We start from the raw sequence: 97,816 nt of genomic DNA, 5'->3' as shown, positions 1-97,816 counted from the left end.
TGCCCGTGAGGCTTGACCATATAACACCCAAGCAATTTGCCTTGCAGATTGTGGTGGTGAAGACGAAACGAACCGAAAGTTCGAAGCGACCCACAAAGATCACATATCCGAATTGGCTGGCGTGTCTGCAAAGACGCACTGGCAACCGAATTTCTTGACGACCATAGAGCATTGGAACCACCTGATCCCATCCCGAACTCAGCAGTGAAACGATGCATCGCCGATGGTAGTGTGGGGTTTCCCCATGTGAGAGTAGGTCATCGTCAAGATTCATTTCGCAAAACCCCTATCTGCGCGAGCAGGTAGGGGTTTTGTCTTTCTGGCGTTCGCCAGGTCGCATCGCTCCTCCCACGCCGACACCGCGCACGCCACGGGACAAGCCTGCCTCTACAGGGTATGGTGCACCTCTATTCCTCCCTGACCCGGCCCGCATGCGCTACGACCTCACCAGCCTGGACCTGTTCATCACTGTCGCCCAGGAACGCAATCTGACGCGCGCTGCCGGTATCAAGCACCTTGCAGTCTCGGCGATCAGCAAGCGCATCAGCGAACTTGAGGCGCAGATCGGATCGCCGCTGCTGATTCGCAACGCGCGCGGTGTCGAGTTGACGCCCGCCGGCCAATCCCTGCTCTATTACGCCCGTCAGCTCAAGCAGACCATGGCACAGCTGGACAACGAACTCAGCGAGTTCGCCGCAGGGGTCAAGGGTCATATCCGCATCCACGCCATCACTTCGGCGCTGTCGCAGTTCCTGCCCCAGGACATGGCTGGCTTCGCCCAGCTTTACCCACAGATCAAGTTCGATATCGAGGAAGGTATTGGCTCGGCGGTCGTCCGGGCTGTGGCCGACGATCACGCCGACCTCGGTATCATCTCCTCGCACACAGCCCCGTTGGGGCTTGAAACCCTGCCTTACCGGCACGATGAATTGGTGTTGGTGGTGCCAACACAGCACGATCTGGCCAAGCGCCGCACCGTGCAGTTCAGCGAGGTGCTGGCGTATGAGTTCGTTGGCCCGCACCTGGACAGTACCCTGTACGGCCTGCTCACCGAACAGGCCAAAACAATGGGGCAACCTCTCAAGCTACACATCCGTATCAGCAGCTTCGACTGCATGTGTCGCATGGTCGCCAATGGCCTAGGTATTACCGTTCTGCCGCGTAGCGCGGTGGAGCCCTACGTGCGCAGCCATCGTCTCAAGCGTGTGACCTTGTCGGAGCCCTGGGCCCATCGTTCATTGCTGCTGGTATTCAAAAAGTACGAGATCGCCTCGCCGACGCTCAAGACCTTCATCGATCACCTGCGCGCACCCTCCCAGCCATAACATCCCTTCGAGCGTTCTCCGATGGAGAACGCTGACGTGGCAATCGGTCAATTTTCACTCCGCGCTCCAGCGCCTAGCATTGGCCGACCTGCAGCGTCGTCGCCTGGACGACGACATGACAACGACAAGAAGCCGAGCGACACGCGCATGATCGACAATGCCCACCTGATGAGCCCCCTGCAGATCGACCAGGATCGCTTCACCTACCTCGATCTCAAGAAACTGCTGGCTCCCACCCAACTGCAACGCCTGCCTTACGCCATCCGCATCCTTCTGGAGAACGTGGCGCGCTGCGCTCCCGAGGCGCTGGATGCCGTGCTTGCCCGCGCCGTTGGCGATGGACCGGACTGCGAGGTGCCATTCCAGCCCAACCGCCTGATGTTCCACGACACCACGTGCCTGCCGGCCCTGGCCGATTTTGCTGGAATGCGTGATGTGGTCGCTGAACTGGGCGGCGACCCGGCGGCGATGAACCCGCTGATTCCTGCGGTGTTGACCATCGACCATTCGGTGATCGTCGAACACTACGCACAAGCCGATGCGGTGGAGCAGAACCTCGAGATCGATTTTCGTCGCAACAGCGAGCGCTATCGCTTCATCAAATGGGCGCAGAAGAGCCTGGACAATTTCGCTGTCATTCCACCGGGTACAGGCATCATCCACCAGATGAACATGGAGGCCCTGGCCAAGGTGGTGTGGGAAACCCGTACCGCCGAGGGTCAGCGTTTGCTGCACCCTGACGACATGGTCGCCACCGACAGCCACACGCCGATGATCAACGCCATCGGCGTGCTAGGCTGGGGTGTCGGCGGCCTGGAAGGGCAGGCGGCGATGGTGGGGGAGCCGGTGCCGATCAACTTCCCCCAGGTTATCGGTATTCGCGTCAGCAACGCCCTGCGCCCCGGGGTGACCGCCACCGACCTGTCGCTGCACGTGGCCGAGATCCTGCGTCAGCGCTCGGTGGTGGGCAAGTTCGTCGAGTTCACAGGCCCGGGTCTATCGAACCTCGGCTGGGCTGCGCGTGGCACGGTATCGAACATGGCGCCCGAGTATGGCGCCACCGTCGTGTTCTTCCCCTTCGATGACCAGACCCTCGATTACCTCAGGCTCAGCGGTCGCTCCGCCGAGCTGTGCCTGCAGGCCGCCACCTACCTGCAGGTTCAGGGGCTCTATCGCCACGACGACCTGCCGGAGCCTGAGTTCGACGAACTGATCGAGCTCGACCTTGCCAGCATCGAGCCCAGCGTCGCAGGCCCCTACCAGCCGCACCAGCGTCAGCCGCTGTCGCGCGCCGGTGAGTCGTTCCGTGAACAGGTGCTGGGCGGAAGCGAGCTGATCGGTAATCGCTACCTCGAGCCCAGCTTCGGCGAGGCCATCGACCATGGCGCCGTAGTGCTCTCGGCCATCACCAGTTGCACCAACACCGCCAACCCCGCGCAGATGATCCAGGCCGGTCTGCTGGCCCGTCGCGCGCGGCACTTGGGGCTCAAGCGCAAGCCTTGGGTGAAGACCTCGCTGTCGCCCGGTTCGCAGGTGGTGGCTGACTACCTGAGCGAAGCCGACTTGCTGCAGGACTTCTCCGCCCTGGGCTTCGACCTGGCCGGGTTCGGTTGCATGACCTGCATCGGCAACTCCGGCAAGCTCGAGACGCATGTCGAGGCCTTTGCCGATCAAGGCCTGAAGGGGGTGGTGGTGCTTTCGGGCAACCGCAACTTCGAAGGTAGGGTAAACCCCAAGGTACCTGCAGGCTACCTGGCGTCGCCTGCACTGTGCGTCGCCTTCGCCATTGCCGGGCGCATCGATATCGACCTGACCCGCGAACCGCTCGGTCAGGATAGCGGCGGTAACCCGATTCACCTGCACGACCTGATGCCCGCGGATGACGAAGTGCAGGCGCTGGTGGCCCAGGTGGTCAAGCCCGAGTTCTTCCAGCAGCGCCTGGCCACGGTGTGGGACGGCACCCATCATTGGCAGGCCCTCTCGGCCGAGGGCAGCGTGCTGTTCCCCTGGGATGCGCGCTCGACCTACCTGCGCCGCCCGCAGTACCTGGCCGATATCCAGGCCGAACCCAAGGCGAGCCTGGCCATCGAGAACGCCCGCACGTTGATGGTGCTGGGGGACAATGTCACCACCGACCATATCTCTCCGGCCGGCGCGATTCCCGCCAGTAGCCTGGCTGGCCAGTGGCTGCTGGCTCGCGGCGAACAACCACAGGACCTCAATCAGTATTCGACCCGGCGCAGCAACCACGAAGTCATGCTGCGCGGTGCCTTCACCAACAAGTCGGTGAAAAACCGTCTGCTCAGTGACACCCACCCAGGCGTCGGCGCCTGGGCCTGGAATGCCGACCACAGTCAGTGCCTGCCGCTTTACGAAGCCGCGCAGAGCTATGCCGGTACCCCCATGGTGGTGTTCGCCGGTACCAACTACGGCGCGGGCTCCAGTCGCGACTGGGCGGCCAAGGCCCAGGCATTGCTCGGCGTGCGAGCCGTGGTGGCGCGCAGCATCGAGCGTATCCACCGCAGCAACTTGATCGGCATGGGCGTGCTGCCGTTGCTGTTCCCGGCAGGGCAGGGTGTCGAAGACTTGCAGCTCGACGGCAGCGAGCAGTTCGACTTCATCGGCCTGGACGAACTGAGGGTCGGAGACAACCGCATCCGCCTGCAGGTGCGCCGCGTCGATGGCGGTGTCGATGAGGCCGAGCTCATCGCACGGCTCGACTCGCAGCAGGAGATCCGCTACCTCAGCAATGGCGGTGTGCTGCCCTATGTCATTCGCAAGGTGGTGCAACGCACCCGCGGCTGATGCCCGGGCACGAACGGTTGAGCAGGGCGCGGACTTGCCTGACACCTCCGCGTCCCTGACCATGCACCTACCCGCAACTGGGAGAACGACCCCCTATGTACGCCTATGTCGGCTCGCGCACGACCCGGGAGCGCAACGCCCGCGGCGATGGCATCACCGTCTACCGCCTCGATCAGGCCAACGGCAGCCTGGAGCAGGTCCAGGTCGTCGGCGACCTGGTCAACCCGTCCTTCCTGGCGCTGAATCGAGCTGGTGATCGTCTCTACACGGTGCATGGCGACCTCGACGAGGTCAGCGCCTTCACCGTCGACAAGGTCACTGGTCGGCTCGCGTTCCTCAACCGACAGCGCTGCGAAGGCAAGAATCCGGTGCACCTGGCACTGGACCCGAGCGAGCGCTTCCTGGTGGTCTCGAACCACATCACGGGCACGCTTGCCGTGCTCGATGTCGAACAGGACGGCCGCCTCGGCACCCTCAACCAGTTACTCGAGCTCGAGGGGCCAATCGGCCCGCACCGCATCGAGCAGACCTTTGCCAAGCCGCACTTCAACCTCTTCGATGCCTCGGGCCAGTTTGTCCTGGTGCCGGACAAGGGGCTGGACCGGATATTCACCTTTCGCTTCGACAACGGCAGACTGCATCCCGCCGAGCAGCCTTTCGTCACTACTCGCGAAGGTGCCGGCCCGCGTCATGTCGCGCTGCACCCGAAGGCGCCGTTCGCCTATGTGATCAATGAATTGGATTCGACCGTCGCCACCTACCGCTTCGACCCCCACAGCGGGGCACTGCAGCCGTTGCAGATACTCCCGTCGCTTCCGTCGAGCTACACCGGCAACAGCCGTGCCTCGGAGATCGAGATCGACCGCAGCGGACGCTTCGTCTACGCCTCCAACCGCGGCTATGACAGCCTTGCCGTGTATGCGGTCGATGTTGCCAGCGGCCTGCTGAGCCTGATCGAAGTGCAGCCCAGTGGCGGCAAGACCCCACGCTTCTTCGCCCTCACTCCCAATCAGCGGTTCCTCTTCGCGCTCAACGAAGACAGTGACAGCGTCGTGGCTTTCGCCGTCGATCCCGAGCAGGGGAGGTTGCGCCAGACCGGTTTCTCGGTGCCCACCGGCAGCCCGGTGTGCATGGTCTTTTCTGCCTGAGCTGATGCTCGGATCGGTGAGGGCCTTTTCGCGGGCAAGCCCGGTCCCACAGCCAGTAGCTGTAATCATCAGTCCCACTCATAGCCCAGCGGAGTTCCAATGACTCTCACTAACCCCAAGGCCGTCCTCGAAGAACTCGCCCCCGATGGCGTCCTGCGTGCTGCCATCAACTACGGCAACCCGGTCCTCGCCCAACGCGGCCCTGATGGCGAGCCCCAGGGCGTCTCGGTCGCCCTGGCCAGGCAGTTGGCCGAAGAACTGGGCGTGCGCCTGCAGATGCGCACTTTCGACGCAGCGGGCAAGGTATTCGCCGCGCTGGAGGAGGGCGCCTGGACCTTGGCCTTCCTCGCCATCGAACCGGTGCGCGAGGCGCAGATCGCCTTCAGCGAGCCCTACGTGCTGATCGAGGGCACCTACCTGGTCAGGAAAGACGCTCCCTTCCAGCACGTCGACGAACTCGACCAAACCGGCTTGCGCCTGGCCGTCGGCAAAGGCGCGGCCTACGACCTCTACCTCAGCCGCACCTTGCAGCATGCCGAACTGTGCCGCGCCGACACCTCCGCCGCAGCCGTCGATCTGTTTGTCGAAGAAAACCTCGACGCCGCCGCAGGTGTGCGCCAGCCTTTGCAGAAGGTCGCCGACACTGATCCACGCTACCGTGTGCTCGACGGTGCGTTCACCGCGATCCGTCAGGCCATGGCTGTTCCGAGGGGCTGCGACAATTCGGCTGCATTCGTACGTGACTTTGTCGAGCGTTGCCTGCGTCAAGGCTTTGTTCGGGGGGCTTTGCTGGCCACCGGACAGACCGATGTCAGCGCACCGCGCTGACCGTCCCTGGACTCCACCCACGTCCAATCAATTGAGGTAACAAGCAAGATGGCCAAGGCCGCCGATGTCGTTGTGCAATGCCTGGAAAACGAAGGTGTCGAGTATGTGTTCGGCATTCCCGGCGAGGAGAACCTCGACCTGCTCGAATCCCTGCGCAAGTCGAAGATCAAGCTGGTACTGACCCGCCACGAGCAATCCGCAGGCTTCATGGCCGCCACCTATGGTCGCCTGACCGGCAAGACCGGCGTCAGCCTGTCGACCCTGGGCCCTGGTGCGACCAACCTGGTGACCGCCAGCGCCTACGCGTATCTGGGCGGCATGCCGATGATGATGATCACCGGCCAGAAGCCGATCAAGAAGTCCAAGCAGGGCCGCTTCCAGATCATCGACGTGTGCGGCATGATGGACCCCATCACCAAGTACACCCACCAGTTCGCCTCGGCCGACAACATCCCGGCGCGCATGCGCGAGGCCTTCCGCCTGGCTGAGGAAGAAAAGCCCGGCGCCGTGCACCTGGAACTGCCTGAAGACATCGCTGCCGAGCAGACCGACGCGCTGCCGATCCCGCGCAGCCTGCACCGCCGCCCGTTGGCCGAGCACGTGGCCATCGAAGCCGCCGTGCAGAAACTGCAGAACGCCCGCAACCCGATCCTGGTGATCGGTGCCGGTGCCAACCGCAAGATGACCGCCAAGGTCCTCAAGCAACTGATCGACAAGACCGGCATCCCGTTCATCACCACGCAGATGGGTAAAGGCGTGGTCGACGAGCGCCACCCGCGCTTCCTGGGCAACGCGGCGCTGTCGTCCGGTGACTTCGTACACCGCGCTGTCGAAGCCGCTGACCTGATCATCAACATCGGCCACGACGTGATCGAGAAGCCGCCATTCTTCATGGTCCGTGGCGGCACCGAGGTCATTCACATCAGCTTCCGCTCCGCCGAAGTCGATGCCGTGTACTTCCCACAGGTCGAAGTGATCGGCGACATCGCCAACGCCGTGTGGCAGATCAGTGAAGCGCTGACCGACACCTCGCACTGGGACTTCACCCGCCTGATGGCGATCCGTGAAGCCAACGAGGCGCAGATCGCCGAAGGTGCCGACGACGACCGCTTCCCGGTGTACCCGCAGCGCCTGGTTGCCGACATCCGTCGCGTGCTGCCATCCGAAGGCATCGTCGCTCTGGACAACGGCATCTACAAGATCTGGTTCGCCCGCAACTACAAGGCGCACAAGCCCAACACCGTGCTGCTGGACAACGCCCTGGCGACCATGGGCGCCGGTTTGCCATCGGCCATGGCCTCGCACCTGGTGTACCCGGACCGTCCGGTGATCTCGGTGTGCGGCGACGGCGGCTTCATGATGAACAGCCAAGAGCTGGAAACTGCCGTGCGTTTGGGCATGCACATCACCGTGGTGATCCTGCGTGACGACGGCTACGGCATGATCCGCTGGAAACAGGCCAACATGGGCTTCACCGATTTCGGCCTGGACTACGGCAACCCGGACTTCGTCAAGTATGCCGAAGCCTACGGCGCCAATGGCCACCGCGTGGAAAGCGCCGAAGGCCTGCTGCCGCTGCTCGAGCACTGCATCAAGACCCCCGGCGTGCACGTGATCGACTGCCCGGTCGACTACAGCGAGAACGACCGCATCCTCAACAGCGAGCTGCGTGAGCGCGCGCTGGCGGTGTAAGGCCTGAGGTGTCTTCGCGGGCAAGTCGGCTTCCCAGCAGGTTGGGGAAGCGGGCTTGCCCGCGATTGCATTGTGGTGGGCAACAAACCCTTCACCTTATTTTTCCCTGTGCTAGGGTGCACGCATCTCCGCTTTTCAGGACACCCGCACCATGCTCCCGCCGCTCAGCGAAAAAGAACTCGACCGCCTCGAAGACCTCCTGATCACCTACGGCAACGATTACTCGGTACTCAATCTCGCCGAGCTCAACGGTTTCTTCACTGCGCTGGCCAGCTCCCCTGTCAGCGTAAATCCCGAGCAATGGCTGCCAGCCGTTGCCGGCGGCAAGGTGCCCAAGTTCAAGAAGCCCGCCCACGAGGAAGCCTACACTGCGCTGATGCTGCGCTACGCCGACCAGGTCGCCGAGCAGTTGGCCGAGAACCTCGACGGCTTCGAGCCGCTGTTCGAGGAAAGCGAGGGCGAGGAAGGGCCAGCGATCATTCTCGAAGAGTGGTGTTTCGGCTACATGCGCGGCACCCAGGTTGCCGAGTGGAGCGAGTTGCCAGCGCAGCAGGACGCCCTGCTCAAGGCTATTTCCCTGCATGGCCTGGAAGACAATTTCGAGCTGCTCGATGCGATGAGCTTCGACGAACATCAGGCCTGCGTGCCAGGCGTGATCGAGGCGGCCCGCGGTCTGTATCGCTATCAGAAGCTGGTACGCAACTGATCACTGGCGCTTCATGGCGAAGTCGAGACTCAGAGCAACCGGTGGCCATCGACCTGCTACCGCTGACATGTATTGCCGCGGCTGCTTCGCGGGCAAGCTCGCTCTCACCAAGTTTTAGGCAGCGCAGAGCTTGTATTATTCCGGTCAGCGAAATTATGGATTGCTGGCCACACGGATTCTGTTGAACGGCGAACAGGTGCAGGATTCACTCCAGCAGCGCCACTCTTGGATACCGGCGCTCAGACCTCAACCCTTTGAACCGGAGTCCAGACCATGTCCAACCCTATCAAGCTCTATCACTTCCCCAAGTCCGGCCACGCTCATCGCGCCCTGCTGATGCTGTCGCTGCTCAAGCTGCAGCCGGAAGTCATCTTCGTCGACCTGGCCAAGGGCGAGCAGAAAAAGCCTGAGTTCCTGGCCCTCAACCCGTTCGGGCAGGTGCCTGTGATCGACGACAACGGCACCGTCATCGGCGACTCCAACGCAATCCTCGTCTACCTGGCCAAGACCTATGGGCAGGGCCGCTGGTTGCCCCAGGACGCTGCCGGTGAAGCCCGTGTACAACGCTGGCTGTCCATCGCCGCCGGCCCCGTCGCCTTCGGACCTGCCGCTGCCCGGCTGATCACCGTGTTCGGTGCAGGCTTCAATGCCGACGAAGTCATCGGTCGTGCCCACAACCTGCTCAAGGTGCTGGACGCTGAGCTCAGCAAGACGCCGTTCCTCACCGGCAGCGAGCCGAGCATCGCCGACGTCGCCAACTACTCCTATATCGCCCATGCGCCGGAAGGCAACGTGTCGCTGGAGGCCTACCCGAATGTGCGAGCGTGGCTGGCGCGGATCGAGGCGCTGGACGGTTTCGTGGCGATGCCGCGCACTGCGGTAGGGCTACAGGCCGAGGCCTGATCCACGCGAGAGGAGATGAGTGATGAACGTCGTCGAACCGCTCGAGCCGTATGCCGCGTGGCCTGGGGACAGCTGCCCTGATATCGACACGCTCGATGTCCCGGCGCTGCCCTGTGCTGCAGAGTGTGAGGCCAGTTACCTGCTGCCGCAGGTCATCACTCATCCCGACCTACTCATTCGCCCCGGCTGCTGAAATAATCGCACATCGTTTCCAGGCAGAAGGGCAGGGCATGGACCACATCCACCTGATGAAGGTATTCGTCGCCGTCGGCGAGCTGGAAAGCTTCGCTGGCGCGGCACGGCGGCTGGACATGTCGCCCGCTGCGGTGACCCGTGCGGTCAGCGCCCTCGAAGAACGCCTGGGGGTCAAGCTGCTGCTGCGCACCACCCGCAGCGTGCGCCTTACCGAGGCCGGTGGCCGTTATCTGGAAGACTGCCGCAGCATCCTCGCCAGCATCGCCGAGGCCAACGAGGCGGCTGCCGGGGTCAATGCCACGCCCAAGGGCGAACTGGCGGTGACCGCGCCGATCCTGTTCGGCAAGAAGTTCGTCATGCCCAGCATCGTGCGTTACCTGCAGCAGTACCCTGAGGTTGACGTGTCGGCCTACTTCCTCGATCGGGTGGTGAACATGGTCGAGGAGGGCATGGATGTGGCAGTGCGCATCGGCCAGTTGCCCGACTCCGGGCTCAAGGCCCTGCGTGTGGGCAAGGTCAGGCGCATGCTCTGCGCCTCGCCCGATTACCTTGCCAGGCACGGCGTACCGACTCACCCCTCCGAACTGCATGAGCATGTGGTGATCGCCACCACCAACCTGTCGCCACGTGCAGGCTGGCGCTTCGGGATGACCGACGAGCCGACCATGGTGCGCATGAAGCCGCGCCTGACCGTGACCAGCAACGACGGTGCCATTGCCGCAGCATGCGCAGGCCTGGGTATCGCCCGGCTGCTTTCTTACCAAGTGGTCGAGGAGATCGCCAGCGGTCGCCTGCAGGTGGTGCTCGCCGATTTCGAGGAGGCGCCCTGGCCCATCCATATCCTGCACCGCGAGAGCAAGTACGGCTCGGCCAAGGTGCGCGCGTTCATCGACATGCTCGCCGCCGACGTGCGCGCCAAGGGCCTGGACTGACTGTCCGTCAGCCTGGCAGATAACGCAGGCGCAAACCCAGGCTGGCCTGCTCGCCCTGTTGCAGCAAGCGCAGCCCCGGTCGCCCGGGCAGGTGATGGGCGTTGATCGGGTGGCTGACCGGTTCGAAGCAGAAGAAGTCGCGATCCTGCGGACAGAACAACAGAAAGTGCTCGGCGCCGGTGGCCTGGCATTCCAGGCGATAACCTGCGTCGGGTTGTTCGATGGTGCACGTGCCTGTCCAGCCTGCGAAGGCGTGATCGATCTGGGTCGGTGGCAGGTGGCTGGGGCTGTCGAAGCGCCAGGCCTGCGGAATGGGCGCCAGCCGTGATGGCAACTCGCCGGTCTCGCCAAGCCACACCTGGCTGGCGGACGCCTGCAGGCGGGTGTCCGGATACCGCGGAAAGTACGGGTGCAGACCCAGCCCGTGCCAGGTCGCCTGAGCGGCAAGGTGAGTGACGTGCAGCTCCAGGTCAAGACGCCCCTCGTGCAAGTGCACATCCAGCATTGCCTGGTAGGCGAAGGGCTGCTGGCTGTCGAGGACCAGCCGTGCTCGCCGCTGGCTGTGGTGCTCCACGCGCCACGGCTGCTGCCAGGCGCTGCCGTGGATCGGGTAGGGATCGTGGTCGGTGTTCGCGGCCAGGGCCTGCCAGCCGTCCGGGCGGGTGAAGCCGCCTGCGGCGATGCGATTGGACCAGGGCACCAGCGGATAGCAGGCCAGGCGCCGGGGTGAGCCGCTGGCGCGTGCTGCGGCGTCGCTGTGGCGCAACAACGCCTGGCCGGTGGCCTTGACCTGCCAGTTGACCAGGCTGGCGCCCAGCGCGGGGGCCAGGGTGAGGCGGGTCAGGCGGTCCTGCAGGTGCAGTTCGGTCATTGCGCTGTTCTCCGGCAGGGCCGTGATCATTTCGCCGCGGGCTGACGGCGGTACGTCAGCAGCACGATGCCACTGACCACCACCGCCCCCCCGAGCAGTTGCAGGCCGCTCAACTGTTGGTCGAGCAGGGCCCATCCCAGCAGCAGGGTGGCGATCGGTTCGATGTTCATCACTGGCGCGTTCTGCGCCATGTTCAGCCGTGGCACGCAAACGAACAGCAGGGTGAATGCCACCCCGTACAGCACCACCAGGCTGGCCAGGGCCATCCATCCACCTGCGCTGCCCGGCAACGACAGGCCCGCCGGCACCCAACCACCAGCGCCTGCCACCAGCATGCTGGTGAACACGATCAGCAAGGTCAGCAGGCTGCGGACCGGGCCATGCACAGCGGCCAGCTTGTTGTCGGTGATCCACAACGCACAGGCGAACACGCAGGCGGCACAGAAGGCCAGGCTGACCCCGAGGGTCCAGTGCGGATTGCTCGCGCCACTGTCGGCCAGGCGCCCCGGCACATCCAGGGCCAGCACCAGGCCGCAGAGGATCAGGGCCATGAACATCACTGTGCGCCCGGTTGGACGTACGCCGTTGAGCGCCCAGTTGAGCAGTGCCAGCAGGATCGGGAAGGTGTTGCCCACCAGCAGTGCCAACGCCACCGGGATGCGCGCCACCGCCGAGTACAGGCACAGGCTCTGAGTGGCGATCAGCAACCCCAGCAGCAATTGCCAGCGCCGGGTGCCGCTGGGCAGCCCGACGGCCTGGCGTTGCCACAGCACCAGGCTGGCCAGGGCCAGGAAGGTGATGCCCGAGCGGCAGAGAATCGCCAGCAGCACGCCGGTGCCGTCATCGAAGGCGATGCGTGCGGCGATGTGGTTGCCGGCGAACGAGCAGGCCAGCAGCGCCAGGAGGGCGATGGCCAGCTTGCGCGGGAAGAGGGACGGTGAGACGGGAACAGCCATGTGCAGGATCCATTTGCAAAAGAGGTCGACAGTGGGGCTTGCAGAGGCGGGGCCTACGCCAAGGACACCGCACTGCATGGCACCCGCTCTGCCGGTGATCGCGGGACAAGTCGAACCGCCGCTCCCACCGGGATAGAGCAGGCTGTCCGCGAACTTACAGAACCACGCTTGGCAGCCACAGCGAGATGGCAGGGATGTAGGTCACCGCCATCAGTACCAGGAACAGCGCCAGGTAGAACGGCAGCAGCGCCTTGACCGTCGACTCGATACTGACCTTGCCGATCGCCGAGCCGACGAACAGTACCGCCCCCACCGGCGGGGTGATAAGGCCGATACCGAGGTTGACCAGCATGATCATGCCGAAGTGCACAGGGTCCACGCCGATGCCGGTGATCACCGGCAGCAGGATCGGGGTGAGGATCAGAATCAGCGGCGCCATGTCCATCACCGTGCCCAGCAGCAGGAGCATGAAGTTGATGCACATCAGGATCACGTAGCGGTTGTCCGACAGGGTCAGGAACGCGGTGGTGATCTTCGACGGGATCTGCATCAGCGTCATCACATAGCCGAAGCTGGCTGCGAAGCCGATCAGGATCATCACGATGGAGATGGTCCGCACCGTGCGATGCATCAGCTTGGGCAGGTCGCGCCACTTGTAGTCGCGGTAGATGAACATGGTCACGAAGAACGACCACACCACCGCCACGGCCGCCGACTCGGTGGCGGTGAACACGCCCGAGAGAATGCCGCCGAGGATGATCACCATGGCCATCAGGCCCCAAAGCGCTTCACCGGCGATCTTCAGCGCCTGGCGCATCGGGATCACTTCGCCCTTGGGGTAGTTGCGCTTCTTGGCGAACAACAGGCACAGGCCCATCATCACCGCACTGAGCAGCAGGCCAGGCATCACCCCGGCCATGAACAGCGAGGCGATCGATACCGTGCCGCCTGCGGCCAGCGAATAGAGCACCGAGTTGTGGCTTGGTGGGGTGAGCAATGCCTGCACCGAGCCGCTGACGGTCACCGCCGTGGAGAATTCACGCGGATAGCCCTTGCGCTCCATCTCCGGGATCAGCACCGAACCGACCGAGGCCGTGTCGGCCACCGAGGAGCCGGAAATCGCGCCGAAGAAGGTCGAGGCCATGATGTTGACCAGCGACAGCCCGCCACGCACGAAGCCCACCAGCACCCCGGCGAAGGCCACCAGGCGCCGCGACATGCCGCCCTCGGCCATGATCGCACCGGCCAGCACGAAGAACGGAATGGCCAGCAGCGAGAACTTGTTAACCCCGCTTGCCACCTGGATCATCATCGCCTGCAGCGGAATGTCGATCCACCAGGCACCGATCAGTGCAGAGAGCCCCAGGGCATAAGCCACCGGCATGCCCAGCAGGATGAGCGCGATGAAACTGCCCAACAGAATGAACGCATCCATTTATGCCGCTCCTTCGCTTTCTTCCACCAGGTCGAAGCGCACCACCTTGCGGTTGCTCTGATCGCCCAGCACGAGTTTTTCCAGCACGAAGATCAAGGTCAGCACGCCGCCCACCGGGATCGGCGCATAGGTCATGCCCACCCGTACACCCGGCAGCGAGGCCAGAAACTGGTTCCACGTCGTGATGCACAGCTTGGTGCCGTACCAGGTCATGAACAGGCACACCACGATCATCAGCACCTGCACCAGCACGCCAACCAGCTGGCGCAGTGGGGCGGGCATGCGATCGGTGAGCATCGCCACCGCCATGTGTGCGCCGGCGCGGTAGCTGGCGGCGGCGCCGACGAAGGTGAACACCACCATCAGCAGGATCGCGACCGGCTCCGGCCAACTGGAGCCGGTGCCGAGTACGTAACGGGCGAAGATGCCCCAGGGAATGATCAGCGACATGGTCAGGATCGACAGGCCAGCGATCCAGATGCAGCTGCTGTAGAGCCTGTCGTTCAGGCGCAGGAAAAACGTTTTCATGGGCATCACCAAGGCGGCGGCACGGCGGGCACCGTGCTGCCGGGTCGTCTGGAAGAAGTGGCTTACTCGACCGCGTCGATACGCTTCATCAGGTCGGCGTACTGCGCACCGTATTTTTCGCGTACCGGGGCAGTGGCGTCATAGAACGGCTTGGTGTCCACGGCGATGAACTCGACACCCGCTGCCTTGAGCTTCTGTTCGCTGGCGGCAGACTTGGCGTCCCACAGCTCGCGCTCTTCCATCTGTGCTTCACGCGCGACCTTCTTCACCAGGGCCTGCTGGTCTGCCGTGAGCTTGTTCCAGGTGGTCTTGGACATCACCACTGGCTCCGGCAGGATCAGGTGGTTGGTCAGGGTGAAGTACTTGGCGCTCTGGTAGTGGTTGTGCTCGAGCAGGGTCGGCGGGTTGTTCTCGGCGCCGTCGATCACCCCGGTCTGCAGGGCGCTGAAGATCTCGCCGGTGTCCATGGCGATGCCGTTGCCGCCCATGGCGTTGATCATGTCGATGAACAGCGGGTTGCCCTGCACGCGGATCTTCATGCCCTTGAGGTCATCGATGCTGCGCACCGGCTTCTTGGTGTAGATGCTGCGCGAGCCGCCATCCATCCAGGCCAGGGCCACCAGGTTGAATTCGGAGTTGGTGATCTTGTCGAGGATCTCCTGGCCGATCTCGCCGTCGATGATCTTGCGCATGTGCGCCTGGTCGCGGAACACGAACGGCATGTTGAACACGTTCACATCCGGCACCACCGGGCCGACGATGCCCAGGCTCACGCGGGTCATCTGCACCGCGCCGATCTGCGCCTGCTCGATGACTTCCTTTTCCGAGCCGAGCACCCCGCCGGCGAACATCTTGAAGGTGATATCGCCATTGCTGGCCTGTTCGAGTTTCTTGCCCATGTTCTGCTCGGCGACCACGGTCGGGTAGCCGGCTGGGTGGATCTCGGCGAACTTGATGTCCAGTGCGCTGGCGGCACTGGACAGACCGAGGGCCAAGGGGAGGGCGGCAAGAAGCAACGTGCGTTTGAAGGTCATGATGAAACTCCGTGGTTTTTATTATCTGGTTTCGGTCGTGCAGGTGTTGGTGAGGTGGGCGCTCAGCCCTGCCAGGGTGTTTCCTCCAGGCCTTTGACGCCGGGGTTCAGGGCGAACACGCCGCCGGCCAGGGGCTGGTCGGCGAGGTCGATGCCGCCGGGGCGGATCGAGGTGACGAACAAGGTATCGAGGTGGGTGCCACCGAAGGCGCACATCGCCGGCTTCTTCACCGGCACGCGCAGCGAGCGGTCCAGGCGGCCATCGGGGGTAAAGCGGTGGATCACCCCCTCGTCGTTGCCGCAGATCCAGTAGCAGCCGTCCTGATCGACAGCCGCACCATCGGGGCGGCCGGGATGCTCGCGCATGTCGACGAACAGCTGCCGGTTATGGGGCGTACCACTGTCGATGTCGTAGTCGAACGACCAGATCGTCTGCACCGTCGGGTGCGAGTCGGACAGGTACATGCGCGTGCCGTCCGGGCTGAAGGCCAGGCCGTTGGGTACGATCATGCCCTCGAGCTGGCGGTGCAGACGCTGGCCGTCGTATCGGTACAGCGCGCCGACCTGGGCGCCCTGCTGCATGTCCATCAGCATGGTGCCGGCCCAGAAACGGCCCTGGCGGTCGCAGCGCCCGTCGTTGAAGCGCATCCCTTCGCGAGCGTGCTCGACGCTGGCCAGGCGGGTGCCGAGCAGGCGCCCATCCTCGGTCAGGTCGAGGGTGAACAGGCCGCTCTCCATCGCCCCGATCCAGCCCTGTGCGCCATGGGCGATGCAGGCCAGCATTTCATCGCCCTGCCAGACGTTTTGATTGCCATCGGCCAGGCGCCAGCGGTGCAGTTGGCGGGCGGGAATATCGACCCAGTACAGGGCCTGCTCGCCGGCATGCCACACCGGGCTTTCCCCGGTGGCGTTGCGCGCGTCGACGATCAGTTCACAGTGCTGCATGGTGCTGCTCCTTGCACGCAGTGGCGGTCAGTCGAAGGGGCCGGCAGCGACAAAGGCGCCGCCCTGGTAGACCATGCTGGGATCGTCGGCGGGAGGCGCGGGCCTTGATTCGACGTCGGCGCGGAACACCTCCGAGCTGTCCTTGGGCTGATAGCCCAGGTGTTCGGCGTGGCGGTTGTCCCACCAGACGGTGCGGTTGTCGGAGGCGCCATAGACCACGGTGTGGCCGACGTCAGGGGTGCGCAGGCTGCGTTCGATGAGTTGCAGCAGGTCGTCGTAGCTCAGCCAGGTGCAGAGCATTCGTGGGTTCTGCGGTTGCGGGAAGGACGAGCCGATACGGATGCTGACGGTCTCGATGCCGTAGCGGTCGAAGTAGAAGCTGGCCAGGTCCTCGCCGTAGCTCTTGGACAAGCCGTAGTAGCCATCGGGGCGGCGAGGGGAGTGGGCATCGAGCCGCTCGTCCTGGCGGTAGAAGCCGATCACATGGTTGGAACTGGCGAAGACGACGCGTTTTACACCGTGCTTGCGCGCCGCTTCGTAGATGTGGAACACCCCGCAGATATTGGGGCCGAGGATATCCTCGAAACTGTGCTCGGTAGACACTCCGCCAAAATGCAGGATGGCATCGACGCCTTCGACCAGCGCGTGTACCGCAGCCTTGTCGGCCAGGTCGCAGGTGATCACTTCTTCATGCGGACCGGCAGCAGGTGCCATTGGGGCGATATCGGAAAGGCGCAGGACTTCGGCGCTGCCTTTGAGGCGTTCGCGAAGCACCTTGCCCAGGCCGCCTGCCGCTCCGGTGAGCAGCAGGCGTTTGAAGGGAGTAGTGGTCATGGCCAGCTCTTGTCGTTGATTGTTGTAGGTTGTCGTACGACATGGGTCGATTATCGACAGCGAATTCGCGGCTTGTCAATGCATGGATGGCATCGGTTTACAGGATCGACAGCGGATAGTTGAAGATCAGCCGGTTCTCGTCGAACTCGTTGTTGCTGAAGCTGCGGCGAATGTTGGAGTTGCGCCACTTCACGCTGAGATCCTTGAACGGCCCGCTCTGGATCACGTAGGCCAGTTCCGATTCACGCACCCACTCCTTGCCATCGCTGACAGCGCCGCTGTGCACGTCGCGGCCACTGATGTAGCGGTTCATCATGCTCAGGCCGGGGATGCCGACAGTGACGAAGTTGAAGTCATGGCGCACCTGCCAGGAGCGTTCGTTGGCGTTGTCGAAGCTGGCGTTGTAGCTGTCGTTGGCCAGGGTGCCGCCGCTGGTGCCGTTGACCCGCATCCAGGTATCGCCGCTGACCTTCTGCAGGCCGACCCAGAACGTATGGCCGGCGTAGCGCGCCGAGAACATGCCCGAGTAGGTCTTGTTGTCCAGCTTGCCGGCGCGTTCGGCGCCGTCGTCCTCGCCCTGGAAGTAGCCGAGGTTGGCGCCCAGGGTCCAGTCGCCCAGCGGCTGGCTGTGGCTCAGTTGCAGGTACTGTTGCTGGTAGACATCCTTGAGTTGGGCATTCCATAGCCCGACCAGGGTGCGCTTGTCGTTGAAGCTGTACTCGCCGCCGACGAAGTTGAAGCGGTCGGACACCCCACCGCCGAAACTCATGTCTTCCATGCTCGCATCGTTGCGTGGGCTGTTGCCGCGGAACTGCCCGCCGTAGAGCGTCAGACCGGCGATCTCGCTGGAGGTTACCTGACCCCCACGGAAGGTCTGCGGCAGCGAGCGGCCATCGTCGGAGCGCAGGATCGGCAGTACCGGCATCCACTCGCCGATCTTCAGCTCGGTCTTGGAGATGCGCGCTTTACCTGCCACGGCCAGGCGTCCGAAATCGTCTGCGGGGCGGCCGTCGTCATGGCGTGGCAGCAGGGCCGTGCCATAAGTGCCGCCACCACCGTCGAGCTTGACCGACCACAACCCCAGCACATCCACGCCGAAGCCGATCGGCCCCTCGGTGAATCCCGAGCGGGCGTCGAGGATGAAGCTTTGGGTCCATTCCTCGGCCTTGCTTTGCGGGTTGCTCGGGTCGACGAAGTTGCGGTTGATGTAGAAGTTACGCAGGTTCAGGGTCGCCTTGGAATCTTCGATGAAGCCGGCGGCCAGTGCAGCGTCGGGCAGTGTCCCCAGGGCGGTGGCGCCGAACAGGGCGAAGGGCAGGGTCTGGCGGATTTTCATTATTGTTGTGCTCCCAGCAGTGAGGCAGCCGCCTGCCAGGCGCGCGCAAGCGACCGATGACAGGGGCGGTGGGGTTGATGGCCCGTCGTGGGCCAAGGTGAAATGCGCGGATCGGGCGCTCAGGTGCCCGTCGCTGCCAGCGATGTGGCGCGGCGGCGAATGTTGGAAAGAGAGGGAGGCGAATAGCGTGGGTAGGATGTCGACATGATGGGCTTCACTGGTTGTTGTTTTTGTTGTGTGTTGTCGTACAACTGTGGCGATTATTAACAACCGATGAAAATGCTGTCAACGCTTTTGCGCAAAGGAATCGATGGGCTATACCGAGTGTTTCAGAGGTTTTTTTTGCCAAATTGCAAAGGAAGGGCTCTAGATCGGTTACGGCAAAGAGATCCTATAACTATGATTTGTCTTCCGAAGTCCCATTGCTTTTTTCGCGGGTAAACATCTGCCCCCGGTACAAGCTGGCCCCATCCCTGTGGGCGGGTTTACCCGCGAAAAGCACAATTGCCCTACTGCTGATCAATCCCTGTCATGGCGCCAACAGGAAGCCTGTCACCTCGGCATTGAGGGCGCCGCTGCATTCCTCCGGCAGCCAGTGCCCGCAGCCTTCCAGCACTTTGCCGGTCACATCGGTGCCGTAGCGGCGCATCTGCTCGGCCTGGAACTCACCCAGGCCACCGTTGCCGCCACCACCGATGGCCAACGCCGGAATGCTGATGCGGGTCATGCTCAGTTGCTTGTTGTCGCGGGCATTCTGGTTGAGCACGCGGTAGTACTCGAACGCTGCGTTGAGGCTATGCGGCTTGGCATATGACTTGGCATAGAGATCGAGCAACTGCGGTGTGAACACCGAAGTATTGGTTGCGTGCTGCTTGATGAAATGCTCGAAGAACACCCGCTCCTTGCCAGCGATCAGCGTCTCGGCCAGGTTGGGCTCGGCGGCGAAGAAGCTGAAATGCCAGACCAGCGACTCACCCTGCGGCGTGAAGGCGGGGAACTGGTAGAGGCTGTCGTCGGGAATCGGCGCTTCCATGTAGATCACCCGACGGATGTTCGCCTGGTTTTGTACCAGCATGGGGAAGGTGTTCCAGATACCGATGTCGTGGGCCACCAGGTCGAACTTCTGGCCATTGCTCATCTGTGCGGCGAGCTTGTACAGCAGCGGCGCCACATCCGTTGCGCGATACGACGGCGGTGTCTGCGACTGGCCAAGACCAGGCAGGTCTGGCGCGACAACGGTGAAATGCCTGGCGAGTTCCGGCATCAGTTGGTGCCATTCGTACCAGGTCTGGCCGAAGCCGTGGACCAGGTACACCAGGGGCCCCGAGCCGCCCTTGACGTAGTGCAGCTTCACGCCATCGACGGTCTGGTAGTGGCTGGTGAAGCCTTTGGGGACTGGGAACTCGTCGGCGGCGTGGGCGCCGACGGCAAGCGTGGTGGCGGCGGTGAAGGCCAGGGAGCGCAGTAATTGGCGAAGCATGGTGATGAACCTCTGGGTGGTTGGAAATCGTGGCTTGATCGTTCAGTGGCCGCTGGCCAGGCTGGCGCCGGCAGCGCGCGCGCCGGTGCGAAATCCGTGTGAGCGGGCAGTCCAGGCAATGGCGAAGGCGATCAGCAGCAAGATGAGTACGGCAGGTGCGAAGGCGCGTGCGCCCCAGCCGTCGAGCAGCGCGCCGCCCAGTAGCCCGGCGCCGGCGATGGCGCCATTCCAGGCGACGACGTTCATCGACAGCGCCACATCCGCGCCGTCGCCTGCGCTATCGGCAAGGGCGGTCTGCAGCAGCGTCGCGGCGCCGCCGAACGACACGCCCCAGACCGCAATGCCGACGAGCACGGCGAAGGGCGCGCTCGACAGCCAGACGAACATCAGTGCGACCAGCGCGAATGCGCCAAGGCTGCCCAGCACGGCGCTGCGCAGATGCCGATCGATCAGGCGCCCGGTGATGGCGATGCCGACAAGCGCCGCAACCCCGAACACCAGCAGCACAAGGTCGACGCGTTCGAGCAAGCCGGCCTGGGCGGCGAATGGCGCGACGTAGGTGTAGAGGATGTTGTGCGCCAGCATCCAGGTGATTACCGTGGCCAGTACCGGTCGTACGCCCGGCGTGCTCAGCACGCGACGCAGCGGCATGGCCTGGCGGTCGGTCTGGCCTGGGTAATCCGGCACTTTCGCCAGCACCCAGACGATCAGCACCAGGGTGAGGGCCGACATGATGGCAAAGGCGCTGCGCCAACCCACTGCACTGCCGAGCCAGGTGCCCAGCGGCACGCCCAGCGAGAGCGCAATCGGCGTGCCGACCATGGCAATCGCCATGGCCTTGCCCTGCTGGTGCGGCAGAACCATTCGCCGGGCATAGCCCGCCAGCAGGCTCCAGGCCAACCCCGCCGAAGCTCCGGCAAAGAATCGGGCGATCAGCGTCAACCAGATGTCGGGTGAAAGGGCGGTGAGCGAATTGAACACCAGGAAGCCGATGATCGTGGACAGCAGCACGCTGCGACGCTTCCAGCTTCGGGTCAGAATGGTCAGCGGGATGGCGGCGACCACCGAGCCCACTGCATAGGCGGTGACGGTCTGCCCGGCCATTGCCGAGGTGATCGACAGGCCGTCGCTGATCTGTGGCAGCAGGCCTGCGGGCAGGGTTTCGGTGACGATGCAGATGAAGCCTGTCATCGCCAGGGCCAGCAAGGCGGAGACCGGCAAGGGCTCGGCCGTGTCGAGTGTGGTGGCGGTAGAAGAGGTCACGAGAGCTCCTGTGATCGCTGGGTAAATATATCGATCGATACATAAGTTAGGCAGCACCAACCCGACGGCATCGAGCCGTCCCGGATTTAAATATCGATCGGTATATAAGTTAGGAGTGCTCGCGTGTCGTTGTCAATGACTTATGTATCGAATAGTATCTATGTCATTTGGAGGAGCAGTTGATGGCGCGGATGGGCAGACCCAGAACCTTCGACCGCGATAACGCGATCGACCAGGCCATGCACCTGTTCTGGGAGCACGGCTACGAATCCACATCGCTGGCGCAATTGAAGGCGGCGATTGGCCCGGGCATTTCCGCGCCCAGCTTCTACGCAGCCTTTGGTTCGAAAGAGGCGCTGTTCCAGGAATGTGCCCAGCGCTACCTGGCGACCTATGCGCAGGTCACCGAGTGCTTGTGGAACCTGGACCTGCCACCGCGTCAGGCGCTGGAGCAGGCATTGCGCCAATCCGCCCGCATGCAGTGCGAGGACGGTCACCCGAAGGGCTGCATGGTCGGCCTGGCAGTGATGAGCGCACCCTCTGCGGAACTGGCGCAGGTCACCGCACCCTTGAACCGCTCCCGGGCACGCACCCGCGCCGGTATCGCCGGCTGCATCAGCCGTGCGCTCGAAACGGGTGAGCTGCGCCAGGACGTTGATGCCCAGGGGCTCAGCGTGATGTTCGACAGCTTTCTGGTCGGGCTTTCGACCCTGGCGCGGGACAACATCGGCATCGAAGCGATGGAGCGTGCGATCACCCAGGTGATGCGGCTGTGGGACCTTTCCACGACGGGTGTGCAAAACACCGCGTCGTGATCATTCGAGCACTTGAACATCCAGTGCCTGGCACAGGGCACGTAACTTTGGGGTCAGGTTGGCTTCCCGGATCGGCTCGAGAGCGTCGTGCTGTTTGTAGTACTTGGCGTAGATGGCTTCAGTCACAGGCCTCTGCTCACCCTCGGCGCTGAGCTCGATATCCGAGAATTTCACCACGCCAACCGGATTGAATCCGGCCCGCTCGACCATCTGCTGCATGCCGCGGGTCTTCGTGGTGACGTAACCCCAGGCCATCGCGGTGTCCAGCTTCGCTGCCAGCGCATCGATGGCGTAGCCTGCGAACAGCGTGGCGCCGGTGCCCCTGTGTTGCGGTGCACACGCACCGAACTTGTTGAACAGGGTGCGGTTGAGCAGATTGATCTCCAGGCACATGACGCAGATCATCTCGCCCTCGTAGACCCCGACGTAGACGATGGTGTCCTTGTCGGCTTCGCCGGCGAGCGACACGTTCTGCAAGTAGTACTGCGGGTCGCTGAAGACCCGACCGATCCCCACGCCCACATCCGGGTGCCAGCGCCTGACCAATTGGCTCAGCCACTCGACATCGCTGCGCGCCAATTGACGGTAGCTGTATTGCGCCGGGGTGACAGTGTTCTCGGGCAGCTCGTGCAGGTCTGGCCAGATCCTTTCTTGCATGTGTTCACCTTGTCTTGGACAGAGAGATTGCGACAGCGCCAAAAAAGCCTACCTTCCAGATGGTAGGCTGGTCAATCCATAGCGAGGCTAACGCACAGGTGCGCTCAGCCTCGCGTCGGGAAAAACAATATGAAGCGGACGGTGCCCGGCTGGGGCTGCTCCACGCTAGCCGTTCCTCCGTGCAACTGCATGATCGCGGTGACGATCGCCAGCCCCAGCCCATTGGAGTCGGAACGCTCATGGCGCGAGGCATCGCCGCGGTAGAAACGGTCGAACAGCTTGCCCAAGGTGGCTTCGCCCAGCGTCGGGCCCTGGTTCTGCACCTCGATGCGCATACCGTTCTCGACGGCACGCACCTGCATCAGGACGGTGCTGCCCTCATCGGCATAGCGGATCGCGTTGGCCACCAGGTTGCTCAACGCCCGGCGCAGCAGCAGAGGGTCGGCCAGCACCGTACCGTTGCCCGAGGTCTGCATCGACAGTTGCCGCTCTTCGGCGAGCCCTTCGAAATACCCCGCCACGCGCTGCAGTTCATCGTGCAGCGACAGCTGTTGGCGCTCCAGCACGGCCTGCGCTTCGTCGGCGCGGGCGAGGAACAGGATGCTCTCGACCATCCGCGAGATACGCTCCAGCTCCTCGAGGTTGGATGCCAGCAGGGCCTGGTATTCATCTTCACTGCGTGATTGGCGCAAGGCCACCTGGCAATGCCCCATCAGCGAGCCCACGGGGGTGCGAATCTCGTGGGCAAGGTCGGCGGAGAACTGGTTCAGGCGCTGGTAGCCGGCGGCGAGGCGGTCGAGCATGGCGTTGTACGCGTGGCTCAGGCGCAGCAGTTCGACCGGCGTGTCGTCGCTGTCCATGCGGCTGTCCAGCCGCTGCGGGGTGATCCTTGCCGCGTGCGCGGCCATCTTGCGCAACGGGCGCAGGCCACGGTACAGCGACAGGTAGCCCAGCACTGCCGTCAACAGGAACGCCAGGCCTGCGGCCAGGTAGATGCGCTGGCGGAAGGCTTCGAGCATGGCCATTTCCTTGGTCATGATGTGCGCCGCCGTAAGCCTTACCTCACGACCGCCGGAGATCGTCATCACGCTGGCTGCACGCAACGGCACGCCAGCGGCGGTGGCGCCGTCGCGCAGGTCGTTCACCTTCAATGGCGTGTCGGGGCCGACCTCGTCCAGTTGCGGCAGCACGGCCTTCAGCGGATTGACCTTGATCAGCGGTACCTGCCCAGGCTCTTCGATGATGAAGATGTCCTCTTCATTGTTGAGCATGTTCTCCAGTATCTGCGGGTTTACCCGCAACCTGTCCAGCTCCAGGTCATAGCGCAGCAGCTTGCGAAAATGATCCAGGCGCCCGAGCACCGAGTAGTCGGTGCTCTTCATCACCGAGACGCGCATCGAGTCGTACAGGTACAGGCCGGCCCCGGCCACTACCAGCATTGCCACCAGCGCAAACGCCAGGGTCGAGCGCAGGGTCAGGGACGGGGCGCGTCGTCGGCGCATGGCCGTACCTCGCAGACATAGCCGATGCCGCGCACGGTATGGATCAGCTTCAGCGGATAGGGCAGGTCGATCTTGTTGCGCAGCCGCTTCACCGCCACGTCGACCACATTGGTGTCGCTGTCGAAATTCATGTCCCAGACCTCCGAGGCGATCTGCGCCCGCGACAGCACATCGCCTTCGCGACGCAGGAACAGGTGCAGCAGGGCGAATTCCTTGTTGGTCAGCGCGATCACCTGCTGCTGGCGCGTGACCCGTCGGCGGATCAGATCCAGTTCCAGGTCGGCGAGGTGGAAATGATCGGCCTCGCGCACCACGCCCCGGCGCAGGATGGTGCGGATGCGCAGCAGCAGTTCGGTGAAGGAGAACGGCTTGACCAGGTAGTCGTCGGCGCCGAGCTCCAGGCCACGGATGCGGTCCTGCAACTGGTCGCGCGCAGTGAGAAACAGCACCGGCACGTCCTGCCTTGCGCGCAGCAGCTCGATGATCTGGAAACCGTCGATGCCCGGCAGCATCACATCCAGCACGATCAGGTCGTAGGGCGTCTCCAGCGCCTGGTGCAGGCCATCGGCGCCGTGCTGGGTCCAGTCGACGTTGAAGCCGGATTCGCCGAGGCCCTTTTTCAGGTACTCGCCGGTCTTGGTGTCGTCTTCGATCAACAGGATATGCATGGGGGCAGGGCTCGGGCCTCGGGTGGCGGGCAGGCGAAGAGGCAGTGTAACCAGCACGGCAAGCTGCTGTCGGTTACATTTCTGTCATTTGGCGGTGCCGAGGACGAATGACAGAAATGTAATCGGCCGGTCATTCTGAGGTCCCGAGGCGACACCAAAGATAGCGGCACTTCAAACCGCTGAGGATGTGTCGCAATGAAGACCAAGACTGCCCTGTCCACCGCGTTCGGCCTGTTGATGGCCGGCGCCACCGTGCTTGCCAGCGCCGCCGACATGCCTGTGATCAAGCCACTGCGTGGCGTGATCGAAGATGTCAGCAGCAACACCCTGACCTTCAAGACCCGCACCGGCGCGCAGCAAACCATCGGCCTGACCGACAAGACCGGCGTAGTCCGTGCCTCCAAGGCCGACCTCGCCTCGATCAAGACCGACAGCTTTGTCGGTTCTGCCGCCATTCCCCAGGCCAACGGCACCCTCAAGGCCCTGGAAGTGACCGTCTTCGACGCCAGGCTCAAGGGCAGCGGCGAAGGCCATTACGGCTGGGAGAACGCCGACGGCAGCACCGGCACCATGACCAACGGCACCGTGGGCAAGCTCTCCAGCGCCAATGGCCGCACGCTGACCGTCAACTACAAGGGCGGCGAGAAACAGCTGGTGGTGCCGGATGACGTGCCGATCGCCTTCGTCGAGCCAGGCAGCGCTGCCGAGCTGGTCAAGGGCGCCAAGGTCGTGGTGTTCCCGGCTGAAGACGGCAAGAACGCACGCGGCATCGCCGTCGGCAAGGACGGCTTCCAGCCGCCGATGTAACCACCTCGGCCGCCCAGAGGCAGCGCCACGACCGCTGTCGCGGGGCGGCTGCCGTGGCCTTCGCGAAGGGGGCAGTATGAAGAACACCCGTATTCATTCCTGGCCGATCCGCCTGATGCACTGGCTCAATGCCCTGTGCATGGTGTGCATGTTCATGAGCGGCTGGGCGATCTACAACGCCTCGCCGCTGTTCGGCTTCAGGTTTCCCGCCGAACTGACCGTCGGCGGCTGGCTCGGCGGCTCGCTCGCCTGGCATTTCGCATTCATGTGGCTGCTGGCGATCAACGGCCTGGCCTATGTGCTCCATGGCCTGCTCAGCCGGCACTTCCAGCGCGACCTGCTACCGGTTTCGCCCCGTGCCGTGGCGCGTGACATGAGTGCTGCGTTGCGCCTGAAGTTGGTACACGAAAAGGGCGTCTACAACGCGGTGCAGCGCCTGATGTACTGGTTGGTGCTGGCGGCCGGTGTGTTGATCGTGTTTTCGGGGCTGGCGATCTGGAAGCCGATTCAGCTCCAGCAACTGACCGCCTTGTTCGGCGGCTACGATGCCGCGCGCTACGTTCACTTCGCCGCGATGGCGGCCATCGGTGCCTTCGTCGTGGTGCATCTGGTGCTGGTGTTGCTGGTGCCCAAGACCCTGTTGCCGATGATCACTGGCGGCACGCGGCCGATTCGAATAGGTGACCGCCAAGCATGAGCGCTTCGAAAAAAGGCCCGCGCATCCAGCTCGAGCCCGCCCAACGCCTGCAACTGGAGAACATCCAGCGGCGCAACTTCCTGCGTGGCGGGCTCACGGTCGGCGCAATGGCGATGCTCAGTGGCTGCAACCTGCAGGATGGCGATCAGGTCGACCGTGTGCTGTGGGCCATGTCGCGCTGGAACGATCGGGTCCAGGCCTGGCTGTTCAGCGGCCAGCGGCTCGCCCCGACGTTCAGCAAGGCGCAGATGACCCAGCCTTTCCCTTTCAACGCCTATTACGGACAGGACGACATTCCCGAAGTGGACCTGTCCGACTACGCCCTGAGCGTTTCGGGCCGCGTGCGCGACAAGTCGCCCTGGACCCTCGACGGCCTGCGCAAGCTGCCCCAACGCACCGACATCACCCGGCTGGTCTGCGTGGAGGGCTGGAGCGCGATCGGGCAGTGGGGCGGCGTGCCGCTGCGCATCTTCCTCGAACATATCGGGGCAGACACCACGGCCAAGTACGTCGGCTTCAAATGTGCCGATCGCTATTACTCCAGCCTGGACATGGAAACGGCGCTGCATCCCCAGACCCTGCTGGCGCTGGATTATGGTGAAGTGGCACTGCCGCCGGAGTATGGCTATCCGCTGCGGCTGCGGGTGCCGACCAAGCTGGGGTTCAAGAACCCCAAGCACATCGTCGAGATCTACGTCAGCAACGATAATCCTGGCGGGTATTGGGAAGATCAGGGGTACAACTGGTTCAGCGGGATCTGATCCAGGCCTCGATGCTGGTCCGCCCGCAGCATCTCGATGTAGCGCTGCACCGCCGGCGCCTTTTCGAAGCGGCGATGCAGCAGGGCCAGGCATGAGCGCGGCTGGCAATCTTCTATCGGGCGGTAGTTGACCTGCGGCAGGCTGACCCGGCGCACCATCGACTCCGGCACCACCGCGATGCCCTGGCCCAGCGACACCAGGGCGACCACCGCCACCAGGCTGCCGGGCTGCGGTCCCAGATGGGGGGTGAAGCCGCCCTGCGCGGCGACCGCCAAGGTGCCGGAGATCTGCTCGGGCAGGATGAAGGTTTCCCCGGCCAGCCGTGCGGCGTTGATCTGCGGCAGTTCGTTGAGGCGGGAACTGGAGGGCAGGGCGAGGACGAAGCCTTCTTCCAGCAGCGTGATGGCGTTCAGTTCTTCTGGCAGATCCATGGGCATTCGTACATAGGCGAGGTCAAGCAGCCCGTCACGAACCAGCTCGGGCGAGGCCATCATGCCGACCTCGCGAATATTGAGCTGGACACCGGGGCAGGATTGACTGAAGTGCGTCACCTGCTGCTGCAAAAGTCCCGAGTACGCCGCAGAAGCCACATAACCCAGCTCGATACGCCCCACATCACCCCGCCCGGCCCGCTGCGCGCCAAGTTGCGCAGCATCGAACTGGCGCACCGCCTGCAACGCCTCGACCCGCAGCGCTTCACCCGCGGCGGTGAGACGCACGGCCCGCTGGCTGCGCTGGAACAGGCGCACACCCAGCTCGTTTTCCATGTCCTGGATCTGCCGGCTCAGCGTTGGCGGAGCGATGCCCAACTGCTCAGCGGCACGGGTGAAGTGACCGTGCTGGGCAACGCTCAGGAAGTAGCGGAAATGGCGGATCTCCATGGGTGCTTGTCGGCTCCGGGACGCGTAAGGGTGCTGCCACGCTACAAGGCCGTTGGTCCGGGTGCCAAGTGCCTAGGTAAAAAAACGGCGTGAAATTCGCTTTTCACGCCGTGGCCGCACAGGGCGCGGCCCAATCACTTCGAACGGCTCAGCCTCGGGTACTCGTTGTGCGCATACTCTGCGTCAACCCCGCGCCTGTGCCGCTTCGAAGCATCCCGATGCACACCAGCGACAGTGCGATCGACAGTCGACGGACAGCCGATACTGCGGTCTTTATCAAAGATCTGGATGGGGTGTTCATGATGTGTCCTGGCCAATGTATTGATGACCGTTCAATGCTACGGCTGGCGATCGTTGTGATTCGTGATTAATTAATGTTTACTGATCATATTTCGTGATGAGTTGAGATCCCCATGTCTTCGCATCCTTCGTCGTCGGCACTTGCCCTGGATATCGTGCTGTTGCGTACCTTCCTTGCGGTGGTCGACCTGCGCGGCTTCGCCGCTGCGGCCGATCGTCTGGCGCTGACGCCGTCAGCGGTCAGCGGCCACATCAAGCGCCTGGAGGAGAGCCTGGGGACGCGCCTGTTGCAGCGCACCACCCGCCAGCTGGACATGACGCCAGCCGGAGAGACGCTCTACACCTACGCCCGCAATATCCTCGACCTGGAGCAGGAGGTGCGGGCGCGCCTGCGAGGTGAGTCGTCCGCCGGGCGTTTGGTGATCGGTGCTTCCGAAGACTTCGCCGGCACCTGGCTTGCGCAGGTGCTGCAGGTGTTTCGCCGGGGGCATCCGGGCATCGCCATCGAGCTGCGGGTGGGCATCACTATCGAACTGCTGCGCCAACAGGCGGAGGGTGAACTGGATGTGGTGTTCGGCAAGCGCTGCGCACGCATCGAAGACGACAGTGAACTGCTATGGGAAGAGCCTCTGGTGTGGGCCTTCGCCGAACACACCGCCTTGCCGTCCGATGAGCCCGTGCCGCTGTCGGTGTTTCCCGAGCCATGCGTGTACCGCGAGTCGGCGATCAATGCCCTGGCGGCGGCGGATATCGACTGGCGCTTGGCGTTCGAGAGCCGCAGCATGGCCGGTTGCCTGGCTGCGGCGCAGGCTGGCTTCGCCGTCAGCCCCGTGGCGCAGAGCCAGTTGCGCCACGGGCTGCGTGCGGTGGACGAAAACGAAGGCTTGCCGCCGCTGGCGATGGCACGTTTCCACGCCTTCACCGGCAAGCCCACGCCGATGACCCGCGCCCTGGTCGATGCCGTGCGCGAGGTGGGGCGCAGGCGCCGTTTTGCCAGCGACTGACGCGTCTCATCGCCGGGCGTCGTGTTGCGTGCAGAGGGAGGTATCAGCACGCCCCGGCGATACCGGGGAGTGGGATGTCTTATTGGAATGGGGGACGTGCGGGTAGGTAGTCAGCGAGTCGATCAGGCGTCTTGCAGGGCATCGCGATAGGCGAACAACCCAGGTGTTCCGCCGGTCATGACGAACAGCAGGTTGTCGCCGCGCACATAGCGGTCGCTCTGCAGGTCGGCGATCAGGCCGGCGAATGCCTTGCCGGAATACACCGGGTCCAGCAGCAGGCCTTGATGGCGGGCCATCAGGCGCAGGGCATTGAGCATCTCGGGAGTCGGTAACCCATAGCCTTTGCCAAGGTAATTGCCATCCACCTCGATGTCGTGCGCTTCGATGTCGGCTGGCAGGCCGAGCAGGGTTTGGACATGGTGTGACAAATCCAAGGTCTGGCGTTGTGCAGTGCTCGCGTCTGCCAGTACCGCGTAGGACTTCACCAGGCTGGCGCCACGTCCGAGAGCGGCGAATCCTGCACTGAGGCCGGCATGGGTGCCGGAGCTTCCGTTGGCCGTGAACACCCGCGTGAACTGCAGGGCCAGGGCCTGCTCCTGCTCGGCGATTTCCTGTGCGGCCCTGACATACCCCAGGCAGCCCAGGGCGGTAGAGCCGCCGGTAGGGATCACCTTGACCTTGTGGCCCGCCTTCTCCAACTGCGCTGCACGTCGTTCGGCCGAATGCAGCGCGCTGATCCCGTCGGGGCTGATATGCACCCTGGCGCCAAAGAGCTCGTCCAGCAGCACATTGCCGCTGTGCTCGTATTCTTCACCCTCCTTGGCGACTGCCCGCGACAACACCAGTTCGCAGGGCAGGCCCAGTGACGCGCAGGCCGCCGCGGTCAACCTCGCGTGGTTGGACTGCAGGCCTCCGACGGTGATGACATGCTCGATGCCGTCATGCAGTGCTGCGCCCAGCAGAAACTCGAGTTTTCTCAGCTTGTTGCCACCGCCACCGAGCGCCATGAAGTCGTCCCGCTTGGCGAACAGACGGATACCACGCACCTCGAGCCCCAAGACCTGTTCTAGCGCGACGAGGCGTTGAATGGGCGTGGCCTGTTCAATCAAGCACGTGCGTGGGAACTGTTCGAGCTGTGAGATGAGCGTCCTCATGATGAAGCACCGTGGTTGTGAGTTGACGACGACACGTTATTGGAAAATTATTTGTTAATAAATAAAGGTTTTATTTAAATAATTTTAACTGAGAGTTAAATATGGATCGTCTGCGCGCAATGGAAGTCTTCGTCACCGTGGTGGAGCAAGGCAGCTTCAGCGCGGCTGCCGAGCACCTGCGGCTGTCGACCGTGATGGTCAGCAAATACATCCGGGGGTTGGAAGAAGCGCTGCAGGTGGAGTTGATTCAGCGCAGTACCCGGCGCATGCGCGTCACCGAGGCGGGAAGGGTGTTCCATGAAGAGTCTCGCCAAGCGCTGGAGCAGGTGCGCCGGGCCTACGAGCAAGTCGAGAGCTTGCAGAAGGCACCCAGCGGCCTGCTGCGAATCAGTGCACCGATGACCTTGGGCTCGGCGCTGGTGGCGCCGATCGTGGCGCAGTTTCTGCGTGAGCATCCGCAGATGCGCGTCGATCTGGTCCTGAGCAACAGTGTAGTCGACCTCATGGCCGAGGGTTTCGACCTGGCGTTTCGTATCGGCGAGCTGGGAGATGTTGATCTGGTCGCCAAGCCGCTGCGCCCCTATCGCATGGTGATCTGTGCGGCCCCGGCCTATCTGGACGAACAGGGTTGGCCCACGGTGCCGGCCGATCTCGGCAAGCACCGCTTGCTTGTCCATTCCAGTTGGACCCATCGCTTTAGCTGGCCGCTGCAGGACGCTGGGCGTGAATACTCCTGGCCGGAACACTGGACGCTCAAGAGCAACGACGGCCAGGCGCTGCGCCTGGCTGCGATCAGTGGCAACGGCATCCTCATGCAGCCGGAATTCCTGGTCGCCGATGACCTGCGCGAGGGGCGGTTGGTGTCGTTGCTCGAACCCTTCCTGCCGGCGACTCGCCCGGTCAATCTGGTCTACCTGCGCCAGCGCAGCGCGTTGTCCAAACTCGACGCCTTTGTGCGTTTCGTGATGCAGCGCGCGGGCTAGCTGTAGTTGGCTTTGAACGTTCCATTGTCGGCGCTGTGGTAGTTGACTGAAGCGTCGCCATAGAAGTAGGGAGTTTCTCGCTTTCCTCAAGGAGGTAGACGCCAACGTACCAGAAGACATGCCTGTTAATCTGGTAATGGACAACTACGCGACACACGAGACCGACAAGGTGAAAGCGTGGTTGGCAGCGTATCCGTGCTGCTCAGAATGACACCGGGTTGGCCGAGGTTCGCGGTACTTCCGAGCCCAGATAAATCCGTTCCTACAGGGGGACCGCGAACTTTCAGGCATCTGCGAAATGCTGCAAGCTCAGCTAAACCCCATGCATTCGCAAAGCCCGCTGGGCGCATTCCATCCAGCTCATCCTTCGCTTCGCTGCCACGCCAGTCTCATCTCCAGCCAGCATCACCGGCATATCCCGCATCCTCAGGCGAGCAGCAGGCGTGGTGAGCGTGCGAACGCTTGTCTCGATAGGCATTTCCTTTATCTCTACGTGATTGCCAGTTTTCTTAGGACTGGGTACGTTGGGATCACATAGATGAACGTCGGGCGGTTCAGGCTCAGCTGTTCGGACAGCGACTCCAGATTCGGGCTCCATCGGGGGCGAAAGCCGTTGTGCACCGAAGAACTGAAAGCTTTGCAATACAGCCGGATAGGTAGAAACGCACGCACTCGCTTGTCCTGAATAGCGACTTTTGCTACCCTGCCGCCAGACATTGCGCCATGAGGCGCTCTGCGTAAGCGTTAACGTCAACCAACGCAATCTTGGGGTTAATCCGCCCCTCGTCTATGCGTGGTAAAAATGACGTCTTCTACAGGGGCCATTCGAGCCCATAATTCAGTAATCACCTCCGCCCTACTGTGTGGGATCTTATTGATCGCAGCTAATCTGCGTGCGCCTATTACTGCCTTGGGACCGGTACTTTCCGAACTCCAGCAGTTCTTTTCACTAACCCCTAGCGCACTTGGGCTATTGAACGCATTGCCATTGTTGATTTTTGCATGTGCTTCTCCGATGGCATCATGGCTGACCAAATACATAAGCTTTGAAAGAGCACTTTTTGGTGGTCTTGTCGCGGTTACCGTTGGCTGCCTGCTGCGCTCAAGTGGTTTTTATTTCGGCCTTTGGGGCGGAACCATATTGATCAGCTGTGGCATCGCAGTAGGGAATGTACTTGTGGTGCCATTGATTAAACGTGACTTCCCATCGCACGTTGCTCTCTGCGTAGGGCTTTATGCTGCTACTATGGCTGTTATTGCAGCATTATCCAGTGGCTTGGCTGCTCCTCTCTCTGCTCTCACCCAATATAAATGGAAGCTATCGCTAGGTATTTGGTTTGTGGTTGCATTTCTGGCAGCGGTTGTTTGGTGGCCGCAGTTAAAGAATGAGCACTACGCCAATAAGCATGCTGACGCTCAAAAAAAACCATCTATTTGGCGAAGCGGTGTCGCTTGGCAGGTATCCATGTTCATGGCGCTGCACACTATGGTTTTTTACACTGTTATCGACTGGTTCCCGGAAATGGTAAAAGGTGTGGGTATTGACTCCACCGAGGCGGGAGCTTACCTCTTTGCGTATCAAGCTATCGCTGTTGCGGCGAACCTTTCAACATCGTTTCTGATCAAGCAGATGAAAGACCAAAAGTTGTTGGGTTTTTCATGTTCCTTGGCAATTGTAATTGGTGTGGCTGGGCTGTTGTTGAAGCCTGCCTTGGCCGTAGTGTGGCTGCTGATAGCTGGGATTGGTGCAGGCATGTCTATGGTTACCTGCCTGACATTGTTCAGCCTGCGTGCGCGTGATCACCATCAGGCAAGTGCGCTTTCTGGTATGGGGCAGTGCGTTGGCTACGGATTGGGGGCAGTTGGTCCTCTCTTGGCAGGATGGATGCATGATATCAGTGGTAGCTGGAAAGCTCCGCTCATCTCACTGGCCATAGCTGGTTGTGTTCAAATGTTCTTCGCTGTGATGGCGGGAAGATCTCGATTTGTAAGCTAATAAACACCAAACCTGGCGCAGGGAGTGTGATTAATCTTTCCCTGCGCCAATCAGTTTTGTAATTGCGCGCACAAAAATACGAGAGAGATTACTTGATGAGCTTGGCACCTGATCGTTTTGCTTTCATCAAAGCCAATTGGCATGCAGATATTGTCAGCCAAGCATTGAGCGGCTTCTGTGAAGTTATTCCTGCAGAAAATGTAGATGTATTTGAAGTGCCTGGCGCTTTCGAGCTGCCTATAGTGGCTAAGGAGCTTGCTCTTAGTGGACTATATAGAGGTATTGCTGCAGCCGCTCTAGTAGTCGACGGCGGGATTTATCGCCATGAATTTGTAGCCCAGGCTGTGGTCGGCGGCTTAATGCATGTCGGGCTTGAGACTGGCGTTCCGGTGTTTTCGATTTCGCTTACGCCCCACCATTATCAGAATTCAGATTATCACCGTTCGATCTTCTCGGCGCATTTTGTTGAAAAGGGGCGGGAAGCGGCGCAGGCCGCGATTCAATTTCTAGCTACGAAGAGCATGCTGCCAAAGAAGATGTGTCGAGAGTAGCTTCTAGGGAGTCGTGTACTGATGAGTGCTTCTTGATGAGGCGTACTTCAGCCGCACTCCTTGGCAAAGTACGCGGCGGCCTTCTTTAAGATGTCTCGCTCTTCCGTCACGCGCTTGAGTTCAGCGCGTAGCTTGCGCAGTTCGGCCTGCTGATCATCGTCTTGCTGACGCTGCTCTTGGGGCTTGCTGTAGACCTTGATCCAGGCGTAAAGGCTGTGCACGGACATGCCCAGGCGCTGGGCGACATCGGCGACAGGATTGCCTTTTTCGATCACTTGCTTGACCGCTTCGATCTTGAATTCTTCGGGGTAACGCTGACGACTCATGGCACCTCCTATTTGGGCCTCATTATGAGGCTTGGAGGTGTCTACGAAACCAGGGGCGATTCAATGTCTGGTCGCTCAGGAAGTATTGCAATCGCTATCGCATGCAGGCTGTCATACTGAACCTAGCGCCTACCCGATGATGATTGACATTCGCGATATGGGAGCGGCAGGTGTTGCTTAGTGAGCTGCGAATGAAAAGCCATCTCAGCTTTCACTGAGATGGCTTTGGTTTTGAAGGCTTGATGGGTTCAACTTATCTGAAAAAAGTTCAGTCGGGCGTGAAAACCTACGCACCAAGCGATCAATCCCAGCTCAACGCCCCACCAGTCTGATACTCGATCACGCGCGTCTCGAAGAAGTTCTTTTCTTTCTTCAAGTCCATGATCTCGCTCATCCAAGGGAACGGGTTGGTAGTCCCTGGATACTCTTCCTTCAGACCAATCTGGGTCAGGCGACGGTTGGCGATGAACTTGAGGTAATCCTCCATCATCGCCGCGTTCATCCCCAGCACGCCGCGAGGCATGGTGTCGCGGGCGTATTCGATCTCCAGCTGGGTCCCTTGCAGGATCATCTGGGTCGCTTCTTCCTTCATCGCCGCATCCCACAGGTGCGGGTTCTCGATCTTGATCTGGTTGATCACGTCGATACCGAAGTTCAGGTGCATCGACTCGTCGCGCAGGATGTACTGGAACTGCTCGGCAACGCCGGTCATCTTGTTGCGGCGGCCCATCGACAGGATCTGGGTGAAGCCGCAGTAGAAGAAGATGCCTTCCAGTACGCAGTAGTAGGCGATCAGGTTGCGCAGCAGCTCTTTGTCGGTTTCGACGGTGCCGGTGTTGAACTCCGGATCCGAGATGGCGCGGGTGTACTTCAGGCCCCAGGCGGCTTTCTTCGCGACCGATGGGATCTCGTGGTACATGTTGAAGATCTCGCCTTCATCCATGCCCAGCGACTCGATGCAATACTGGTAGGCGTGGGTGTGGATCGCCTCTTCGAAGGCCTGGCGCAGGATGTACTGGCGGCACTCGGGGTTGGTGATCAGGCGGTACACGGCCAGGGCCAGGTTGTTGGCAACCAGCGAGTCGGCGGTGGAGAAGAAGCCGAGGTTGCGCATCACGATGCGGCGCTCGTCTTCGGTCAGGCCGTCCATGCTCTTCCACAGGGCGATGTCGGCGGTCATGTTGACCTCTTGCGGCATCCAGTGGTTGGCGCAGCCGTCGAGGTACTTCTGCCAGGCCCAGTCGTACTTGAAAGGCACGAGCTGGTTGAGGTCGGCGCGGCAGTTGATCATGCGCTTCTCGTCGACCGCGACGCGGGCCGAGGAGCCTTCGAGCTCGGCCAGGCCTTCGGCGACGTCGAGGGCGTCGAGGGCAGCCTTGGCGCGCTTGACCGCGTCGGAGTCGGTCGCGGTGGCGGCGCGGGCTTCCAGGGCGGCGGCACCGCCGGCGCTGTCGAGCTTGTCGAGGGTGGCGCTGGCATTGGCCTGCGCAGGGGTGTTGCCTTTGGCGGCGACTTCGCCGTCTTCCTTATCGAATTCGTCCCAGCTCAGCATGGTGAGGTTCTCCTGCTTGAGGGCCATCTATGGAGTATGGCCGGTGGATCTTGGTTGCGGTGCGGTGCACGCAAATCGGAAGCGCCCTTTAAGGGCTGGCCGCTGCACTGGGCGGCGGCTTTTTATGTCTGTCTGCAGGAGAGGTGGTGGCCTCTTCGCGGGCAAGCCCGCTCCTGCAGGGTGCTGTGCCGTGGCACAGAAAGTTGAGGCTTCCCGGGGGAAGCCTCAGCCAAGCCTTACTGGCAGGCTTCGCAATCCGGCTCGTCGATGGCGCAGGCCTTCGGTACCGGGGCTGGGCCTGCGGCCTGGACCGGGGCGCTGTCGCCGCCGCTGGAAACGGCGTTGAGCTTGCCGGTGTTGATGGTCGACTTCTCGGTGCTGGTCGCGGCCAGGGCACGGAGGTAGTAGGTGGTCTTCAGACCACGGTACCAGGCCATGCGGTAGGTGACGTCCAGCTTCTTGCCCGAAGCGCCGGCGATGTACAGGTTCAGCGACTGGGCCTGGTCGATCCACTTCTGGCGACGCGAGGCGGCATCGACGATCCACTTGGTGTCGACTTCGAACGCGGTGGCGTACAGGTCCTTCAGCTCTTGCGGGATACGCTCGATCTGCTGCACCGAACCGTCGTAGTACTTCAGGTCGTTGATCATGACCGAGTCCCACAGGCCACGGGCCTTCAGGTCGCGGACCAGGTACGGGTTGATCACGGTGAACTCGCCCGACAGGTTCGATTTGACGTACAGGTTCTGGTACGTCGGCTCGATCGACTGCGACACGCCGGTGATGTTGGCGATGGTTGCGGTCGGCGCGATGGCCATGATGTTCGAGTTGCGGATGCCTTTCTGTACGCGCTCGCGGACCGGAGCCCAGTCCAGCGACTCTTCCAGGTTGACGTCGATGTACTTGGCGCCACGGGCCTCGATCAGGATCTGTTGCGAGTCCAGCGGCAGGATGCCCTTGGACCACAGCGAACCCTGGAAGGTCTCGTAGGAGCCGCGCTCATCGGCCAGGTCGCACGAGGCCTGGATGGCGTAGTAGCTGACCGCTTCCATCGACTTGTCGGCGAACTCGACGGCAGCGTCCGAGCCGTACGGGATGTGCTGCAGGTACAGCGCGTCCTGGAAGCCCATGATCCCCAGGCCGACCGGGCGGTGCTTGAAGTTCGAGTTCTGTGCCTGCGGCACCGAGTAGTAGTTGATGTCGATCACGTTGTCGAGCATGCGCACGGCGGTCTTGACGGTACGCGCCAGTTTCGCGGTGTCCAGCTTGCCATCGACGATGTGGTTCGGCAGGTTGATCGAACCCAGGTTGCACACGGCGATTTCATCGGCGTTGGTGTTCAGGGTGATCTCGGTGCACAGGTTCGAGCTGTGGACCACGCCCACGTGCTGCTGCGGCGAACGCAGGTTGCACGGGTCCTTGAAGGTCAGCCATGGGTGGCCGGTCTCGAACAGCATCGACAGCATCTTGCGCCACAGGTCTTTGGCCTGGATGGTCTTGAACACCTTGATCTTGTTGTACTCGGTCAGGGCTTCGTAGTACTCGTAGCGCTCTTCGAAGGCCTTGCCGGTCAGGTCATGCAGATCAGGAACTTCGCTTGGCGAGAACAGGGTCCACTTGCCGTCGTCGAAGACGCGCTTCATGAACAGGTCCGGGATCCAGTTGGCGGTGTTCATGTCGTGGGTACGGCGACGGTCGTCACCGGTGTTCTTGCGCAACTCGAGGAATTCCTCGATGTCCAGGTGCCAGGTTTCCAGGTAGGCGCAGACCGCGCCCTTGCGCTTGCCGCCCTGGTTGACCGCAACGGCGGTGTCGTTGACCACTTTCAGGAACGGCACGACGCCTTGCGACTTGCCGTTGGTGCCCTTGATGTACGAGCCCAGGGCGCGTACCGGGGTCCAGTCGTTGCCCAGGCCGCCAGCGAATTTGGACAGCATGGCGTTGTCGTGGATGGCCTTGTAGATGCCCGACAGGTCGTCCGGAACGGTGGTCAGGTAGCAGCTGGACAGCTGCGGACGCAGGGTGCCGGCGTTGAACAGGGTCGGGGTCGAGGCCATGTAGTCGAACGACGACAACAGGTTGTAGAACTCGATCGCACGGGCTTCGCGGTCTTTCTCCTGCAGCGCCAGGCCCATGGCGACGCGCATGAAGAACACCTGCGGCAGCTCGAAGCGCACGCCATCCTTGTGGATGAAGTAGCGGTCATAGAGGGTCTGCAGGCCCAGGTAGGTGAACTGCTGGTCACGCTCGTGATTGATGGCCTTGCCCAGGCGCTCCAGGTCGTAGCCCTTCAGTGCTGGGTCGAGCAGCTCGAACTCGACGCCTTTCTCGACGTAGGCCGGCAGGGCCTTGGCGTACAGCTCGGCCATTTCGTGGTGGGTGGCGCTGTCGGCCACGCCCAGGAAGCCCAGGCCTTCGGCGCGCAGGGTGTCCATCAGCAGGCGGGCGGTGACGAACGAGTAGTTCGGCTCGCGCTCGACCAGGGTACGGGCGGTCATCACCAGGGCGGTGTTGACGTCCTTGATGGCCACGCCGTCGTAGAGGTTCTTCAGGGTGTCGCGCTGGATCAGGTCGCCATCGACTTCGGCCAGGCCTTCGCAGGCTTCGCTGATGATGGTGTTCAGGCGTGCCATGTCCAGCGGCGCCAGGCTGCCGTCGGCCAGGGTGATGCGGATGCTTGGGTGCGGCTCGACCACGGCGTCGGTGTGGGCGCGGGTGGCGCGCTCTTTTGCGCGCTGGTCGCGGTAGATCACGTAGTCACGGGCGACTTTCTGCTCGCCGGCGCGCATCAGGGCCAGTTCGACCTGGTCCTGGATTTCTTCGATGTGGATGGTGCCACCCGATGGCATGCGGCGCTTGAACGTGGCAGTGACCTGCTCGGTCAGGCGCGCGACGGTGTCGTGGATGCGCGACGAGGCGGCGGCGGTGCCACCTTCAACTGCAAGGAACGCCTTGGTGATGGCAACGGTGATCTTGTCGTCGGTGTAGGGGACGACAGTGCCGTTGCGCTTGATCACACGCAGTTGGCCCGGAGCGGTCGCAGCCAGATCCTGGTTCGAATCAGCGGCCTGCGGCGCCTTGGCCTGCGGGTTCTCGCGAGTTGTGTCGGTTTGCATGGGTGTCTCCACAGTTTCTATATTGTTCAGGCGCCTTGTGGGCGCCCACCGTTCCATCCATCAGTTCGACCGGCCCGGGCGGGGGATGCCACGCGCACGTGCATCCGCCCGCTCGGGCTTACCGACTTCGGGACAGACTCAGGAATAAGGGGCAATCACTTGCCGCTCCCTGGCCGAAGTCAAAGATTCTGGGTCACGCCCAAAAACTGTTGCTGTCGGGTGCCAGGCGATGCCTGCAACACCCATACCCGAACAAGGCCCTGGCGGGCTTGCCTCGGTCGCGCCTCCGCAGGAGCGGTTTGGCTGCTGAAATCACCGTAAGTTCCGGCTGAAAAAACGCTTGAGTTTCTGCCTGGACTTGTGTTTGTGATTTGGGGCGAAGCCACAACATGTAGTGGTTCGCTGCAATGGGGATACAAGATAATGCGGTATTGGGGTCTTTGCAAGGCGAGCCGCTGTGGATAACTTGTGAGTACTTTGTGTGTGAAAGGTGGGTATTCGCTGTAGGCCTTGTCGCAAGAGGTTTTTGCCGGTTTCAGGCCTGTGACAGAATTTTTCGCGTGGTTGGCAGTGCCTGGGGCGGGACGTAGTATCCGGGGGCTATGTTGCCCTTTGGTGAAGGGCGGCAGCAGCCCCATCGTGGGGCAAGCCTGCACCCACCGTAGCGCACCGACAACAAAAATCTTGAACAGAGGTGACCGGCGATGGACCAGCCCAACAACCGCATCCTGATCGTCGAGGATGACCAGCGCCTGGCCGAACTCACAGCCGAATACCTGCAGGCCAATGGCTTCGAGGTGGCGGTGGAGGGCGATGGCGGACGGGCGGTGCGGCGCATCATCGACAGCCAGCCTGATCTGGTGATCCTCGACCTGATGCTCCCCGGAGAGGATGGCCTGAGCATCTGCCGGCGGGTGCGCGGGCAGTTCCCCAACCCCATCCTCATGCTCACCGCGCGCAGCGATGAACTCGACCAGATCCAGGGGCTGGACCTGGGGGCTGACGACTATATCTGCAAACCGGTGCGCCCGCGCCTGCTGCTGGCACGCATCAATGCGCTGTTGCGTCGCAGCGATGCGCCGCAGGGCAAGGGGCACGACCTGAGCTTTGGAGGGCTGCGCATCGACAACCGCCTGCGCGAGGCTTGGCTGGGCGAGCAGCCGATCGATCTGACCGGTGCCGAGTTCGACCTGCTCTGGCTGCTGGCCAGCAACGCCGGGCGGGTGCTGTCGCGCGAGCAGATCTCCACCTCGCTGCGCGGGGTGGGCTATGACGGCCAGGATCGCTCCATCGATGTGCGCATCTCCAAGATTCGCCCCAAGATCGGTGACGATCCCATCCACCCGCGCCTGATCAAGACCCTGCGCAGCAAGGGTTACCTGTTCGTCGGCGATGCCACCCCATGAATTCGATCTTCCTGCGCATCTATGGCGGCATGCTCGCGGTGCTGGTGTTGGTCGCGGTGCTGGGCGTGCTGAGCCTGCACCTGGTCAACGAGGTGCGCGCAGGCCAGCACCGCGAGGGTCTGGCGCAAGGCACCTTCAGCCTGATGGCAGACAACCTGGCGATGCAGAACGAAGTGGAGCGCAAGCGGTCGCTGGTGATCTGGGAACGCTTGCTCGGGGTGCCGCTGGACCTGGCGCCGCTGTCGATGCAGACCCTCGATGCCGGGCAGCGCAGCCGCCTGGCGCGTGGCCTGGTGGTGGTGGAGAAGACCGGCCCGCATGCGGCCAAGGTCTTGCGCCAGGTGGCGCACGAGGACGTTGTGCTGGTCGCGCAGGTCAAGCAGGTCAGCGAGCAGTTGGCCCGTGCCACGCTTTATCTGCTGGCTGACGAACTGGTGCGCTACCCGGTGACCGAGCAGCAGCAGCGGTTGGCACAGATCAGGCAGAGCAAGGGGTTCGGCTTCGACATCGCCCTGCAGCGGATCGAGCGGGTAGGGCTGGACGACGATCAGCGGCGCCGTGTAGAGGAAGGCGACACGGTAATGGCGCTGGGGCGCGATGGCGACTCGATCCGCGTATTCGCCGGTTTGTCCGGCTCGCCATGGGTGCTGGAAATCGGCCCGCTGTACCAGCTCAACCCTTATCCACCGCAATTGTTGATCCTGATCGCCTTTCTCGGCCTGTGCCTGATCGGGTTGGTGGTGTACCTGCTGGTGCGCCAGCTCGAGCGCCGTGTCTCGGGGTTGGAGATGGCGGCCTCGCGCATCGCCCAGGGCAGCCTGGAAACCCGCGTGCCGGCGGGCGATGCAGACTCGGTCGGGCGTCTGGCGGCGGCGTTCAATGGCATGGCCGAGCATTTGCAGCGTTCGCTGAGCATGCAGCGTGAGCTGGTGCGGGCGGTGTCCCACGAATTGCGCACGCCGGTGGCGCGCCTGCGCTTCGGCCTGGAGATGATCGAGAGCGCCAGCACCGAGCAGGCGCGGAGCAAACACCTGGCGGGCATGGACAGCGATATCCAGGACCTGGACCGGCTGGTCGACGAGATGCTCACCTACGCGCGCCTGGAGCAGGGCGCGCCGGCCCTGAAGTTCCAGCGCATCGACCTGGACAGCCTGCTGGATCGGGTGATCGATGAACTGGCGCCGCTACGTGCGGATGTGCGGGTGACTCGCGGGGCCTGTCAGCTGGGCGAAGACCAGTTGGCCTGGGTCGAGGCCGAACCGCGCTACCTGCATCGGGCGCTGCAGAACCTGGTGAGCAATGCCATGCGCCACGCCGAGTCCGAGGTGCGCCTGAGCTTTCAGCTCGGCCAGCAACGTTGCCGCATTGAGGTCGAGGACGACGGTCCGGGGATTCCCGAAGGCGTCTGGGACCGCATCTTCACGCCCTTCACGCGCCTGGATGACAGCCGTACCCGTGCCTCGGGAGGGCATGGCCTGGGCCTGTCGATTGTGCGGCGGATCATCTATTGGCACGGTGGACGGGCGCAGGTGGGGCGCAGCGAGGCGCTGGGTGGCGCCTGCTTCAGTCTGAACTGGCCACGACAGCAGGCGCCGGGGTGAGGCTCAGGCGCTGACAAGGCTGAGCAGGTGGCCGTCCTGCAGGCAGAACTGGCCATCCAGTTCGCGGCCGTGGTGCCACTCGCTCGACAGGTCGGTGAGCAGGCGCAGGCGTGCGTGGCCCGCGGCGTCCCACTCCAGCACTTCGGCGTGTTCGAAGTAGAAGCGTTTGAGGGTCAGGGGGTAGAGGGCCTTGAACAGGCTTTCCTTGAGCGAGAAGGTCAGCGTCACACCGAGGCCAATCCTTGAACGGTCCAGGCGCTGCAACTCGTCGGCGGTGAGAATCTCGCCCGCCAGGCGCTCGGCGCGCTCGTCGTCGAGCAGGCTTTCCTGATCCAGGCCGATGCCCTGGCAGGCGCCTTCATGGGCGACCACGGCAGCGGCCCAGCCCTGGCCATGGGTGATCGAACCTCGGATGCCGGCGGGCCAGACCGGTGAGCGGTCTTCGTGGCTGTCCGGAACATAGTCGCGGCCATCCAGGCGTTGCAGTGCCGCGCGGGCACAGACTCGGCCGGCCAGGTACTCGGCCTGACGCTTGGCCACCGAGCGCTGCAGGCTGGGGCTCTGCGCGATGCCGGCGCGCTGGAAGTCGTCGGCGGCCAGGCGCTTGGGGTCGAAGGCGCAACTGACCAGCACCGCGCCGGGGAGGGGCTGGGGTAGAGGCCAGTGGTGCTGGAGTGGGGTGCAGCAGGTGGGGAGTCTGTCCATGGGCGGTATTGTGCCAGTTCCGGCCCTTTCGCGGGCAAGCCCGCTCCTGCAGGTGCGCAAAGAATTCGTAGGGGCTTGGGCCCCTACTTGAACGCCTGCTTGAAGAACGCCTGCATGTCCTTCCAGGAGCTTTCATCTGCCGCCTTGTCATAGCCGATGTCCGGCCCGCCATGCGCGCCATGGCTCAAGCGGTCCGCATCCGGGTTGGTAAAGCCATGCTTGGCCCCGGGAATGCCAACGAACTGCATGTCTGCTCCGGCATCCTTCATTTCTTTCTTGAAGGCTTCGACCTGTTCGGCCGTGACCATGCTGTCGGCCTCGCCATGCTCGACCAGGATCTTCGCCCTGACCACGTCCGGTTTGGCCGGTGTCTGGGTGACCAGCGCGCCGTGGAAACTCACCACGCCATCGAGCTTCTCGCCCCGGCGTGCAGCGTCGAGCACTACCTTGCCGCCGAAGCAGTAGCCGATGGCGCCCAGCTGGTGCTTGTTGGTGTTGGGTTGCAGCTTGAGCAGTTCGAGCCCGGCGTCGAAGCGTCGCGCCGCTGCTGCTGGATCCTTGAGCGCTGCCGCCATGAACGCCTGGGCGTCCTGCGGGTGCTCGGTGTGCTTGCCGTCGCCATACATGTCGATGGCCAGCGCGTTGTAGCCCAGCGCCGCGAGGTCGCGGGCGCGGCGCTTGGCGTAGTCGTTCAGCCCCCACCATTCATGCACCACGACCACACCGGGGCGCTTGCCCTCGATGGCGTCGTCGTAGGCGTAGTAGCCGATCAGCGCAGTGCCGTCGGCGTCCTGGTAGCGGATCTCGCGGGTCTGTACCGCCGCCTGGGCGAAGGCGGCGCTGCACATCAGGGCCAGGGCAAGCAGTGAACGCATGAGGGGGTCTCCAGGAAAGATGCAGCCGTATCGGGTTCGTTCAGCCAAGGTTCAGCCGGGGTTCAGGAGCGGTTCAGGGCGCCCTGCTTACTCTAGCCCCCAGACCGAAACAGCGCACCTACTGGAGTAACAAAGCATGAAAGCACTCAACACCCTGATGGTTGCCATGGCTGTTTGCGCAGCTGGCGTTACCGCCACCGCCCAGGCCGACGACACCTTCGCCAGCCTGACCTACGGCCAGACCAGCGACAAGGTCCGCAAGTCCGGCCTGCTGCAACGCAACACCGACAACTTCAACGCCGACGGCATCATCGGCAAGGACAGCACCTGGGGCCTGCGTGTCGGCCAGATCAACGATCAAGGCCGCTACTACCTGACCTACGACAACGTTTCCGGCGATCACAGCGGCGTCAAGCTGCGTCAGGAAAATCTGCTTGGCAGCTACGATGTGTTCCTGCCGATCACCGACACCACCAAGCTGTTTGGCGGTGGCAGCGTGGGCGTCACCAAGCTGACCCAGACTTCCTCCGGTTATAGCCGCGACACCGACTATGGCTACGCACTCGGCCTGCAGGCCGGTGTTCTGCAACAGGTCACCGACAATACCTCGGTGGAACTGGGCTACCGTTACCTGACCAGCAATGCCGCCACCGAACTGTCTTCGCACGGTGGCCCGAAGGATGGCACCCTGCGCCTGAAGAGCAGCGCCCAGACCTACCTCGCCGCCAGCTACAAGTTCTAAGGTCGAGGCTCATCGAACCGGCAGGGGCTTCCCGTGCCGGTTCGCTGTTATGCTGTGCCGGCCCTGATCGCTCGGCGATTCGGGAGATTTAGACAGAGGAGATGCGGCATGAAATTGCTGGTGGTCGAGGACGAGGCGCTACTGCGCCATCACCTGTATACGCGTCTTGGCGAGACCGGGCATGTGGTGCAGGCGGTGGGCGATGCCGAAGAGGCGCTCTACCAGGCCGAGCAGTACAACCATGACCTCGCCGTGATCGACCTGGGCTTGCCAGGCATGAGCGGGCTGGACCTGATCCGCCAGTTGCGCAGCCAGGACAAGACCTTTCCCATCCTGATTCTCACCGCCCGCGGCAACTGGCAGGACAAGGTCGAAGGCCTGGCCGCCGGTGCCGACGACTATGTGGTCAAGCCTTTCCAGTTCGAAGAGCTGGAGGCGCGCCTGAACGCGTTGCTGCGTCGTTCCAGCGGCTTTACCCAGTCCACTATCGCTGCAGGCCCGCTGGTGCTTGACCTCAATCGCAAGCAGGCAACGCTGGACGAGCAGCCGCTGGCGCTCACCGCCTATGAATACCGGATTCTCGAATACCTCATGCGTCATCACCAGCAGGTGGTGGCCAAGGACCGTCTGATGGAGCAGCTCTACCCGGACGACGAGGAGCGCGATCCCAACGTCATCGAAGTATTGGTCGGCCGCCTGCGCCGCAAGCTCGAGGGCGACAACGGCTTCAAACCCATCGACACCGTGCGCGGCCTGGGCTACCTGTTCACCGAGCGCTGCCGATGATCCGCTCGCTGCGCCTGCGCCTGATGCTGGCCGCAGCGCTGCTGGCCCTGCTGTTCATGCTGGCGCTGTTGCCGGCGCTGCAGAAGGCCTTCAGCCTGGCCCTGCAGGAGTCGATCGAGCAGCGCCTGGCCTCGGATGTCACCACCATGATCTCGGCGGCGCGCATCGAGCATGGGCATCTGCAGATGCCCGAGCTGCTGCCCGACGAGCGCTACAACCTGCCCAGCATGGGGTTGCTCGGCTACATCTTCGACCGTGACGGCCGGTTGGTCTGGCGTTCACGCGCCACCGCCGACAAGCACATCAACTATCAACCCCGCTATGACGGGCGCGGCAACGAATTCGCGCGAATCCGCCAGGACGACGGCGACGAGTTCTTCGTCTATGACGTCGAGGTCAAGCTGCTCGGCGGCAAGAGTGCGGCGTTCAGCATCGTCGCGCTGCAACCTGTGCGCGAGTACCAGCACACCCTCGATGGCCTGCGCGAGAAGCTCTACTTGGGCTTTGGTGCGGCCTTGCTGGCATTGATGGTGCTGCTCTGGGCCGGCCTGACCTGGGGGCTGCGGTCGTTGCGTCGCCTGAGTCGAGAGCTGGACGAGGTGGAAAGCGGCGCCCGTGAAGGGCTGAGCCGTGAGCACCCACGCGAGCTGCTGCGTTTGACCGGCTCGTTGAACCGCCTGCTGCACAGCGAGCGCGAGCAACGTCAGCGTTATCGCGACTCGCTGGATGACCTGGCGCACAGCCTCAAGACTCCGCTGGCAGTACTGCAGGGGGTTGGCGAAAGCATGGGCCAGCGCAGCGACGAGCGCGAACAGGCGCGGGTACTGCAAAGCCAGATCGAGCGCATGAGCCAGCAGATCGACTACCAGCTGCAACGTGCCAGCCTGCGCAAGAGTGGCCTGGTGCGGCACAAGGTGCGCCTTGCGCCGGTGCTCGACAGCCTGTGCAACACGCTGGACAAGGTCTATCGCGACAAGCGTGTGACCGTGACCTTGAGCATTCCCGAACAGGCGTGGGTACCGATCGAGGAGGGCGCCCTGCTCGAATTGCTCGGCAACTTGCTGGAGAACGCCTACCGCCTATGCCTGGGGCAGGTGCGGATAAGCCTGGAGCAGTTGCCTGGGCAGCAGGTCTTGTGTGTTGAAGATGACGGCCCCGGTGTGCCGCCCGGCCAGCGCATGCGCATTCTGCAGCGCGGCGAGCGCCTGGACAGGCAGCATCCGGGGCAGGGAATCGGGCTTGCGGTGGTCAAGGACATCATCGACAGCTTCGATGCCCGGCTTACGCTGGATGATTCGCCCCTGGGCGGGGCGGCATTCAGGATCGTGTTCAACCTGGAGTGATCTTGCGGCGGGGGGCTCTTTGCGGGCAAGCCCGCTCCTGGATAGCTGATGAATCCAACCCCTGGGGGCTTGCCCGCGAAGCCCCAAGCGTATGCCCGCATCGGGCGGATTCCCGCCATCGTCCTTGTACGAATCTCGCCACCGGGCGGAAATCCGCCAATCCATCCCTGTCGATTCGCCCTGTCCTTGGGCAGAAATTTCCCGAAAACACGGGCCTTGCACCTGATTCGGGCATTTTGGCATCACCCTTGCTACAGATCTGGCAGAGGCCTGCTCAGGCAGCTCGAACACAACGACAAATCCCTCCAGGTGCAGGAGGGTTCGCGCTTTAGGTGCCTCGCCCTGGGAAGGGTGAAACGGCACACTTGAGGATAATTAAGCCATGACGAAACGTCAGCCGCTGTACAAGTCCCTGTATGTCCAGGTGATCGTTGCAATCACCATCGGCATTCTGCTCGGCCACTACTACCCCGAAACCGGTGTCGCCCTCAAACCCCTGGGTGACGGCTTCGTCAAACTGATCAAGATGGTCATCGCCCCGATCATCTTCTGTACCGTGGTCAGCGGCATCGCCGGCATGCAGAGCATGAAGTCGGTCGGCAAGACCGGCGGCTATGCACTCCTGTACTTCGAGATCGTCTCCACCATCGCCCTGATCATCGGTCTGGTCGTCGTCAACGTGGTTCAGCCTGGCGCTGGCATGCACGTCGACGTCAGCACCCTGAACGCCAGCAGCGTCGCAGCCTACGCCGCCGCAGGTGCACAGCAGACCACCGTCGGCTTCCTGCTCAACGTCATCCCTAACACCGTGGTCGGTGCCTTCGCCAACGGCGACATCCTCCAGGTCCTGATGTTCTCGGTGCTGTTCGGCTTCGCCCTGCACCGCCTGGGCAGCTACGGCAAGCCAGTGCTCGAGCTGATCGACCGCTTCGCCCATGTCATGTTCAACATCATCAACATGATCATGAAGCTGGCGCCGGTCGGTGCCTTCGGTGCCATGGCCTTCACCATCGGCCAGTACGGCGTGGGATCGCTGGTGCAGCTGGGCTACCTGATGGCCTGCTTCTACATCACCTGCCTGGCGTTCATCCTGATCGTCCTCGGCGGTATCTGCCGCGCCCACGGCTTCAGCGTCCTCAAGCTGATCCGCTACATCCGTGAAGAACTGCTGATCGTATTGGGTACTTCCTCCTCGGAATCGGCCCTGCCACGCATGCTGACCAAGATGGAGCGCCTGGGCGCGAAGAAATCCGTGGTTGGCCTGGTGATTCCGACCGGCTACTCGTTCAACCTGGACGGCACCTCGATCTACCTGACCATGGCTGCGGTGTTCATCGCCCAGGCCACCGACACCACCATGGACATCACTCACCAGATCACCCTGCTGCTGGTGCTGCTGGTTGCGTCCAAAGGTGCTGCTGGCGTTACCGGTTCGGGCTTCATCGTCCTGGCCGCCACCCTGTCCGCCGTTGGCCACCTGCCGGTTGCCGGCCTGGCGCTGATCCTGGGTATCGACCGCTTCATGTCCGAAGCCCGCGCCCTGACCAACCTGATCGGCAACGCCGTTGCCACCGTGGTCGTGGCCAAGTGGGTGAAGGAGCTGGACACCGACAAGCTGCAATCGGAACTGGCTTCCGGCGGTGCACCGCTGGTTGAAACCCGTCCGACCGACGACCTGGGCGTTGCTGAAGGCCCGGCTACTCGCTGATAGCGGTTGTAGTGAGGTGAAAGAGGCGACCTTCGGGTCGCCTTTTTTCATGCTTTCGCTCAACCCTTGAGCGGACACTTGTTACCACGTGTATCTAGATAATTACCTGACGCTGATAGCTGACTATCGATAGATTCGAGTGTGCCGCGAGGGTATTGCAAAAAGCACGACCTTGTCGCGATGCATTCATTTCATACGGTTCAGGGAGTTCAGGTAATGCTCAAGCCCAGTGATGGAAAAGCAAGTAACGGGTTGCGGCTCGAAGGTGATGACCACAGTGATCATCTGGTTGGCCTATACAGCGATGATGTGATCAGGGGCCGTGGCGGTCACGATGTACTGGAAGGAGGCAATGGAGATGACATCCTGTTCGGTGGTCCAGGTAGCGACGTGCTGAATGGGGGCGAGGGCGGTGACCTACTGTTCGGAGGTGACGGCGCCGATGTGCTTATCGGCGACACTGGTAATGACGCCCTGCTCGCAGGTGAGGGGGATGACCTGCTCGAGGGTGGGCCAGGTGCCGATGTGCTGAGCGGTGGTCGAGGTGCCGATCTCTTCGTGTTTTCAAAGTTGGCTGACATGGGCCTCGGCAATCGACGGGATATCATCACCGACTTCAATGGTGCAATGGGGGATCGCATTGATCTGCGTGGATTGGCAGCGTCCTCTGGCCTTGTCGGCTTCACCTTTATTGGTGATGCTCCTTTTACCGAAAAAGGCCAACTGCGTTTCGAGCACGGGCTGCTGTCGGGTAATGTCCGCGGCGGTCTCGCGCCAGATTTCGAAATCGAACTGATTGGTGTTGAACACTTCACGACCGCGTATCTGATCCTCTGACATCCTCGTCTATCGAGGTCACAGGTGGTAGTAGTGTCTATTCGACGCGTGTCTCGCCGCTGTACACCAGGATCTCCCGGCAGCGCCGGCACAGATAGCGTCGCCCCTGGCGCACCAGCTTGTGCCGCTGGGCGCTGAACGCAAAGTCGCTGTCTGCGCAGGGGCAGCGGTAGATATAGCGGGTTGCCACGCGGCGCTGCACCTCATAGTTGTGGCAGCGGTTGGGCGGCAGTTCATACACCCCGCGCATGATCAGTTGCCACTCCTCGCCATGGGCCTGGATGCGGTCACCGAACAGTTGATGGGCGATCAGGTGGGCGACTTCATGGGCCACGGTCTGGCGCAGGAAGTCATCCTGGTTCTCGCGGTACAGCTGCAGGTTGAAGCGCAGCAGGTTCTCGTGCAGATGAGCGACACCGGCCTTCTGGCCGCGCAGCTTGAAGCTGACTTCCGGGCGCGGGAAGGGGCGTTTGAAGAAGGTTTCGGCTTGCTGGTAACAGGTTTCGACGCGTTGCTTGAGTAGCTCGGGCATGGCGGGATGATTCTCCTGACGCGCCATTATGCCGCAAGCCCTGCACGCTTGCCGAGCCGCCGGTCAGCACGAAGCCAGAGGCCGCCAAAACGGCGGCCTCTGGCCCGACGCCCCAGTGTTGGTGTTTCTAATTGGTGTAGACCGGCCCCACGCCAAGCCCCCAGATGATCACGGTGGCGGCCATGATCGCCACCAGCACCACCAGGCCCACCGCCAGCACGGAGCTGGAGAACAGGAAGCCTTCGTCGGTGGGGATGTTCATGAAGGTCGGCAGCCCGACATACAGCAGGTAGACCGTGTAGCAGATGGCCGCTGTCCCCAGCAGCATGCCCAGCCACAGGTGAGGGTAGAGCGCCGCCAGGCCGCCGAGGAACAGTGGCGTGGCGGTGTAGGTGGCAAAGGCGATGCACTGTGCCATAGAGGGGTTGGCATCGTAGGTGCGCGCCATCCAGTGGATGAAGGCACCCATCACCGCCACCCCGGCGAGCATCGCCAGGTAGGACATGACGCTCATCCACAGCGCGCTTTCCATGGTCAGCATCACCGGTGGTCGGTCACCGATCACCCAGCCGACCTGGGTGGTGCCGATAAAGGCGGACACCGCCGGAATCGCCGCCAGGATCAGGGTGTGGGTCAGGTACATGTGGCTGATGCTTTCTTCTTCACCGCGAATCTCTCGCCATTCCTGGTCGGGATGGGTAAACAGCCCCAGAACGTGATGGATCATGCCGGTCACTCCTATCGTCGTCGCCAAACGCCCCCCAAGCGGAGCGCCTGTGGCCGAGGCCAGGCAACCGATCAAGCGGTAATATGGCCTTATGTCGCAGTATAGGAAGCAGAACCCGGCACAAACCCGGCTTTTTAGAGCAAATCGCGCTGTTGGCGGCGCTGTTGATTCTTTATCGGAATGGCCTACGCCTGTGCTCGGTTTGTGCGTAAAATAGCCGGCTTTTGTCACACCTCGCGGATCCAAGCGCTATGGGCACCCTCTCGGTCAACCAGAACAAACTGCAAAAACGCCTGCGTCGTCTAGCCGGCGAAGCCATCACCGACTACAACATGATCGAGGATGGCGACAAGGTCATGGTCTGCCTGTCCGGCGGCAAGGACAGCTACACCATGCTCGATGTTCTGCTGCACCTGCAGAAGGTGGCGCCGATTTCGTTCCAGATCGTCGCGGTGAACATGGACCAGAAGCAGCCAGGCTTCCCCGAGCATGTGCTGCCGGCCTACCTCAAGACCCTCGGCGTCGAGTACCACATCGTCGAGAAGGACACTTACTCGGTGGTCAAGGAACTGATCCCCGAAGGCAAGACCACCTGCTCGCTGTGTTCTCGCCTGCGCCGTGGCACGCTGTACACCTTCGCCGACGAGATTGGTGCGACCAAGATGGCGCTCGGCCACCACCGCGACGACATCGTCGAGACCTTCTTCCTCAACATGTTCTTCAACGGCGCGCTCAAGGGCATGCCGCCCAAGCTGCGCGCCGACGATGGCCGCAACGTGGTGATCCGCCCGCTGGCCTACTGCAGCGAGAAGGATATCCAGGCTTACTCGGACATGAAGGAATTCCCGATCATCCCGTGCAACCTGTGCGGTTCGCAGGAGAACCTGCAGCGCCAGGTGGTCAAGGACATGCTGGTGGAGTGGGAGCGCAAGCACCCGGGGCGTACCGAGAGCATCTTCCGCGCCCTGCAGAACGTCGCGCCCTCGCAACTGGCCGACCGCGACCTGTTCGACTTCACCAGCCTGAAGATCGACGAGAGCGCCACCCCGCGCTTCCTCGACGTGCTGAACATCTGACCTCATGCGCGACTATCAGTGGCTGCATGAGTACTGCATCAATCGCTTCGGCTCGGCCAAGGCGCTCGAAGCGTTCCTGCCGCAACCGCGCACGCCGGCGCAGTTGCGCGACATCACTGACGACCGCTACCTGTCGACCCTGGCCCTGCGCGTGTTCCGCGCCGGGCTCAAGCACAGCCTGGTGGACGCCAAGTGGCCAGCGTTCGAACAGGTGTTCTTCGGTTTCGACCCGCAGAAGGTTGTACTGATGGGCGCCGAGCATCTGGAGCGCCTGATGCAGGACGAGCGCATCATCCGCCACCTGGGCAAGCTCAAGAGCGTGCCGCGCAATGCGCAGATGATCCTCGATGTGACGAAGGAAAAGGGCAGTTTTGGTGCCTTCATCGCCGACTGGCCCGAGACCGATATCGTCGGCTTGTGGAAGTACCTGGCCAAGCATGGCAACCAGCTCGGTGGCCTGTCGGCGCCGCGCTTCCTGCGCATGGTCGGCAAGGATACCTTCATCCCCACCGAGGACATGGCAGCAGCCTTGATCGCGCAGAAGGTGATCGACAAGCAGCCCACCAGCCAGCGCGACCTGGCGCTGGTGCAGCAGGCGTTCAACCAGTGGCATGAAGAGAGTGGCCGGCCGCTGTGCCAGTTGTCGGTGATGCTGGCGCATACCGTCAATCATTGAGTCCTCGCTGAAGCCATCACGGGCTTGCCCCGCGATGGCTTTAACACTGAGCTCAGCTACCTTCCCCGGCCATCCGCCGCTCGAACTGAAACTTCCAGCGCACGTACAGCAACCCGCTGACGAACAACCCCAGGCTCACCAGCACCTCGATCCAGCCAAACAGCGCCCGAGCCGGGTCGAACGCTGCCAGCACGCCCTTGATGAAATAGATGTTCACCACAAAGCAGGTCCAGGCATGCGCCCGGGCGCTGCCGCTGAGCATGCCTGGCAGTAACAGCAGTAGCGGAATCAGCTCGATGGCCAGGATCACTTCGACCCGCGCCCCATGCAGGTCGGCGAACCACAGGTTGTTCACCACCAGCAAGGCGATCAGGCCGAAGAAGCAGGCCAGGCTCAGCGCCCGGGTCAGGCGCAGGCGCGGGGCCAGCCAGTCGAGTGCAGGCAGGACCTTGGGCTTTCTAGCCACGCTCGCCACCCAGGGCCTTGGCCGTGTTGGCCAGCCGTTGGCCGAGCGCCCTGCACAGGGCGATCTCGTGTTGGTCCAGCTCGCGCTTGCCATCGGCACCGGCATGATGGCTGGCGCCGTAGGGCGTGCCGCCGCCACGGGTTTCGAGCAGGGCCGATTCGCTATAGGGCAGGCCAGTGACCAGCATGCCGTGGTGCATCAGCGGCAGCAGCATCGACAGCAGGGTGGTTTCCTGGCCGCCATGCAGGCTGGCAGTGGAGGTGAACACCGCCGCAGGCTTGCCGACCAGTTCACCGCCTAGCCACAGGCTGCTGGTGCCGTCGAGGAAGTACTTGAGCGGCGCGGCCATGTTGCCGAAGCGGGTCGGGCTGCCCAAGGCAAGCCCCGCGCAGTGGCGCAGGTCGTCCAGCGTGGCGTAGAGCGCGCCGCTGGCGGGGATGTCCGGCGCCACGGCTTCGCACTCGGTGGAAATCGCCGGCACCGTGCGCAGGCGCGCTTCCAGGCCCGCCATCTCGACACCGCGGGCGATGTGCCGGGCCATCTCGCTGGTGGAGCCGTGGCGGCTGTAGTACAGGACCAGGATGAATGGATCGTTCACGGCAGGATCTCCAGGACTTTCTCGGGGGGCCGACCGATCACGGCCTTGTCGCCGGCGACCAGGATCGGGCGTTCGATCAGTTTCGGATGCTGGACCATGGCGTCGATCAGCTGCGCATCGGTGAGCGCGGGGTTGGCCAGGTCCAGGGCCTTGTATTCGTCTTCGCCGCTGCGCAACAACTGGCGCGCGCCGATGCCGAGCTTGCCAAGCAGCGCCTTGAGCGTGGCGGCGTCGGGCGGGGTTTCGAGATAGCGCACCACGGTCGGGGCCAGGCCGCGTTCTTCCAGCAGTTCAAGGGCACCGCGGGATTTGGAGCAGCGCGGGTTATGATAGAGGGTCAAATCGGTCATGACGGGTCGCATCCAGCTGGGTGTGGCGGCTATTCTAACCGCAGCGACCGACATTTCATGCCTTAAAACTTCGAGAAGGATTGACCCATGGCAAGGCGTTTGGCAGCTGCACTGGCCATCACCGCGAGCCTTTTGCTCGGCGGCTGCGGTGCGGACTACGGCGTGGACCAGCACGGCAATATGGTGAAGGCCGAGCAGATCGACGGGCACTGGCTGGTGCTCAACTACTGGGCCGAGTGGTGCGGACCTTGCCGCACCGAGATCCCCGAACTGAACACGGCGGCCAAGCAATGGTCTGCCCAGGGCATCAAGGTGGTAGGGGTGAACTTCGACGGGCTGCAGGGCGACGACCTCAAGCAGGCCGTGCAGGCCCTGGGCATCGACTTCACCGTGCTGGCCCAGGACCCGGCCGAGCGTTACGAGCTGCCTCGCAGCGAAGCACTGCCGGTGACCTACATCATCGACGACAAGGGCAAGGTGCGTGAGCAGTTGCTCGGTGAGCAGACGCTCGAAGGGCTGCAGGCGAAGATCAAGACGCTCAAGGGCGGCGCCTGACCTGTTGTCGGGGCTGCTTCGCAGCCCATTCGCGGCACGAGGCCGCTCCTACAAGAGCTCCGCAACTTCTGAATACTGCGGTGTTACTTGTGGGAGCGGCCTCGTGCCGCGAATGGGCCGCGCAGCGGCCCCGATGCACTTCAGCCTTCCTCAGGCCAGAAGCGCAGCGGCTTGCCTTCGGCCGGCCAGAAGCGGATCTGCTCGATCGCCGACACATCCCAGCGCTGCACCGTTTCCAGGGCCTGGAGGAAGCGCTGCTCCTGCTCCATCAATGCCGGTGCACACAGCTTGCGGGTCTTGCCGACCTTGCCGAAGCTCAATTGGTCGCCGTCCAGGGTATAGCTGGCGAACCAATGGTTGCAGCCGGCATTGCCATAGGCGCGGCCATCATCGGCCAGGGTGAGGGTCAGGTGGCTGTAGTCGATCAGCGGGCGTTCGCCGATCCACTCCAGCACATAGCTGCGCTCCTGCTGCAGTTTGGAAGGCTGCGCCGCGCAGCCGAACAGGCCGCCGAGTAGCGCGGCGCAGATCAACAGGTGTTTCACTGGGCGCTTCCCTGACAGTTGCGGCACAGGTGGCGCTCGCCCTGGCTGCTCCAGCCCAGTTCTGCGATGCGTGCATTGGCAGCGGGCTGGCGGGCCTTCTTGCCGAGCTTGGCATCGACGGCGAACTCGAAGTCGAGCAGGGCCTCGCAGCTGTCGCACTTGACCTGCCAGGTGAGGATTTCCAGTTCGTTGAACACCGGGCCGCTGGCCACGGCAACCCACTGGCCGCGCGGGTTGATCAGGTGGCGAACGCTCTCGACGGTCAGGCGCATGGACAGGTCCTTGCTGCCTTTGAGCGTCACCAGCAGGACGTCGCCTTTGTGCATCGATCCGCCGTTGCCGGTTACCTGGTAGCGGCCTGGCACCAGCGCGCGGCATTCGATCAGGGTGTGTTGCGGGTTGAAAAGGGTGTAGCGGAAATCGTGCTCGACCATGGGTCCTCCAGAAATGCCGCGTATCCTACCCTGTGACCGTGTTTTGCGCATCGCCTGCTGCCCAGCGGGCGATGTTGTCCAGGGTGGTCGCGGCAATCGCTTCCAGCGCTTCGCGGGTCAGAAACGCCTGGTGCGCGGTGACGATCACGTTGGGGAAGGTCAGCAGCCGGGCCAGCACATCGTCCTGCAGTGGTAGGTCGGAGCGGTCCTCGAAGAACAGTTGCGCCTCTTCTTCATAGACATCCAGGCCCAGGTAGCCGAGCTGGCCGCTCTTGAGCGCGTCGATCAGCGCCGGGGTATCGACCAGCGCACCGCGCCCGGTGTTGATCAGCATGGCACCGGGCTGCAGGCGCGCGAGGCTCTCGGCGTTGATCAGATGACGGGTATGCTCGGTGAGCGGGCAATGCAGGCTGATGATCCGTGCCTGGCCAAGCAGTTCGGGCAGTTCCAGATAGCGGGCACCGAGGGCCAGCAGCTCGGGGTTGGGGTAGGGGTCGTAGGCCAGCAACTGGCAGCCGAAGCCGGCCATGATGCGGGCGAACGCAGCACCGATCTGCCCGGTGCCGACCACGCCCACGGTCTTGCCGTGCAGGTCGAAGCCGGTCAGGCCATGCAAGGTGAAATCGCCTTCGCGGGTGCGGTTGTAGGCGCGGTGCAGGCGGCGGTTGAGGGCCAGGATCAGCGCTACCGCGTGCTCGGCCACGGCGTGCGGCGAATAAGCTGGGACGCGCACCACCGTCAGCCCAAGGTGTGCTGCAGCCGCCAGGTCGACATGGTTGTAGCCCGCCGAACGCAGGGCGATCAGCCGTGTACCACTGCTGGCCAGGCGTTGCAGGACTTCGGCGCCCAGATCGTCGTTGATGAAGGCGCAGACTACCTCGAAGCCCTGGGCCAGTGGGGCGGTGTCCGGGGTGAGGCGAGCGGACTGGAAATGCAGCTCCAGCGCGCTGCTGGCCGCGGCCTGGGTGAAGCTTTCCTGGTCGTAGTGCTGGCTGCTGAACAACAGGACGCGCATGGTGGGGATTCCTTCGGTGTGTCGTCGACGATCAGGCACGCAGGTGCGCCTGCTCCGCCAGCCGGTGGATGGCGCGCTCCAGGTCATCCAGCGCCTGCAATGCCTGAGGGCTGTCCTGCTTGAGCAGCGTCTCGCTGCGCTGACAGGCGGCCCGCAATTGTGGGACGCCGCAATAGCGCGAAGCGCCGTTGAGGCGGTGAACGCGCTCGATCATCGCCGAACGATCGCCTTGTTCGCGGGCGCTGCGGATGGCCTGGCGATCACCTTCCAACGAGGCCAGCAGCATCGCCAGCATGTCGGCGGCCAGGTCCGCTTTGCCGGCCGCCAGGCGCAAACCCTCTTCGTGGTCGAGCACCTTGAGCTCGTTGCCATCGGGAAAACGTTCAGTGGCGCGGTCCAGTGAGGGCGTACCGAGGCTCAGGCCGGTCCATTTCATCACCACTTGGGCCAGCTGGCGCTCGCTGATCGGCTTGGTCAGGTAGTCATCCATGCCACTGTGCAGCAGGGCGCGCTTTTCGTTGGCCATGGCGTGGGCTGTCAGGGCGACGATAGGCAGGGGCGGGCCACTCTGGCTGGCTTCCCAGCGACGGATCTGCTCGGTGCAGGCGCAGCCGTCCATGCCGGGCATCTGCACATCCATCAGCACCAGGTCGAAGGGTTCGTCCTGCACGGCCTGGACTGCCGCGAAGCCGCTGTCTACCGCCACGACTGCGGCGCCCATGCCTTCGAGCAGGGTCTGCACCAGCAGCAGGTTGGCCGGGTTATCGTCGACACAGAGGATCCTTGGCACCCGCGAGCCGGCAGTGTGCCGCGGTTCGCTGCTGGGGCGGGTCGGTTGCACCAGTTCCAGCAGCAGGCGGCGCAACTTGCGGGTGCAGGTGGGCTTGGACAGCAATTGGCCATGGGCATTGGGCAGGAACGGGTGATACAGCGCCTGCTCGGTGGTCGGGCACAGCACCACGCACTGGCAGCCCAGGCGTTCGAGTTGTTGGTGATACTGGCCGAGCTGGTCGGGCGAGAGGTTGCCCAGGTTGGCGCCAAGCACGGCGAATTCGAAGGGTTGGCCGGCCTGGCTGGCGGCCTGTACGCCTTGCAGCAACTGCTCGAACGACGAGAACAGGCTGACGCTCAAGCCACAGTCTTCAAGCTGGTGTTCCAGGGCCTGACGGGCCAGTTCGTGGCCGTCGACGATCGCTGCGCGACGGCCCAGCAACGCTTGCAGGGGCATTTCCTCGGCGTCGTCGTGGGCCTTGGGCAGGCTCAGGTTGATCCAGAACTGCGAGCCTTCGCCCGGCGTGCTGTCGACGCCGATCTCGCCACCCATCTGTTCGATCAGGCGCTTGGAGATCACCAGGCCAAGGCCGGTGCCGCCAGGTTGGCGCGACAGCGAGTTGTCGGCCTGGCTGAAGGCCTGGAACAGGGTGCGCACGTCCGCCGGTGACAGGCCGATGCCGGTGTCCTGCACGCTGATGCGCAGTTGCGCGGTGTCTTCGTGCTCGTCTTCGACCATGGCGCGCACGACGATCGTGCCTTCGCGGGTGAACTTGATGGCGTTGCTTACCAGGTTGGTGAGGATCTGCTTGAGCCGCAGCGGATCGCCAACCAGCGACAGAGGCGTGTCGCGGTACACCAGGCTGACCAGCTCCAGCTGCTTGGCGTGGGCCGCCGGGGCGAGGATGGTCAGGGTGTCCTGGATCAGGTCGCGCAGGTTGAAGGGGATGCTGTCGAGCACCAGCTTTCCGGCTTCGATCTTGGAGAAGTCGAGAATCTCGTTGATGATCCCCAGCAGGTTGTCGGCGGACTTTTCGATGGTGCCCAGATAGTCGAGCTGGCGAGGCGTGAGCTCGCTCTTTTGCAGCAGGTGGGTGAAGCCGAGGATGCCATTGAGCGGGGTGCGGATCTCGTGGCTCATATTGGCGAGGAATTCGGATTTGATCCGGCTGGCCTCCAGAGCCTCCTTGCGCGCCATGTCCAACTCGATGTTCTGGATCTCGATGGTCTCCAGGTTCTGGCGCACGTCCTCGGTGGCCTGGTCGATGCTGTGCTGCAGTTCTTCGTGGGCGTTGTGCAGGGTTTCGGCCATGCGGTTGATCCCGGCCGCCAGCTCGTCCAGCTCGACGCTGCCCATGGGCGGCAGGCGTTCTTCGAGATTGCCCTCCTTGAGCTGGGTGACCGCGTGCTTGATGCGCCCGATCGGGCCGTTGATCGCCCGGCTCATGCGCAATGCCAGCAGCACCGTGAGGCTCAGGCAGGCAAAGATCAGCAGCAGGCTGGTGAACAGGTTGCGATAGCCGCGCAGGAGCGTGCCGTCGTGGGACAGTTCGATTTCGACCCAGCCAAGCAAGCGCTCGGATTCGTTGGGCACGGCTTCGGTGGCCAGGTCGCGGTGATGGCCGAAAACCGGCATCAGGTAGCGCGTGGCGTCGTTGCCGGTGCGTTGCAGCAGTTGCGTACCGGTGCCGCCACTGGGCGGCTGGTTGAGCATGCTGGGGCCGGCATGGGCCAGGCGCGAACGGTCCGGGGCCAGGAAAGCCACGGCACGCACATCGGTCTGCTCCAAAGCCTCGGCGGCGATGCGCTCGAGCTGCGCTGGCGCTTCCTGGGCCAGGGCGGGGGCTGCGAGCGGTGCCAGTTGCTCGGCGATCATCTTGCCGCGTTGCAACAGTTGGGTGCGCAGTTCGTTCTGCTGCAACCAGGTGAAATAAATGCCCAGCACCAGCGCCATCAGCCCGGCGGGCAGTAGGGCCAGCAGCAGGACGCGGCTTCTGATTCCCAAACGATCGAGCACACCTGTCTCCTGTCATGTGCGTGCGGGCCGTCGCGAGTGGACGGGATCCCGCAGAACGTTACTCCGCACGCACCGGTAATGCACTTTGTTTGTGCGGGTTTTTTATGGCGCGCGGCGCTGGCAACGGCATTGGTCGACACTCGGTTGCCAGAACGGCGTCCCTCGCCAATAATCGCGCAACTGAGAATTCATGGCAGATGCCAATGCATACCGTATCCATTCACGACTCAAGCATCCTCGCCATCGAGGACGATCCGGTGCTCGGCGCCTACCTGCACGAGGAGCTGCAGCGCGGTGGTTTCCGCGTGACCTGGTGCCGTAATGGCCTGGAAGGCTTGGAAACTGCTGGCCGCGAGGCCTTCGATGTGGTGTTGCTGGACATCCTGCTGCCAGGGCTCAACGGTCTGGACGCCCTGGCGCAACTGCGCCGGCGCAGCGCCACGCCGGTCATCCTGATGTCGGCGCTGGGGGCCGAGGCGGACCGTATCAGCGGTTTCCAGCGCGGTGCCGACGACTACCTGCCCAAGCCCTTCAGCATGGCCGAGCTGCGCGTGCGCATCGAGGCGATCCTGCGCCGGGTCGCCCTGGAGCGCCGGCATCAAGCGCCGCGTGACGTCTTGCCGGGGCAACTGCATTTCGACGACCAAGCCTGCGACGTGACGCTCGACGGGCAGGCTGCGGGGCTTACGCCCAGTGAATACCGCCTGCTCGACACCCTCAATCGCAGCCAGGAGGAGGTGCTGAGCAAGCCCTTCCTTTACCAGCAGGTCCTGCAACGTGGCTATTCACGCCATGACCGCAGCCTGGACATGCATGTCAGCCAGATCCGTCGCAAGCTCAAGGGTATCGGTTATCACGAGCGCCAGGTGCGCACGGTATGGGGCAAGGGCTACGTGTTCTGTGCCGGCGAGGCAGACTGAGCATGCTCGATCGTCGATCGCTGTTCTGGAAGCTGGCGGTGCTGCTGGTGGGCTTCTGCCTGCTGATGATCGGCCTGAGCTACACCTGGGGCCGGCATATGGAAACCCAGAACGCCTTCTTGTCCGAGCCTGCCCGGCAGCTGTTGCGCGGTTATGCCGCCGAGGCCGAGCAGGCCTGGAACCAGGGCGGCCGGGAAGGCCTCGAGCGCTGGTTGCTGGACATGCGCCAGCGTGAGTCGGGCTGGATCGCGGTGCTCGATGGCAACTTGCGACCGCTCGCCGGGGCTCGCTTGTCCACTGAGGAAATCCAGCGCCTGACCCGCCTGCGCGGCGTCGACTGGCCGATGAGCAGGCGCAGCATCGACCAGCCCTGGCTGCGCTTGCCGTTCCCCCAGGCTCCCGAGCAGGGCATGCTGGTGATCGAGTTGCCCCAGCGCCTGACCCCCGGCCAGTACCGGTTGTTCTGGCGGATCATCACCAATGGTGTGATGCCGGGGCTGTTCACCCTGCTGCTGTGCGTGGGCCTCTACCGGATGCTGATCGTGCCGCTGAACCAGTTGCGCGAGCAGGCCAATGCCTGGCGTGCCGACCAGCTTTCGGCGCGGCTCGATTCGCGCACGATCGGTCGTGACGACGAGTTGGGCGAGCTGGCGCGTGCCTTCGACCAGATGGCCGAGCGCCTGCAGGGCACGGTAACCCTGCAGCAGCAACTGTTGCGCGACTTGTCCCACGAGATGCGCACGCCACTGAGCCGCCTGCGTGTGGCCTGCGAGGGCGAGACCGACGTCGCACGCCTGCGCGAACGCCTCGAACGGGAACTCGATTGCATGCAGCAACTGGTCGAGGACACCCTGCAACTGGCCTGGCAGGATGCCGAGCGTGCGCCGATGAACCTTGAGCCCATCCAGCTTCAGGCCCTGTGGGACCTGCTGGTGGAGAATGCCTGCTACGAAAGCGGCTGGGCCGCGCAGCGGTTGCAGTGCACGTTGCCGGCCAGCTGTTGGGTGGAGGGTAATCTCAACCACCTGGCCCAGGCGCTGGAGAACATGCTGCGCAATGCCATTCGCCACTCACCGCACGACGGGGTGGTGCGCCTGAGTGGCCAGCGCGAGGGCAATCACTGGCAGTTGTTCCTGGAAGATGAAGGCGGCGGGGTGGATGACGACGATCTGGAAAGGATCTTCGCGCCGTTTTCCCGGCTCGACGGCTCGCGCCCCGGGGATGGAGGCTTTGGGCTGGGGCTGAGTATCGCCCGCAGTGCGATCCAGCGTCAGGGCGGCAGGCTGTGGGCCGAGAATGGGCAACGGGGATTGCGGCTGTGCATGCGCCTGCCTTGTGTCGACACCGAGGGCTTGGCAGGTAAGCCTGCTGCTGAAAAGGCTTTCACCGTTCTTGCGAGCGCGAGTTTGCCCGCGCAGGGTTCGTCACCCATATAACTACCTGCTATATCTCCCAGCAATTGCGTGATATGGCGGCGCGTCCTTTGCCGGTATGATAGGCGCCCCTGCCGTCCTGATTGCGAAACACGCCCATGACCTTGCAGTACCCAACCATCGCCGATTGCGTCGGCAACACCCCTCTGGTCCGCCTGCAGCGTATCGCCGGGCAGACCAGCAATACCCTCCTGCTCAAGCTCGAAGGCAACAACCCGGCCGGCTCGGTCAAGGACCGTCCGGCGTTGTCGATGATCACCCGCGCCGAACTGCGCAACCAGATCAAGCCTGGCGACACCCTGATCGAGGCGACCTCCGGCAACACCGGCATCGCCCTGGCCATGGCGGCGGCGATCAAGGGTTACAAGATGATCCTGATCATGCCCGACAACTCCACGGCCGAGCGCAAGGCGGCGATGACCGCCTATGGCGCCGAGCTGATCCTGGTGACCAAGGAAGAGGGCATGGAAGGGGCGCGCGATCTGGCCGAAAAGCTGCAGGCCGAAGGTCGCGGCCTGGTGCTCGACCAGTTCGCCAACGGCGACAACCCGATTGCCCACTACACCAGCACAGGTCCCGAGATCTGGCAGCAGACCCAGGGCAGCATCACCCACTTCGTCAGTTCCATGGGCACCACCGGCACCATCATGGGCTGCTCGCAGTACCTCAAGGAACAGAACCCGGCGGTGCAGATCGTCGGCCTGCAACCGATGGAAGGCTCGGCCATTCCCGGTATCCGCCGCTGGCCGGAGGAATACCTGCCGAAGATCTTCGACGCCACCCGCGTCGATCGCGTGGTGGACATGTCCCAGCAGGAAGCCGAAGACACCACCCGTCGCCTTGCACGCGAAGAGGGCATTTTCTGCGGTGTGTCCTCCGGCGGTGCGGTCGCGGCGATGCTGCGTCTGTCCCGTGAAGTGGAAAATGCCGTGATGGTCGCGATCATCTGCGACCGCGGCGACCGTTATCTCTCCACCGGCCTGTTCGACGCGACCTGATGTCCAGAAAGAAAAGCAACAGCAGCGGCCTGCGCTTCCAGCCAGCCGGCGGCGACCGCACCCCACAGGTGCCGGTGGGCAAGAAACAACGCCTGGACATCGAACGCCTGGCCGGTGACGGACGCGGCATCGCCTTTGTCGAGGGGCGCACCTGGTTCGTCAGTGGTGCCCTGGCGGGCGAGGCGGTCGAGGCGCGGGTGCTCAATGCCCGCGGCAAGATCGTCGAAGCACGTCTTGAGCGCGTGCTGCAGGCCAGCCCCGAGCGGCGCGAGGCGCCGTGCCGGCATTACGCCCGCTGCGGCGGTTGCAACCTTCAGCACCTGCCCCACGAGGGCCAGCTGGCGCTCAAGCAGCGCCTGCTCGCCGAGCAGTTGCAGCGCGTAGCCGGTGTGCAGCCTGATGAGTGGGCCGCGCCGCTGGCCGGGTTGGAATTCGGCTACCGCCGTCGCGCGCGCATCGCCGTGCGTTGGGATGTGAAGGCGCGCGAGCTGCAGGTCGGTTTTCGCGCCGAAGCCAGCCAGGACATCATCGCCATCGACGATTGCCCGGTGCTGGTACAACCCTTGCAAACCATCCTGCGACATTTGCCGACCGTGCTGCGCAGCTTGAGCAGGCCTCAGGCGCTGGGGCATGTGGAATTGTTCAGCGGCACCGCCGAGGCAGTGCTGGTGCGCCATGTAGCGCCGCTGGCCGACGACGACCTGGCGCGCCTGCAGGCGTTCTGCGAGCAGGCGGGTGCGCAACTGTGGCTGCAGGGCGAGGGTGAGCCGGCGCCACATGATGGCGCCGCGACACTTGGGTTTGACCTGGCCCCTTGGGGGCTGGAGCTGGCGTGGCGACCGGGCGACTTCGTGCAGGTCAATGCCCAGGTCAACACCTTGATGATCCAACAGGCGCTGGCGTGGCTTGCGCCGCAACCGGACGAACGGGTACTGGACCTGTTCTGTGGCCTGGGCAATTTTGCCCTGCCGCTGGCTCGCCAGGCCCGTGAAGTGGTGGCGGTGGAAGGTGTGCAGGCGATGGTCGATCGGGCTGCCGCCAACGCCGCGAGCAACAATGTGCATAACGCACGGTTTTTTCAGGCCGATTTATCGCAGTCTTTGGCAGGTGCCGAATGGGCCGCCGAGGGCTTTTCTGCGGTACTCTTGGACCCACCGCGCGACGGTGCCTACGAGGTGGTGCAAAGCATCGCACGCTTGAAGGCCAGGCGGTTGGTCTATGTATCGTGCAACCCCGCCACGCTGGCGCGAGACGCGCAGGTGCTGGTCGGCCAGGGGTACCGGTTAAAAAGGGCCGGGATTCTCGACATGTTTCCTCAGACGGCGCATGTCGAGGCCATGGCGTTATTCGAAGTGGGCCAGTAACGGCTGGCCCCTTGGTGCGGCTTCCACGGACGGGAAGCGGCACGGTTGATTGCCAGTGCACCCGCGAGGTGCGCTGTATGGAAAGGTAAACGAAACATGGTACAGGTGAGAGTGCACCAGCCGGTCAACACCGACGGCAGTATCAATCTCGAAGCATGGCTGGATCATGTGGTGAGCGTCGATTCGGCGCTGGATCGCACGGCGCTCAAGGAGGCCTGCGATTTCGCCCAGGAAGTCGAGAAGAAGGGCAACCCGGCCAAGCATTCCTGGGCCGACGGGACGTCGAGCTTCCAGGCGGGGCTCGAGATCGCTGAAATTCTCGCAGACCTCAAGCTCGACCAGGACTCGCTGGTCGCTGCCGTGATCTATCGCTCGGTCCGCGAAGGCAAGGTCACCCTGGCCGAGGTCGGCCAGCGTTTCGGCCCGGTGGTCTCCAAGCTGATCGACGGCGTGCTGCGCATGGCCGCCATCAGCGCCAGCCTCAGCCCGCGCCAGTCGCTGGTGCTGGGCTCGCAGGCGCAGGTCGAGAACTTGCGCAAGATGCTTGTGGCCATGGTCGACGACGTACGCGTCGCCCTGATCAAGCTGGCCGAGCGGACCTGCGCGATCCGCGCGGTGAAGGCCGCCGATGACGAAAAACGCCTGCGTGTGGCGCGCGAGGTGTTCGACATCTACGCACCGCTCGCTCACCGCCTGGGCATCGGCCATATCAAGTGGGAGCTGGAAGACCTGTCGTTCCGCTACCTGGAGCCCGACCAGTACAAGCAGATCGCCAAGCTCCTGCACGAGCGGCGGCTGGACCGCGAGCGCTTCATCAGCGATGTGATGAACCAGTTGCAGAACGAGCTGCTGGCCACCGGGGTCAAGGCCGACATCAGCGGTCGGGCGAAACACATCTATTCGATCTGGCGCAAGATGCAGCGCAAGGGCCTGGAGTTCAGCCAGATCTACGACGTGCGTGCGGTGCGCGTGCTGGTGCCGGAAATCCGCGACTGTTATACCGCGCTGGGTATCGTCCACACCCTGTGGCGCCACATCCCCAAGGAGTTCGACGACTACGTCGCCAACCCCAAGGAAAACGGCTACCGCTCGCTGCACACCGCGGTGATCGGCCCCGAGGGCAAGGTGCTCGAGGTGCAGATCCGTACCCACGGCATGCACGAAGAGGCCGAGCTGGGTGTCTGCGCGCACTGGAAGTACAAGGGCACCGACGTCAAGTCCAGCTCCAACCACTATGAAGAGAAAATCTCCTGGTTGCGCCAGGTGCTGGAGTGGCACGAGGAATTGGGCGACATCGGCGGCCTGGCCGAGCAACTGCGGGTCGACATCGAGCCGGACCGGGTCTACGTGTTCACCCCTGATGGCCACGCCATCGACCTGCCCAAGGGCGCCACGCCGCTGGACTTCGCCTACCGCGTGCACACCGAGATCGGCCACAACTGCCGTGGCGCCAAGATCAACGGGCGCATCGTACCGCTGAACTACAGCCTGCAGACCGGCGAGCAGGTGGAGATCATCACCAGCAAGCAGGGCAACCCGAGCCGCGACTGGCTGAACTCCAACCTCGGCTACGTCACCACCTCGCGTGCGCGGGCCAAGATCGTCCATTGGTTCAAGCTGCAGGCGCGCGACCAGAACGTCGCTGCCGGCAAGACCCTCATCGAGCGCGAACTCAGCCGCCTGGGCCTGCCGCAGGTGGACTTCGAGCGCCTGGCGGAAAAGGCCAACGTCAAGACCGCCGAGGACATGTTCGCTGCGCTGGGGGCCGGTGATCTGCGCCTGGCGCACATGGTCAACGCCGCCCAGCAGTTGCTCGAGCCGGAGCGTATCGAGCCGGTCGAGCTGGTGCCGCGCCCGGCGCGCGGGACTCGATCGGGCAAGCGCAACGACATCCAGATCCAGGGCGTAGGCAACCTGCTCACGCAGATGGCCGGTTGCTGCCAGCCGCTGCCGGGCGACGCCATCGTCGGCTACATCACCCAGGGCCGCGGCGTGAGCATTCACCGCCAGGACTGCGCCTCGGTGCTGCAGTTGGCGGGCAAGGAGCCGGAGCGCATGATCCAGGTGAGCTGGGGGCCGATTCCGGTGCAGACCTACCCGGTCGATATCGTCATCCGCGCCTACGACCGCCCGGGCTTGCTGCGCGACGTTTCGCAGGTGCTGCTCAACGAGAAGATCAACGTGCTGGCGGTCAATACCCGCTCGAACAAGGAAGACAACACCGCGCTGATGTCGCTGACCATCGAGATTCCAGGCCTGGATGCGCTGGGGCGCTTGCTCGGACGGATCTCGCAGTTGCCGAACATCATCGAGACGCGGCGTAATCGTACGCCTTGAGACTGCGTCGCCCCCATCGCGGGCAAGCCCGCTCCTACAGGTGCAGCGTGATCCCTGTAGGAGCGGGCTTGCCCCGCGATGAGGGCGCCACCTAAGGACCTGCCAGAGCATGACCTACACCCTCAACGACCTGCTCCACCTCATGGCCCGCCTGCGCGATCCGCAATACGGCTGCCCCTGGGATCTCGAGCAGGACTACACCAGCATCGTCAAGCACACCATCGAGGAAGCCTACGAGGTGGCCGACGCCATCGAGCAGGGCGATTTCGCGCAGTTGCAGGGCGAACTCGGCGACCTGCTGTTCCAGGTGGTCTACTACAGCCAGCTGGCGCGGGAGGAGGGGCGTTTCGAGTTTGCCGGCGTGGTTGATTCGATCACCCGCAAGCTGATCCGCCGTCATCCGCATGTGTTCCCCACCGGTGACCTCTACGCCGCACCCGACATCCCGCGCTTGAGCGAGGCGCAGGTCAAGTCGCGCTGGGAAGAGATCAAGGCCGAGGAGCGCGCCGAGAAGAGCACCCCCGAACAGCTCTCGCTGCTCGACGATGTTCCCGGCGCCTTGCCGGCGCTGTCGCGTGCGACCAAACTGCAGAAGCGCGCGGCCACCGTCGGTTTCGACTGGCCCGAGGCGTTGCCGGTGCTGGACAAGGTCCGCGAGGAGCTCGACGAGGTATTGCAGGCCATGGCCGATGGCGATGACCAGGCACTGGAAGACGAAGTGGGCGACCTGCTGTTCGCCGCTGTGAACCTGGCCCGTCATCTCAAGCAGGATCCGGAAAACGCCCTGCGCCGCGCCAACCGTAAATTCGAACGACGTTTCCGCTTCATCGAGCAGGCATTGCGCGACACTGGCCGACCGATCGAAGATTGTAACCTTGACGAGTTGGATGCCCTCTGGGGCGAAGCCAAACGTCAGGAAAAGAACCTGCCCAGCTGCGGCTGAGCCGATGCATAAGTGAGTGAACACCGATGAGCCTTTCCCTTCGCGATCAATTGCTCAAGGCCGGTCTGGTCAACCAGAAGCAGGTCTCCCAGACCAACAAGGCCGAGAAGAAACAGAAACGCCTGGAACACAAGGGCCAGGTCGAGGTGGACGACAGCCAGCAGCGCCTGGCCAAGGAAGCCATGGCCGACAAGGCCAAAAAGGACCAGGAACTGAACCGCCAGGTGCAGGAGAAGGCCGAGCAGAAGGCGCGTGCCGCGCAGGTCAAGCAATTGATCGAGGCGACCCGCCTGCCCAAGCTGACCACCGAGGACTACTACAACTTCGTCGACGACAAGAAGGTCAAGCGCATTGCCGTCAACGCCCTGATGCGCAGCAAGCTGAGCAACGGTTCGCTGGCGATCGTCGCCCATGGCGGCGGCTACGAAGTGATCCCGCGCGAGGCGGCGGTGAAGATCCAGGAACGCGATCCCAAGCGCATCCTGCTGCTCAACACCCATGTCGAGGAGGCCGATGAAGACGATCCATATGCGGCCTACAAGATCCCTGACGATCTGATGTGGTAAATGACGAAAACCCCGCTCAGGCGGGGTTTTTCGTGGGGGAGATCTTATTGTGTGCCGCGTTGGCTCTCGAGGGTCTCGAGCTCCTGGCGGTACTGGTGGGCTTCATGCTCGTTGTGGAACATGCCGACCAGTTGGCCCTGCTGGTGTACGTCCCAGATCCGCACGCCAGCGGCCAGGCCTTCGTGGGACATTCTCGATTCGTCGCGTTCGGTTACTTGGACAGTCATCGGTAAACTCCACTTCTGTTGGTCTGCGACACTGTGTCGCACACCTTCTTTATAGAGTTTGTTAGCAGGCTAAGTAAATAAAACGACGATGAAACTATGTTCATGAAACGCGCTGCGCTTGCTTCTGCAAGCCAAAACAAAGCCCCGCACTAGGCGGGGCTCGGGCTACAGCAGGTTACAGCGCAGGGAAGAGATCAGTTGCCTTTCACCGTCCTGCCATCGACCGTACCATCCTGCAGCACGATCACGTATTCCTTGCCATCGGTCTCGACCTGGCGCAGTTGCACCAGCAGGTAGTCCCAGTCCTTGGCGAACCACAGCTCGGTGATGCGCTTGCTCTGGCTTGGGTCGCGCACGCGCTCGACCTTGACCGCATCGACCTGGCCGGTCTTGGTGGCAACCTTCTCGGTGCCCAGCACGCGGAAGTCGTAGGTGTCGATCTCGTCACCGTCGACCACCTGGTACGTCATGCTCTTCTTGCCCGCCGCCACGTCATGTTGCAGGGCCAGTTGATAGGACGACTTGTCCAGCACCCCACGGTTGAGCGGCAGGCTGATCGCATCGCCACGGTCGCTACCGGTGACTTTCTTGCTGTTCCAGTCGAAGTCCAGGTCGACCTTCTTCGCCTTGCCCAGGCCACCGCGCTCGAAGTGATACTTCTGCGGCAGCAGGGTGTCGTTGTCCATGCGCACCGTGCTCTGTTCGGTCAGGCTGGCGATCATCATGGAGGCTTTGAAGTTGAGGTCCCAGGTACCGTTGGCGTTCTTGACCAGGCTGCGTTCTGCGGTGCCGCTCATGGGCAGCTGTTTCCAGTCGGCGGTGTAGCTGGCCGAGAAAGGCTTCAGATCAGCTGCCTGGAGGGGCAGGGCGAGCACGGCGAGAGCCAATAGCAGGGCGCGACGCATATATTCTCCTAGGGTCGAATCAAGTGACCGCTGGCCGCCAGCGGCTGGCCATCCAGTAATGCACCTTGTTCGCCCAGGCGCAAGCGTCCTTCGGCGAACCAGCGCACCGCCAGCGGGTAGATCTGGTGTTCCTGTTGGTGGACCCGTTGTGCCAGGCTCTGCGCATCGTCGCCTGGCGCGACCGCTACCACAGCCTGTACGACCAAGGGCCCGCCGTCGAGTTCCTCGGTGACGAAATGAACACTGCAGCCGTGCTCGGCGTCACCGGCATCCAGGGCCCGCTGGTGAGTGTGCAGCCCTTTGTACTTGGGCAGCAGCGACGGGTGGATGTTGAGCAGGCGACCCTGGTAGTGGCGCACGAAGTCGCCACTGAGGATGCGCATGAAGCCGGCCAGCACCACCAGGTCGGGGGCGAAGCCATCGATCAGTTGCACCAGCGCCGCGTCGAATGCTTCGCGCCCGTCGAAACCGCCGTGCTCGAGCACGGCGGTGTCGATCCCGGCGGCTTTGGCCCGTTGCAGGCCAAAAGCGTCGGGGCGGTTGGAAATCACCGCGCGGATCCGCGCGCTACCGTGTTCGGCGTGGATGCTGTCGATCAGGGCTTGCAGGTTGCTGCCGGAGCCCGACAGCAGTACTACGACATTGCAGGTCTTGCTCGGCATCAGTGTGCCTTGAGGTTCTGCAGCTCGACTTGGGCAGCGCCTTCGGCGGCCACGTCGATGCGGCCGATCACCCAAGGCTGCTCACCGGCCTGGCGCAGGACGTTCAGGGCGTTGTCGACCTGATCCTGGGCCACGCAGATGACCATGCCCACGCCGCAGTTCAGTACGCGGTGCATCTCGTGCTCGTCGACGTTGCCTTTCTGTTGCAGGAAGTCGAACACCGCCGGGCGCTGCCAGCTAGCCACGTCGACCACGGCCTGGGCGCCTTTTGGCAGGACGCGCGGGATGTTGTCCAGCAGGCCGCCACCGGTGATGTGGGCCATGGCCTTGACCGCGCCGGTCTTCTTGATCAGCTCCAGCAGTGGCTTGACGTAGATGCGGGTCGGCGCCATCAGCAGGTCGGTCAGCGGCTGGCCGTCGAGCTGGGTGTTCTCGATGTCGGTGCCGGACACTTCGAGGATCTTGCGGATCAGCGAGTAGCCGTTGGAGTGCGGGCCGGAGGAAGGCAGGGCGATCAGGGCGTCGCCGGTGACCACTTTCGAGCCGTCGATGATTTCCGACTTCTCCACCACGCCGACGCAGAAACCGGCCAGGTCGTAGTCTTCGCCTTCATACATGCCTGGCATCTCGGCGGTCTCACCACCGACCAGCGAGCAACCGGCCAGTTCGCAACCGGCGCCGATGCCGGTGACCACGGTGGCGGCCACGTCGACATTCAGCTTGCCGGTGGCGTAGTAGTCGAGGAAGAACAGAGGCTCGGCGCCGCAGACCACCAGGTCGTTGACGCACATGGCGACCAGGTCCTGGCCGATGCTGTCGTGCTTGTTCAGGTTCAGCGCCAGGCGCAGCTTGGTGCCGACGCCGTCGGTGCCGGAGACCAGCACCGGCTGCTTGTAGCCGGCCGGGATCTCGCAGAGGGCGCCGAAGCCGCCCAGGCCACCCATGACTTCAGGGCGTGCGGTGCGCTTGGCGACGCCCTTGATGCGTTCGACCAGTGCTTCGCCGGCGTCGATGTCTACACCGGCGTCTTTGTAGCTCAGGGAGGGTTGCTTGCTCATTGATCCAGGCCTTTAAGGGGGAGGGATTCAGGAAAACGACCAGCGCGGCCAAGGCCGGCTCGGGAGGCGGCGGCTGCCTGTACGTGACTGGTCTGCGAAGGCGCGCGATTTTATCAGGGTTGCCCGGCAGCGGCCATCCTCCATTGAACGGCAAGTGGCGAGCGGTAGGCTATAAGAGAAGACAGACAGCACCGGCGCGCGCTTTTGCTTGCCGCTGACAGCGTGCAGCTTGTAGCTTCTGCCCTGAAAGTCATCTGGACAGGAATCCTTCATGCGTTTTCTCAATTACCTGGCAGTGGTTTGCATAGGGCTGATCGGTGCAACGGCACAGGCCGAGACCGTATCGGGGCTTTACCAGGTCCGCGAGCCTGTCGATGGGCAGGGCAGCGAGGCGCGGACCCAGGCCACCGCCAAGGCACTCGACACCCTGGTGCTGCGTCTGACCGGCGATGCCAAGGCGACGCAGAACCCGGCGGTGGTCGCCCTGCGCAAGGATCCGCAACAGATCGTCAATCAGGTTGGCAGCGACGCCGGCCCACCTGAATCGGTGGTGGTGGAATTCGACCCCGGCAGCACCGAGCGCGCCCTGCGCCAGGGCGGCCTGGCCCTGTGGGGCAGCAACCGGCCGTCGATTCTTGGCTGGTGGCTGTACGACAGTGTCGAGGGCAGCAGCCTGGTCGGAGATGGCCAGAGCAGCGCCGAGCCGCTGCGTCGCGCAGCCCAGCACCGTGGCCTGCCGCTGCGCCTGCCGCTGGCCGACCTGCAGGAACAACTGGTGGCCAATGCCAAGCAGCTCGAAGGCAACGACCCGGCGCCGCTGCGTGAGGCGTCCGAGCGCTATGGCGCCGATGCCCTGCTGGCTGTGCACGCCCACGAAGCCGACGGCAAGTGGCAAGGCAAATGGCAACTGTGGCTGGGCGAGCAGCGCGAGCAGGGCACGGCAGAGGGGGCCGACCAGGCCGCGCTGGCCGACGCGGTGATGCTGGCGATCAGTACACGCCTGGCACCCCGTTACGTCACCCGCCCGGGCGCGAGCAGCGACCTGCAGGTCCAGGTGCAGGGCATGAACCTGCAGCGCTACGCCGAACTGCTGCGTGTGCTCGAGCCCTATGGCCCGCGGCTGCAGATGGCCGACGGCGACACCCTGACCTATACGGTCACCGGCAATCGCGAACAACTGCGCGCGCAACTGGGGCTGGCGCATCTGCAGGAGGTGCCCGTCGATCCGGCGCCTGCCGCCGCTCCCGCTCCCGCTCCCGTAGCCGAGGCAGCGCCTGGCCAGGCGGTCGCCCCGCAGGCGGCTGCGCCAAAGCCGTTCGATGGCCTGCGTTTTCGCTGGTAAGGAGCCGCGAACATGACTGATGTACGCCGTTGGGTATGGTTGGGCATAGCCCTGCTGATCGCCGTCCTGCTGTACCTGCTGCACAACATCCTCTCGCCGTTCCTGGTGGGCATCCTGCTGGCGTACCTGGCCGACCCGCTGGTCGATCGCCTGGAGCGCCTGGGCCTGTCGCGCACCTGGGGTGTGGTGGTGGTGTTCAGCCTGTTCACCCTGGTATTCCTCGCCTTGCTGCTGGTATTGGTGCCGATGCTGGCCAAGCAGTTGCTGCGCCTGTACGAGCTGGCGCCGCAGATGCTCGACTGGCTGCAGCATGTGGCCCTGCCGTGGGTGCAGAGCCGCCTGGGCCTGGCCGATGGCTTCTGGAAGTTCGACAAGATCAAGGCTGCCATCGGCGCGCACATGGGCCAGACCACCGACATCGTCGGCATCGTCCTGTCCCAGGCCACCGCCTCGAGCCTGGCGCTGATCGCCTGGCTGGCCAACCTGGTGCTGATCCCGGTGGTGGGCTTCTACCTGCTGCGTGACTGGGACCTGATGATGGCCAAGCTGCGCAGCCTGCTGCCGCGCCAGCGTGAAGACCAGGTGGTGGGGCTGGCGGGTGAGTGCCATGAGGTGCTGGGGGCGTTCGTGCGCGGCCAGCTGCTGGTCATGCTGGCGCTGGGCGTGATCTACGCGGTCGGGCTGTCGCTGATCGGTCTCGAGCTGGGGCTGCTGATCGGCCTGCTGGCGGGGTTGGCGGCCATCGTGCCGTACATGGGCTTCATCGTCGGCATCGGTGCAGCGCTGATCGCCGGGTTGTTCCAGTTCGGCGGCGACCTGTACCCGATGCTGGGCATCGTCGCGGTGTTCATGGTCGGCCAGGCCCTCGAGGGCATGGTGCTGACCCCGCTGCTGGTGGGCGACCGCATTGGCCTTCACCCGGTGGCGGTGATCTTCGCCATCCTGGCCGGCGGCGAGCTGTTCGGCTTCACCGGCGTGCTGCTGGCGCTGCCGGTGGCGGCGGTGATCATGGTGCTGCTGCGCCATGTGCATGACCTGTATAAAGAGTCGGATATGTACGCCGGGGATATCGATCCCGAGCTTTGAACCTCCCAATCGCCCGGCCCACGTGCCGGGCGAGCCCCTGGGACAACCCGCCACCTTGACGTTCCCGCCGCCAATTTGTTTGTGCTGGCGTTTCGGTTACAATCCGCAATCGTTTCAGCCGACCCAGGTCAATCAGACCAATGGCTGAAGCGTGTAAGGGTTCTCTGGCTGCTGAACAATGATCACAAAAAGCCTGCGCTGAAGAACAAGAAACACCTGGGCCAGCCACAGGCCCCCCTCCGTTCTACTGACTGGAAGTGATCAATGTTCAAAAAAGCTGGCAAGACCTTGCTGGGTCTGGCTGTCGCGGCGAGCTTCATGCAAGCGCACGCCGACGAAGCCAAGAAAGTCGATGTGCTCCTGATTGGCGGCGGCATCATGAGTTCGACCCTGGGCGTATGGCTCAGCGAACTGGAGCCGAGCTGGTCGATGGAAATGGTCGAGCGCCTGGATGGCGTCGCCGAGGAAAGCTCCAACGGCTGGAACAACGCCGGTACCGGCCACTCCGCGCTGGCTGAGCTGAACTACACCCCGATGGACAAGGACGGCAAGGTCAACATCTCCAAGGCGATCGAGATCAACGAAGCCTTCCAGGTGTCGCGCCAGTTCTGGTCCTGGCAGGTTCGCCAGGGCGTGCTGAAGAACCCGAAATCGTTCATCAACACCACCCCGCACATGAGCTTCGTCTGGGGCGACGACAACATCGCCTTCCTGAAGAAGCGTTACGAAGCACTGCAGGCGAGCCCGCTGTTCCGCCCGATGCAGTTCTCCGAAGACCACGCCCAGATCGCCAAGTGGGTCCCGCTGATGATGGAAGGGCGTGACCCGAACCAGAAGCTGGCCGTGACCTGGACGCCGATCGGCACCGACGTCAACTTCGGCGAGATCACCCGCCAGTTCGTCGGCCACCTGCAGACCCGCGACAACTTCAAGCTGAAGCTGTCCAGCGAAGTGCAGGACATCACCCGCAACAAGGACGGCTCCTGGCACGTCGAGTACAAGAACCTGAAGGATGGCAGCACCTCTGCCACCGACGCCAAGTTCCTGTTCATCGGTGCCGGCGGCGGCGCCCTGAAGCTGCTGCAGAAGTCGGGCATTCCTGAAGCCAAGGAATACGCAGGCTTCCCGGTGGGCGGCTCGTTCCTGGTGACCGAGAACCCGACCGTTGCCATGCAGCACATGGCCAAGGCCTACGGCATCGCCTCGACCGGCGCGCCACCCATGTCGGTTCCACACCTGGACACCCGCGTGCTGGACGGCAAGCGCGTGATCCTGTTCGGGCCATTCGCCACCTTCTCGACCAAGTTCCTGAAGAACGGCTCGTACCTGGACCTGCTGAGCAGCACCACCCTGCACAACGTCTGGCCGATGACCAAAGTGGGCATCGAGCAGTACCCGCTGGTCGAGTACCTCGCTGGCCAGGTGATGCTGTCGGATGACGACCGCTTCGAAGCCCTGCGCACCTACTTCCCGCACGCCAAGAAAGAAGACTGGCGCCTGTGGCAGGCCGGTCAGCGCGTGCAGATCATCAAGCGTGACGAAGAGAAGGGCGGTGTGCTGAAGCTGGGCACCGAAGTGGTGGCGTCCCAGGACCGTACCATCGCCGGTCTGCTGGGTGCTTCGCCAGGCGCCTCGACCGCTGCGCCGATCATGCTCAACGTGCTGGAAACCGTGTTCAAGGAGAAGGTCGCTACGCCTGAGTGGCAGGCCCGCATCCGCGAAATCGTGCCGAGCTACGGTACCAAGCTGAACGATTCCGCTGCTGCCGTGCAGAAAGAGTGGAACTACACCGCTGAAGTGCTGCAACTGGAGAAGCCGCCGGTCATCGACCAGAGCGTCGGGACCAGCACCGGTGTCGAGTCGACCGCACCTGCCGAGAGCAAGGCTGCCAACGACATGGCGCTGTAAGCTGCCTGAGGAGATGGCCTGTCGTCTGACAGGCCGTTGCCTGAAAAGCCACGAGAATCGCCGCAGGCGGGCTCGTGGCTTTTTTGTGCCTGGTTACAGTGCTTTGTGGCAGCGAGTCCCTGTGGGAGCGGGGCTTGCCCGCGAACACCGGCGAAGCCGGTGCCATCCACCGCGGCGCTCTTTTCGCGGGCAAGCCCGCTACCACAGGGATGGATTGCAATCAGTGGCTCAATGATCCACGTGCAACTTGTCGTCCAGGCGGTTGCTCGACGAGCCATTCTTCTGCGGGGTCTCGTCGAAATGCTTCCATTCGGCCTCCTGGAAGCGGAACAGGCTGTCATCCTCCGGCGCCTCGCGGTCGCCGTAATGGTGGATCGAGTAGTGGGCATACTCGACCTTGTCCGCCCAGTCGCCCTGCAACAATCCATCGGCCGCCAGGTCCCGGTACCAGTCGTTTTCCTTCTCGCTGGCCTTCTGCCGTTTGTTGTGATCGACGAAGTAACCGATGATCCCGCCGATCACCCCCAGCACCACGCCCACCAGGAAGAAAGGCCCGGTCAGCGCTGCGGCCGTGCCTGCACCGAACAGGCTGGCAGCACCGAGTACACCGGCCGAGGCACCGAAGGCACCGCCGGCGATCTGCAGGCCACCGGAGGCCTTGGCCAGCGGATCGCCATCCTTGATTGCGTTCTTGATGGTGAAGGCCCCCAGGACGATGTCGGCGAAACCACCGGCAAGGTCGGTGGCCGGACCCAGTACCTTGATCACTGACCCCGCAATCTTCGCCGCCTTGCCCGGTGGCAGCTTGACCGTGCCGGAGGCTGATACGGCGTCCTCCAGGCGCTGGGTAATGCCGCCATAGGCGTTCTTGGCGGCGTTGGCGTTGCCCGCGCCGTCACCGAGCACGTCGGAAAAGTCCCCGAGCTTGCTGCCGGGCAGGGTATCGAGCGCTTCGGCGATCTTGGCCTTGGTGCTCGCCGGCAGCTCGCTGAGCTTGAATTCGAACTTCGGCTCCTGGATCCCGCCCTTGCCCCAGATCTCCGGCAGGGTCTTGTCCAGGCCGAGGAAATCGACCAACCCGCTCTTGCCGACCAGCCCGCCGATGGCATCGCCGACCTTGGCGAAGTGGCTGCCAGCGCCGGCAAAACTGACGAAGTCCTTGGCGATCGACAGGCGTTGCTGCCAGGTCTCGCCCAGCTTGCCGCCCTGGCCGACCAGTTGATAGATGCCCGAGAACAGGTTCACCCCGGCACCCAGCGTGCCGAGGATGCCCTTGCTGTTGAGGGCGCTGAACACCTCGCCGAGGGTGCCGCGGTCGGCAATCGGCACATAGGGCTTGGACAGCACGGTCTTCAGGTCGGCCTCGCTGATGCTGCCCTTGGCCATGTCGATCTGCGACAGCTCTTCGAGCACCTTGGTGACCACCGAGGACTTCTGCTTGCCCTGCAGCCCCTCTTCGAGAAACTTCTCGATGACCTCCTGGGTGCGCCGCGGCATGTCCAGCAGTGAGCCCTTGAGCACACTCTTGAGCAGGCCGAACAGGTCCTTGGTAGCCAGCTCCTTGTTCTCGTCGGAAATCTTGCTCGGGTCGCCGACCAGGTCATTGAGGTCGCTGGTCAGGCCGTCGGCCTGGATCGACTGGGCCGCCTTGGTCGCCGCCTCCGGATCGAACAACGACAAGGCCGAGAGCGTATTGTTGAGGTCTTCCTTGGCCTCGTGGTCCTTGCCCTGCTTCTGCAGGTCCTTGAGGTAGGCGATGTAGTCGGGGTTGTTGGTCAGGTCGAGCAGCTTCTGCTTGACCTCGTCCTTGTTGGGGATGCGGTTGAGCGCATCGTCCATCTTCGACTTGTAGTCCTTCTGGATGGTCTCGTCGGCGAACAGGGTGCTGATCTGCTCCTTGAGCTTGCCGCCGTCGATGATGTCGTGCATGTCGGCGGAGGTGAGCTCGGTCTGCTCCTTGTCGAACACCCGCCATGTGCCGCCGAAGGCGCCGGGCTCTTCCTCGTAGCCGGTGATGCCGCGGCCGTTCTGGTAGGCAGCCTGCGCTTCGAGGGCGCGGACCAGCTTGGCGCGCGGGTCGTCCTTGGCGATCGAGCCGTCCTGCACGCCCTTGCGGTAGCTGTCGAGCAACTCCTTGGTGGCCAACTCGCCCACGGTCAGTTCGGGCGAGGATGCATCCTTCTCATCGGCCTTGACCCCGGTCTTGAGATTGAGCGCATCGAGTTCCTCGCGCGGTGGCAGGTTGTACTTGCTGCGGGTCTCATCGACCTCGCCCTTGGTCCAGCCTTCCCACTTGCCGACCACTTCGTCGTACAGCTGTGGGCTCAGCTCCTTGGAGACGATGAACTTGCCCTCGTCGGTCTCGAAGCGGATCAGGCCATCGCCCAGCTCGTCCGGCGAGCCGAAGGACATGTCCTTGTTCTTGAGAAAATCGTTGGGGCCGGCGAGCTTGTAGCCCTCCTTCTCGCTGTCGTGGATCTTGCCCCAGGTGTCGTTGGCGGTCGCCACCTGCTTGAACAGCTCCGGCGAGATGTCGCGCGAGACCACGACCTTGGTGCCGTCGTGGGTTTCGTAGGTGAGGACATTGTCTTCCTGGCCGGTTGTCCAGCCGAAGCCCTTGTAGTCGTTCAGGCCCGGGGCCTGGGTGTTGGCATCGGCCAGCACGGCACCGTTGTCCAGTGCGGTGCGGATGTCGCCAGCCTTGGCCGGGTCGCTGTAGACCTCGTGCAGGCCGGCCAGGTAATCGAACAGCTTGGGGTTGTCGTCGCGGGCGACCACCACTTTCTCGCCATTGTGTTCGTAGCGGATAAGGTCCGGGCCGACCTCGTCGCGGGCACCGATGGCCGTGCCGTCGAAGGGCGGCCAGACTTCATTGTCGGTGGCGCGCCGGTAGCCGTCGGCTTCGCTGGCCTGCAGGCCCGAGAGGCTGTCATAGGCACTGGCGGCGGCCTTGTACAGCTCGGGATTGTCGCGCTCGGACACCACGTACTTGCTGCCATCCTGAGTCTCATAGCGGATCACGCCCGGCCCGACTTCCTCGGCCGGGCCCACGGCGCGGAAATCGCCAAGCGTGCCGGGTACCTGCTGGTCGGCGCCGGCCCATTGGTAGCCATCGGCGATACTGCTGTTGATGCCCGAGAGTGCCTTGTAGTCCTGCGAGACCTGTTTGAACAGGTCAGGGTTGTCCTGCTCGGCGACGATGTAGGCCTTGCCGTCGGCGGTCTGGTAGCGGATCAGCCCGGGGCCGACTTCGTCAGCGGCACCGATGGCCTTGTAGTCAGCGAGGGTAGCGGGGGCCTGGGCGTCCTTGCCGAGCAGTTCGTAGCCGTCCTGCTTGCTCTTGGCGATGGCCTCCAGTGCCGGGCGGGCCTCGACGATCTGTTGGTAGAGCTTGGGGTTGGTGGCCTTGCTGACCAGCACGGCGTCGCCTGCGGTCGTCACGTAGCGCACGGTGTCGGCCCCCTGGGCGCCAGGGGCTTCGATCGAGGCCAGCTCGCCCAATGCAGGCATCTGCTCGTCGGGCTTGGCGCTGCGGTAGCTGTCGGCGTTGCGCTCGCTGTTGGCGAGCAGCACGCGGAAGGTGGCGGCGGGCTTGTGGTCGCGTGGCTCTGACAGTTTGATGTCGGCGCTACGGGTGAGGGGGCTGGTCGACATGCCGTGAAACTCCTTTCGTCGGGGCAGAAAGGGCGCAAGGCGTGTCAGTGTTGCTGGACGCTCGGCGACCCTCGAGGCGGCTCGACGGTAGCAGAGCAAGATGTAAGCAAAGGTTTCAGTGCACGGGAATTCACAACGTTTTACGGCAGTGAAAGGCCTGTGGGGCGGGCAAACCCGCCCCACAGGCCGATGCGATCCGATCACGCTTCTTCGAAATGCATCTCTGGCGGCTGCTTGCTGAACCCACCCGTCAGCACGGCCAGATACAGGATGCCCGCCGCCAGCCAGGCCAGGCCCAGGTAGATCGCCAGGTGATCCAGGCTCACCATCAGCCACAGGTCTGCCCCCAGACCGATCAGCGGGAACACCAGGAACAGCAGCACCGCGCGTGGCCCGCGTTCGCCACGGCCGATCCAGTAGTGGAACACCACCGACAGGTTGACCAGGCTGAAGGCCAGGAAGGCGCCGAAGTTGATGAACGAGGTGGAGGTCGTGACATCCATGTGCAACGCCAGCAGCGCCACCACGCCGCACAGCACGATGCTGCCGACCGGGGTGCCGAAGCGCTCGCTCAGGCGCCCGAAGAATGCCTTGGGCAGTACACCGTCACGCCCCATGGCGAACAGCAAGCGCGAGGCGCTGGCCTGGGCGGACAGCCCCGAGGTGAACTGACCGACGATCAAGCCGACCAGGAACAGGCTGACGAACAGGTCGCCACCGATGTTGCGGGCGATCTCGTAGGCCGCCGAGTCGGCGTTTTCGAACTGGGTGGAGGGGTGGGCAAGCTGCACGAAGTAGCTGGCGGCGATGAACAGGAAGCCACCGATCAGGGTAATCAGCAGGATTGCCCGCGGGATGTTCTTGCGCGGCTCGTGGGTTTCCTCGGTCAGGGTACTCACGGCATCGAAGCCCAGGAACGAATAGCAGGCAATCGCTGCACCGCTCATGATCAGCGGCAGTTGCACGCCTTCCTTGAAGAACGGCTCAAGCGACCACAGCGGTTTGCTCGCGTCCCCCAGCACATAGTGGATCGCCAACACCACGAAGGCCGCCAGCACGAGGAACTGCACCAGCATCAGCGCGCCGTTGATGTTCTTTGCCAGGCGCAGGCCGACCACGTTGATCGCCGTGGTCACGCCGATGAACGCCAGCACCCACAGCGCCTGTGGCACGGCGGGGAAGGCCGAGTGCAGGTAGGCTGCGCCGATCAGCCAGATGGCCATGGGCAGGAACAGGTAGTCGAGCAGCACGCCCCAGCCGGCCAGGAAGCCCAGTTTCGGGCTGATCGACTTGCGCACATAGGTGTACGCCGAGCCCGCCACCGGGAAAGCGGCGGCCATGCGCCCGTAGCTCAGGGCGGTGAACAGCATGGCGACGGAGGCGGCGAGGTACGCCGAGGGGACCACGCCGCCAGTGGTGTCGGCGAGGATGCCGAAGGTGCCGAGGACGATGATCGGGGTCATGTAGGCGATGCCGAACAGCACCACCGCACTGAGCGAAAGGGTTCGCTTGAGTCGGGCCATTACTGCTTACTCCAGATTATGTTTGTTATGCAGAGTCGAAATCGACGCAAAAAATGGCATCCCTTGCCCGTCGCGGGTCAGCGCTTTGCAGTCTGCGTGACCCTCAGGATTGTTGAGTTCCCTATAGATGCGGTGGTGTCAGCGGTTATCGATGATCAGCTCGCGCAGGCCGTTATCGTGCTCGCGCACTTCACCCGGCAGGACAAAGCGGCGCTCGGCCAGGTAGCTGTAGTCGCGACGGGCAACATCCAGTTGCGCCAGGTCCAGTTCCAGCCCGATGCGGCACTCCTCGCGCCCGGCTTCGCAGAGCAACTGCCCGTACGGGTCGACCACCGCGCTGCCGCCGGCGAACACCAGGGCGCCATCACCCTCGCCGACGCGGTTGACCATCACCGCGAATGCCTGGTTTTCCATGGCGCGGCCACTGATCGCGGTGCGGTGGGTCGGCCCGTAGGGATCCATGTTGCCGTTGGTCACCAGGATCAGCTCGACGCCCAGTTGGCCGAGGGCGCGGGCGCTTTCGGGGAACTCGATGTCGAAACAGATCAGCAAGCCGACCCGCACCCCCTTGAACAGCGTGGTGGCGTAGCGGTCGCCCGGAGTGAAGATGCCGCGGTCCGACGCCCACAGGTGGGTCTTGCGGTATTTCAGGGCGATGCCTTCAGCGGTGATCAGCAGGGTGGTGTTGTAGAAGCGGCCGTCTTCCCCCGCTTCGGCCATGCCGACCACCACGCCGACGTCACGTTCGCGCGCTGCCTGTTGCACGGCGCGTACGCTTGGGCCGTCAAGGGGTTCGGCGAGGGTTGCGATGTTGTCTTCGCTGGGGAACCCCATCAGCTGGGTTTCAGGGAAGACCACCAGGTCGGTGCCGGCAGGGCAGGCGTGGATCGCCTCCAGGGTGCGGCTCAGGTTGTAGGCGGTGTCACCGTCGCGGCCCACCAGTTGCACGAGTTCGACCTTCATTGCTGTTCTCATAGACCCAATCTTTTATTGAAATGCCCGAGCCATGGCGGTGACATGACCGCCCGGTGAAAAACGGTCAGAATGCGCATCGGACCGAGGCAAGGCTTGCCCGAGTATGCGTCGGGCACCGTATCAGGGGTAATTACGCCCACGTGGTAACCCAACAGGGGTAGAGGCATGAACCTTACGCTGCAGGACCTGGCCTGGCACCGCTCGGTCGGTCACCTGGTCGAGACGCTCGACAAGCCCGGCTTCTGGCTCGCCCTGGTGCGCCTGCTCGATCAGTATGTGCCGTTCGACAGCTGGGTGGCCTTGCTCTTCAGCAATGGTAGACCGCAAGTGTTCGCCGAGTGTCCAGGCGAGGATGGCGGGCCCGACCCGCTGTTCCAGGACTACCTCAAGGGCCTGTACCTGCTCGACCCGTTCTACATCGCCAGCCGCGAGGCGCCGGGCAGCGGCCTGTTCCAGCTGGCGGACGTGGCGCCGGAGTGCTTCGAGCAGACCGACTACTACCAGCGCTATTTTCGCCTGAACGTGGTCGCCGACGAGGTGCAGTTCAATGTCCAGCTCGAGAAAGAGCGCACCTTGTGCCTGTCGCTGGGGACCAAGGGGCGTTTCAGCGCCGAGCAGATCACCCTGCTCGACCTGCTGCGCCCCTGGGTGGCCGGGCTGATGCGCCAGCGCATGACGTTCGAGCGTGAATTACTGGAGCAGGCTACGCCACCGGCGCCACGCTGGCAGAGTCGCCTGGAGGAAACCGTCGAGGCGCTGCAGACACCTCTGACTGCACGGGAACTGGAAGTCGGGCGCTTGATGCTCAGTGGTTGTTCGAGCAAGGAAATAGCGCGCAAGCTGGCGATATCCGCCGAGACCGTGAAAGTGCACCGCAAGCACATGTACAGCAAATTGGGCATCAAGTCACAGTCCGAGTTGTTCTCGCTGTTTCTGCAGGCGCAAAGTTGATTGAGTTCACAGAATTCATTATTTATCCGTTCATCCTGCCGCCTTGTAATATTTGCCCTGTAGTGCCTCCTGGGTGACTACGTTTGTTCGGTAACTGAACTTCACTGCCGGCTGTTTCGACCAGAAAAACAGCGCGTTTTACCCAATCCGAGACAATCAAAGGTATTCGGCCTTCCAGCTGAAGGCCTTGCTGTGCCTGGCTTGTAGCCTGTGTAGAGACGCTGCATGGTGATTTGTATCAAGAGTTTTCCCAACCTTTCACAACGTTTCACAGCAGTGGCGAATATTCATTGCCTAACATGGGCCCCGTGTTAGAGAGCGACTGCCTACATCCCCTTCGGTCGCTGTCTTGCACGGACTTCTACCCGCCTCAAAGCGGCTTCTTACGAATCCCTATCCTGAAGGAGTATCACCATGAGCAACGTACCTCCAGCAAGCAGCGGTGGCGGCGCAGATGCAGCAATCGCCAAGATGGAAGCCACTTTCAACATGGCTATCGAGAAGTCGGCCCAGATCACCGAGCTGACCACTGCCAAGAAGGCTGAGCTCGACGCCACCAAACAGCGTCCGCAGAACTGACGTTGTGCCTTGCGGGCGGGGGTTGCTCCGCCCGCATGTCTTGCAACGACGCATTTTTCGGCAAGGGTCTGAATGGCCGTTGCCCGTGGTATTCACGGTGGTGCCCCGCCCATGACAGCCCTTACCGCTCTGGCCGCCGTCACCGGTGGCGCGACAGCCTCCAAGCCGGTACTCAGCGTCACCCAGGGTCTGCACCAGGGTGGCCGGATCAGTCTGGACGGCACCCAGTACACCTTCGGCAGCACACCTGATGCCGACTTCATTCTCAATGACCCGGGCGTCGAGCCCCGCCATCTGGTATTGCGCCTGGCAGACGGCAAGGTCGCAGTCGAGGCCGTGGGCGGCGAAGTGCGGGTCGAAGACCAGCAGGGGCGGGCGATCATCGTTCCGCTCGGCAGCGGTTATCGCGCTCAGTTGCCGCTGCGTATCGCCTTGGGCGAGGCGCAGTTGAGCCTGGAGCACGAACAGCCCGCGCGCGCCGCTGCCGCAATCGCACAGCCCCAGCACGCCTCGGCATTCACCCGCACCCACGTCGCGCTGGCGCTGGGCCTGATGCTGATCTGCGCCTTCGCCTACGCCATGCGTGGCGAGCCACCCAAGCCCCTGGCCGCCAGCGTGACCCCCGTACCGCGCGCGCCGCAGCTGCCTTCGCTGGCGCAGGCCCATCAATGGCTGGGGCAGCAGTTGCTGGCCAACGGCCTGGAAGGCGTACGGCTCAGCGAAGCAGGCGGGCAACTGGTGGCCGAGGGGCGCCTGGACCTGACGCAGAAGGCGCGCTGGCTCGCCGTACGCCAGGACTACGACCAGCGCTACGGCCAGCAGGTGATGCTGCACAGCACGGTCACCGCCCAGGCCGATGTCGCCCGTCCACGGGTGCGCTTCCAGGCGGTGTGGTTCGGCAACAACCCCTATGTGATCAGCGAAAGCGGCAAGCGCCTCTATCCCGGCGCGGCCTTGGCCGACGGCTGGATGCTGGAACGTATCGACAGCGACCAGGTGATCCTGGCCAGGGGTGAAGAACGCTTCACCCTGACCTTATAGGACCGAGCATGAGGATCGAGCCGCGGCCATTGTTGCCGTCTTCCACCGAAAAGACCGCCTCCGTTGAGGCCGTACGCCCGCTGCAGGCGCGCCCCAACGCCCGCTTCGATGCGCTGCTGGGCAAGCGGGAAGTGGCTGGCCGCCGTTCGCTGCGCGCAGAGCTCGAGCAAGCCTGTGCCGGCGAGGAGATCAACCCGGACCTGTTCAGCGGCACCCGTGCGCTGGACCTGCTGCAGTACCTGCTGGACGAAGTCATGCCTTCGCTGGATGCCGAACCGGAGATCCGCGAGCTGGCCGAAGACCTGCTTCGTGAAGAGATCCACCTGCGCCAGTCCCTGGAGCAGCAACGCGCCGAGGTGCAGGAACCATGATGTCCCGCGAACGACACGACAGCATCGAACTGCTCAAGGGCCTGGGCGACCTCTACCGCCGCAGCGGTCAGCCCCAGCGCGCGCTGGTGATGCTGTTGATCGCCGCGCAGATGGCCCCCCAGGACGGCACGCTGCTGCGCTACCTGGCCATGGCTTTCACCGACAGCGGCAACGCCAGTCGCGCCCTGAACGCACTCGACCGCCTCACCGAGCAGGAAGGCGAGTCACCCGGCCTGTTGCTGCTGCGCAGCCATGCGCTGTGGCGCGGTGGGCGCAAGGACGAGGCGCGCCAGTGCTTCAAGCGCTACCTCAGTGCACGCAGGGCCGCCCGATGAGCCCGCTCGATCGCCTCAACGGCCTGGCGCGTGCGGCGTCCCAGCGCACCGACGTGATCATCGTGTCGTTCATGCTGATGGCCATCGCGATGATGATCATCCCGCTGCCGACCTACCTGGTCGACGGCCTGATCGGCCTGAACATCGCACTGAGCATGCTGATCCTGATCGTCGCCTTCTATATCAACCACTCGGTGGAGTTCTCGGCGCTGCCGCCGCTGATCCTGCTGAGCACCCTGTTCCGCCTGTCGCTGTCGATCACCACCACGCGGCTGATCCTGCTGCACGGCGATGCCGGCCATATCGTCCAGGCGTTCGGTGACTTCGTCATTGCAGGCCAGGTGGTGGTCGGCCTGGTGGTGTTCCTGATCATCACCGTGGCGCAGTTCGTGGTCATCACCAAAGGTGCCGAGCGGGTTGCCGAGGTGGCCGCGCGCTTCACCCTCGATGCCATGCCCGGCAAGCAGATGAGCATCGACAACGACCTGCGCAACGGCGACATCGACCAGGCCGAAGCTCGTCGCCGTCGTTCGCGCCTGGAGCGTGAAAGCCAGATGTTCGGCGCCATGGACGGTGCGATGAAGTTCGTCAAGGGCGACGCCATCGCCGGCCTGGTGATCCTCGCGGTGAACCTGCTGGGCGGCATGCTGATCGGCATGGTCGAGCGCGACATGCCGTTCGGCACCGCCGTGCACACCTATTCGCTGCTGACCGTCGGTGATGGCCTGATCGCACAGATTCCGGCGCTGCTGATTTCGGTGGCGGCCGGCACCGTGGTCACCCGCGTCAACAGCGACGGCGCCAGCGGTGACCTGGGGACGGAGATCATTCGCCAGTTGGGCGCCAGCCACCGTGCCTTGTTCCTCACGGCATTGATCCTGCTGGGCATCGGCCTGCTGCCGGGCTTCCCGGCGGCGGTGTTCTTCGTGCTTGCCGCAGTGCTGGCTGGCTCGGCGTTCTACCTCAAGCGTCGCCAGGCGGCCGAGCAGGCTGAGCCGGTGCAGGCACAGGAGGCCGAGGATGAACCCCAGGTGCCAGCGGTGGAGGCCAGCGTGTCGGCGAGCAAGCCGCTCAACTGTCGCATCCTCCTGGTCATGGGGCCGGGCCTTGCGGCCAGTGCGCCGGAGCAGCCGTTGCGCCAGCGCTTCGAGGCGCTGTGCCACGAGATCCGTGGCGAGCTCGGCATCGATGTGCCCCTGGCCGCCGTGCATGTGGACGCGAAGAGCGCCGCCCAGCGCTTCGTCATCGAACTTGAAGGCGTGCCGGTGAGCGAAGGTGAACTGCCCGCCGATTGCCTGCTGCTCAGGGACGACCCGGTCAATGTGCAGTTGCTCGACATCCCGATGATCGAAGCCGACTCGCCCCTGGCTGCGCGCAGCGCCCACTGGATCGCTCGTGAGTACCAGGAGCGTCTGGAACAGGCGGGCATCGGCTTCATGCTCCCCGAGGAAGTGCTACGGGCGACGGTCGAGCGCACCCTGCGCCGCTACGCGGCAGATTTTCTCGGCATCCAGGAGACCCGTGCGCTGCTGGAAAGCATCGAGGGCAGCTATGGCGAACTGATCAAGGAAGTGCTGCGCAACCTGTCGTTGCAGCGCATGGCCGAAGCCCTGCGCTACCTGGTTGCAGAGGGGGTGTCGATCCGCAACCAGCGCGCCTTGCTTGAGGCCATGGTCGACTGGGGTGGACGCGATGCCGACGCCGCGCACCTGGCCGAGCACCTGCGCGCCGCCCTGGCCCGACAGATCAGCCACCAATATGCCGACCGCAACCGGGTGATCAGCGCCCTGGTGCTGGCGCCGGCTTTGGAGCAGCAGTTGCGCACGGGCATGCGCCGTCAGGACGGTGGCCGCGAGGCGATTCCCGAGCAGGTCAGCCGCGCCTTGATGCTGCAACTGCGCCAGGCCTGCGAGCGCCTGCCCGAAGACCGCACCAGCGTGCTGCTGGTGCACCCGGAACTGCGCCGCCACCTGCGCCGCCTGGTGCTGCGTGGCGACATGGAGCTGGCCGTGCTGTCGTTCCGCGAGCTGGCCGGTGAATACAACCTGCAGGCCGTGGGCACCCTCGAACTTGGCGACACCTCTCAACGCCGCTCCACCAGCGGCGCTTCGGTCACTTCTCTGGCGAGTGCTTCATGATCGGTTCATCACGCATCGGCGCTGTGTTTCATTACCGTTTGTGGCTGGGTCTGGCCGGCATGCTGCTGTCGTTGCTGGCCTGCGCCGACGAGATCGCAGTGGGCAGCCACGGTCGCCTCGACCTGGCATCGGGCGAGGGCAGGGTGCTGCATTTCAAGGCGCCGGTGGCCTCGGTGCTGGTTGCCGAGCCGGGCATCGCCGACCTGCAAGTGGTGTCCGACGGGGTGATCTACGTGTTCGGCAAGGCGCCGGGGCAGACCAGCCTGATCGCCCTGGACGATGCGGGCAAGCAATTGGCGGCCTTGAACCTGTCGGTGAACAACGCGACCCAGAGCGTCAGCCGTCCGCTGCAAGACCTGCATCCGGCCAGTGGTGCGCAGGTCAGCGCGGTGGGTAACCAGCTGGTGGCCAAGGGCTTGGTCAGGGATGTCGGCGAAGCCAGTGACCTCAATGCATTGCTCGACAACCAGAGCCCGGTACCAGCGGTCAACGCCGCGACCTATGCCGGTTCTGCCCAGGTCAACATCCGTGTGCGCTTTGCCGAAGTCTCGCGTTCCGAGCTGCTGCGCTACGGGGTGAGCTGGAACGCACTGTTCAACAACGGCACCTTTTCCTTTGGCTTGATCACCGGTGGTCGCCTCGCCGCCGACGCCGCCAGCGGTGCATCGAATGTCATCAGCGCCGGCCTCAGCTCGGGCAACGTCAACATCGACTCGATGCTTGAAGCCCTGCAGAGCAATGGCGTGCTGCAGATCCTCGCCGAGCCGAACATCACCGCCATGACCGGGCAGACCGCAAGCTTCCTGGCGGGCGGCGAGATCCCCGTGCCGGTGCCGGTCAACCGTGACCTGGTGGGCATCGAGTACAAGCCTTTCGGTGTCTCGCTGCTGTTCAGCCCGACGCTGCTGCCCAACGGCCATATCGCCTTGCAGGTGCGGCCCGAGGTCAGCAGCCTGATGGGCTCGGACACCACCGACGTCAACGGTTACCGGGTGCCGTCGTTCCGCGTGCGACGCGCCGATACCCGGGTCGAGGTCGGCAGCGGCCAGACCTTCGCCATTGCCGGCCTGTTCCAGCGCGAAAGCAGCCAGGACATGGACAAGGTGCCGATGCTCGGCGACATGCCGATCCTGGGCAACCTGTTCCGCTCCAAGCGTTTCCAGCGCAACGAGACTGAACTGGTGATCCTGATCACCCCGTACCTGGTGCAGCCGACCCGCGAGCGCGACCTGGCCACGCCCCTCGATGCCCTGCCGGGCCCTGCGACCGCTTCGGCGGGGCCACGCAGTGGCGGCAAGTTCGGCTTCTACATGAACTGACCGGGAGCGACCATGAAATCGATCTTTTCCATGTCGATGATCAGCGCCCCCGCCGGGCGCTGCTGGCTGTTGCCATTGGCACTGCTGGCTGGCTGCCAGACACACCTGGAGCCGGTCTCCTACTCACCTGATTTTCAGCACAAGACACTGGCCAATGGCAGCACCGAGATCCTGCCGGTGGAATGCCTGAAACCGGCGAGCAAGGATGACTTCGGCCTGGACGAGGACTTCGTGCCACTGCTGCCGCCAGGCTGCGCCAACAACCTCACGCTGATGCGCATGGTCGAGCAGCCGGACGACCTGGCTCAGGGGCGGCCGACCGGGCCGACCATGGCGGCGCCCGTGGGGCGTGCCGCACAGGTCTACATCGAGGGTTACGATCGCGCCGAGCTGCGTCGACGCCAGGATGAGCAGCAAGCGCGCGCCGATCGCCAGGAGAAGCAATGAAACGCGCGCATGTGCAGGTGCTAGCGACCGTCCACCAGGCCCAGCTCGCGGGCCTGGGCCTGGGCATCCGGGATCGCCTTGATGCGCCGGGCTTCGTTCAGCAGCGTCTGGCGTTCGCTGGCGGAGAGATCGTCCAGGGGCAGGCCGGCGACATCCTGCTCGCGGCCGGCCAGTACGGTGACCAGCAGTTCGTTGCGCTGGTGCCGGGGCAGGGCACGCGGCGACTGGCCGACCACGCGCACGGTGTCCAGGGCCCGTTGCGCCTGACCGCCGAGGGCGTAGGCCAGGGCCAGGTTGCAGCGGGTATCGAGGTTGTCCGGTGCCAGCGCCAACCCCTTGCTGAAGGCCCCTTGGGCGGCCGCTGCCTGGCCGCGCAGGATCTGCGCAATGCCCAGGCGGTTCCAGGCATCGGCGCTGTTGCCACGCTCGGCCGCCTGGGTCAGGGACGTGACCGCACGCTCCAGCTTGCCCTGGCGCAGTTGGGCGCTGCCCAGCCCCAGCAGGGCGTCGAGGTTGTCCGGCTGCAGTTCAAGTGCCTGCTGGTAGGCTCGCTCGGCCGCGCGCGCGTCGCCTGCGGCCAGCGTGGTGTCGCCCAGCTTCTGCCAGGCTTCGGGATGGAGCCCAGGTTGCTGCGCGGCATTCTGGTAGAGCGCAGCGGCCGAGGCGGCATCGCCGCGCTGCTGCAGATCGCCGGCCAGGTGCATCAGGCGGTCGTAGCCATCATCGCTACGGTTCGGCTGGCTGGTACAGGCGCCGAGCAAGGTGCTGGCGATCAGAAGCAGGGTGGACGGCAAACGCTTGGGCATGGGCAGGACTCGAGCGGACGACTGAGTGGCCATTCTAGCGACTTGATGTGTGATTTCGACTGCGCTTCATACGATTTCACAGCTGTGAGCCGCGCCAGGGAGGTAATCGCCCATGCGTAACCTGCTCTGGCTCACCACCCTGCTGCTGGTTCTGCTGTCGTTGCCGGTGCGCAGCGACGAGGGCAAGGACGAGCCCGACTGGTTCGCCCAACCCTACGCCTATGCCCTGGTCGACCAGGACCTGCGCGGCGCGCTGAGCGAGTTCGGGCAGAACCTGGAGCTGGTCGTGGTGGTGTCCGACAAGGTCCGCGGCAAGGCCCGCAGCCCGTTGCGCAGCAGCACTGCCGGCGACTTCCTCACCCAGCTGTGCGACAGCAACGCGCTGGGTTGGTACTACGACGGCAACGTGCTCTACATCAACAGCAACGATGAAGTGGCCACGCGCCTGTTCCGTCGCCAGCCCGGGTTGGACCTGGAGCAGTTGCGCGACTACCTGCAAAGCCTCGATGTGTACGGCCGCCAGTTGTCGCTGCGCCCTGGCGCCGAGCGCGACGAACTGCTGGTTTCCGGACCGCCCGCCTACCTGAGCATGATCCAGCAGCACCTCGACAACCGACCCCAGCCCGTCGCGACGTCCGCAGCCTCCCGGAGTATCCGGGTGTTCCGCGGCGCCAGCGTCAGCGATCACTGAAAAACCACCCAGGAGAAGCCCCATGGCCGTTACCCCGATCGATACCCCCGGCAGCACCCCGAGCAGCGCCGAAGCGCGCTTCGATGCGGCGCTCGACAAGTCCCAGGACGCCTCCGACGATCCAAGCTTCCAGGAGGCGCTGGTGAACCAGGCCGTGCTGATCGGCGGGCAGTTCATCATCATGCCCAAGGCCCAGGAAATGCTGAACGAAGCCCAGTCTTCGGACGACGACGAGTAAGCGGCCATGACAGCCAGTCTCGCGACCACGGCGGCACTGCCGCCGTCAGGAGGACAAGGGGGGCTCGGTGCCTCCCAGAACCTCTTCGAAAACATGGCCAACAGTGCCAAGGGCATGCCTGAAGGTGCCAGCCCTCACCAGATCGGTGAAAGCCTGATGCAGCGCCTGGACGGCTTCATCGACCGCTCGCGCACCTTCAGCGCTCGGGCCGAGTCACTCAGTCACGGCAGCCCGGCGATGCCATCGTCGACCCCGGCCGCAGTCCCGTCGCCGTTCGTGGCCACCGGCGCCGAGGGCGCGCCCAAGGTCGGTGATACCCAGGTCGCGAACATCGTCCAGTCGCTTGGGCGGATGTTCGACTACTCCATCGAAACCCAGATGGTGGTACGTGGCGCGACCCAGGTTTCCGGCTCCGCCAACACCCTGCTCAAAGGACAATGAATCGATGACCCGTCGTTGGCGAGCCCTGCGTGTGCTGATCGTCGTCGCCCTGGCCAGTCTGTTGCAGGCCTGTGACATGGACTTGTACAGCAACCTCAGCGAGCGCGAGGCCAATGCCATGCTCGCGGTGTTGCTGCGCGACGGCATCCCGGCCTCGCGCAAGATCCAGGACAACGGCCAGATGAAGATCGTGGTGGACGAGCGTCGCTTTGCCGACGCCATAGCCCGTCTCGACGAGGCCGGGCTGCCGGGGCAGTCGTTCTCCAATCTGGGCGAAGTGTTCAAGAGCAACGGCCTGGTGTCCTCGCCGGTGCAGGAACGTGCGCAGATGGTCTACGCCCTGAGCGAAGAGCTGTCGCACAGCGTCTCGCAGATCGACGGCATCGTGTCGGCGCGGGTGCATGTGGTGCTGCCGGACAACGACTTGCTCAAGCGGGTGATTTCCCCGTCGTCGGCCTCGGTGCTGGTGCGCTATGACGCCAACACCGACATCAATCCGCTGATTCCGCAGATCAAGACACTGGTCGCCAACGGCATTTCCGGGCTCAGCTATGACGGTGTGTCGGTGACCGCGATCAAGGCCGCAGCCCCCAGGAGCGAAGACGAGGGGCAGCCCCGCCTGGTCAGCGTGATGGGCATCTGGATGCTCGAACAAGATGCGTCCCGCGCGCGTCTGCTGCTCGGTGGCAGCCTGCTGGTGGTGCTGGCCCTGGCCGGGCTGTTGGGCTGGCGGCACTGGCAGCAGCGTCGTGGCCGTGCGCTGTACAGCCTGTCGGAGGCGCCATGAGCCTGATGCCCCAATGGCAGGCCCTGCTGGGGCAGCCTCTGGCCTTTGTCGACCGGCGCCACCTGCGGCGCTGTTTCGCCGAGAACGTCGCCGGTGCGCAGATCCAGGCATTGATCGAGTCGCCGCGTTTCCAGGCGCGCCTGCAGGCGCTGATGCTGGCGCACTTCCAGTTGCAGCCGCTGGACCAGGTGGCGCAACCGACCGAGCAGGACCTGCCGGTATTGCTGCTGGCGCCGCAGGATTTCGCCCGTTTGCCGCGCCTGTGCGGGGCCATCTGGCATGGTGCGACCTTGGGCCGGGAAATCCGTCGCGAGGTGGTCGAGCACCTGCGCCAGGGGCTTGGGCATGAGGTCTTCGGCCTGGCCATTGCCCACCGCCAGTGGGGCGGGGCAATGGACCTGTTGCGCCAGCCTGACGATCTGCTGGCCGCCATCGACCACGACGGTGCGCGCTGCGTGCAGGCCTGGTTCGACGAGCAGCCCGCCGACCTGCGCGATTGGCTGCTACTGCGCCTGCCGCTGCCTGTGGCGGAAGGTTCGGCATCGTTGGCCGACCCTGGCATCGTGCGTCGGGTCGCCGCCTTGCTGATGCCGTTGTCCGAGAACCGGGAGAGCGTGCAATGAGTCAGCTGCCCAGCCGTCCGGCGTCGCGCATCCTGCGTGCCGCCGAGGTCCAGGCCTGGACCGATGGACGCGATTACCTGCAGGCCGCCCGCGATGAGGCCGAACGTATCCGGGAAGACAGCGCACGCTGGCTGGAGCAGGCCCGTGCCGACGGTTTCGAGCTCGGCCGTGCCAAGGGCGCCGAGGCGGTCAGCGAGTTGCTGGCCGACACTGCCGCCAAGGTCGAGGCCTATCTGGCAGGGTTGGAAAACAGCCTGGCTGACCTGGCCCTGGGCATCGCCCGCGAAGTGCTGGAGAGCTTGGGTGACGCCGAGCGTATCGTGCTGTGCACGCGCAAGGCGCTGGTTGCGTTTCGCCAGGACCAGGCGCTGACGCTGTTCGTGCCGCGCCTGGAAGTGGAGGCCGTGCGCCGACGCATGCACGGCGAAACGGATGGCCTGGCGGCGATTGCCGTGGAGTCCGATGATCAATTGCAGCCGGGCCAGGCCCGTCTGAGCAGCCCGGTCGGTTCGGTGGAACTGGGGCTGGACGCCCAGTTGCAGGCGCTGCGCCGCAGCCTGTTGCCGTTCGCCGAGGTGACACCGTGAGCCTGCAAGCGTTGTTGCCGCGCCTGCACGCGCGCCTGGGCGATGCCCGGCCACGGCCGATGAAGGGCACCATTCGCAGCATTCGTGGTGTGCTGTTGCGCGCTAGCGTCGCCGGCGTGCGCATCGGCGAGCTGTGCCGCCTGCACGACCCCTCCAGTGGTCGCGCCCTGGCGGCAGAGGTCATCGGTTTCGATGGCGACGAGGCGATCCTCTCGCCGATCGGCTCGCTCGAAGGCTTGTCGACCCGCACCGAAATCACCGCTACCGGCGAGGCGCTGGGGGTGAGTGTGGGTGATGGCCAGTTGGGGCGGGTCATCAGCCCCATGGGCGATTACCTCGACGGTGATCGCCAGCCGCCGCTGGGGCCGATGCGCCGCTATCCGCTGCAGGCCGAGCCCCCCGAACCCTTCGCCCGGCAAGTGATCGTCGATCCGCTGTCGGTGGGGGTTCGCGCCATCGACGGGCTGCTGACCCTGGGCCGCGGCCAGCGCATGGGCCTGTTCGGCGAGCCGGGGGTGGGCAAGTCGTCGCTGCTCGCCAGCATGGTGCGCAACACCGATGCCGACGTGGTGGTGATCGGCCTGATCGGCGAGCGTGGCCGCGAGGTGCGCGAGTTGCTCGACGTGCAGCTCGACGCCCAGGCCCGCGCGCGCACCGTGGCGGTGGTCGCCACTTCCGATCGCCCGGCCGCCGAGCGTGCCCGCGCCGCCTACGTGGCAACGGTGCTGGCCGAGTATCACCGCGACCAGGGCCGCAACGTACTGCTGCTGATGGACAGCCTGACCCGCTTTGCCCGCGCCCAGCGCGAGATCGGCCTGGCGGTGGGCGAACCGCCGACCCGCCGCGGTTACCCGCCGTCGTTCTTCTCGGCCCTGCCGCGCCTGCTGGAGCGTGCCGGCCCCGCAGCACGGGGCAGCATCACCGCGCTGTACACGGTGCTCACCGAAGGTGACGCCGCGACCGATCCGGTGGCCGAGGAGGCGCGCTCGATTCTCGACGGCCATGTGGTGCTCAGCGCCGAGCTGGCCCAGCGCAACCATTTTCCCGCCATCGATGTGCTGCGCAGCCGCAGCCGCCTGATGGAGCAGGTCGCCAGCCCTGAGCAACGCCAGCTGGCCATGCGCATGCGCGAGCTGATGGCGCGGCGCAACGATATCGAAATGCTGATCCGCATCGGTGAATACGCCGCCGGCAGCGACCCAATCGCGGACGAAGCGATCGCCCGCCACGCCGCTATCGAAGCTTTTCTGCGCCAGTCGGCGGCGGAGCCGAGCGGCGCCCGACAAACCCTGGAACACATGCGCAAGGTGCTGGCATGAGAGAGGAGCGCCCATGAAAAGTCATGAATTGAAAAGCCTGCAGACCCTGCGCCAATTGCGTGAACAACGGGCGTCCGCACAACTGGCCGCGCAGCGCCAGCTCTGCCGCGAAACCCATGCTGCCCTCGACGATGCCCGCCAGCGGCTGTGCCTGGCGCGGGAAACCTCCGCGCTCGAGGCGGAAAAACTCTACGGTCGCTTCAGCGAGGGGCTGTCGGTCAAGGCCTGGCTCGCTGCGCAGGTGCACCTGTCGGAGCTGGAGGACGAACAGGAGACGCTGCTGGGCAACCTGGACGAGGCCCACGACTACCACCAGCAGCAGGAGCAGACCCAGGAGAGCCTGCGTCAGGCCCATGTCGCTCGTCAGCGCCAGGCCGATGCCTGGGACTCCCTGGTCGAAGACCACGCCTTGGGCGAGCGCCGTATCGGGGAAGCGCAGGATGAGGGCGAAGACCTGTTTGCCCCCTTGCTGGATCTCACGCCTTGACCCTCCAGACCACCGAGGTGCCCGCCGACGCGCTGGCCTTCGAGCATAGCCTGGAGCGCCTTGACCCGCAGTGGCAGGCCCTGCACCAGCGCCTGCATCGGCCGCGCCAGCCCTGGCAGGGGCAGTTGGGCGGGGCGCCGCTGAGTGTCGCCTGGGCGTCGAGTGGTGCGGCGATGGATGAACCCCAGCTTGAGTTGTGGTTGTCGCTGGGCGACTCGCCCGTGCAACTGCACGTGCCAGCCCGTGCCCTCGACCTGCTCGGCTTGCCCGAGGGGCTGTTATTGCCGAGCCTGCCCGCGGCGCTGTTGCTGGAGCAGGCGCTGCTGACGCTGATCGCGCCGCTGGAGCACCTGTTCTCACAGCCGATCCACGTGCTCGATCGCGCGCTCACGCAGTGCGTCGAATTGGCGCCACTGAGCCTTGGCCTGGAGGTACGCCTGGGTGACAGCGCGCTGGCGGTGCAATTGCGCTGCGATGCCGCGACCTGGGCCGAGATTGCCGTGTTGCTGGAGCAGCATGCCGCGCCCATGCCCCACGACCTCGGTGGCCTGGCGTTGACGCTGGGCGTCGACGGCGGCGAGGCCTGGCTCAGCCTGGTCGAGTTGCGCAGCCTGCTGCCGGGCGATGTGGTCATGCTCGATCCCTGGCCGGACGATCATCTGCGCCTGCACCTGGACGACCAGTGGCAAGCCCGTGTGCAGCGCGACGGACAACGCCTGCAGCTAATCGAACCCCCTATCACCGCGCTTGCCTTGAAGGAGCGACACATGAGCGAACAGGGCACCGGGCCGAGCCTGGACAGCAGCCTTGACGAGCTGCAACTGAAACTGGTCTGCCAGGTCGGCAGCGTCGAGTTGAGCCTCGCGCAACTGCGCGAGCTGGGCGTGGGCAGCGTGCTGGAGCTGGCGCCGCGCATGCACGAAGGCGTCGACCTGATGATCAACGGCCGCCGCGTCGGCCAGGGCCAACTGGTGAAGATCGGCGACGGCCTGGGCGTGCGCCTGCTGAGCTTTGCCGCATCATGAGTGGCTACCAGCCAAACCTGATCGAGATCATCCTGGTCGTCGCCTCCATCGGCTTGATTCCGCTGGCGGTGGTGACCCTGACCGGGTTCCTGAAGATCTCCGTGGTGCTGTTTCTGATCCGCAACGCCCTGGGTGTGCAGCAGACGCCGCCGAACCTGGTGCTCTATGGCATCGCCCTGATCCTGTCGGTGTACGTCACCACGCCGGTGATCGGCGACATGTACCGCGCGGCGCAGAGTCATGGCCTGCAACTGGAGAACGCCGAGCAGTTGAAGGAGTTGGGCGAGGCGATCAGGCCGCCGTTGCAGGCGCACCTGTCGCGCTTCGCCAACGAGAGCGAGCGTGGCTTCTTCGTCCAGGCCACGCAGAACGTGTGGTCCGAAGAGGCCCGCGCCGAGCTGCGTGACGATGACCTGGTGGTGCTTATACCGGCGTTCGTCAGCTCCGAGCTGACGCGGGCGTTCGAGATCGGATTCCTGCTGTACATCCCGTTCCTGGTGGTCGACCTGCTGGTGTCCAACGTGCTGATGGCGATGGGCATGTCGATGGTCTCGCCGACCTTGATATCGATACCGCTGAAGCTGTTCCTCTTCGTTGCGCTGAGCGGCTGGTCGCGCTTGATGCATGGTCTGATTCTGAGCTACGGGAGCTGAGCCGATGGGCCAGGACGTGTTCCTTTCGTTGATGAAGCAGGCGCTGATGACGGTGTTGCTGCTGTCGGCGCCAGCGTTGGGGGTGGCGATCATCGTCGGCCTGAGCGTTGGCCTGTTGCAGGCGCTGACGCAGATCCAGGACCAGACCCTGCCGCAGGTGGTCAAGCTGGTGGCGGTGCTGCTGCTGATCGTCTTCGTCGGCCCGCTGCTGGCCGGGCAGGTGATGGGGCTGGGCAACCAGGTGCTGGACAACTTCGCGCTGTGGACGCGCTGACCGGGCATGGACGCAGGTTTCGTCAATGCCTTCCTGGAGATCGCCTACCCGGTGATCAGTTCGGCCGCGCTCTCCACTGCCCGCGCCATGGGGGTGGTGGTGATCACCCCGGCCTTCAACCGTCTGGGCCTGACCGGGATGATCCGCACCTGCGCCGCCGTGGCGATCTCGGTGCCGATGTTCCTGCCGGTGTTCTCGGCCTTCACCGCTACCCCCGAGCTTGGCGGGTTCTGGCTGGCGGGCTTGTTGATCAAGGAGTTCCTGGTCGGATTGGTGGTCGGTTTGTTGTTCGGCATCCCGTTCTGGGCCGCGGAAGTGGCGGGGGAGCTGATCGACCTGCAGCGTGGCTCGACCATGGCGCAACTGGTGGATCCGCTGTCGTCGGGTGAATCCGGGGTGATGGCGACCTTGCTCACGGTGATGCTGATCGCGCTGTACTTCATGTCGGGTGGCTTCATCCTCATGGTCGATGGCTACCTGCACAGTTACCAGTTATGGCCGGTGACCCAGTTCACGCCGTTGTTCGCCGGTTCTGCGCTGACGGCGGTGCTGTCGATCCTCGACCAGGTGATGCGCATCGGGGTGCTGATGGTGTCGCCGTTGCTGATTTCGTTGCTGATCACCGACCTGATGCTGGCCTACCTCTCGCGCATGGCGCCGAGCCTGCACATCTTCGACCTGTCGCTGCCGGTGAAGAACCTGTTCTTCACCATTCTGATGGTGGTCTACATCGGCTTCCTGGTACCGCTGATGCTCGATCAGCTTGCGGAGTTCCGCGGTACGGTCGGGGTGCTGCAGAGCCTGGTGGAGGGGGGTAATGGCTGACACCAGCGAAGAGAAGTCGCAGCCGGCAACGGACAAGAAACTCAAGGACGCACGCAAGAAGGGGCAGGTCGCCAAGAGCCAGGACCTGGTGTCGGGGGTGGTGATCCTGCTCTGCACCCTGTGCATCGCCATCCTGGCGCCACGGGCCAAGGCCCAGGTCACGGCGCTGGTGGATCTGACCGCGCAGATCTACATCGAACCCTTCGCCACGGTGTGGCCGCGCCTGCTCGATACGGCCGAGCAACTGGTGATCGGCATCACCCTGCCGGTGATGGCGGTGACGGTGACGGCGGTGGTGCTGACCAACCTGGTGACCATGCGCGGGGTGGTGTTCTCGGTCGAACCGCTCAAGCCGGATTTCAAACGCATCAACCCGGCCGAGGGTTTCAAGCGCATCTTCGCCATGCGCAACGTGGTGGAGTTCCTCAAGGGCCTGGTCAAGGTGCACTTGCTGGGGCTGGCGTTCTATGTGGTCGGGCGCCATGCGCTGCAGGCGCTGATGGAGTCGTCGCGGTGCGGGCCTGAGTGCCTGCAGTCGACCTTCCTGCTGGTGCTCAAGCCGCTGGTGTTCACGGTGCTGGCGGCGTTTCTGGTGCTGGGGGCGGCGGATGTGCTGATGCAGCGCTGGCTGTTCGGCCGCGACATGCGCATGACCCGCAGCGAGCAGAAGCGCGAGCGCAAGGATATCGATGGCGATCCGTTGATCAAGCGCGAGCTGCGCCGCCAGCGCCAGGAAATGCAGGCCATGGCGACCAAGCTGGGGTTGGGCCGGGCGTCGTTGATGGTGGGTGTGGCCGGTGGCTGGGTGGTGGGTTTGCGCTATGTGCGCGGGGAGACGCCGGTGCCGGTGGTGGTGTGCCAGGCCGAGCCTGAGGAGAGCGCGCGGATGCTTGGCGAAGCTGCGCAACTGGGAATCGCCCATGCCATGGATGCCCGCCTGGCGGCCGAGCTTGCCCGGCGCACCGTGGCGGGGGATCCGGTGCCGGACAGCACCTTCCAGGCGGTAGCGGATCTGCTGGTGGCTGCGCGGTTGATCTAAGCCCCGGCAGAGATCGCTCGGCTCTTGTCACCGCGAACACCGGAGCCGCCGAGGCCATGCCACCCTGTGGGAGCGGGCTTGCCCGCGAAAGGAACACCGCGATGCATGGCACCGGCTATGCCGATGTTCGCGGGCAAGCCCGCTCCTACAGAGGCAGTGTGGCCCTTGTGGGGCGGGGGACCCCCGCGG

Annotated in this window: 94 protein-coding genes, 1 rRNA gene and 2 pseudogenes; 60 read left to right on the top strand and 37 right to left on the bottom strand. The window is 63.9% G+C overall.

From position 1 onward, the window contains the following. Positions 1-153 precede the first annotated feature (153 nt). The 10 genes from rrf (at position 154) to IAE40_RS16730 (ending at position 10,534) form a co-directional block, all read left to right on the top strand. Positions 154-269 (top strand): 5S ribosomal RNA (rrf, locus tag IAE40_RS16775). Positions 270-431: 162 nt separating this feature from the next. After that, positions 432-1,325, top strand: coding sequence for a LysR family transcriptional regulator (locus IAE40_RS16770; RefSeq protein ID WP_200603566.1), 894 nt, complete (start codon positions 432-434; stop codon positions 1,323-1,325). Positions 1,326-1,472: 147 nt separating this feature from the next. Continuing rightward, positions 1,473-4,130 carry an aconitate hydratase AcnA gene (gene acnA / locus IAE40_RS16765; RefSeq protein ID WP_200603565.1) on the top strand — a complete coding sequence of 886 codons (2,658 nt, stop codon included), beginning with the start codon at positions 1,473-1,475 and terminating at the stop codon, positions 4,128-4,130. Between the two features lie 95 nt (positions 4,131-4,225). After that, positions 4,226-5,278 carry a lactonase family protein gene (locus IAE40_RS16760; RefSeq protein WP_200603564.1) on the top strand — a complete coding sequence of 351 codons (1,053 nt, stop codon included), beginning with the start codon at positions 4,226-4,228 and terminating at the stop codon, positions 5,276-5,278. A gap of 99 nt (positions 5,279-5,377) precedes the next feature. Then, a complete protein-coding gene (locus IAE40_RS16755; RefSeq protein WP_200603563.1) occupies positions 5,378-6,106 on the top strand; it encodes a transporter substrate-binding domain-containing protein in 729 nt (242 codons plus the stop codon). Between the two features lie 48 nt (positions 6,107-6,154). Next, entirely contained in the window at positions 6,155-7,798 is a 1,644-nt protein-coding gene (locus tag IAE40_RS16750; RefSeq protein ID WP_065861364.1) for an acetolactate synthase large subunit, read from the top strand. A gap of 151 nt (positions 7,799-7,949) precedes the next feature. Next, positions 7,950-8,504, top strand: coding sequence for a UPF0149 family protein (locus IAE40_RS16745; protein ID WP_197893005.1), 555 nt, complete (start codon positions 7,950-7,952; stop codon positions 8,502-8,504). Between the two features lie 273 nt (positions 8,505-8,777). Further along, entirely contained in the window at positions 8,778-9,407 is a 630-nt protein-coding gene (locus tag IAE40_RS16740; RefSeq protein ID WP_200603562.1) for a glutathione S-transferase family protein, read from the top strand. Positions 9,408-9,429: 22 nt separating this feature from the next. Beyond that, on the top strand, positions 9,430-9,600 hold the full coding sequence (locus tag IAE40_RS16735) for a hypothetical protein (protein WP_153774363.1): 171 nt from the start codon (positions 9,430-9,432) through the stop codon (positions 9,598-9,600). A gap of 37 nt (positions 9,601-9,637) precedes the next feature. Next, positions 9,638-10,534: a LysR family transcriptional regulator gene (locus tag IAE40_RS16730; protein WP_200603561.1), complete on the top strand. Its 897-nt coding sequence runs from the start codon at positions 9,638-9,640 to the stop codon at positions 10,532-10,534. A gap of 7 nt (positions 10,535-10,541) precedes the next feature. Here IAE40_RS16730 and IAE40_RS16725 read toward each other — a convergent pair whose 3' ends face one another. The 10 genes from IAE40_RS16725 to IAE40_RS16680 all read right to left on the bottom strand — a co-directional run bounded on the left by IAE40_RS16725 (position 10,542) and on the right by IAE40_RS16680 (position 21,215). Further along, positions 10,542-11,405: an aldose 1-epimerase gene (locus IAE40_RS16725; RefSeq protein WP_234465171.1), complete on the bottom strand. Its 864-nt coding sequence runs from the start codon at positions 11,403-11,405 to the stop codon at positions 10,542-10,544. Positions 11,406-11,431: 26 nt separating this feature from the next. Beyond that, positions 11,432-12,361 carry an EamA family transporter gene (locus IAE40_RS16720; RefSeq protein ID WP_197893014.1) on the bottom strand — a complete coding sequence of 310 codons (930 nt, stop codon included), beginning with the start codon at positions 12,359-12,361 and terminating at the stop codon, positions 11,432-11,434. 154 nt (positions 12,362-12,515) lie between these two features. After that, a complete protein-coding gene (locus tag IAE40_RS16715; protein WP_054892941.1) occupies positions 12,516-13,796 on the bottom strand; it encodes a TRAP transporter large permease in 1,281 nt (426 codons plus the stop codon). Next, on the bottom strand, positions 13,797-14,324 hold the full coding sequence (locus IAE40_RS16710) for a TRAP transporter small permease (protein WP_054892940.1): 528 nt from the start codon (positions 14,322-14,324) through the stop codon (positions 13,797-13,799). A gap of 62 nt (positions 14,325-14,386) precedes the next feature. Further along, positions 14,387-15,358: a TRAP transporter substrate-binding protein gene (locus IAE40_RS16705; protein ID WP_054892939.1), complete on the bottom strand. Its 972-nt coding sequence runs from the start codon at positions 15,356-15,358 to the stop codon at positions 14,387-14,389. A gap of 62 nt (positions 15,359-15,420) precedes the next feature. Continuing rightward, positions 15,421-16,302, bottom strand: coding sequence for a glucurono-1,5-lactonase (locus IAE40_RS16700; RefSeq protein ID WP_200603559.1), 882 nt, complete (start codon positions 16,300-16,302; stop codon positions 15,421-15,423). Positions 16,303-16,329: 27 nt separating this feature from the next. Further along, a complete protein-coding gene (locus IAE40_RS16695; RefSeq protein ID WP_054892937.1) occupies positions 16,330-17,136 on the bottom strand; it encodes an NAD-dependent epimerase/dehydratase family protein in 807 nt (268 codons plus the stop codon). Positions 17,137-17,233: 97 nt separating this feature from the next. Then, positions 17,234-18,472 carry an OprD family porin gene (locus tag IAE40_RS16690; protein ID WP_200603558.1) on the bottom strand — a complete coding sequence of 413 codons (1,239 nt, stop codon included), beginning with the start codon at positions 18,470-18,472 and terminating at the stop codon, positions 17,234-17,236. A 529-nt stretch (positions 18,473-19,001) separates the two neighbouring features. Then, a complete protein-coding gene (locus IAE40_RS16685) occupies positions 19,002-19,952 on the bottom strand; it encodes an alpha/beta fold hydrolase (RefSeq protein WP_200603557.1) in 951 nt (316 codons plus the stop codon). Positions 19,953-19,994: 42 nt separating this feature from the next. Next, entirely contained in the window at positions 19,995-21,215 is a 1,221-nt protein-coding gene (locus tag IAE40_RS16680; protein WP_442797958.1) for an MFS transporter, read from the bottom strand. 182 nt (positions 21,216-21,397) lie between these two features. Here IAE40_RS16680 and IAE40_RS16675 point away from each other — a divergent pair, with 182 nt between their 5' ends. Beyond that, positions 21,398-22,030, top strand: coding sequence for a TetR/AcrR family transcriptional regulator (locus IAE40_RS16675; RefSeq protein WP_054892933.1), 633 nt, complete (start codon positions 21,398-21,400; stop codon positions 22,028-22,030). Here IAE40_RS16675 and IAE40_RS16670 read toward each other — a convergent pair whose 3' ends face one another. The 3 genes from IAE40_RS16670 to IAE40_RS16660 all read right to left on the bottom strand — a co-directional run bounded on the left by IAE40_RS16670 (position 22,031) and on the right by IAE40_RS16660 (position 24,857). Then, positions 22,031-22,687, bottom strand: coding sequence for a hypothetical protein (locus IAE40_RS16670; RefSeq protein WP_200603556.1), 657 nt, complete (start codon positions 22,685-22,687; stop codon positions 22,031-22,033). It abuts the gene before it with no gap. A gap of 104 nt (positions 22,688-22,791) precedes the next feature. Then, positions 22,792-24,189, bottom strand: coding sequence for a heavy metal sensor histidine kinase (locus IAE40_RS16665; protein ID WP_200603555.1), 1,398 nt, complete (start codon positions 24,187-24,189; stop codon positions 22,792-22,794). After that, entirely contained in the window at positions 24,162-24,857 is a 696-nt protein-coding gene (locus IAE40_RS16660) for a heavy metal response regulator transcription factor (RefSeq protein ID WP_054892930.1), read from the bottom strand. The genes IAE40_RS16665 and IAE40_RS16660 overlap by 28 nt, the downstream gene beginning before the upstream one ends. A gap of 195 nt (positions 24,858-25,052) precedes the next feature. On the opposite strand from IAE40_RS16660, the gene IAE40_RS16655 reads away from it, so the two are divergent. From IAE40_RS16655 to IAE40_RS16645, 3 genes are all read left to right on the top strand, one after another. Beyond that, positions 25,053-25,664 (top strand): hypothetical protein, encoded by a 612-nt coding sequence (locus IAE40_RS16655; protein ID WP_112897657.1) that lies wholly within the window; start codon positions 25,053-25,055, stop codon positions 25,662-25,664. 76 nt (positions 25,665-25,740) lie between these two features. Next, positions 25,741-26,361, top strand: coding sequence for a cytochrome b/b6 domain-containing protein (locus IAE40_RS16650; RefSeq protein WP_200603554.1), 621 nt, complete (start codon positions 25,741-25,743; stop codon positions 26,359-26,361). After that, positions 26,358-27,122 carry a molybdopterin-dependent oxidoreductase gene (locus IAE40_RS16645; protein WP_200603553.1) on the top strand — a complete coding sequence of 255 codons (765 nt, stop codon included), beginning with the start codon at positions 26,358-26,360 and terminating at the stop codon, positions 27,120-27,122. The genes IAE40_RS16650 and IAE40_RS16645 overlap by 4 nt, the downstream gene beginning before the upstream one ends. Here IAE40_RS16645 and IAE40_RS16640 read toward each other — a convergent pair. Next, positions 27,092-28,003, bottom strand: coding sequence for a LysR family transcriptional regulator (locus IAE40_RS16640; RefSeq protein WP_200603552.1), 912 nt, complete (start codon positions 28,001-28,003; stop codon positions 27,092-27,094). The genes IAE40_RS16645 and IAE40_RS16640 overlap by 31 nt on opposite strands. Positions 28,004-28,416: 413 nt before the next feature. Between IAE40_RS16640 and IAE40_RS16635 the strand changes: the two genes are divergently transcribed. Further along, a complete protein-coding gene (locus tag IAE40_RS16635) occupies positions 28,417-29,307 on the top strand; it encodes a LysR substrate-binding domain-containing protein (protein WP_200603551.1) in 891 nt (296 codons plus the stop codon). A gap of 122 nt (positions 29,308-29,429) precedes the next feature. Here IAE40_RS16635 and IAE40_RS16630 read toward each other — a convergent pair whose 3' ends face one another. Next, a complete protein-coding gene (locus tag IAE40_RS16630; protein ID WP_065861382.1) occupies positions 29,430-30,461 on the bottom strand; it encodes a D-cysteine desulfhydrase family protein in 1,032 nt (343 codons plus the stop codon). A 101-nt stretch (positions 30,462-30,562) separates the two neighbouring features. On the opposite strand from IAE40_RS16630, the gene IAE40_RS16625 reads away from it, so the two are divergent. From IAE40_RS16625 to IAE40_RS16610, 4 genes and pseudogenes are all read left to right on the top strand, one after another. Next, positions 30,563-31,444, top strand: coding sequence for a LysR substrate-binding domain-containing protein (locus IAE40_RS16625; RefSeq protein WP_063543561.1), 882 nt, complete (start codon positions 30,563-30,565; stop codon positions 31,442-31,444). A gap of 46 nt (positions 31,445-31,490) precedes the next feature. After that, positions 31,491-31,640 (top strand): annotated as a pseudogene (locus tag IAE40_RS16620) (IS630 family transposase); the annotation flags it as partial. Between the two features lie 606 nt (positions 31,641-32,246). After that, complete coding sequence (locus IAE40_RS16615) at positions 32,247-33,440, top strand: MFS transporter (protein WP_200603550.1); 1,194 nt, start codon at positions 32,247-32,249, stop codon at positions 33,438-33,440. 95 nt (positions 33,441-33,535) lie between these two features. Beyond that, positions 33,536-33,991 (top strand): 6,7-dimethyl-8-ribityllumazine synthase, encoded by a 456-nt coding sequence (locus IAE40_RS16610; protein WP_054892922.1) that lies wholly within the window; start codon positions 33,536-33,538, stop codon positions 33,989-33,991. A gap of 39 nt (positions 33,992-34,030) precedes the next feature. On the opposite strand, the pseudogene IAE40_RS25750 reads toward IAE40_RS16610, so the two are convergent. From IAE40_RS25750 to IAE40_RS16595, 3 genes and pseudogenes are all read right to left on the bottom strand, one after another. Next, positions 34,031-34,317, bottom strand: a pseudogene (locus IAE40_RS25750) (transposase); the annotation flags it as partial. A gap of 301 nt (positions 34,318-34,618) precedes the next feature. Beyond that, positions 34,619-35,869, bottom strand: a complete 1,251-nt coding sequence (locus IAE40_RS16600) for a ribonucleotide-diphosphate reductase subunit beta (protein WP_054892954.1) — start codon at positions 35,867-35,869, stop codon at positions 34,619-34,621. Between the two features lie 236 nt (positions 35,870-36,105). After that, positions 36,106-38,985, bottom strand: a complete 2,880-nt coding sequence (locus IAE40_RS16595; RefSeq protein ID WP_054892920.1) for a ribonucleoside-diphosphate reductase subunit alpha — start codon at positions 38,983-38,985, stop codon at positions 36,106-36,108. A 704-nt stretch (positions 38,986-39,689) separates the two neighbouring features. Between IAE40_RS16595 and IAE40_RS16590 the strand changes: the two genes are divergently transcribed. Together IAE40_RS16590 and IAE40_RS16585 are read left to right on the top strand one after the other, a co-directional pair. Then, entirely contained in the window at positions 39,690-40,391 is a 702-nt protein-coding gene (locus IAE40_RS16590) for a response regulator transcription factor (protein ID WP_054892919.1), read from the top strand. Next, on the top strand, positions 40,388-41,992 hold the full coding sequence (locus IAE40_RS16585) for an ATP-binding protein (RefSeq protein ID WP_065861385.1): 1,605 nt from the start codon (positions 40,388-40,390) through the stop codon (positions 41,990-41,992). Before IAE40_RS16590 ends, IAE40_RS16585 begins: the two co-directional genes overlap by 4 nt. Positions 41,993-41,995: 3 nt before the next feature. Here the strand turns inward: IAE40_RS16585 and IAE40_RS16580 are convergent, their stop codons facing one another. Continuing rightward, a complete protein-coding gene (locus tag IAE40_RS16580; RefSeq protein WP_197893040.1) occupies positions 41,996-42,697 on the bottom strand; it encodes a 4'-phosphopantetheinyl transferase family protein in 702 nt (233 codons plus the stop codon). 83 nt (positions 42,698-42,780) lie between these two features. Then, the gene (locus IAE40_RS16575; RefSeq protein WP_197893042.1) at positions 42,781-43,572 is read right to left on the bottom strand and encodes a dienelactone hydrolase family protein; all 792 of its coding nucleotides are present in this window, start codon (positions 43,570-43,572) and stop codon (positions 42,781-42,783) included. 136 nt (positions 43,573-43,708) lie between these two features. Here IAE40_RS16575 and IAE40_RS16570 point away from each other — a divergent pair, with 136 nt between their 5' ends. The 5 genes from IAE40_RS16570 to IAE40_RS16550 all read left to right on the top strand — a co-directional run bounded on the left by IAE40_RS16570 (position 43,709) and on the right by IAE40_RS16550 (position 48,988). Further along, positions 43,709-44,314: an outer membrane protein gene (locus tag IAE40_RS16570; protein ID WP_153774378.1), complete on the top strand. Its 606-nt coding sequence runs from the start codon at positions 43,709-43,711 to the stop codon at positions 44,312-44,314. 108 nt (positions 44,315-44,422) lie between these two features. Then, complete coding sequence (locus tag IAE40_RS16565) at positions 44,423-45,100, top strand: response regulator (protein ID WP_054892914.1); 678 nt, start codon at positions 44,423-44,425, stop codon at positions 45,098-45,100. Further along, positions 45,097-46,443: an ATP-binding protein gene (locus tag IAE40_RS16560; RefSeq protein ID WP_153774379.1), complete on the top strand. Its 1,347-nt coding sequence runs from the start codon at positions 45,097-45,099 to the stop codon at positions 46,441-46,443. Before IAE40_RS16565 ends, IAE40_RS16560 begins: the two co-directional genes overlap by 4 nt. Positions 46,444-46,825: 382 nt before the next feature. Then, positions 46,826-48,151 (top strand): dicarboxylate/amino acid:cation symporter, encoded by a 1,326-nt coding sequence (locus IAE40_RS16555; protein WP_054892912.1) that lies wholly within the window; start codon positions 46,826-46,828, stop codon positions 48,149-48,151. A gap of 216 nt (positions 48,152-48,367) precedes the next feature. Then, positions 48,368-48,988 (top strand): calcium-binding protein, encoded by a 621-nt coding sequence (locus IAE40_RS16550; RefSeq protein WP_197893044.1) that lies wholly within the window; start codon positions 48,368-48,370, stop codon positions 48,986-48,988. Between the two features lie 37 nt (positions 48,989-49,025). On the opposite strand, the gene IAE40_RS16545 is transcribed toward IAE40_RS16550, so the two are convergent. Both IAE40_RS16545 and IAE40_RS16540 read right to left on the bottom strand, forming a co-directional pair. After that, entirely contained in the window at positions 49,026-49,520 is a 495-nt protein-coding gene (locus tag IAE40_RS16545) for a SprT family zinc-dependent metalloprotease (protein ID WP_054892911.1), read from the bottom strand. A gap of 127 nt (positions 49,521-49,647) precedes the next feature. After that, positions 49,648-50,247, bottom strand: coding sequence for a Yip1 family protein (locus IAE40_RS16540; protein ID WP_054892910.1), 600 nt, complete (start codon positions 50,245-50,247; stop codon positions 49,648-49,650). Between the two features lie 251 nt (positions 50,248-50,498). Between IAE40_RS16540 and ttcA the strand changes: the two genes are divergently transcribed. Beyond that, positions 50,499-51,323: a tRNA 2-thiocytidine(32) synthetase TtcA gene (gene ttcA / locus IAE40_RS16535; protein ID WP_054892909.1), complete on the top strand. Its 825-nt coding sequence runs from the start codon at positions 50,499-50,501 to the stop codon at positions 51,321-51,323. Between the two features lie 4 nt (positions 51,324-51,327). Beyond that, entirely contained in the window at positions 51,328-51,999 is a 672-nt protein-coding gene (locus tag IAE40_RS16530) for a DNA-3-methyladenine glycosylase I (protein WP_197893046.1), read from the top strand. Between the two features lie 52 nt (positions 52,000-52,051). Here the strand turns inward: IAE40_RS16530 and IAE40_RS16525 are convergent, their stop codons facing one another. Genes IAE40_RS16525 through arsC form a run of 3 tightly spaced genes read right to left on the bottom strand, consistent with a single transcriptional unit; the run spans position 52,052 to position 53,413 of the window. Beyond that, a complete protein-coding gene (locus IAE40_RS16525; RefSeq protein WP_065861389.1) occupies positions 52,052-52,465 on the bottom strand; it encodes a DUF2069 domain-containing protein in 414 nt (137 codons plus the stop codon). Then, entirely contained in the window at positions 52,458-53,063 is a 606-nt protein-coding gene (gene wrbA / locus IAE40_RS16520) for an NAD(P)H:quinone oxidoreductase (RefSeq protein WP_054892907.1), read from the bottom strand. Before wrbA ends, IAE40_RS16525 begins: the two co-directional genes overlap by 8 nt. Continuing rightward, positions 53,060-53,413, bottom strand: coding sequence for an arsenate reductase (glutaredoxin) (gene arsC, locus IAE40_RS16515; protein ID WP_054892906.1), 354 nt, complete (start codon positions 53,411-53,413; stop codon positions 53,060-53,062). Before arsC ends, wrbA begins: the two co-directional genes overlap by 4 nt. An 87-nt stretch (positions 53,414-53,500) precedes the next feature. Between arsC and IAE40_RS16510 the strand changes: the two genes are divergently transcribed. After that, positions 53,501-53,968: a TlpA disulfide reductase family protein gene (locus tag IAE40_RS16510; protein ID WP_200603549.1), complete on the top strand. Its 468-nt coding sequence runs from the start codon at positions 53,501-53,503 to the stop codon at positions 53,966-53,968. 140 nt (positions 53,969-54,108) lie between these two features. Here the strand turns inward: IAE40_RS16510 and IAE40_RS16505 are convergent, their stop codons facing one another. The 4 genes from IAE40_RS16505 to IAE40_RS16490 are packed head-to-tail and all read right to left on the bottom strand — an operon-like array spanning position 54,109 to position 58,750. After that, positions 54,109-54,513 (bottom strand): META domain-containing protein, encoded by a 405-nt coding sequence (locus IAE40_RS16505; protein WP_197893052.1) that lies wholly within the window; start codon positions 54,511-54,513, stop codon positions 54,109-54,111. After that, positions 54,510-54,947, bottom strand: a complete 438-nt coding sequence (locus IAE40_RS16500; RefSeq protein ID WP_197893054.1) for a hypothetical protein — start codon at positions 54,945-54,947, stop codon at positions 54,510-54,512. The genes IAE40_RS16505 and IAE40_RS16500 overlap by 4 nt, the downstream gene beginning before the upstream one ends. Positions 54,948-54,972: 25 nt before the next feature. Beyond that, entirely contained in the window at positions 54,973-55,962 is a 990-nt protein-coding gene (locus IAE40_RS16495) for a 2-hydroxyacid dehydrogenase (RefSeq protein WP_200603548.1), read from the bottom strand. A 31-nt stretch (positions 55,963-55,993) separates the two neighbouring features. Then, positions 55,994-58,750 (bottom strand): response regulator, encoded by a 2,757-nt coding sequence (locus IAE40_RS16490; RefSeq protein WP_197893056.1) that lies wholly within the window; start codon positions 58,748-58,750, stop codon positions 55,994-55,996. 203 nt (positions 58,751-58,953) lie between these two features. On the opposite strand from IAE40_RS16490, the gene IAE40_RS16485 reads away from it, so the two are divergent. The 7 genes from IAE40_RS16485 to IAE40_RS16455 all read left to right on the top strand — a co-directional run bounded on the left by IAE40_RS16485 (position 58,954) and on the right by IAE40_RS16455 (position 67,311). Beyond that, positions 58,954-59,670: a response regulator transcription factor gene (locus tag IAE40_RS16485; protein ID WP_054892900.1), complete on the top strand. Its 717-nt coding sequence runs from the start codon at positions 58,954-58,956 to the stop codon at positions 59,668-59,670. A gap of 2 nt (positions 59,671-59,672) precedes the next feature. Beyond that, a complete protein-coding gene (locus tag IAE40_RS16480) occupies positions 59,673-61,106 on the top strand; it encodes a sensor histidine kinase (RefSeq protein ID WP_197893058.1) in 1,434 nt (477 codons plus the stop codon). A gap of 95 nt (positions 61,107-61,201) precedes the next feature. Then, complete coding sequence (cysM, locus tag IAE40_RS16475) at positions 61,202-62,101, top strand: cysteine synthase CysM (protein WP_054892899.1); 900 nt, start codon at positions 61,202-61,204, stop codon at positions 62,099-62,101. Beyond that, on the top strand, positions 62,101-63,465 hold the full coding sequence (gene rlmD / locus IAE40_RS16470; RefSeq protein WP_200603547.1) for a 23S rRNA (uracil(1939)-C(5))-methyltransferase RlmD: 1,365 nt from the start codon (positions 62,101-62,103) through the stop codon (positions 63,463-63,465). The genes cysM and rlmD overlap by 1 nt, the downstream gene beginning before the upstream one ends. A gap of 96 nt (positions 63,466-63,561) precedes the next feature. Then, a complete protein-coding gene (gene relA, locus IAE40_RS16465) occupies positions 63,562-65,802 on the top strand; it encodes a GTP diphosphokinase (protein WP_054892897.1) in 2,241 nt (746 codons plus the stop codon). 109 nt (positions 65,803-65,911) lie between these two features. Beyond that, positions 65,912-66,745, top strand: coding sequence for a nucleoside triphosphate pyrophosphohydrolase (gene mazG / locus IAE40_RS16460; protein WP_153774386.1), 834 nt, complete (start codon positions 65,912-65,914; stop codon positions 66,743-66,745). A 26-nt stretch (positions 66,746-66,771) separates the two neighbouring features. Then, positions 66,772-67,311, top strand: coding sequence for a DUF2058 domain-containing protein (locus tag IAE40_RS16455; RefSeq protein WP_054892895.1), 540 nt, complete (start codon positions 66,772-66,774; stop codon positions 67,309-67,311). Positions 67,312-67,355: 44 nt separating this feature from the next. Here IAE40_RS16455 and IAE40_RS16450 read toward each other — a convergent pair whose 3' ends face one another. From IAE40_RS16450 to purM, 4 genes are all read right to left on the bottom strand, one after another. Further along, positions 67,356-67,538, bottom strand: coding sequence for a hypothetical protein (locus IAE40_RS16450; RefSeq protein WP_054892894.1), 183 nt, complete (start codon positions 67,536-67,538; stop codon positions 67,356-67,358). 194 nt (positions 67,539-67,732) lie between these two features. Next, a complete protein-coding gene (locus IAE40_RS16445) occupies positions 67,733-68,443 on the bottom strand; it encodes a DUF3108 domain-containing protein (RefSeq protein ID WP_054892893.1) in 711 nt (236 codons plus the stop codon). A gap of 8 nt (positions 68,444-68,451) precedes the next feature. Continuing rightward, positions 68,452-69,105 carry a phosphoribosylglycinamide formyltransferase gene (purN, locus tag IAE40_RS16440; RefSeq protein ID WP_065861396.1) on the bottom strand — a complete coding sequence of 218 codons (654 nt, stop codon included), beginning with the start codon at positions 69,103-69,105 and terminating at the stop codon, positions 68,452-68,454. Then, positions 69,105-70,163 (bottom strand): phosphoribosylformylglycinamidine cyclo-ligase, encoded by a 1,059-nt coding sequence (gene purM / locus IAE40_RS16435; protein WP_054892891.1) that lies wholly within the window; start codon positions 70,161-70,163, stop codon positions 69,105-69,107. Before purM ends, purN begins: the two co-directional genes overlap by 1 nt. A 271-nt stretch (positions 70,164-70,434) precedes the next feature. On the opposite strand from purM, the gene IAE40_RS16430 reads away from it, so the two are divergent. From IAE40_RS16430 to mqo, 3 genes are all read left to right on the top strand, one after another. After that, positions 70,435-71,505: a DUF2066 domain-containing protein gene (locus tag IAE40_RS16430; protein WP_200603546.1), complete on the top strand. Its 1,071-nt coding sequence runs from the start codon at positions 70,435-70,437 to the stop codon at positions 71,503-71,505. 12 nt (positions 71,506-71,517) lie between these two features. Then, entirely contained in the window at positions 71,518-72,591 is a 1,074-nt protein-coding gene (locus IAE40_RS16425) for an AI-2E family transporter (RefSeq protein ID WP_054892889.1), read from the top strand. Positions 72,592-72,855: 264 nt separating this feature from the next. Continuing rightward, positions 72,856-74,499, top strand: a complete 1,644-nt coding sequence (gene mqo, locus IAE40_RS16420) for a malate dehydrogenase (quinone) (protein ID WP_125930518.1) — start codon at positions 72,856-72,858, stop codon at positions 74,497-74,499. 228 nt (positions 74,500-74,727) lie between these two features. Here mqo and IAE40_RS16415 read toward each other — a convergent pair whose 3' ends face one another. The 3 genes from IAE40_RS16415 to IAE40_RS16405 all read right to left on the bottom strand — a co-directional run bounded on the left by IAE40_RS16415 (position 74,728) and on the right by IAE40_RS16405 (position 80,639). Next, positions 74,728-78,153, bottom strand: coding sequence for a hypothetical protein (locus IAE40_RS16415; protein WP_151924253.1), 3,426 nt, complete (start codon positions 78,151-78,153; stop codon positions 74,728-74,730). Positions 78,154-78,353: 200 nt separating this feature from the next. Then, the gene (locus IAE40_RS16410; protein ID WP_112897678.1) at positions 78,354-79,676 is read right to left on the bottom strand and encodes an APC family permease; all 1,323 of its coding nucleotides are present in this window, start codon (positions 79,674-79,676) and stop codon (positions 78,354-78,356) included. A gap of 138 nt (positions 79,677-79,814) precedes the next feature. Further along, positions 79,815-80,639, bottom strand: coding sequence for a carbon-nitrogen hydrolase family protein (locus IAE40_RS16405; protein WP_063543604.1), 825 nt, complete (start codon positions 80,637-80,639; stop codon positions 79,815-79,817). A 177-nt stretch (positions 80,640-80,816) separates the two neighbouring features. Between IAE40_RS16405 and IAE40_RS16400 the strand changes: the two genes are divergently transcribed. The 8 genes from IAE40_RS16400 to IAE40_RS16365 all read left to right on the top strand — a co-directional run bounded on the left by IAE40_RS16400 (position 80,817) and on the right by IAE40_RS16365 (position 87,832). After that, on the top strand, positions 80,817-81,602 hold the full coding sequence (locus IAE40_RS16400; RefSeq protein ID WP_054892881.1) for a helix-turn-helix transcriptional regulator: 786 nt from the start codon (positions 80,817-80,819) through the stop codon (positions 81,600-81,602). Positions 81,603-82,016: 414 nt separating this feature from the next. Beyond that, complete coding sequence (locus tag IAE40_RS16395; protein ID WP_172964786.1) at positions 82,017-82,181, top strand: hypothetical protein; 165 nt, start codon at positions 82,017-82,019, stop codon at positions 82,179-82,181. A 111-nt stretch (positions 82,182-82,292) separates the two neighbouring features. Continuing rightward, positions 82,293-83,222, top strand: coding sequence for a SctD/MshK family protein (locus IAE40_RS16390; RefSeq protein ID WP_200603545.1), 930 nt, complete (start codon positions 82,293-82,295; stop codon positions 83,220-83,222). Positions 83,223-83,230: 8 nt separating this feature from the next. Next, a complete protein-coding gene (locus tag IAE40_RS16385) occupies positions 83,231-83,593 on the top strand; it encodes a hypothetical protein (protein WP_054892879.1) in 363 nt (120 codons plus the stop codon). Beyond that, positions 83,593-83,928, top strand: a complete 336-nt coding sequence (locus IAE40_RS16380) for a tetratricopeptide repeat protein (RefSeq protein ID WP_371105658.1) — start codon at positions 83,593-83,595, stop codon at positions 83,926-83,928. The genes IAE40_RS16385 and IAE40_RS16380 overlap by 1 nt, the downstream gene beginning before the upstream one ends. Continuing rightward, a complete protein-coding gene (gene sctV, locus IAE40_RS16375) occupies positions 83,925-86,066 on the top strand; it encodes a type III secretion system export apparatus subunit SctV (RefSeq protein ID WP_200603544.1) in 2,142 nt (713 codons plus the stop codon). Before IAE40_RS16380 ends, sctV begins: the two co-directional genes overlap by 4 nt. 59 nt (positions 86,067-86,125) lie before the next feature. Beyond that, a complete protein-coding gene (locus IAE40_RS16370) occupies positions 86,126-87,385 on the top strand; it encodes a type II and III secretion system protein family protein (protein WP_370671064.1) in 1,260 nt (419 codons plus the stop codon). A 30-nt stretch (positions 87,386-87,415) separates the two neighbouring features. Next, positions 87,416-87,832 carry a hypothetical protein gene (locus IAE40_RS16365; protein ID WP_063546675.1) on the top strand — a complete coding sequence of 139 codons (417 nt, stop codon included), beginning with the start codon at positions 87,416-87,418 and terminating at the stop codon, positions 87,830-87,832. Positions 87,833-87,852: 20 nt separating this feature from the next. On the opposite strand, the gene IAE40_RS16360 is transcribed toward IAE40_RS16365, so the two are convergent. Continuing rightward, positions 87,853-88,638 carry a tetratricopeptide repeat protein gene (locus IAE40_RS16360; RefSeq protein ID WP_197893075.1) on the bottom strand — a complete coding sequence of 262 codons (786 nt, stop codon included), beginning with the start codon at positions 88,636-88,638 and terminating at the stop codon, positions 87,853-87,855. Positions 88,639-88,750: 112 nt separating this feature from the next. Between IAE40_RS16360 and IAE40_RS16355 the strand changes: the two genes are divergently transcribed. The 13 genes from IAE40_RS16355 (at position 88,751) to IAE40_RS16295 (ending at position 97,627) form a co-directional block, all read left to right on the top strand. Continuing rightward, positions 88,751-89,329 carry a type III secretion protein gene (locus IAE40_RS16355; RefSeq protein ID WP_178117570.1) on the top strand — a complete coding sequence of 193 codons (579 nt, stop codon included), beginning with the start codon at positions 88,751-88,753 and terminating at the stop codon, positions 89,327-89,329. A 22-nt stretch (positions 89,330-89,351) separates the two neighbouring features. Continuing rightward, complete coding sequence (locus IAE40_RS16350) at positions 89,352-89,567, top strand: hypothetical protein (RefSeq protein ID WP_054892873.1); 216 nt, start codon at positions 89,352-89,354, stop codon at positions 89,565-89,567. Between the two features lie 93 nt (positions 89,568-89,660). Next, positions 89,661-90,008: a hypothetical protein gene (locus IAE40_RS16345; protein WP_442797965.1), complete on the top strand. Its 348-nt coding sequence runs from the start codon at positions 89,661-89,663 to the stop codon at positions 90,006-90,008. 4 nt (positions 90,009-90,012) lie between these two features. Then, the gene (gene sctJ, locus IAE40_RS16340) at positions 90,013-90,795 is read left to right on the top strand and encodes a type III secretion system inner membrane ring lipoprotein SctJ (protein WP_200603542.1); all 783 of its coding nucleotides are present in this window, start codon (positions 90,013-90,015) and stop codon (positions 90,793-90,795) included. Beyond that, positions 90,792-91,418, top strand: a complete 627-nt coding sequence (locus IAE40_RS16335) for a type III secretion protein (protein WP_200603541.1) — start codon at positions 90,792-90,794, stop codon at positions 91,416-91,418. The genes sctJ and IAE40_RS16335 overlap by 4 nt, the downstream gene beginning before the upstream one ends. After that, positions 91,415-92,005, top strand: coding sequence for a FliH/SctL family protein (locus IAE40_RS16330; RefSeq protein ID WP_054892869.1), 591 nt, complete (start codon positions 91,415-91,417; stop codon positions 92,003-92,005). The genes IAE40_RS16335 and IAE40_RS16330 overlap by 4 nt, the downstream gene beginning before the upstream one ends. Next, positions 92,002-93,324, top strand: coding sequence for a FliI/YscN family ATPase (locus IAE40_RS16325; protein WP_200603540.1), 1,323 nt, complete (start codon positions 92,002-92,004; stop codon positions 93,322-93,324). The genes IAE40_RS16330 and IAE40_RS16325 overlap by 4 nt, the downstream gene beginning before the upstream one ends. Positions 93,325-93,337: 13 nt before the next feature. Continuing rightward, positions 93,338-93,811 (top strand): YscO family type III secretion system apparatus protein, encoded by a 474-nt coding sequence (locus IAE40_RS16320; protein ID WP_063543622.1) that lies wholly within the window; start codon positions 93,338-93,340, stop codon positions 93,809-93,811. Next, on the top strand, positions 93,808-94,836 hold the full coding sequence (locus tag IAE40_RS16315) for a FliM/FliN family flagellar motor switch protein (protein WP_200603539.1): 1,029 nt from the start codon (positions 93,808-93,810) through the stop codon (positions 94,834-94,836). The genes IAE40_RS16320 and IAE40_RS16315 overlap by 4 nt, the downstream gene beginning before the upstream one ends. Next, positions 94,833-95,489 (top strand): type III secretion system export apparatus subunit SctR, encoded by a 657-nt coding sequence (gene sctR, locus IAE40_RS16310; RefSeq protein ID WP_063543624.1) that lies wholly within the window; start codon positions 94,833-94,835, stop codon positions 95,487-95,489. Before IAE40_RS16315 ends, sctR begins: the two co-directional genes overlap by 4 nt. A 4-nt stretch (positions 95,490-95,493) precedes the next feature. Continuing rightward, positions 95,494-95,763, top strand: coding sequence for an EscS/YscS/HrcS family type III secretion system export apparatus protein (locus IAE40_RS16305; RefSeq protein WP_054892864.1), 270 nt, complete (start codon positions 95,494-95,496; stop codon positions 95,761-95,763). Positions 95,764-95,769: 6 nt separating this feature from the next. Then, a complete protein-coding gene (gene sctT, locus IAE40_RS16300; RefSeq protein ID WP_054892863.1) occupies positions 95,770-96,588 on the top strand; it encodes a type III secretion system export apparatus subunit SctT in 819 nt (272 codons plus the stop codon). Next, complete coding sequence (locus tag IAE40_RS16295) at positions 96,581-97,627, top strand: EscU/YscU/HrcU family type III secretion system export apparatus switch protein (protein ID WP_200603538.1); 1,047 nt, start codon at positions 96,581-96,583, stop codon at positions 97,625-97,627. The genes sctT and IAE40_RS16295 overlap by 8 nt, the downstream gene beginning before the upstream one ends. The last annotated feature ends 189 nt before the right edge of the window (positions 97,628-97,816 follow it).

Source organism: Pseudomonas sp. S44 (assembly GCF_016624805.1).
Taxonomy (GTDB): Bacteria; Pseudomonadota; Gammaproteobacteria; order Pseudomonadales; family Pseudomonadaceae; genus Aquipseudomonas; species Aquipseudomonas machongensis.
This window is presented reverse-complemented; position numbering and strand designations above follow the sequence as displayed.

Coding starts and splice junctions, on each gene's coding strand:
- IAE40_RS16770 (WP_200603566.1), top strand. CDS start 432: ATGCGCTACGACCTCACCAGCCTGGACCTGTTCATCACTGTCGCCCAG.
- acnA (WP_200603565.1), top strand. CDS start 1,473: ATGATCGACAATGCCCACCTGATGAGCCCCCTGCAGATCGACCAGGAT.
- IAE40_RS16760 (WP_200603564.1), top strand. CDS start 4,226: ATGTACGCCTATGTCGGCTCGCGCACGACCCGGGAGCGCAACGCCCGC.
- IAE40_RS16755 (WP_200603563.1), top strand. CDS start 5,378: ATGACTCTCACTAACCCCAAGGCCGTCCTCGAAGAACTCGCCCCCGAT.
- IAE40_RS16750 (WP_065861364.1), top strand. CDS start 6,155: ATGGCCAAGGCCGCCGATGTCGTTGTGCAATGCCTGGAAAACGAAGGT.
- IAE40_RS16745 (WP_197893005.1), top strand. CDS start 7,950: ATGCTCCCGCCGCTCAGCGAAAAAGAACTCGACCGCCTCGAAGACCTC.
- IAE40_RS16740 (WP_200603562.1), top strand. CDS start 8,778: ATGTCCAACCCTATCAAGCTCTATCACTTCCCCAAGTCCGGCCACGCT.
- IAE40_RS16735 (WP_153774363.1), top strand. CDS start 9,430: ATGAACGTCGTCGAACCGCTCGAGCCGTATGCCGCGTGGCCTGGGGAC.
- IAE40_RS16730 (WP_200603561.1), top strand. CDS start 9,638: ATGGACCACATCCACCTGATGAAGGTATTCGTCGCCGTCGGCGAGCTG.
- IAE40_RS16725 (WP_234465171.1), bottom strand. CDS start 11,405: ATGACCGAACTGCACCTGCAGGACCGCCTGACCCGCCTCACCCTGGCC.
- IAE40_RS16720 (WP_197893014.1), bottom strand. CDS start 12,361: ATGGCTGTTCCCGTCTCACCGTCCCTCTTCCCGCGCAAGCTGGCCATC.
- IAE40_RS16715 (WP_054892941.1), bottom strand. CDS start 13,796: ATGGATGCGTTCATTCTGTTGGGCAGTTTCATCGCGCTCATCCTGCTG.
- IAE40_RS16710 (WP_054892940.1), bottom strand. CDS start 14,324: ATGAAAACGTTTTTCCTGCGCCTGAACGACAGGCTCTACAGCAGCTGC.
- IAE40_RS16705 (WP_054892939.1), bottom strand. CDS start 15,358: ATGACCTTCAAACGCACGTTGCTTCTTGCCGCCCTCCCCTTGGCCCTC.
- IAE40_RS16700 (WP_200603559.1), bottom strand. CDS start 16,302: ATGCAGCACTGTGAACTGATCGTCGACGCGCGCAACGCCACCGGGGAA.
- IAE40_RS16695 (WP_054892937.1), bottom strand. CDS start 17,136: ATGACCACTACTCCCTTCAAACGCCTGCTGCTCACCGGAGCGGCAGGC.
- IAE40_RS16690 (WP_200603558.1), bottom strand. CDS start 18,472: ATGAAAATCCGCCAGACCCTGCCCTTCGCCCTGTTCGGCGCCACCGCC.
- IAE40_RS16685 (WP_200603557.1), bottom strand. CDS start 19,952: ATGCTTCGCCAATTACTGCGCTCCCTGGCCTTCACCGCCGCCACCACG.
- IAE40_RS16675 (WP_054892933.1), top strand. CDS start 21,398: ATGGCGCGGATGGGCAGACCCAGAACCTTCGACCGCGATAACGCGATC.
- IAE40_RS16670 (WP_200603556.1), bottom strand. CDS start 22,687: ATGCAAGAAAGGATCTGGCCAGACCTGCACGAGCTGCCCGAGAACACT.
- IAE40_RS16665 (WP_200603555.1), bottom strand. CDS start 24,189: ATGCGCCGACGACGCGCCCCGTCCCTGACCCTGCGCTCGACCCTGGCG.
- IAE40_RS16660 (WP_054892930.1), bottom strand. CDS start 24,857: ATGCATATCCTGTTGATCGAAGACGACACCAAGACCGGCGAGTACCTG.
- IAE40_RS16655 (WP_112897657.1), top strand. CDS start 25,053: ATGAAGACCAAGACTGCCCTGTCCACCGCGTTCGGCCTGTTGATGGCC.
- IAE40_RS16650 (WP_200603554.1), top strand. CDS start 25,741: ATGAAGAACACCCGTATTCATTCCTGGCCGATCCGCCTGATGCACTGG.
- IAE40_RS16645 (WP_200603553.1), top strand. CDS start 26,358: ATGAGCGCTTCGAAAAAAGGCCCGCGCATCCAGCTCGAGCCCGCCCAA.
- IAE40_RS16640 (WP_200603552.1), bottom strand. CDS start 28,003: ATGGAGATCCGCCATTTCCGCTACTTCCTGAGCGTTGCCCAGCACGGT.
- IAE40_RS16635 (WP_200603551.1), top strand. CDS start 28,417: ATGTCTTCGCATCCTTCGTCGTCGGCACTTGCCCTGGATATCGTGCTG.
- IAE40_RS16630 (WP_065861382.1), bottom strand. CDS start 30,461: ATGAGGACGCTCATCTCACAGCTCGAACAGTTCCCACGCACGTGCTTG.
- IAE40_RS16625 (WP_063543561.1), top strand. CDS start 30,563: ATGGATCGTCTGCGCGCAATGGAAGTCTTCGTCACCGTGGTGGAGCAA.
- IAE40_RS16615 (WP_200603550.1), top strand. CDS start 32,247: ATGACGTCTTCTACAGGGGCCATTCGAGCCCATAATTCAGTAATCACC.
- IAE40_RS16610 (WP_054892922.1), top strand. CDS start 33,536: ATGAGCTTGGCACCTGATCGTTTTGCTTTCATCAAAGCCAATTGGCAT.
- IAE40_RS16600 (WP_054892954.1), bottom strand. CDS start 35,869: ATGCTGAGCTGGGACGAATTCGATAAGGAAGACGGCGAAGTCGCCGCC.
- IAE40_RS16595 (WP_054892920.1), bottom strand. CDS start 38,985: ATGCAAACCGACACAACTCGCGAGAACCCGCAGGCCAAGGCGCCGCAG.
- IAE40_RS16590 (WP_054892919.1), top strand. CDS start 39,690: ATGGACCAGCCCAACAACCGCATCCTGATCGTCGAGGATGACCAGCGC.
- IAE40_RS16585 (WP_065861385.1), top strand. CDS start 40,388: ATGAATTCGATCTTCCTGCGCATCTATGGCGGCATGCTCGCGGTGCTG.
- IAE40_RS16580 (WP_197893040.1), bottom strand. CDS start 42,697: ATGGACAGACTCCCCACCTGCTGCACCCCACTCCAGCACCACTGGCCT.
- IAE40_RS16575 (WP_197893042.1), bottom strand. CDS start 43,572: ATGCGTTCACTGCTTGCCCTGGCCCTGATGTGCAGCGCCGCCTTCGCC.
- IAE40_RS16570 (WP_153774378.1), top strand. CDS start 43,709: ATGAAAGCACTCAACACCCTGATGGTTGCCATGGCTGTTTGCGCAGCT.
- IAE40_RS16565 (WP_054892914.1), top strand. CDS start 44,423: ATGAAATTGCTGGTGGTCGAGGACGAGGCGCTACTGCGCCATCACCTG.
- IAE40_RS16560 (WP_153774379.1), top strand. CDS start 45,097: ATGATCCGCTCGCTGCGCCTGCGCCTGATGCTGGCCGCAGCGCTGCTG.
- IAE40_RS16555 (WP_054892912.1), top strand. CDS start 46,826: ATGACGAAACGTCAGCCGCTGTACAAGTCCCTGTATGTCCAGGTGATC.
- IAE40_RS16550 (WP_197893044.1), top strand. CDS start 48,368: ATGCTCAAGCCCAGTGATGGAAAAGCAAGTAACGGGTTGCGGCTCGAA.
- IAE40_RS16545 (WP_054892911.1), bottom strand. CDS start 49,520: ATGCCCGAGCTACTCAAGCAACGCGTCGAAACCTGTTACCAGCAAGCC.
- IAE40_RS16540 (WP_054892910.1), bottom strand. CDS start 50,247: ATGATCCATCACGTTCTGGGGCTGTTTACCCATCCCGACCAGGAATGG.
- ttcA (WP_054892909.1), top strand. CDS start 50,499: ATGGGCACCCTCTCGGTCAACCAGAACAAACTGCAAAAACGCCTGCGT.
- IAE40_RS16530 (WP_197893046.1), top strand. CDS start 51,328: ATGCGCGACTATCAGTGGCTGCATGAGTACTGCATCAATCGCTTCGGC.
- arsC (WP_054892906.1), bottom strand. CDS start 53,413: ATGACCGATTTGACCCTCTATCATAACCCGCGCTGCTCCAAATCCCGC.
- IAE40_RS16510 (WP_200603549.1), top strand. CDS start 53,501: ATGGCAAGGCGTTTGGCAGCTGCACTGGCCATCACCGCGAGCCTTTTG.
- IAE40_RS16500 (WP_197893054.1), bottom strand. CDS start 54,947: ATGGTCGAGCACGATTTCCGCTACACCCTTTTCAACCCGCAACACACC.
- IAE40_RS16495 (WP_200603548.1), bottom strand. CDS start 55,962: ATGCGCGTCCTGTTGTTCAGCAGCCAGCACTACGACCAGGAAAGCTTC.
- IAE40_RS16485 (WP_054892900.1), top strand. CDS start 58,954: ATGCATACCGTATCCATTCACGACTCAAGCATCCTCGCCATCGAGGAC.
- IAE40_RS16480 (WP_197893058.1), top strand. CDS start 59,673: ATGCTCGATCGTCGATCGCTGTTCTGGAAGCTGGCGGTGCTGCTGGTG.
- cysM (WP_054892899.1), top strand. CDS start 61,202: ATGACCTTGCAGTACCCAACCATCGCCGATTGCGTCGGCAACACCCCT.
- rlmD (WP_200603547.1), top strand. CDS start 62,101: ATGTCCAGAAAGAAAAGCAACAGCAGCGGCCTGCGCTTCCAGCCAGCC.
- relA (WP_054892897.1), top strand. CDS start 63,562: ATGGTACAGGTGAGAGTGCACCAGCCGGTCAACACCGACGGCAGTATC.
- mazG (WP_153774386.1), top strand. CDS start 65,912: ATGACCTACACCCTCAACGACCTGCTCCACCTCATGGCCCGCCTGCGC.
- IAE40_RS16455 (WP_054892895.1), top strand. CDS start 66,772: ATGAGCCTTTCCCTTCGCGATCAATTGCTCAAGGCCGGTCTGGTCAAC.
- IAE40_RS16450 (WP_054892894.1), bottom strand. CDS start 67,538: ATGACTGTCCAAGTAACCGAACGCGACGAATCGAGAATGTCCCACGAA.
- IAE40_RS16445 (WP_054892893.1), bottom strand. CDS start 68,443: ATGCGTCGCGCCCTGCTATTGGCTCTCGCCGTGCTCGCCCTGCCCCTC.
- purN (WP_065861396.1), bottom strand. CDS start 69,105: ATGCCGAGCAAGACCTGCAATGTCGTAGTACTGCTGTCGGGCTCCGGC.
- purM (WP_054892891.1), bottom strand. CDS start 70,163: ATGAGCAAGCAACCCTCCCTGAGCTACAAAGACGCCGGTGTAGACATC.
- IAE40_RS16430 (WP_200603546.1), top strand. CDS start 70,435: ATGCGTTTTCTCAATTACCTGGCAGTGGTTTGCATAGGGCTGATCGGT.
- IAE40_RS16425 (WP_054892889.1), top strand. CDS start 71,518: ATGACTGATGTACGCCGTTGGGTATGGTTGGGCATAGCCCTGCTGATC.
- mqo (WP_125930518.1), top strand. CDS start 72,856: ATGTTCAAAAAAGCTGGCAAGACCTTGCTGGGTCTGGCTGTCGCGGCG.
- IAE40_RS16415 (WP_151924253.1), bottom strand. CDS start 78,153: ATGTCGACCAGCCCCCTCACCCGTAGCGCCGACATCAAACTGTCAGAG.
- IAE40_RS16410 (WP_112897678.1), bottom strand. CDS start 79,676: ATGGCCCGACTCAAGCGAACCCTTTCGCTCAGTGCGGTGGTGCTGTTC.
- IAE40_RS16405 (WP_063543604.1), bottom strand. CDS start 80,639: ATGAAGGTCGAACTCGTGCAACTGGTGGGCCGCGACGGTGACACCGCC.
- IAE40_RS16400 (WP_054892881.1), top strand. CDS start 80,817: ATGAACCTTACGCTGCAGGACCTGGCCTGGCACCGCTCGGTCGGTCAC.
- IAE40_RS16395 (WP_172964786.1), top strand. CDS start 82,017: ATGAGCAACGTACCTCCAGCAAGCAGCGGTGGCGGCGCAGATGCAGCA.
- IAE40_RS16390 (WP_200603545.1), top strand. CDS start 82,293: ATGACAGCCCTTACCGCTCTGGCCGCCGTCACCGGTGGCGCGACAGCC.
- IAE40_RS16385 (WP_054892879.1), top strand. CDS start 83,231: ATGAGGATCGAGCCGCGGCCATTGTTGCCGTCTTCCACCGAAAAGACC.
- IAE40_RS16380 (WP_371105658.1), top strand. CDS start 83,593: ATGTCCCGCGAACGACACGACAGCATCGAACTGCTCAAGGGCCTGGGC.
- sctV (WP_200603544.1), top strand. CDS start 83,925: ATGAGCCCGCTCGATCGCCTCAACGGCCTGGCGCGTGCGGCGTCCCAG.
- IAE40_RS16370 (WP_370671064.1), top strand. CDS start 86,126: ATGCTGCTGTCGTTGCTGGCCTGCGCCGACGAGATCGCAGTGGGCAGC.
- IAE40_RS16365 (WP_063546675.1), top strand. CDS start 87,416: ATGTCGATGATCAGCGCCCCCGCCGGGCGCTGCTGGCTGTTGCCATTG.
- IAE40_RS16360 (WP_197893075.1), bottom strand. CDS start 88,638: ATGCCCAAGCGTTTGCCGTCCACCCTGCTTCTGATCGCCAGCACCTTG.
- IAE40_RS16355 (WP_178117570.1), top strand. CDS start 88,751: ATGCGTAACCTGCTCTGGCTCACCACCCTGCTGCTGGTTCTGCTGTCG.
- IAE40_RS16350 (WP_054892873.1), top strand. CDS start 89,352: ATGGCCGTTACCCCGATCGATACCCCCGGCAGCACCCCGAGCAGCGCC.
- IAE40_RS16345 (WP_442797965.1), top strand. CDS start 89,661: ATGGCCAACAGTGCCAAGGGCATGCCTGAAGGTGCCAGCCCTCACCAG.
- sctJ (WP_200603542.1), top strand. CDS start 90,013: ATGACCCGTCGTTGGCGAGCCCTGCGTGTGCTGATCGTCGTCGCCCTG.
- IAE40_RS16335 (WP_200603541.1), top strand. CDS start 90,792: ATGAGCCTGATGCCCCAATGGCAGGCCCTGCTGGGGCAGCCTCTGGCC.
- IAE40_RS16330 (WP_054892869.1), top strand. CDS start 91,415: ATGAGTCAGCTGCCCAGCCGTCCGGCGTCGCGCATCCTGCGTGCCGCC.
- IAE40_RS16320 (WP_063543622.1), top strand. CDS start 93,338: ATGAAAAGTCATGAATTGAAAAGCCTGCAGACCCTGCGCCAATTGCGT.
- sctR (WP_063543624.1), top strand. CDS start 94,833: ATGAGTGGCTACCAGCCAAACCTGATCGAGATCATCCTGGTCGTCGCC.
- IAE40_RS16305 (WP_054892864.1), top strand. CDS start 95,494: ATGGGCCAGGACGTGTTCCTTTCGTTGATGAAGCAGGCGCTGATGACG.
- sctT (WP_054892863.1), top strand. CDS start 95,770: ATGGACGCAGGTTTCGTCAATGCCTTCCTGGAGATCGCCTACCCGGTG.
- IAE40_RS16295 (WP_200603538.1), top strand. CDS start 96,581: ATGGCTGACACCAGCGAAGAGAAGTCGCAGCCGGCAACGGACAAGAAA.